At 68.5% G+C, this 111,635-nt stretch carries 113 protein-coding genes, 1 pseudogene and 2 riboswitches (1 of these 116 running past the window's edge); of the genes and pseudogenes, 75 read left to right on the forward strand and 39 right to left on the reverse strand.

The features are described 5' to 3' along the window. Positions 1 to 272: 272 nt before the first annotated feature. Both ACFVIV_RS00005 and tcmP read left to right on the forward strand, forming a co-directional pair. Positions 273 to 1,007, forward strand: coding sequence for a hypothetical protein (locus ACFVIV_RS00005; protein WP_379192190.1), 735 nt, complete (start codon positions 273 to 275; stop codon positions 1,005 to 1,007). Between the two features lie 157 nt (positions 1,008 to 1,164). Continuing rightward, on the forward strand, positions 1,165 to 2,211 hold the full coding sequence (gene tcmP, locus ACFVIV_RS00010; protein WP_379192192.1) for a three-Cys-motif partner protein TcmP: 1,047 nt from the start codon (positions 1,165 to 1,167) through the stop codon (positions 2,209 to 2,211). On the opposite strand, the gene ACFVIV_RS00015 is transcribed toward tcmP, so the two are convergent. Next, on the reverse strand, positions 2,208 to 2,924 hold the full coding sequence (locus ACFVIV_RS00015; protein WP_379193083.1) for a DUF5131 family protein: 717 nt from the start codon (positions 2,922 to 2,924) through the stop codon (positions 2,208 to 2,210). The two genes, tcmP and ACFVIV_RS00015, sit on opposite strands and share 4 nt — an antisense overlap. Positions 2,925 to 3,905: 981 nt before the next feature. Then, positions 3,906 to 4,001 (reverse strand): annotated as a pseudogene (locus ACFVIV_RS00020) (DUF5131 family protein); the annotation flags it as partial. Positions 4,002 to 4,409: 408 nt separating this feature from the next. Here ACFVIV_RS00020 and ACFVIV_RS00025 point away from each other — a divergent pair. Both ACFVIV_RS00025 and ACFVIV_RS00030 read left to right on the forward strand, forming a co-directional pair. After that, positions 4,410 to 4,994, forward strand: coding sequence for an ArsR/SmtB family transcription factor (locus tag ACFVIV_RS00025; RefSeq protein ID WP_379192194.1), 585 nt, complete (start codon positions 4,410 to 4,412; stop codon positions 4,992 to 4,994). Between the two features lie 21 nt (positions 4,995 to 5,015). Further along, positions 5,016 to 6,377 (forward strand): alpha/beta hydrolase family protein, encoded by a 1,362-nt coding sequence (locus ACFVIV_RS00030; RefSeq protein WP_379192196.1) that lies wholly within the window; start codon positions 5,016 to 5,018, stop codon positions 6,375 to 6,377. Here ACFVIV_RS00030 and ACFVIV_RS00035 read toward each other — a convergent pair. Then, positions 6,363 to 7,484 (reverse strand): alkene reductase, encoded by a 1,122-nt coding sequence (locus tag ACFVIV_RS00035; protein WP_379192198.1) that lies wholly within the window; start codon positions 7,482 to 7,484, stop codon positions 6,363 to 6,365. The genes ACFVIV_RS00030 and ACFVIV_RS00035 overlap by 15 nt on opposite strands. A gap of 65 nt (positions 7,485 to 7,549) precedes the next feature. Here ACFVIV_RS00035 and ACFVIV_RS00040 point away from each other — a divergent pair, with 65 nt between their 5' ends. Beyond that, positions 7,550 to 7,906, forward strand: coding sequence for a MerR family transcriptional regulator (locus ACFVIV_RS00040; protein ID WP_379192200.1), 357 nt, complete (start codon positions 7,550 to 7,552; stop codon positions 7,904 to 7,906). Here the strand turns inward: ACFVIV_RS00040 and ACFVIV_RS00045 are convergent. Together ACFVIV_RS00045 and ACFVIV_RS00050 are read right to left on the reverse strand one after the other, a co-directional pair. Continuing rightward, on the reverse strand, positions 7,903 to 8,970 hold the full coding sequence (locus ACFVIV_RS00045) for a diacylglycerol kinase (RefSeq protein WP_379192202.1): 1,068 nt from the start codon (positions 8,968 to 8,970) through the stop codon (positions 7,903 to 7,905). The genes ACFVIV_RS00040 and ACFVIV_RS00045 overlap by 4 nt on opposite strands. 25 nt (positions 8,971 to 8,995) lie before the next feature. Continuing rightward, complete coding sequence (locus ACFVIV_RS00050; protein ID WP_379192204.1) at positions 8,996 to 9,784, reverse strand: SDR family oxidoreductase; 789 nt, start codon at positions 9,782 to 9,784, stop codon at positions 8,996 to 8,998. Between the two features lie 107 nt (positions 9,785 to 9,891). Here ACFVIV_RS00050 and ACFVIV_RS00055 point away from each other — a divergent pair, with 107 nt between their 5' ends. Genes ACFVIV_RS00055 through ACFVIV_RS00065 form a run of 3 tightly spaced genes read left to right on the forward strand, consistent with a single transcriptional unit; the run spans position 9,892 to position 11,192 of the window. Next, entirely contained in the window at positions 9,892 to 10,533 is a 642-nt protein-coding gene (locus tag ACFVIV_RS00055) for a TetR family transcriptional regulator (RefSeq protein ID WP_379192206.1), read from the forward strand. Next, positions 10,533 to 10,988, forward strand: coding sequence for a DUF2752 domain-containing protein (locus ACFVIV_RS00060; RefSeq protein ID WP_379192207.1), 456 nt, complete (start codon positions 10,533 to 10,535; stop codon positions 10,986 to 10,988). Before ACFVIV_RS00055 ends, ACFVIV_RS00060 begins: the two co-directional genes overlap by 1 nt. 15 nt (positions 10,989 to 11,003) lie before the next feature. Next, positions 11,004 to 11,192 carry a hypothetical protein gene (locus ACFVIV_RS00065; protein ID WP_379192209.1) on the forward strand — a complete coding sequence of 63 codons (189 nt, stop codon included), beginning with the start codon at positions 11,004 to 11,006 and terminating at the stop codon, positions 11,190 to 11,192. A 39-nt stretch (positions 11,193 to 11,231) separates the two neighbouring features. Here ACFVIV_RS00065 and ACFVIV_RS00070 read toward each other — a convergent pair whose 3' ends face one another. Beyond that, positions 11,232 to 12,545, reverse strand: a complete 1,314-nt coding sequence (locus tag ACFVIV_RS00070; protein WP_379192211.1) for an aminotransferase class V-fold PLP-dependent enzyme — start codon at positions 12,543 to 12,545, stop codon at positions 11,232 to 11,234. Between the two features lie 44 nt (positions 12,546 to 12,589). After that, positions 12,590 to 12,705, reverse strand: a riboswitch (SAM riboswitch). A gap of 186 nt (positions 12,706 to 12,891) precedes the next feature. Between ACFVIV_RS00070 and ACFVIV_RS00075 the strand changes: the two genes are divergently transcribed. Together ACFVIV_RS00075 and ACFVIV_RS00080 are read left to right on the forward strand one after the other, a co-directional pair. Further along, positions 12,892 to 13,563 carry a heme oxygenase (biliverdin-producing) gene (locus ACFVIV_RS00075; protein ID WP_379192213.1) on the forward strand — a complete coding sequence of 224 codons (672 nt, stop codon included), beginning with the start codon at positions 12,892 to 12,894 and terminating at the stop codon, positions 13,561 to 13,563. A 40-nt stretch (positions 13,564 to 13,603) separates the two neighbouring features. Beyond that, positions 13,604 to 14,236 carry a LysE family translocator gene (locus tag ACFVIV_RS00080; RefSeq protein ID WP_379192215.1) on the forward strand — a complete coding sequence of 211 codons (633 nt, stop codon included), beginning with the start codon at positions 13,604 to 13,606 and terminating at the stop codon, positions 14,234 to 14,236. Between the two features lie 12 nt (positions 14,237 to 14,248). Here the strand turns inward: ACFVIV_RS00080 and ACFVIV_RS00085 are convergent, their stop codons facing one another. Together ACFVIV_RS00085 and ACFVIV_RS00090 are read right to left on the reverse strand one after the other, a co-directional pair. After that, entirely contained in the window at positions 14,249 to 14,713 is a 465-nt protein-coding gene (locus ACFVIV_RS00085) for a flavin reductase family protein (RefSeq protein WP_379193084.1), read from the reverse strand. 138 nt (positions 14,714 to 14,851) lie between these two features. Continuing rightward, positions 14,852 to 15,325: a YbaK/EbsC family protein gene (locus ACFVIV_RS00090; protein ID WP_379192217.1), complete on the reverse strand. Its 474-nt coding sequence runs from the start codon at positions 15,323 to 15,325 to the stop codon at positions 14,852 to 14,854. Between the two features lie 149 nt (positions 15,326 to 15,474). Here ACFVIV_RS00090 and ACFVIV_RS00095 point away from each other — a divergent pair, with 149 nt between their 5' ends. Further along, entirely contained in the window at positions 15,475 to 16,296 is an 822-nt protein-coding gene (locus tag ACFVIV_RS00095; RefSeq protein WP_379192219.1) for a crotonase/enoyl-CoA hydratase family protein, read from the forward strand. A gap of 134 nt (positions 16,297 to 16,430) precedes the next feature. Then, on the forward strand, positions 16,431 to 17,999 hold the full coding sequence (locus tag ACFVIV_RS00100) for an MDR family MFS transporter (protein WP_379192221.1): 1,569 nt from the start codon (positions 16,431 to 16,433) through the stop codon (positions 17,997 to 17,999). Positions 18,000 to 18,050: 51 nt separating this feature from the next. Here ACFVIV_RS00100 and ppa read toward each other — a convergent pair whose 3' ends face one another. After that, positions 18,051 to 18,542, reverse strand: coding sequence for an inorganic diphosphatase (gene ppa, locus ACFVIV_RS00105; RefSeq protein ID WP_379192222.1), 492 nt, complete (start codon positions 18,540 to 18,542; stop codon positions 18,051 to 18,053). 155 nt (positions 18,543 to 18,697) lie between these two features. Here ppa and dacB point away from each other — a divergent pair, with 155 nt between their 5' ends. The 5 genes from dacB (at position 18,698) to ACFVIV_RS00130 (ending at position 24,209) form a co-directional block, all read left to right on the forward strand. Beyond that, a complete protein-coding gene (gene dacB / locus ACFVIV_RS00110; RefSeq protein WP_379192224.1) occupies positions 18,698 to 20,155 on the forward strand; it encodes a D-alanyl-D-alanine carboxypeptidase/D-alanyl-D-alanine-endopeptidase in 1,458 nt (485 codons plus the stop codon). A 13-nt stretch (positions 20,156 to 20,168) separates the two neighbouring features. Continuing rightward, the gene (locus ACFVIV_RS00115; RefSeq protein ID WP_379192226.1) at positions 20,169 to 21,305 is read left to right on the forward strand and encodes a zinc-dependent metalloprotease; all 1,137 of its coding nucleotides are present in this window, start codon (positions 20,169 to 20,171) and stop codon (positions 21,303 to 21,305) included. A 109-nt stretch (positions 21,306 to 21,414) separates the two neighbouring features. Beyond that, positions 21,415 to 22,377 carry a tRNA lysidine(34) synthetase TilS gene (gene tilS / locus ACFVIV_RS00120; protein WP_379193085.1) on the forward strand — a complete coding sequence of 321 codons (963 nt, stop codon included), beginning with the start codon at positions 21,415 to 21,417 and terminating at the stop codon, positions 22,375 to 22,377. A gap of 16 nt (positions 22,378 to 22,393) precedes the next feature. Continuing rightward, the gene (gene hpt / locus ACFVIV_RS00125; RefSeq protein WP_379192228.1) at positions 22,394 to 22,951 is read left to right on the forward strand and encodes a hypoxanthine phosphoribosyltransferase; all 558 of its coding nucleotides are present in this window, start codon (positions 22,394 to 22,396) and stop codon (positions 22,949 to 22,951) included. Between the two features lie 367 nt (positions 22,952 to 23,318). Then, positions 23,319 to 24,209, forward strand: coding sequence for a LysR family transcriptional regulator (locus ACFVIV_RS00130; protein ID WP_379192230.1), 891 nt, complete (start codon positions 23,319 to 23,321; stop codon positions 24,207 to 24,209). Positions 24,210 to 24,379: 170 nt separating this feature from the next. On the opposite strand, the gene ACFVIV_RS00135 is transcribed toward ACFVIV_RS00130, so the two are convergent. After that, entirely contained in the window at positions 24,380 to 25,873 is a 1,494-nt protein-coding gene (locus tag ACFVIV_RS00135; protein WP_379192232.1) for an amidase, read from the reverse strand. Between the two features lie 175 nt (positions 25,874 to 26,048). Between ACFVIV_RS00135 and ACFVIV_RS00140 the strand changes: the two genes are divergently transcribed. Continuing rightward, positions 26,049 to 28,655, forward strand: a complete 2,607-nt coding sequence (locus ACFVIV_RS00140; protein WP_379192234.1) for a serine/threonine-protein kinase — start codon at positions 26,049 to 26,051, stop codon at positions 28,653 to 28,655. Further along, positions 28,652 to 30,862, forward strand: a complete 2,211-nt coding sequence (locus tag ACFVIV_RS00145) for a protein kinase (RefSeq protein ID WP_379192236.1) — start codon at positions 28,652 to 28,654, stop codon at positions 30,860 to 30,862. The genes ACFVIV_RS00140 and ACFVIV_RS00145 overlap by 4 nt, the downstream gene beginning before the upstream one ends. Positions 30,863 to 30,866: 4 nt before the next feature. On the opposite strand, the gene ACFVIV_RS00150 is transcribed toward ACFVIV_RS00145, so the two are convergent. After that, on the reverse strand, positions 30,867 to 31,787 hold the full coding sequence (locus ACFVIV_RS00150; protein WP_379192238.1) for an NAD-dependent epimerase/dehydratase family protein: 921 nt from the start codon (positions 31,785 to 31,787) through the stop codon (positions 30,867 to 30,869). 110 nt (positions 31,788 to 31,897) lie between these two features. On the opposite strand from ACFVIV_RS00150, the gene ACFVIV_RS00155 reads away from it, so the two are divergent. Further along, positions 31,898 to 32,839: a GlxA family transcriptional regulator gene (locus ACFVIV_RS00155; protein ID WP_379192240.1), complete on the forward strand. Its 942-nt coding sequence runs from the start codon at positions 31,898 to 31,900 to the stop codon at positions 32,837 to 32,839. 51 nt (positions 32,840 to 32,890) lie between these two features. Beyond that, positions 32,891 to 33,574: a nucleoside/nucleotide kinase family protein gene (locus tag ACFVIV_RS00160; RefSeq protein WP_379192242.1), complete on the forward strand. Its 684-nt coding sequence runs from the start codon at positions 32,891 to 32,893 to the stop codon at positions 33,572 to 33,574. 108 nt (positions 33,575 to 33,682) lie between these two features. Here the strand turns inward: ACFVIV_RS00160 and ACFVIV_RS00165 are convergent, their stop codons facing one another. From ACFVIV_RS00165 to ACFVIV_RS00175, 3 genes are all read right to left on the reverse strand, one after another. Beyond that, positions 33,683 to 34,555 (reverse strand): PfkB family carbohydrate kinase, encoded by an 873-nt coding sequence (locus ACFVIV_RS00165; RefSeq protein WP_379192244.1) that lies wholly within the window; start codon positions 34,553 to 34,555, stop codon positions 33,683 to 33,685. A gap of 105 nt (positions 34,556 to 34,660) precedes the next feature. Next, positions 34,661 to 35,491 carry an SDR family oxidoreductase gene (locus ACFVIV_RS00170; RefSeq protein ID WP_379192246.1) on the reverse strand — a complete coding sequence of 277 codons (831 nt, stop codon included), beginning with the start codon at positions 35,489 to 35,491 and terminating at the stop codon, positions 34,661 to 34,663. After that, a complete protein-coding gene (locus ACFVIV_RS00175; RefSeq protein WP_379192248.1) occupies positions 35,488 to 37,140 on the reverse strand; it encodes an aldehyde dehydrogenase family protein in 1,653 nt (550 codons plus the stop codon). The genes ACFVIV_RS00170 and ACFVIV_RS00175 overlap by 4 nt, the downstream gene beginning before the upstream one ends. Positions 37,141 to 37,306: 166 nt before the next feature. Between ACFVIV_RS00175 and ACFVIV_RS00180 the strand changes: the two genes are divergently transcribed. After that, positions 37,307 to 38,551 carry a PucR family transcriptional regulator gene (locus tag ACFVIV_RS00180; RefSeq protein ID WP_379192250.1) on the forward strand — a complete coding sequence of 415 codons (1,245 nt, stop codon included), beginning with the start codon at positions 37,307 to 37,309 and terminating at the stop codon, positions 38,549 to 38,551. Between the two features lie 22 nt (positions 38,552 to 38,573). Here ACFVIV_RS00180 and ACFVIV_RS00185 read toward each other — a convergent pair whose 3' ends face one another. Next, complete coding sequence (locus tag ACFVIV_RS00185; RefSeq protein WP_379192251.1) at positions 38,574 to 38,834, reverse strand: DUF2277 family protein; 261 nt, start codon at positions 38,832 to 38,834, stop codon at positions 38,574 to 38,576. A gap of 148 nt (positions 38,835 to 38,982) precedes the next feature. On the opposite strand from ACFVIV_RS00185, the gene ACFVIV_RS00190 reads away from it, so the two are divergent. Continuing rightward, positions 38,983 to 39,810 carry a DUF1266 domain-containing protein gene (locus tag ACFVIV_RS00190; RefSeq protein ID WP_379192253.1) on the forward strand — a complete coding sequence of 276 codons (828 nt, stop codon included), beginning with the start codon at positions 38,983 to 38,985 and terminating at the stop codon, positions 39,808 to 39,810. A 16-nt stretch (positions 39,811 to 39,826) separates the two neighbouring features. Here ACFVIV_RS00190 and ACFVIV_RS00195 read toward each other — a convergent pair whose 3' ends face one another. Then, on the reverse strand, positions 39,827 to 40,720 hold the full coding sequence (locus tag ACFVIV_RS00195) for a hypothetical protein (protein WP_379192255.1): 894 nt from the start codon (positions 40,718 to 40,720) through the stop codon (positions 39,827 to 39,829). 342 nt (positions 40,721 to 41,062) lie between these two features. On the opposite strand from ACFVIV_RS00195, the gene ftsH reads away from it, so the two are divergent. The 20 genes from ftsH to ACFVIV_RS00295 all read left to right on the forward strand — a co-directional run bounded on the left by ftsH (position 41,063) and on the right by ACFVIV_RS00295 (position 60,658). Further along, positions 41,063 to 43,426, forward strand: coding sequence for an ATP-dependent zinc metalloprotease FtsH (gene ftsH / locus ACFVIV_RS00200; protein WP_379192257.1), 2,364 nt, complete (start codon positions 41,063 to 41,065; stop codon positions 43,424 to 43,426). Between the two features lie 193 nt (positions 43,427 to 43,619). Then, entirely contained in the window at positions 43,620 to 44,240 is a 621-nt protein-coding gene (gene folE, locus ACFVIV_RS00205) for a GTP cyclohydrolase I FolE (protein WP_067531507.1), read from the forward strand. Between the two features lie 77 nt (positions 44,241 to 44,317). Further along, complete coding sequence (folP, locus tag ACFVIV_RS00210) at positions 44,318 to 45,169, forward strand: dihydropteroate synthase (RefSeq protein ID WP_379192259.1); 852 nt, start codon at positions 44,318 to 44,320, stop codon at positions 45,167 to 45,169. Continuing rightward, positions 45,166 to 45,543 (forward strand): dihydroneopterin aldolase, encoded by a 378-nt coding sequence (gene folB / locus ACFVIV_RS00215; protein ID WP_379192261.1) that lies wholly within the window; start codon positions 45,166 to 45,168, stop codon positions 45,541 to 45,543. Before folP ends, folB begins: the two co-directional genes overlap by 4 nt. A 3-nt stretch (positions 45,544 to 45,546) precedes the next feature. Then, complete coding sequence (folK, locus tag ACFVIV_RS00220) at positions 45,547 to 46,080, forward strand: 2-amino-4-hydroxy-6-hydroxymethyldihydropteridine diphosphokinase (protein ID WP_379192263.1); 534 nt, start codon at positions 45,547 to 45,549, stop codon at positions 46,078 to 46,080. Further along, complete coding sequence (locus ACFVIV_RS00225; protein WP_379192265.1) at positions 46,068 to 46,547, forward strand: DUF3180 domain-containing protein; 480 nt, start codon at positions 46,068 to 46,070, stop codon at positions 46,545 to 46,547. The genes folK and ACFVIV_RS00225 overlap by 13 nt, the downstream gene beginning before the upstream one ends. A gap of 69 nt (positions 46,548 to 46,616) precedes the next feature. Then, positions 46,617 to 47,738, forward strand: coding sequence for a DUF6779 domain-containing protein (locus tag ACFVIV_RS00230; protein ID WP_379192267.1), 1,122 nt, complete (start codon positions 46,617 to 46,619; stop codon positions 47,736 to 47,738). Between the two features lie 129 nt (positions 47,739 to 47,867). After that, positions 47,868 to 48,872: a Rossmann-like and DUF2520 domain-containing protein gene (locus ACFVIV_RS00235; protein ID WP_379192269.1), complete on the forward strand. Its 1,005-nt coding sequence runs from the start codon at positions 47,868 to 47,870 to the stop codon at positions 48,870 to 48,872. Beyond that, on the forward strand, positions 48,872 to 49,798 hold the full coding sequence (gene panC / locus ACFVIV_RS00240) for a pantoate--beta-alanine ligase (protein ID WP_379192271.1): 927 nt from the start codon (positions 48,872 to 48,874) through the stop codon (positions 49,796 to 49,798). The genes ACFVIV_RS00235 and panC overlap by 1 nt, the downstream gene beginning before the upstream one ends. A 12-nt stretch (positions 49,799 to 49,810) precedes the next feature. Continuing rightward, complete coding sequence (gene panD / locus ACFVIV_RS00245) at positions 49,811 to 50,233, forward strand: aspartate 1-decarboxylase (RefSeq protein WP_379192273.1); 423 nt, start codon at positions 49,811 to 49,813, stop codon at positions 50,231 to 50,233. 3 nt (positions 50,234 to 50,236) lie between these two features. Further along, entirely contained in the window at positions 50,237 to 51,031 is a 795-nt protein-coding gene (locus ACFVIV_RS00250) for a type III pantothenate kinase (RefSeq protein WP_379192275.1), read from the forward strand. A 230-nt stretch (positions 51,032 to 51,261) separates the two neighbouring features. Continuing rightward, complete coding sequence (locus ACFVIV_RS00255; protein ID WP_379193086.1) at positions 51,262 to 51,819, forward strand: cysteine dioxygenase; 558 nt, start codon at positions 51,262 to 51,264, stop codon at positions 51,817 to 51,819. Positions 51,820 to 51,824: 5 nt separating this feature from the next. Beyond that, positions 51,825 to 52,247, forward strand: coding sequence for a rhodanese-like domain-containing protein (locus tag ACFVIV_RS00260; RefSeq protein WP_379193087.1), 423 nt, complete (start codon positions 51,825 to 51,827; stop codon positions 52,245 to 52,247). Between the two features lie 156 nt (positions 52,248 to 52,403). Beyond that, positions 52,404 to 53,870, forward strand: a complete 1,467-nt coding sequence (gene lysS / locus ACFVIV_RS00265) for a lysine--tRNA ligase (RefSeq protein ID WP_379193088.1) — start codon at positions 52,404 to 52,406, stop codon at positions 53,868 to 53,870. Between the two features lie 117 nt (positions 53,871 to 53,987). Further along, positions 53,988 to 54,350 carry an Lsr2 family protein gene (locus ACFVIV_RS00270; RefSeq protein WP_379192277.1) on the forward strand — a complete coding sequence of 121 codons (363 nt, stop codon included), beginning with the start codon at positions 53,988 to 53,990 and terminating at the stop codon, positions 54,348 to 54,350. Between the two features lie 198 nt (positions 54,351 to 54,548). Then, positions 54,549 to 55,172 carry an FHA domain-containing protein gene (locus ACFVIV_RS00275; protein WP_379192279.1) on the forward strand — a complete coding sequence of 208 codons (624 nt, stop codon included), beginning with the start codon at positions 54,549 to 54,551 and terminating at the stop codon, positions 55,170 to 55,172. A gap of 150 nt (positions 55,173 to 55,322) precedes the next feature. Then, positions 55,323 to 55,880, forward strand: a complete 558-nt coding sequence (locus ACFVIV_RS00280) for a DUF1772 domain-containing protein (protein WP_379192281.1) — start codon at positions 55,323 to 55,325, stop codon at positions 55,878 to 55,880. A gap of 146 nt (positions 55,881 to 56,026) precedes the next feature. Continuing rightward, a complete protein-coding gene (locus ACFVIV_RS00285) occupies positions 56,027 to 56,950 on the forward strand; it encodes an esterase/lipase family protein (protein WP_379193089.1) in 924 nt (307 codons plus the stop codon). A gap of 250 nt (positions 56,951 to 57,200) precedes the next feature. Continuing rightward, positions 57,201 to 59,756 (forward strand): ATP-dependent Clp protease ATP-binding subunit, encoded by a 2,556-nt coding sequence (locus ACFVIV_RS00290; RefSeq protein WP_379192283.1) that lies wholly within the window; start codon positions 57,201 to 57,203, stop codon positions 59,754 to 59,756. 80 nt (positions 59,757 to 59,836) lie between these two features. Beyond that, on the forward strand, positions 59,837 to 60,658 hold the full coding sequence (locus tag ACFVIV_RS00295) for a phytanoyl-CoA dioxygenase family protein (protein WP_379192285.1): 822 nt from the start codon (positions 59,837 to 59,839) through the stop codon (positions 60,656 to 60,658). Here ACFVIV_RS00295 and ACFVIV_RS00300 read toward each other — a convergent pair. Then, the gene (locus ACFVIV_RS00300; RefSeq protein WP_379192287.1) at positions 60,655 to 61,449 is read right to left on the reverse strand and encodes an LLM class flavin-dependent oxidoreductase; all 795 of its coding nucleotides are present in this window, start codon (positions 61,447 to 61,449) and stop codon (positions 60,655 to 60,657) included. The two genes, ACFVIV_RS00295 and ACFVIV_RS00300, sit on opposite strands and share 4 nt — an antisense overlap. 190 nt (positions 61,450 to 61,639) lie before the next feature. Between ACFVIV_RS00300 and ACFVIV_RS00305 the strand changes: the two genes are divergently transcribed. Further along, positions 61,640 to 62,290 (forward strand): VWA domain-containing protein, encoded by a 651-nt coding sequence (locus tag ACFVIV_RS00305; RefSeq protein WP_379192289.1) that lies wholly within the window; start codon positions 61,640 to 61,642, stop codon positions 62,288 to 62,290. Positions 62,291 to 62,293: 3 nt separating this feature from the next. Here the strand turns inward: ACFVIV_RS00305 and ACFVIV_RS00310 are convergent, their stop codons facing one another. After that, positions 62,294 to 63,070, reverse strand: coding sequence for an isocitrate lyase/phosphoenolpyruvate mutase family protein (locus tag ACFVIV_RS00310; RefSeq protein ID WP_379192291.1), 777 nt, complete (start codon positions 63,068 to 63,070; stop codon positions 62,294 to 62,296). Next, positions 63,067 to 63,762 carry a hypothetical protein gene (locus tag ACFVIV_RS00315; protein WP_379192293.1) on the reverse strand — a complete coding sequence of 232 codons (696 nt, stop codon included), beginning with the start codon at positions 63,760 to 63,762 and terminating at the stop codon, positions 63,067 to 63,069. Before ACFVIV_RS00315 ends, ACFVIV_RS00310 begins: the two co-directional genes overlap by 4 nt. A 64-nt stretch (positions 63,763 to 63,826) precedes the next feature. On the opposite strand from ACFVIV_RS00315, the gene ACFVIV_RS00320 reads away from it, so the two are divergent. Beyond that, positions 63,827 to 64,534 carry an ArsR/SmtB family transcription factor gene (locus tag ACFVIV_RS00320; protein ID WP_379192295.1) on the forward strand — a complete coding sequence of 236 codons (708 nt, stop codon included), beginning with the start codon at positions 63,827 to 63,829 and terminating at the stop codon, positions 64,532 to 64,534. Here the strand turns inward: ACFVIV_RS00320 and ACFVIV_RS00325 are convergent, their stop codons facing one another. Together ACFVIV_RS00325 and ACFVIV_RS00330 are read right to left on the reverse strand one after the other, a co-directional pair. Then, entirely contained in the window at positions 64,535 to 65,197 is a 663-nt protein-coding gene (locus ACFVIV_RS00325) for a response regulator (protein ID WP_379192297.1), read from the reverse strand. 30 nt (positions 65,198 to 65,227) lie between these two features. Next, positions 65,228 to 66,430 carry a sensor histidine kinase gene (locus ACFVIV_RS00330; RefSeq protein WP_379192299.1) on the reverse strand — a complete coding sequence of 401 codons (1,203 nt, stop codon included), beginning with the start codon at positions 66,428 to 66,430 and terminating at the stop codon, positions 65,228 to 65,230. Between the two features lie 127 nt (positions 66,431 to 66,557). Here ACFVIV_RS00330 and ACFVIV_RS00335 point away from each other — a divergent pair, with 127 nt between their 5' ends. Continuing rightward, the gene (locus ACFVIV_RS00335; RefSeq protein WP_379192301.1) at positions 66,558 to 67,529 is read left to right on the forward strand and encodes an ABC transporter ATP-binding protein; all 972 of its coding nucleotides are present in this window, start codon (positions 66,558 to 66,560) and stop codon (positions 67,527 to 67,529) included. Further along, entirely contained in the window at positions 67,526 to 68,380 is an 855-nt protein-coding gene (locus ACFVIV_RS00340; protein WP_379192303.1) for an ABC transporter permease, read from the forward strand. The genes ACFVIV_RS00335 and ACFVIV_RS00340 overlap by 4 nt, the downstream gene beginning before the upstream one ends. 67 nt (positions 68,381 to 68,447) lie before the next feature. Here the strand turns inward: ACFVIV_RS00340 and ACFVIV_RS00345 are convergent, their stop codons facing one another. Then, positions 68,448 to 69,041, reverse strand: coding sequence for a helix-turn-helix domain-containing protein (locus tag ACFVIV_RS00345; RefSeq protein WP_379192305.1), 594 nt, complete (start codon positions 69,039 to 69,041; stop codon positions 68,448 to 68,450). 104 nt (positions 69,042 to 69,145) lie between these two features. Between ACFVIV_RS00345 and ACFVIV_RS00350 the strand changes: the two genes are divergently transcribed. The 5 genes from ACFVIV_RS00350 (at position 69,146) to ACFVIV_RS00370 (ending at position 72,500) form a co-directional block, all read left to right on the forward strand. Beyond that, entirely contained in the window at positions 69,146 to 69,793 is a 648-nt protein-coding gene (locus tag ACFVIV_RS00350) for an FMN-dependent NADH-azoreductase (protein WP_379192307.1), read from the forward strand. Between the two features lies 1 nt (position 69,794). Next, complete coding sequence (locus tag ACFVIV_RS00355; protein WP_379192309.1) at positions 69,795 to 70,115, forward strand: DMT family transporter; 321 nt, start codon at positions 69,795 to 69,797, stop codon at positions 70,113 to 70,115. Between the two features lie 29 nt (positions 70,116 to 70,144). Beyond that, positions 70,145 to 70,591: an SRPBCC domain-containing protein gene (locus tag ACFVIV_RS00360; RefSeq protein ID WP_379192311.1), complete on the forward strand. Its 447-nt coding sequence runs from the start codon at positions 70,145 to 70,147 to the stop codon at positions 70,589 to 70,591. 50 nt (positions 70,592 to 70,641) lie between these two features. Continuing rightward, positions 70,642 to 71,085, forward strand: coding sequence for an OsmC family peroxiredoxin (locus tag ACFVIV_RS00365; protein WP_379192312.1), 444 nt, complete (start codon positions 70,642 to 70,644; stop codon positions 71,083 to 71,085). Between the two features lie 155 nt (positions 71,086 to 71,240). After that, a complete protein-coding gene (locus ACFVIV_RS00370) occupies positions 71,241 to 72,500 on the forward strand; it encodes a heparan-alpha-glucosaminide N-acetyltransferase domain-containing protein (RefSeq protein WP_379192314.1) in 1,260 nt (419 codons plus the stop codon). Between the two features lie 29 nt (positions 72,501 to 72,529). On the opposite strand, the gene ACFVIV_RS00375 is transcribed toward ACFVIV_RS00370, so the two are convergent. The 3 genes from ACFVIV_RS00375 to mhuD form a co-directional block, all read right to left on the reverse strand. Continuing rightward, positions 72,530 to 73,291 carry a CbtA family protein gene (locus ACFVIV_RS00375; protein WP_379192316.1) on the reverse strand — a complete coding sequence of 254 codons (762 nt, stop codon included), beginning with the start codon at positions 73,289 to 73,291 and terminating at the stop codon, positions 72,530 to 72,532. Beyond that, complete coding sequence (locus tag ACFVIV_RS00380) at positions 73,282 to 73,476, reverse strand: CbtB domain-containing protein (protein WP_379192317.1); 195 nt, start codon at positions 73,474 to 73,476, stop codon at positions 73,282 to 73,284. The genes ACFVIV_RS00375 and ACFVIV_RS00380 overlap by 10 nt, the downstream gene beginning before the upstream one ends. 51 nt (positions 73,477 to 73,527) lie before the next feature. Continuing rightward, positions 73,528 to 73,666, reverse strand: a riboswitch (cobalamin riboswitch). A gap of 9 nt (positions 73,667 to 73,675) precedes the next feature. Further along, positions 73,676 to 73,987, reverse strand: coding sequence for a mycobilin-forming heme oxygenase MhuD (gene mhuD / locus ACFVIV_RS00385; RefSeq protein WP_379192319.1), 312 nt, complete (start codon positions 73,985 to 73,987; stop codon positions 73,676 to 73,678). 100 nt (positions 73,988 to 74,087) lie between these two features. On the opposite strand from mhuD, the gene ACFVIV_RS00390 reads away from it, so the two are divergent. The 3 genes from ACFVIV_RS00390 to ACFVIV_RS00400 all read left to right on the forward strand — a co-directional run bounded on the left by ACFVIV_RS00390 (position 74,088) and on the right by ACFVIV_RS00400 (position 76,938). Continuing rightward, on the forward strand, positions 74,088 to 74,831 hold the full coding sequence (locus tag ACFVIV_RS00390; protein ID WP_379193090.1) for an alpha/beta fold hydrolase: 744 nt from the start codon (positions 74,088 to 74,090) through the stop codon (positions 74,829 to 74,831). A 76-nt stretch (positions 74,832 to 74,907) separates the two neighbouring features. Continuing rightward, positions 74,908 to 76,077 carry an acyl-CoA dehydrogenase family protein gene (locus ACFVIV_RS00395; protein ID WP_379192320.1) on the forward strand — a complete coding sequence of 390 codons (1,170 nt, stop codon included), beginning with the start codon at positions 74,908 to 74,910 and terminating at the stop codon, positions 76,075 to 76,077. Between the two features lie 48 nt (positions 76,078 to 76,125). Continuing rightward, entirely contained in the window at positions 76,126 to 76,938 is an 813-nt protein-coding gene (locus tag ACFVIV_RS00400) for an enoyl-CoA hydratase/isomerase family protein (protein WP_379192322.1), read from the forward strand. A 3-nt stretch (positions 76,939 to 76,941) separates the two neighbouring features. On the opposite strand, the gene ACFVIV_RS00405 is transcribed toward ACFVIV_RS00400, so the two are convergent. The 6 genes from ACFVIV_RS00405 to carD form a co-directional block, all read right to left on the reverse strand. After that, the gene (locus ACFVIV_RS00405) at positions 76,942 to 77,220 is read right to left on the reverse strand and encodes a DUF4190 domain-containing protein (RefSeq protein ID WP_379192324.1); all 279 of its coding nucleotides are present in this window, start codon (positions 77,218 to 77,220) and stop codon (positions 76,942 to 76,944) included. A 179-nt stretch (positions 77,221 to 77,399) separates the two neighbouring features. Further along, positions 77,400 to 78,383 carry a 23S rRNA (guanosine(2251)-2'-O)-methyltransferase RlmB gene (gene rlmB / locus ACFVIV_RS00410; RefSeq protein ID WP_379192326.1) on the reverse strand — a complete coding sequence of 328 codons (984 nt, stop codon included), beginning with the start codon at positions 78,381 to 78,383 and terminating at the stop codon, positions 77,400 to 77,402. 150 nt (positions 78,384 to 78,533) lie between these two features. Next, on the reverse strand, positions 78,534 to 79,934 hold the full coding sequence (gene cysS / locus ACFVIV_RS00415; RefSeq protein WP_379192328.1) for a cysteine--tRNA ligase: 1,401 nt from the start codon (positions 79,932 to 79,934) through the stop codon (positions 78,534 to 78,536). Between the two features lie 95 nt (positions 79,935 to 80,029). After that, the gene (ispF, locus tag ACFVIV_RS00420; RefSeq protein WP_379193091.1) at positions 80,030 to 80,497 is read right to left on the reverse strand and encodes a 2-C-methyl-D-erythritol 2,4-cyclodiphosphate synthase; all 468 of its coding nucleotides are present in this window, start codon (positions 80,495 to 80,497) and stop codon (positions 80,030 to 80,032) included. A gap of 14 nt (positions 80,498 to 80,511) precedes the next feature. After that, the gene (ispD, locus tag ACFVIV_RS00425) at positions 80,512 to 81,222 is read right to left on the reverse strand and encodes a 2-C-methyl-D-erythritol 4-phosphate cytidylyltransferase (protein ID WP_379193092.1); all 711 of its coding nucleotides are present in this window, start codon (positions 81,220 to 81,222) and stop codon (positions 80,512 to 80,514) included. Between the two features lie 26 nt (positions 81,223 to 81,248). Further along, positions 81,249 to 81,737, reverse strand: coding sequence for an RNA polymerase-binding transcription factor CarD (carD, locus tag ACFVIV_RS00430; RefSeq protein ID WP_019931623.1), 489 nt, complete (start codon positions 81,735 to 81,737; stop codon positions 81,249 to 81,251). Between the two features lie 419 nt (positions 81,738 to 82,156). Between carD and ACFVIV_RS00435 the strand changes: the two genes are divergently transcribed. The 3 genes from ACFVIV_RS00435 (at position 82,157) to disA (ending at position 85,512) form a co-directional block, all read left to right on the forward strand. Continuing rightward, positions 82,157 to 82,786 carry a hypothetical protein gene (locus ACFVIV_RS00435; protein ID WP_379192330.1) on the forward strand — a complete coding sequence of 210 codons (630 nt, stop codon included), beginning with the start codon at positions 82,157 to 82,159 and terminating at the stop codon, positions 82,784 to 82,786. 171 nt (positions 82,787 to 82,957) lie between these two features. Continuing rightward, positions 82,958 to 84,367 (forward strand): DNA repair protein RadA, encoded by a 1,410-nt coding sequence (gene radA, locus ACFVIV_RS00440; protein ID WP_379192332.1) that lies wholly within the window; start codon positions 82,958 to 82,960, stop codon positions 84,365 to 84,367. A 14-nt stretch (positions 84,368 to 84,381) separates the two neighbouring features. Beyond that, positions 84,382 to 85,512: a DNA integrity scanning diadenylate cyclase DisA gene (gene disA / locus ACFVIV_RS00445; RefSeq protein WP_379192334.1), complete on the forward strand. Its 1,131-nt coding sequence runs from the start codon at positions 84,382 to 84,384 to the stop codon at positions 85,510 to 85,512. A 53-nt stretch (positions 85,513 to 85,565) separates the two neighbouring features. Here disA and ACFVIV_RS00450 read toward each other — a convergent pair whose 3' ends face one another. Both ACFVIV_RS00450 and ACFVIV_RS00455 read right to left on the reverse strand, forming a co-directional pair. Next, positions 85,566 to 86,225 (reverse strand): hypothetical protein, encoded by a 660-nt coding sequence (locus tag ACFVIV_RS00450; RefSeq protein ID WP_379192336.1) that lies wholly within the window; start codon positions 86,223 to 86,225, stop codon positions 85,566 to 85,568. Between the two features lie 98 nt (positions 86,226 to 86,323). After that, entirely contained in the window at positions 86,324 to 86,947 is a 624-nt protein-coding gene (locus tag ACFVIV_RS00455) for a carbonic anhydrase (RefSeq protein WP_379192338.1), read from the reverse strand. Between the two features lie 104 nt (positions 86,948 to 87,051). On the opposite strand from ACFVIV_RS00455, the gene ACFVIV_RS00460 reads away from it, so the two are divergent. Continuing rightward, positions 87,052 to 87,927, forward strand: coding sequence for an A/G-specific adenine glycosylase (locus tag ACFVIV_RS00460; protein ID WP_379193093.1), 876 nt, complete (start codon positions 87,052 to 87,054; stop codon positions 87,925 to 87,927). A 443-nt stretch (positions 87,928 to 88,370) separates the two neighbouring features. Here the strand turns inward: ACFVIV_RS00460 and ACFVIV_RS00465 are convergent, their stop codons facing one another. From ACFVIV_RS00465 to kstR, 5 genes are all read right to left on the reverse strand, one after another. Further along, positions 88,371 to 89,216 (reverse strand): metal ABC transporter permease, encoded by an 846-nt coding sequence (locus tag ACFVIV_RS00465; RefSeq protein ID WP_379193094.1) that lies wholly within the window; start codon positions 89,214 to 89,216, stop codon positions 88,371 to 88,373. A 29-nt stretch (positions 89,217 to 89,245) separates the two neighbouring features. Next, entirely contained in the window at positions 89,246 to 90,106 is an 861-nt protein-coding gene (locus tag ACFVIV_RS00470; protein WP_379193095.1) for a metal ABC transporter ATP-binding protein, read from the reverse strand. 144 nt (positions 90,107 to 90,250) lie between these two features. Beyond that, a complete protein-coding gene (locus ACFVIV_RS00475; RefSeq protein ID WP_379192340.1) occupies positions 90,251 to 91,204 on the reverse strand; it encodes a metal ABC transporter solute-binding protein, Zn/Mn family in 954 nt (317 codons plus the stop codon). A gap of 331 nt (positions 91,205 to 91,535) precedes the next feature. Beyond that, a complete protein-coding gene (gene otsB, locus ACFVIV_RS00480; RefSeq protein ID WP_379192342.1) occupies positions 91,536 to 94,106 on the reverse strand; it encodes a trehalose-phosphatase in 2,571 nt (856 codons plus the stop codon). A 278-nt stretch (positions 94,107 to 94,384) separates the two neighbouring features. Next, positions 94,385 to 95,032 carry a cholesterol catabolism transcriptional regulator KstR gene (kstR, locus tag ACFVIV_RS00485; protein ID WP_379192344.1) on the reverse strand — a complete coding sequence of 216 codons (648 nt, stop codon included), beginning with the start codon at positions 95,030 to 95,032 and terminating at the stop codon, positions 94,385 to 94,387. A gap of 159 nt (positions 95,033 to 95,191) precedes the next feature. Here kstR and ACFVIV_RS00490 point away from each other — a divergent pair, with 159 nt between their 5' ends. The 8 genes from ACFVIV_RS00490 to ACFVIV_RS00525 all read left to right on the forward strand — a co-directional run bounded on the left by ACFVIV_RS00490 (position 95,192) and on the right by ACFVIV_RS00525 (position 102,998). After that, a complete protein-coding gene (locus tag ACFVIV_RS00490) occupies positions 95,192 to 97,351 on the forward strand; it encodes an acyl-CoA dehydrogenase (RefSeq protein ID WP_379192346.1) in 2,160 nt (719 codons plus the stop codon). A 26-nt stretch (positions 97,352 to 97,377) separates the two neighbouring features. Continuing rightward, positions 97,378 to 98,469, forward strand: a complete 1,092-nt coding sequence (locus tag ACFVIV_RS00495; protein ID WP_379193096.1) for an acyl-CoA dehydrogenase family protein — start codon at positions 97,378 to 97,380, stop codon at positions 98,467 to 98,469. After that, positions 98,454 to 99,623, forward strand: a complete 1,170-nt coding sequence (locus tag ACFVIV_RS00500; RefSeq protein ID WP_379192348.1) for an acyl-CoA dehydrogenase family protein — start codon at positions 98,454 to 98,456, stop codon at positions 99,621 to 99,623. Before ACFVIV_RS00495 ends, ACFVIV_RS00500 begins: the two co-directional genes overlap by 16 nt. An 8-nt stretch (positions 99,624 to 99,631) precedes the next feature. After that, on the forward strand, positions 99,632 to 100,600 hold the full coding sequence (locus tag ACFVIV_RS00505; RefSeq protein ID WP_379192350.1) for a bifunctional MaoC family dehydratase N-terminal/OB-fold nucleic acid binding domain-containing protein: 969 nt from the start codon (positions 99,632 to 99,634) through the stop codon (positions 100,598 to 100,600). After that, on the forward strand, positions 100,597 to 101,016 hold the full coding sequence (locus tag ACFVIV_RS00510) for a MaoC family dehydratase (protein WP_379192352.1): 420 nt from the start codon (positions 100,597 to 100,599) through the stop codon (positions 101,014 to 101,016). Before ACFVIV_RS00505 ends, ACFVIV_RS00510 begins: the two co-directional genes overlap by 4 nt. After that, complete coding sequence (locus ACFVIV_RS00515) at positions 101,013 to 102,188, forward strand: lipid-transfer protein (protein ID WP_379192354.1); 1,176 nt, start codon at positions 101,013 to 101,015, stop codon at positions 102,186 to 102,188. Before ACFVIV_RS00510 ends, ACFVIV_RS00515 begins: the two co-directional genes overlap by 4 nt. Before the next feature lie 96 nt (positions 102,189 to 102,284). Continuing rightward, the gene (locus ACFVIV_RS00520) at positions 102,285 to 102,632 is read left to right on the forward strand and encodes a DoxX family protein (RefSeq protein WP_379192356.1); all 348 of its coding nucleotides are present in this window, start codon (positions 102,285 to 102,287) and stop codon (positions 102,630 to 102,632) included. Between the two features lie 39 nt (positions 102,633 to 102,671). Continuing rightward, positions 102,672 to 102,998 carry a hypothetical protein gene (locus ACFVIV_RS00525; RefSeq protein WP_379192358.1) on the forward strand — a complete coding sequence of 109 codons (327 nt, stop codon included), beginning with the start codon at positions 102,672 to 102,674 and terminating at the stop codon, positions 102,996 to 102,998. On the opposite strand, the gene ACFVIV_RS00530 is transcribed toward ACFVIV_RS00525, so the two are convergent. Continuing rightward, entirely contained in the window at positions 102,910 to 103,575 is a 666-nt protein-coding gene (locus ACFVIV_RS00530; RefSeq protein ID WP_379192360.1) for a TetR/AcrR family transcriptional regulator, read from the reverse strand. The two genes, ACFVIV_RS00525 and ACFVIV_RS00530, sit on opposite strands and share 89 nt — an antisense overlap. A gap of 77 nt (positions 103,576 to 103,652) precedes the next feature. Between ACFVIV_RS00530 and zapE the strand changes: the two genes are divergently transcribed. The 8 genes from zapE to ACFVIV_RS00570 all read left to right on the forward strand — a co-directional run. Further along, complete coding sequence (zapE, locus tag ACFVIV_RS00535; protein ID WP_379192362.1) at positions 103,653 to 104,606, forward strand: cell division protein ZapE; 954 nt, start codon at positions 103,653 to 103,655, stop codon at positions 104,604 to 104,606. 225 nt (positions 104,607 to 104,831) lie between these two features. Continuing rightward, positions 104,832 to 105,977 carry a glycosyltransferase family 4 protein gene (locus ACFVIV_RS00540; RefSeq protein WP_379193097.1) on the forward strand — a complete coding sequence of 382 codons (1,146 nt, stop codon included), beginning with the start codon at positions 104,832 to 104,834 and terminating at the stop codon, positions 105,975 to 105,977. Next, positions 105,977 to 107,452, forward strand: coding sequence for a UDP-glucose dehydrogenase family protein (locus tag ACFVIV_RS00545; protein WP_379192364.1), 1,476 nt, complete (start codon positions 105,977 to 105,979; stop codon positions 107,450 to 107,452). Before ACFVIV_RS00540 ends, ACFVIV_RS00545 begins: the two co-directional genes overlap by 1 nt. A gap of 120 nt (positions 107,453 to 107,572) precedes the next feature. After that, entirely contained in the window at positions 107,573 to 108,490 is a 918-nt protein-coding gene (locus ACFVIV_RS00550) for a DUF4129 domain-containing protein (protein ID WP_379192366.1), read from the forward strand. A gap of 49 nt (positions 108,491 to 108,539) precedes the next feature. Further along, entirely contained in the window at positions 108,540 to 109,043 is a 504-nt protein-coding gene (locus ACFVIV_RS00555; RefSeq protein ID WP_379192368.1) for a hypothetical protein, read from the forward strand. 19 nt (positions 109,044 to 109,062) lie between these two features. Then, complete coding sequence (locus ACFVIV_RS00560) at positions 109,063 to 110,025, forward strand: AAA family ATPase (RefSeq protein WP_379192369.1); 963 nt, start codon at positions 109,063 to 109,065, stop codon at positions 110,023 to 110,025. 268 nt (positions 110,026 to 110,293) lie between these two features. Further along, a complete protein-coding gene (locus tag ACFVIV_RS00565; RefSeq protein ID WP_379192371.1) occupies positions 110,294 to 111,568 on the forward strand; it encodes a DUF58 domain-containing protein in 1,275 nt (424 codons plus the stop codon). After that, positions 111,565 to 111,635, forward strand: the beginning of a protein-coding gene (locus ACFVIV_RS00570; RefSeq protein WP_379192373.1) for a hypothetical protein. Its footprint extends 391 nt past the window's final position; only the first 71 of its 462 coding nucleotides appear in the window; the start codon lies at positions 111,565 to 111,567; its stop codon lies off the right edge, out of view. Before ACFVIV_RS00565 ends, ACFVIV_RS00570 begins: the two co-directional genes overlap by 4 nt.

The raw sequence follows: 111,635 nt of genomic DNA on the forward strand, positions 1-111,635 counted from the left end.
ACCCCAACTCTCTGCAGCGAAGCGGTAGAGAGTTGGGGTCGTGCAAGCGGGAGCCATTGCGCCGAAGGCGCAGGTCAGCGGACGCGCTGATCCGATTCTGATCCGATTCTGATGCACACGGGAATCGGATCAGAACCGCGACACGATCGCATCAGATCCGCGACGAGACCGCCTCGGGATTCCGCATGCTTGGCCGAACCGGCACGAGAGATTGCTCCCGCGCGGCATCCTGGTTCCAGGAGCCGTGTCCAAATGGCAGTGGGGAGAAGTCAATGCCGTGGGGAAGACACAAGAATGAACCGCCGTTCCCGTTTCTGGTTGACGACATCACCCGAGAAGCGTTCGGCTCGGCGGGTCTTCGAGGCCTGGCCACCAACCTGTGGCCTCACGAATGTCAAACGTGCGGAAGGGAATTTGTGGGCGCGCGCCCAGCGGTGCATGTAGAGGTGCGTGAGTCCGGCGGAACCGCGACATTGCATCACGCTGACTGCCACCCCGCCGGCTGGGACGAACTGGCGACGACGTCCGGAAGGGAATCCTCCTCGACGGCCACGCTCAGTACGATCTCGTGCGCTCTTCTGCTGCCAACAGTCGGTGAGCAAACTGGAGTGGAGAGCTGGCGCCCATTTCTGCTGGTCAATCCCGGCTTGGAACAAGTTGCCGTGGTCAAGGATGACGGACACTGGCGGGTCGCAACCGTCGACTATTACGCGCAGTTTGGGCTCAACACCGGTGGTGAGGTCCTGCGGCTGGGCGACGGCATCCCGAACGCAATCGCGAGCCTCGACGACCGCGGGACGATCACCGTGATGCTTGGTGATCTCCGCGCTGGGTTCGCCGCCGAATGCGAGCCGGAGGTGGTAGACCGTATCCGCGAACTCGGAGGCATCGTACTTGTGCTGGGTTCGGTGCTGCGGCCCGACCACGACACCCTCGATCTCGTGCACGAATTCGCTGACGCTATCCAGGCCCGGCAGGTTGCCGGCGGCTGGGTACCTCTCGGCTAGCAGTTGCGGAGGCTTCAACGGGACAAATGGGGCACGCATCGTCACGGTCGTGGCACCAGGAGTCATCCTGTTGGGCAACAGAAATGGGCCGAGTTCAGTACTCTCCATGGGGCGGGCCAGGGTGGTGTAGGCCTGCAGGGGCGGCGGGAGGCCCACGGTGGCGCGTGAATGGTCCTACTGGACGAGCAACAAGCTCAATATCCTCGGTGACTACGTGCCTGCATTCAACACGGCGTCAAAGCGCAGTTCAGAGCGGCTGTATCTCGATCTGATGGCGGGGCGACCCGAGAATGTGGAGCGGCTGAGCGGTTCGGTGATCGATGGCTCACCGCGGCGGGTACTGTCTGCGAACCCGGGATTCACTCGGCACGTATTCTTCGAGCTTCCAGCCAATGCGGACAAGCTGGAAGTTGTGCTGCGCAAAGAGTTTCCGCAGGCGGACTTCCGGGTGGTGCGAGGTGATTGCAATAGAACCATCGGTGCTGTTCTCGCCGATCTGCGGCCCTTGAACTGGGCGCCAACGTTCGTCTTCATCGACCAGCAGGCCGCAGAGGTGGAGTGGGAGACGCTGGTAAGGCTGTCCAAGTTCAAAGATCCTAGATCGAAGACGAAACCGGAGTTGTGGCTTCTGGTTTCGCCGGCGTCTCTGGCTCGCGGTGTCGGCGGTCAGGAATCGAAGACCCGGGCGTTCCGAGAGAAGATCAGCCGCTTCTACGGCACCTGGAACTGGCTGAACATTCAGGATGCTCGAGATGCCCGGATCATTACCGTGCCCGAGTATCAGGACGAGATGGTCAATCTCATCCGGTTCCGGTTGACTGAACATCTCGGTTACCTGCACACCGAGCGGATTCCCATGCGGATGACCAACGGCCACGCGATCTACGACATGGTATTCGCCTCCGATCACGACGTCGGTGCCAAGATCATGCGAGACCTGTATCGCCAAGCAGCCGAGCGCGAGCCCAGAATGATCGATGAGGCGCGGCGGCTGGCCATCACGAAGCGGGAAGAAGAGTTGGGGAAGTTGTCCCTGATCGCCCTGTCCGAACTGCCTGCCACTGAACCCCTGCCTGTTATGGATCCTGAGGGAAAGAGAGAAGTGCTCTGGAGGTCAACGCCCCACTGGAGGCCTTCGAGCCGAAAGTGGTGGAACGATCGCCACCGGCCACCGACCGACCATGATTCCGGGAGCGGCGATTAGGTGGCCACGGCGGGCATCTCGCCCCATACCCTGCCATCGAGCTCACGACCCATCGCCTTCGGTGTCCGCCCACCCCATTGCTTGAAGAAAAACGGAACTCCGGCGACCTCACAGATGTCGCGGATGTCACGCACCCACGCCGGATCCATCGGTCGGTGGCGGGCACCGGATTCGCCGCCCGCGATCACCCACCCGATGTCGTCGAGTTTCAAGCCGTCGAGTGGCCCCAGTAGCGGCTCGCAGGATAGGAATCGGACAGCCGCCGGCACGTTCCGCAAGTGGTCGACGCGGATCAGGTGTTCGGCGGCTTCGACCGAGACTCCCATCCAGAGGTTGCTGGGCCAGTCCAGTTGGTCCGCAACGCGTTTCAGGCGCAGCGATCGTTTGGTGAGCACCTGATATGTGTGCTGAGGTGTTTCCCTCATCACGTCGAAGACGTCTCGAATGAAACCGATCGGCACCTTCGCGTGGAACAGGTCCGACATGCTGTTGACGAACACCACGCGCGGCTGTCGCCAGCGCCGTGGAATATCAAGTGCTGACGGATGAATCGTCACCCCGAACCCTGGGCCGGAGGTGCGTGGATCCCCGTCGTTCTGGTACTTCTCCGCACCCATCGCCTTGAGGCGCTTCGCGAGGGTCATCGCGTAGCAGTTATGGGTCGCCAACCCCGCTGCAATGAACGTGCCCGAGCTTGTCGTGATGTCGACCAATTCCCGGACCGGGCCGCGAGTCAGCCCGACAATTGCTTCCGGTTCGACACTGAACCTCCGACCCTCGAACCGGCTGCACTTTCGCTCGAGCGCTGGGCGGATCAAGCTGAGGAACTGCGCCTTTACGCTCAGGCTGGGAGCTTTCAGGCGAACGGTTGTCGCGCGATCGCCGAGGTAACTCTCACGTGTCGCCGTGAACCCAAGTGATGCGCAGTACTTGATCGTTCGGTCAAGGTAATCGTTTGCCTTGACCTGGCTCCACCGTATGGACGACCCGTCGCTGCTGCCATCGGTGTCGAGGAATCCGGAAAGCCATCCGGCCATCCACGCAACCGTATCCCGTTCGACCAGCATCGCCGATATCGCATTCAAACCACGCGCATTTCGTATCTCGACCTTTGCCATCGGTGCTGGCGGCTGTCCGTTGCGCTTGCTGAAGCGACCACGCGGGTCACCGTACTGTTCGAATCGACGTATCGCTGCATCGACGCCGGCGGTGGCGAGTGCGGTCACAAGTCTGTCCAGGATCGCGGAGTCGGCTTCGAGTACCGCCACGCGCCAATATGGTTGGCGACGTTGCCTATCGGTGGTTTTGCCTCCGTCCCAGCGCATCGTTCCGTCGCCTGCTGTGGCTCCGGCCAGGTACCCGTGAAGGAAGTCTTCGGTGCCCGGATCGGTCTGCGCGACTGGGCCGAATCCGCACAGTCGGGTCTTGAAGCTCAGAGCATCGCTGCGCCGCCAGTAGGGACGTGCTTGCGCAAGCCACAGGTGATTGTCGCTGGCTGTCACCGACTTCCCGGCCGCTGTGGTGATCGTTACAGTTGGTGCCTCCGTTCGCCACGTCGCCAGCACCTCGCCGACCTCGATGACGCGGTTCCGGCCGTGGCCCGGATTCTCCGTGAAGCTGAGTACATTGTCGCCAACGACCAAGTCCCCTATGGGCTTTAGGGAATGGTCGGCCATGAGTACAAGGGTTTCGGGTGCTAGACAGTGATCGCAGCCGGGTGATACGCGGTCGCACCCTGTCACCGGGTTCCATGTTGCTTCGGTCCATTCGATACTCGATTTGTCCGCCATGACACCTCCCCTCTTGAATTGGTCTCGACAGTACTTTCGTAGCGACGCGATGCAGTGGTCGATGGTGCAGACCGCGTGCTGCAGCGGCCGACGTCCTTGAGCCCCAACGAAGTCCCAACAAAGTGGCCATCCGTCCGCGTTGTCCGAATGTGTGTTCGATTGTCGAGAGTAGTCCGCTGCGAGTCATTTCCGCAGATGGTTGAGGCTTTGTCGTTGTGATCGGCCGCCTGTGATCGTGTCAGGTAGCCGTGGTCGGCCGGAATGAAAAGGTCGGGGGTTCGATTCCCCCAGGCGGCTCCGAGATCAGACCCCCGATGTGGATTCCACATCGGGGGTTTCTGCGGTTCAGCGGCCAGTTGTGCAAAGAAATCTTTGCAGAGATCTCTTTGCAAAGAGTACTTTGTACGTATGGCTGATGAGGTACCTGCGCCCAGGGAGATCACCGATCCGGCGGCGTTGCGGGCGTTGGCGCATCCGTTGCGGCAGCGGATTCTGCGGGAGCTGGCGGAGAAGGGGCCTGCTACGGCTACGGCGTTGGGGGCGGTGTTGGGGGAGAGCAGTGGGGCTACGAGTTATCACCTGCGGCAGCTTGCGGAGTTCGGGTTCATCGAGGAGGCGGTGGAGCTGGCGAAGGGGAAGGAGCGGTGGTGGCGGTCCAAGCCGCAGGATTTGCGGTATCGGGTGGATCGGAATCCGTCGCCGGAGTTGCGGGAGGTGATGGAGGGGCTGCTCGCGGTGCATATCGCTGATGATGTGGAGAGCTTTCAGCGGTATCGGAGTGAGCGGGGGCAGTTGGGGGAGTGGGCGGATATGTTGCCGTTTTCGCGGGGGGCCATCTATGCGACGCGGGAGGAGCTGGAGGGGTTCTTCGAGGAGTATCTCCTGCTGCTCAAGCGCTTTCAGGCCACGCATGCCGAGGGGCGGCCCGGGGCGCGCCGGGTGTTGACGCGGTTCATCGCGTTTCCGGCTCCGGGGATGGACTACAGCGAGTAAGGATTCACCATGTTGCCGATCGTGCGACGAATTGTCTTGTTGGTCATCATGATTGCCGCCGTCGTAGCGGGGGCGCCGGTGGCGGGCGCGACCGAGGTCGTCGAGGTCGATATCACCTTCACCCGATCCGACGGGACTACGACGGGTGGAACGGTGCACGCGCCGGCGGGGGCCATGGGGCTGCCTGGAGTGGTGCTCGTGCACGGGTCGGGGAACGGGCGCAACGAGCAATACGCCCAGGTGGGCGAGGCGCTCGCGCGGGCGGGCATTGTCGCGCTGCGCTATGACAAGCGCACCGAGGATTACACGCCCGCGCATCGGGACTATTCGCTGCTCGCCGACGATGCGGTGGCCGGACTTGCCGCGCTGCGGAATCGGCCCGAGGTGGATCCGCGGCGGGTCGGCATTTGGGGGCTGTCCGAAGGTGGATGGGTTGCGCCGCTGGCGGTTTCGCGAGCGAGTGCGGCCGCCTTCCTGATTACGATCGGGGCGAACTCGCTGCCTCCCGCCGCGCAGCAGAACTGGGCGAACGAGACCAGGCTCATGGCGGGAGGGGTGCGTGGGTCGATGGTTGATCGGCTGGCGCCCAATGCGATCCGGCAACTGGTGGGCGCGGGACAGTTCGCGCAGGCGGATTACGACGGGGTGCCGGTGCTGCAGCGGATCCCGCAGCCGGTGCTCGCTATCTGGGGTGAACTGGATCGGCTCACTCCGCCGGGGGACAGCTTGCGGGGTTTCCGGGCGGCGTTCGACGCGGTGGGCAAGACGAACTACACGCTGCGCACGTTGCCGAATGCCCAGCACGGCGGGTTCTCCACGACGGACGGATTCGACAAGCTGCCGGAGCTGGCTCCCGGCTATGTCGAGCTCATGGCCGATTGGGTGCACGGGCTGCCCGGTAGCGCCGCAGGCGAGGTGGATCCTGCTGCAGTGCAGGGACATTCGGCACAGACGCTGAAGCCGCCGGCCTGGTGGGAGTCCACGGCGGTCCAATTGGCGCTGCTGTTCGGCATTGTGGTCGCCCTCAGTGGTTACGCGCTGACCGGCCTGGTTCGGGCCTGGCGGTTGCCGAACGTCCTGCCCGCCCGAATCCTGGTGTCCGCGGCCGCGATCGCCACCCTCGGCGCTATCGTCCAGCTCGGCTTCCTGATGCTGTCGCGCACGACCTCGTTCGGCCCGCTCGTGGTCGGCCGCACGCTGCCGTGGCTGGTCTTGCAGCTGATCGCGGTGTGCGCGGTGGTCGCCCTCGGCTTCGTCGTGGTGCGGGGCCGTGACACCCTTTCCGGTGCGGGCGCGGGCGCTCGCACCAGATGGACGCTCTTGGTCTGCGGGGGAACGGCATTCACCCTGTGGGCGCTCTACTGGGGCCTACTGGTGCCCTGAGGAAACGAGGCTGTCGGCGAGAACCGGGTAGTCGGTGTAGCCGGTGGCGTCGCCGCCATAGAAGTAGGCGTCGCGGAACGGGTTGATGGGTGCGTCCGCGCGCAGGCGTTCGACCAGGTCCGGGTTGGCCAGGAACGGGCGGCCGAGGGAGATGAGGTCGGCGCCCGCGGCCAGCAGGCGTTCGGCCTGCTGCTTGCCGCCGTCGGCGGGCAGCGGCTCGCCCCAGCCCAGGTAGGGGTTGGCGATGAGGGTGCCCCGCCAGTTGCGCCGGATGTCCTGGAAGACCGGGGAATCCGGATCGGCGAAGACCACGTGCAGGTACGCGAGGTCCTTGCCGGACAGGGCGTCGATCAGCGCCGGGTACAGCTGCGCGGTGTCGCTCTCGGCGATGGCATTGGCGGTGACGCCGGGGGCGATGCGCACCCCGACCCGCTCGGGTCCGATGGCCGCGGCGACGGCCTCGACCACCTCGACGGTGAAGCGGATCCGATTGCGGATCGAACCGCCGTAGGAGTCGGTGCGCCGATTGGTGTTGTCGGACAGGAACTGGTGCAGCAGGAAGCCATTGGCGCTGTGCACTTCCACGCCGTCGAATCCGGCCGCGATGGCCTTGCGGGCCGCGGCGGCGAAATCCGCGATGGTGGTGTGGATGTCGTCGAGGGTCATTGCCAGGGGGACGGGAGCGGGCCGGGACCCGGCGGCGGTGTGGATGGTGTCGGGCAGCGCGATCGGCGAGGGCGCGATCGGGGTCAGCCCGCTGTTGTCCGGATGTCCGATGCGGCCGCCGTGCTGGATCTGCAGGAACATGCGGCCGCCGTCGGCGTGCACCGCATCGGTGACCCGCCGCCAGCCGGCAATGTGAGCCTCGGTGTGAATGGCGGGGATGCCGGCGAAGGTCTTGCCGACCCGGTTCGGGGTCGCGGCCTCGGCGATGATCAGCCCGGCGCTCGCGCGCTGCGCGTAGTAGGCGGCCATGAGTTCGGTGGGGGTGCCGTCGGCGGCGGCGCGATTGCGGGACATGGGCGCCATGACCAGGCGGTTCGGCAGGTCGAGGGCGCCGATTGCGGCGGCGTCGAAGAGGCTGTTGCGCGGTGCGTCGTTCGTCATGCGGGTACGGTAAAACCTGACATTGATGTGAGAATCAAGCCCGGAGACGAAAGGCCAGGTGGCGCATGCGAATCGGGGAGCTGGCGGCGCGCACCGGGGTCAGTGAGCGCTCCCTGCGCTACTACGAGGAGCAGGGGCTGCTGGTGTCCACCCGCACCTCGGGCGGTCATCGCGACTATCCGGAGATGGCGGTGGACCGGGTCATCCACATCCAGGAGTTGTACGCGGCGGGCCTGCCCAGTAAGAAGATCGCGCAGATCCTGCCGTGCATGCGCGATGCCGACGGCCGGGCCAATGAATTCGCCACCCCGGAGCTGGTCGACGAGCTGAAAGGCGAACGGGAGCGCATCGATCGCAAGATCCGCGATCTGCTGCGCTCCCGCGACGTGCTCGACGATGTGATCGGCCGGGCCGCCGTCTAGGGCGACACCACCCCGCGGCCGGTGGTGAGCGGGAGATCGGTGGCGGTGAGCAGACCCGGCCGCGCCTGCACCACCGCGGGGACGGCGCTGACCAGCCGGGCGGCGGTGCCGACCACGCCCGCCTCGGCGTGATCGCCATTGCTGTAGAGCTGCAGGTCGAGCTGATAGTCGGGTTCGCCCTTGATTTCCACTCGGTAGCAACCCTTTCCGGCCGGTTGCGGCCAGTCGGGCGCGAGCGCGGGATGCAGGCGGGTGACGTGTTCGAGGGTCAGCACCTCGCGGCCGTTGCGCAGGCCGTGGATCTGGAAGCGGAGCGCCGCCGCGGTGCCGGGCGCGATGGTGTGCGCGCCGATCACGATCTCCTCGGTCGCCGGAAGCCGTTCGAAATGCTGTGTGACAGCGTCGAGTTCGACATCCAGCGCGGCGGCGAGCTGGCGGATCACACTGCCCCACGCGAGGGTGAGGACCCCGGGTTGCAGCAGCAGCGGCAGGTCGTCGAGCGGCCGCCCGAAGCCCATGATGTCGAACAGGACCTTGGGATTGTCGTAGGTGGAGTAGTCCATGATCTCCGAGCAGACGATGGCGTCGATGCGCTCGGAGCCGCTGGACAGCAGCAGCGGCAGCCAGTCATTGGCCCAGCCCGGATCGATGCCGTTGACCCACAGCGACACTCCGCCCGCGGTGGCGGCGTCGACGATGGGGGTGATGGCGTCGTCGGGCAGGGTGCCGTAGGGGAATTGCAGGAAGACGGGACTGCTGGAGACCACATTGATCCCGGCGCGCAGGAAGGATTTCAGATCCTCCACCGCCTCCAGCAGGCGGTCGTCGGCCATGGCGGTGTGGACGATGCAATCGGGTTTCAGGTCGATGAGCGCCTGGGCATCCGTGGTGGCCAGGACGCCGGTGTCGCGGTCGAGGCCGGCGAGTTCACCGGCGTCCTTACCGGCTTTGGCCGCACTGGAGACCCAGACGCCGACCAGCTCGAGTTCGGGGCGGGCGAGGATGGAACGCAGGGTGCGGCGGCCGACATTGCCGGTGCTCCACTGGACTACGCGGTATTTCATGGCAGAACTCCTGGCGGGCAGACGATCACAGATCGGGGATGGGGAGTTCCAGGTTGGGACTGATGAGTCCGCCGTCCACTTCGAGGACCTTGCCGGTGAGGTAACCGCCGGCGGGGGAGGAGAGGTAGACGATGGCGGCGGCGATCTCCCACGGTTCGCCGAGGCGTCCCAGCGGGGTGGCATCCTCCATCTGCTTCTTCATTTCCGGTTGCTGCGCAACGACATCCAGGGCGGAAGTGAGGGTCGAGCCGACCGCGATGGCATTGACCCGGATGCGCGGGGACAGGTCGGTGGCGGCGAGACGGGTCCAGTGCGCCAGCGCGGCCTTGGCCGTGCCGTAGGCGAGGTAGCCGCGACCGGGCACCCGGCCCAGGGTCGAGGTGATGTTGACGACCGAGCCGCCGCCGGCGGCCAGCAGATGCGGGGTGGCCGCCCTGGTCAGCGCGTGCGCGGTCGTGACATTGAAATGAAAAGCCTGGTCGAGGAATTCGGCGCTGGTGGTCAGGAAGGTATTGGGCATGGTGCCGCCCACATTGTTGACGACGATGTCGAGACGACCGAGATTCCCGGCGGCGGCCTCCGCGAAGTCCTTCAGCGTTCCGGTGTGCGAGAGATCGCCGGGAAAGACGAAGGCGCGACGGCCGAGGGCGCGCACCTTGCCCGCCACCTCGTCGAGCTGGGACTCCGTGCGCGCGGCGATGGCGACATCCGCGCCCGCCTCGGCGAGGGCCAGGGCGGCGGCCGCACCGATGCCGCGGCCCGCGCCGGTAATGACGGCTACCCGGCCGTCCAGGCGGAATTTGTCCAGGATCATCGAGCGGTCCTTCCGGTATGGCGACGGTCACACGTAGCTTTAAGAATTAATTCTTAACTGTCAAGGACTAGTTCTTTAACCGCTGCTGGGCAGGCTAGTCTGCACGCATGGCAGTCACCGAAGCGCGAGAGCGGATCATCGAGGCCGCCGAGCGGCTGATCGCCGAACGCGGGCAGGCCGTACCGCTGCGCGATATCGCGGCGGCCGCCGGACAGCGGAACAATTCGGCCATCCAATACCACTTCGGGTCGCGCGACGGCTTGATCGAAGCCGTGGTCGAGCACCGGCTGGCCACCCTCGAAGTGCGGCGGCTGGAATTGCTTGCGGAACAGACGGGTTCGGCGGCCTCGGTGCACGGGCTGCTGGAAGCCCTGGTGCTGCCCATGTTCGAGCTGAACGAGCGGTACGGCATCAATCACTACGCGCGATTCCTGGAGCAGATCCATACTCACCCGGCGGTGACCGATGCCGCGAACCTGGCCAGCGAGGCGCGCACCTCGGTCCGGGTGATCATGCAGCGGCTCGGCGACGAGCTGACGGCATTGCCGCCGGGTGTGCGCATCCGGCGGTTACGCACCCTGCCCACAGTGCTTTTCGCGCTGCTCGCCGATCACGAACGCGCCGTCGAGGCGGGCCGGGTGGAGTCCGCGGAGATGCGAGCGCGCATGGAGATCATCGATATGCTCGCGGGCGTGCTGCTCGCACCCGTCGGCGATCTGGCAGCGCGCCGCGGGCCCGGCTACCGTTGATGCTCGTGGACACCACGTCAGCGCCCGTGAACGAAAATCCGGCCCGGCCCCGCTGGGTCGGCGTGGGCATGCCATTGCTCGCGGGCGCGGCGGTGGCGGGCGGATTGGCCCTGCTGCATTTCCGGGATCCGCACGCGGAAGGGTCGTACGGGTTCTGCCCGTTCTACGAGCTGACCGGGCTGTGGTGCCCGGGGTGCGGGGGATTGCGGGGACTGCACAATCTCACCGACGGGCGGATTCTCGATGCCGTCCACAGCAATATTCTGATCGTGCCGTTGCTGCTGGGCTTCGCCGTGTGGTGGGGATCGTGGCTGGTGCGCGGGTGGCGCGGGGAGACGATTCCGCGACTACCTCAGGTGCTGCCGAAGAAGGCCCTGTGGATCACGCTGGCTCTGCTCCTTATATATACGGTCGTCCGGAATACGCCGTGGGGGAGCTGGCTCGCGCCTGTTTGATGGCATGCTCGGGTTATGGCTGACACGTTGAAAGAGCGCGTGCGCGCGAAATTGATCCGGCAGCTGGAAGAGGACGGTCCCGCCGATCCGGAACTGGATGATCCGCGTGAGATCTCGGTGCGCGATGACCTGGACCTGCTGAATGCGGTAGCGGACGACGATCCCTTCGTCGAGGAGCTCGCCGCCCGCTATCTCGTGCCATAACCCAACTCTCGGGACTCTCAGGGGCTTCGCCCCGAACCCTCAAAAGCCGCAGGGCGCAGCTCCCGCATCGGTATTCGCGAAAGGGCGGGTTTCCGGGACCGGGTTCCAATGGCCCTCGGTGCGGGCGTAATTCCAGGCCGGGCCGTTCTCCACCAGGGTGGCGACGGCGTCGATGAGCCGGTCCACGTCGGCGGCGGTGGTGCCCAGGCCGATGCTGGCGCGCAGGGCGGCGTCCACGCCGAGGCGGGACAGCAGCGGGTGGGCGCAGAAGCGACCGTCGCGCACGCCGATGCCGTGCTCGGCCGAGAGGTAGGCGGCGACCTGCCCGGGCTCGAAGCCGTCGATGGTGAAGGCGACAATGCCGACGGCGTCGGTGCTGTCCCGGAAGATGCGCAGGAACTTCACGCCCGGAACGGTTTTCAGACCGTAGCGCAGGCGATGGGTGAGGTACTGCTCGTGCTCGAGCACGGTGGCCTCGTCCAGTCCGGCGAGGGTGTCGCAGGCCGCGGCCAGGGCGGCCACGCCGAGCACATTGGGGGAGCCGGCCTCGTGGCGCTGCGGGGCGGGCGCCCAGTCGGCGCCGTCGGCGGTCACCGAGCGCACCGCGCCGCCGCCGGCCAGATACGGCTCGGCGGCATCGAGCCAGTCGCGGCGGCCGACCAGCACGCCCGCGCCGAAGGGGGCGTAGGCCTTGTGGCCGGAGAAGGCCAGGTAGTCGATGCCGGTGGTCTTCAGGTCGATGCGGCGGTGCGGGGCCAGTTGGGCGGCGTCGACCAGGATGCGGGTGCCGCACTGGTGCGCGATCCAGGCCAGGCGCTCCAGCGGGAGCAGTTCACCGGTCACATTCGAGGCGCCCGTAATGGCCAGCAGCGCAGCGGGTTTGCTGCACAGTTCGGCCACGATGCGCTGGATGGTCTCCTCGATGGTGTCGGCAATGGGCACCACGCGGCGGCCGTGGCGGGTCCACGGCAGGAAGTTGGCGTGGTGTTCCACGTCCAGGACCACGGTGTCGCCGGGCACGCAGGAGGCGAGCAGGTTCAGCGAATCGGTGGTGTTGCGGGTGAAGACCACGACCTGATCGTCGGCGGCATTGAGGAAGCGGGCGACCGAACCGCGGGCGGATTCGTAGCAGTCGGTTGAGATGCGCGAGGCGTAGCCGGCGCCGCGGTGCACGCTGGCGTAGGTCGGCAGCAGTTCGGCGATCCGGTCGGTGACCTGCTGCAGGGCGGGTGCGCTGGCGGCGTAGTCGAAGTTGGCGTAGCGAATGGTCCCGCCCTGCACGAGGGGCACCTGGAGGTCACAGCCGGAGACGGTGGCGAGAGCGGCACAGGTCTGGTCGGCGAAAGCAGTCATCACGAAATCCCATCGGGCCAGGGACACGCGATCGAATGATCGAGAGTCCGCGCTTGCCGCGCCCGGTTTTGGGCTGCGGCCTGGTCGTCACCCGGAGCACCCCACCGCGGAGGAGGGTTGCCGACCAGCTAGCCGGGGCTTTGCGCTGGTACTCATGACCTGGTTTGAGAGGTTGGCAGACGGCCGGGAGCCTTGTCAACCCCGTCCGGAAAATCATCCGAAAGTTGGATCGCCGGGACCGCAAAGTTCGAATCGCGAGATCGTTGCTGACGCGTACAGTCGATGGGGAAGTTAGGGTAGCCATACTTCGGCGGTTCCGGAGTTGATCACGAGAGGTTGTTAGACCATGTCTGCGCAGGCCAACACCACCGACACCGGCACGCCGTTCTCGACCCTCATCCGCACCGCGACCGAGCGGCAGCACGAAGAGGCCGAACACTCCACCTTCATGCGCGACATGCTCGGCGGCGCACTCGGAGTCGAGGCCTTCTACCGCTACACCGCGCAGCTGTGGTTCGTCTACGCCGCCCTGGAGAAGCATTCCGCCGAGCTCGCCGGGAATCCGGTCGCGGGGCCGTTCATCCGGCCGGAACTGGCCCGCCTGCAGTCCCTGGAAGCCGATCTGGCCCACCTGGGCGGGGCGAACTGGCGCGATGAGCTGACCGCGCTGCCGTCCACCGCCGCCTACGCCGCCCGCATCGAGGAGTGCGCGCGCAGCTTCCCGGCCGGATACGTGGCCCACCACTACACCCGCTACCTGGGCGATCTTTCCGGCGGCCAGGTCATTCGCGGGACCGCCGAGAAGCTGTGGGACCTGCCCAAGAAGGGCGACGGCGTGCGGTTCTACGTCTTCGACGGCATCTCGAATCCCGCTGCGTTCAAACGCGAATACCGCGAGCAGCTCGATCAGCTGCCGGTCGGCGGTCCCGAGGTCGAGCAGGTGCTCGATGAGGCGCGGCTGGCGTTCACGCTGAACACCGAGGTGTTCCGCGAGCTGGGCGCGGAGTTCGCCGCCTAATTCCCTTGCCCCGGCGGCGGCGGTGCGCTGCCATGGAGGGGTGAGCCTTCCGCTGCTGCTGAGCTTTATCGGGCTGTGCCTGGTGCTGTCGCTGACGCCCGGGCCGGATTCTTTTCTGGTGCTGCGGTTTTCGATTATCGGGCGACGACCGGCGGTGGCCGCGGCGATCGGGTCGGCGCTGGGCGGGATCGTCTGGGCGGTGGTGGTGGCCGCCGGGGTGGCGGCGCTGCTGGAGCAGTCGGCCACGGCCTATCGGGCCTTGAAGGTGGTCGGTGGAATCTACCTGGTGTACTTGGGGATTCGCGCGTTTCTGGAGTATCGCCGCAATCGGGGCGCCCGGGCGGCGGAGCTCGCCGTCGATGCGCCGCGGGCCGGCGTCACCGTTCGCTCGGCATTCGCTGCGGGATTGCTGTCGTGCATTTTCAATCCGAAGGTGGGGTTGTTCTACCTCGCGGTGCTGCCGCAGTTCCTGACCGAGGTGACCTTCGCGAACACCCTCGCGCTGGGCGCCATCGAAGCCGCGATCGCCGCGGTCGAAATGGTGCTGCTGGCGGTGGCGGCCTCGCGGGCGGTGACGCTGCTGCGCAGCCCGCGGGTGCGGGATCGGCTGGAACAGCTCAGCGCCGGAATCCTGGCGGCGCTGGGTATCGGGACCGTGTCCTCCGCGGCCTGATCCGGAGGGGATTCAGTCGGAGATCTCGGCGCGGTGGTAGGCGCCGTTGTAGTAGACCAGCGGTCCGGCCGACGGCGCGTCCTCGGTGTTGTCGTGCACCCGGGTGACCAGGCCGACCACCAGGGTGTGGTCGCCGATGGGGATGAGCTGATGGACCGTGGCGCGCACCCAGATCGGGGTGCCGTGCAGGACCGGTTCCCCGGTGTCCAAGGTGGTCCACAGCGATCGATCGCTGAACCGCTCCTCCGCGGCCTTGCTGAACCGCTGAGCCAGATGCTTCTGATGCTCGCCCAGGAAGTGCACGACCAGCGATTCGGCCCGCAGCATGGCGGCGATGCTCGACGAGGTCTCGGCGATATTGAACGAGATGAACGGCGGTTCCGCCGAGAGCGAGGCGAACGAGGTGGCGGTGAAGCCGATCGGCCCGTCCGCGGAGTTCAGCGTGACGATGGTGACGCCGGCCGGATAGTGCCGCATGGCGGCCCGATATTGCTGCGCGGTGATACCGCTCAGATCGTCGGGCACATGTAGCTCGGCGCCGGGCGTCGCAGAATCGCTCACGTTTCGAACCTACGTGTCCGGGTGCCGGGTTTATTCCCCACTGTGCGAAATCGCTCAATCCATATCGATGGCCAGGCCCGCGGTGATCCGGACCAGCTCGCCGAAAGTGGTGCGGAAGAGCGTGTTCGGATGTCCGCCCGCCGCCCACAACTCGGTATGCCGCGACAGCGCGGTGTCGATATAGGTCGGCAGGTTGACCGGATGCCCGACCGGGGCGACGCCGCCGATGGGCTGGCCGGTCAGCTCGCGCACCATGGCGGCGGTGGCGCGGGTGAGCCTGCCCTCCAGGCGGCGGCCGGTGCGTTCCAGGTGCACCTGGTGCTCGCCGGAGACGAGCAGCAGCACCGGATCCTCGTCGAGCAGGAAGACCAGGGATTTGGTGATCGCGCCGACGGGCACGTTCAGAGCCTGGGCGGCCTCGGCCGCGGTGTGGGTTGGTTGCGGCTGGGTGATGATCACGCCGTGGTGGCCGCGCGCGATGAGCGTGTCCGAAACCTTGGCGGCGACGGGTGGCAGGGACCTGCGCATGGCACCAGGGTAGAGCGATTGCGGTGGATGCGCGGGGTGGGTTTCACGGTGCGGCCGCGAGGTAGCTGGAAACCGGTGCGGCGCATCGGATTCAGCACGGGATTCACACCGCCCGCCCGGGCCGCCCGCACCCCCGATACGCTGGACCGATGACCGATTGGAAGGCTTTCGAGGTCGAAAGCAAGGACCACATCGCCCAGGTGACGCTGACCGGTCCCGGCAAGGGAAATGTCATGGGCCCGGACTTCTGGCGTGAGCTGCCGCTCATCTTCCGGGAGCTCGACGCCGATCCCGAGGTCCGCGCCATCGTGCTCACCGGCGCGGGCAAGCACTTCTCCTACGGGCTCGATCTGCCGGCCATGAGCCCCCTGTTCGGGCCGCTGCTGAGCGGGCCCGCGCTCGCCGGGCCGCGCACCGACTTCCTGCGGCATGTGCGGGAGATGCAGGACTCGGTCACCGCGGTGGCGGACTGCCGCAAGCCGGTGATCGCGGCGGTGTCCGGGTGGTGCATCGGCGGCGGGCTGGATCTCATTGCGGCCGCCGATATCCGGCTGGCCAGTGCCGACGCCAAGTTCAGCCTGCGCGAGGCGAAGGTCGCCATTGTCGCCGACATCGGTTCGCTGCACCGGTTGCCCGGGATTATCGGCGAGGGGCATCTGCGCGAGCTCGCCTACACCGGCAAGGACATCGACGCCGCGCGGGCCGAGAAGATCGGGCTGATCAACGACGTCTACGCCGATCAGGAAGCGGTGCTGGACGCGGCGCACGCGCTGGCGCGGGAGATCGCGGAGAACCCGCCGCTGGTGGTGCAGGGCATCAAGGATGTGCTGGATCAGCCGAAGGCGGGCAAGGTCGCCGACGGGCTGCGGTACGTGTCGGCCTGGAATGCGGCATTCCTGCCCTCCGAGGACATCACCGAGGCGATCCAGGCGGTCTTCGAGAAGCGCAAGCCGGACTTCAAGGGGAAATAACAACTCTCGTGGCTCTCAGGGGCTTCCCCTGAAACCCCTTCGCCATACAGGGGCTCCCCTGCGACCTTCTCCGAAAAGGGACTACGGGCCTCCGGTTTCCCGCCTATCGTGAGGGCGGGGGCTGGAGGTCCGCTATGGCTACATCAGACGTGCGTGAGTCCGCTTCGGGTGAAGGGGGTTTCACGCATCGGCAGATCATGGTGATCCTGAGCGGGCTGCTGCTGGGGATTCTGCTGGCGGCGCTGGATCAGACCATTGTGTCGACGGCCATCCGGACCATTGCCGATGATCTCGACGGGTACGCGCTGCAAGCCTGGGCGACGACCGCGTATCTGATCACGGCCACGCTGGCCACGCCGCTGTACGGGAAACTCTCGGATATGTACGGGCGCAAGCCCTTCTATCTGGCGGCGATTTCGATATTCCTGCTCGGGTCGCTGCTGTGCACGTTCTCGCAGTCGATGTACGAGCTGGCGGCCTTCCGGGCGGTGCAGGGGCTGGGCGCGGGCGGGCTCATGTCGCTGGCGCTCACGATCATCGGGGATATCGTCAGTCCGCGCGAAAGAGCCCGCTATCAAGGCTATTTCCTCGCCGTATTCGGAACTTCGAGTGTGGTCGGGCCGGTGCTGGGCGGATTGTTCTCGGGGCAGCAGAGCATTCTGGGCATTGCCGGATGGCGGTGGGTGTTCCTGGTCAATGTTCCGATCGGGCTGTTCACGCTGCTGGTGGTGACGCGGGTGCTGCGGCTGCCGGCGCGGGAGCGATCACGCGGTCGTGTCGACTATTGGGGTGCGCTGGTCCTGATCATCGGACTCACCCCGCTGCTCATCGTGGCCGAGCAGGGTCGCGAATGGGGTTGGGGCAGTACGAAGTCCGTGATCTGCTACGTGATCGGCGCGGTCGGTGTGGCCGGATTCGTGGCGGTGGAGGCGGCATTGGGGGATGCCGCGCTGATTCCCTTGCGCATCTTCGCCAATCGTACCTTCGCGCTGGGTGTGGTCATTTCCTTCGTGGTGGGCGCGGGCATGTTCGGCGGAATCCTGTTGCTGCCGCAGTATTTGCAGGTGGTGCGGGGTTCCAGCCCCATGCTGGGCGGCCTGCAGATGATCCCCATGGTGTTCGGCATCATGATCGGCTCGGTGTTCTCGGGCCAATTGATCTCGCGCACCGGGCATTACCGGATCTTCACGATTCTGGGCGCGGCGCTGGTGACGCTGGGGCTGTTCCTGCTGCACTATCTGCGCTTCGACACCGAATTCTGGATCGTGGCGCTGTTCATGATGTGTGTCGGCTTCGGGCTGGGAAATCTCATGCAGCCGTTGATTCTGGCCTTGCAGAATGCGTTGCCGCCCAAGGATATGGGCGTTTCGACGGCCGCCGCGACCTTCTTCCGGCAGATCGGCGGGACGCTGGGTGCGGCGGTATTCCTGTCGATCCTGTTCGCGCGGCTGGTTCCGGATATCCGGGACGAACTGGCCGCGACGGGCCGCGACACCTCCGGCGTCGAGCGCGTGCTCAGCGACAGTTCGATTGTGCAGCAATTGGATCCGGCGCTCGCACGGCCGTTCCAGGTGGGATTCGCGGAATCGCTGTCGACGGTGTTCCTGACGACCTCCGCGGTCACCTTGGTCGCGCTGGTGCTCGTCCTGTTCTGGCGAGAAGTTCCGCTGCGCACCACCGCCGGATTGTCGGCCCCCGAATGACGACAGTGGGGGCGCGGTAATCCGCGCCCCCACAATGCCTTCGGACCTGCCTCAGTGGCCGCCCTGCTCCTTCAGCCGGGCGTAGGCCTCGGTGACCAGGCTCTCGGCCTTCTCGCGGCCCTCCCAGCCCTCGACCTTGACCCACTTGCCGGGCTCCAGGTCCTTGTACCGCTCGAAGAAGTGCGCGATCTCCTTGCGCTGGAATTCCGGGATGTCCTCGACGTCCTGGATGTGGTTCCAGCGCTTGTCGCCGGCGGGCACCGCGACGAGCTTCTCGTCGGTGCCGGCCTCATCGCTCATGATGAGCACGCCGACCGGGCGGGCCTCGACCAGCACGCCCGGGAACACGGGCTCGGGCAGCAGCACCATGCAATCGAGCGGATCGCCGTCGCCGCCCAGGGTGTCCTCGATGTAGCCGTAGTCGGCCGGGTACATCATCGGCGTGTACAGGTAGCGGTCCAGCCGCACGCGTCCGGTCTTGTGATCTACCTCGTACTTGTTGCGCTGACCCCGGGGGATCTCGATGGTGACGTCGAACTCCACGTCATCTCCTTCTTCGGTGGGCGGTATGGCTGCCGACTCGCCAGCTCGTTCGGGGGAACGACTGCGCAACGAGGATAGTGTGGTCGGGGGTCGTGTGGGTGCGGCAGGGACTTCTCGGGCAATACCGAACCACGGGTATCAGGGAGTAGCGGCAGGTGGCAGGTCGGAACAAACAGAACATCGGTGGGCTGGAGGCCAAGCGCCGTCGCAGAACCTGGATCGTGGTGTCATCGGCGCTGGTCGTGGTGTTGGTGGCGGCCGCGGCCGTGGTGTTGACGGTGAAACCGTGGACGGAGGAGTTCCGCCACGGTGGCTTGACCATTGCCGCCCCGCCCTCGCCGGTGCGGGTCTTGCCGCAGGTCGCGCCCGCGCCGACGAACGGGCCCGCGCCCACGGCCGCCGGGCTGACCGCGGCGCTCGCGGCGGTGGTCGCCAATCCGGATCTGGGCGTGTTCGCCGCGCAGGTGTCCGATGCCGATACCGGCGAGGTGCTGTGGGGTCACGACGCGGACAAGGCGATGATCCCGGCGTCGACCGCGAAGATCCTCACCACCGCCGCCGCCCTGCTGGCGCTGCCCGCCGATCACCGGGTGACCACCAAGGTGGTGACGGGCGGCGCGGCGAACGAGCTCGTACTGGTGGGCGGCGGCGATCCCACGCTGACCGCGCAGCCGGACGGCAAGGGCTATTACCCGGACGGGCCGAAACTTTCGGATCTGGTGGCGCAGATCAAGGCGTCCGGACGGACCGCCGACACCATCGTGGTGGACGTCTCCGCGTACACGGGGCCGACCATGGCGCAGGGCTGGCTGACCGAGGACATCGCCGGCGGTTCCATCGCGCCCATCGAACCGGTCATGATCGACGGCGGGCGGCTGGAGCCGCTGGTGGAGTACTCCCCGCGCACCCCGACCCCGGCACTGGACGCGGGCAAGGCCCTGGCCACCGCGCTGGGGCTGGACCCGAATCGGGTGCGGCTGGGCACCGCTCCGGCCGGCGCCACCCAGGTCGCGGCCGTGCGTTCCGCGCCGCTGCGAGACCGGTTGCGGGACATGATGGTCCACTCCGACGATGTGCTGGCCGAGACCATCGGCCGCGAAATCGCCGCCGCCGCAGGCGCGGAGCGGTCCTTCACCGGGACGGTCACCGGCATGACCACGACCCTGCAGGCCGCCGGTTTCGACCTGACCGGAACCACGCTGCACGACGCGGGCGGGCTCTCGGTGGACGACAAGATCACGCCAAGCCTGCTCGACAGGATCGTCACCGTCGCGGCGCTGCCGACTTCGCCCTTCAATCAGAGCAATCCGGCCGGGGACGGCGCGGCCGAGGCCGCACCCGCACCGCTGGCGGCGCTGCTCGACTACCTCCCGGTCGCCGGCGCCACCGGCTCCCTGTCCGACCGCTACACCGTGCGCGATCGCGCCGCCGCGGGCTGGGTTCGCGCCAAGACCGGAACTCTGGACGTGGCAAGCTCGTTGGTGGGGTATGTGCTGGACCGCGATGGGCGCGTACTCACTTTCGCGTTGATGTCGAACGATCGCCTGCCCGGCCTGAGCCGCCCGGCATTGGACGCCATCGCCGCCACACTGCGTAATTGCGGATGCTCCTGACGGGTGGATGACTATGACCGGACCCGAACACCATTCGGCCGACGCCGACCGCGCGGGAAACGGCGTCGCTCAGACCGGTGAGGTGCTGCTGACCGGCGAGCCGGCGCCCGAGCACCGTTCCGGGCTGGCCGGTTCCGTGGACTGGGCCCTCGCCGCGCGCACCGGCGCGGCGCTGGTGCCGGCCGGGCCGCGCACCACCAGACAGGCCGCCGAACAGGCCGTGCTGGAACTCGCCGCCGCCTCGGTGCGCGCGGAGGGGCCGGTGCGGGAGGTGAGCGGGCTGATCGACGGCTCCGTGGTGCCCGATGCCCGAATCGTGGACCGGCCCGGCTGGATTCGGGCCGCTGCCGACTCCATGGCGCAGCTCACCGGGACCGGCGTCGACGCCGGTGCGAAGGGCAAGCTCCTGGGCAAGCCGGCCGGGGTGCAGGCGGGGGCCATGCTGGCCTTCCTGTCCACGGCCATCCTCGGCCAGTACGACCCGTTCAGCGGGCCCGACGGCACGCTGCTGCTGGTCGCGCCCAACATCATGGCGGTGGAGCGCGCACTCGGCGTGCCGCCCAGCGATTTCCGGCTCTGGGTCTGCCTGCACGAGGTGACCCACCGGGTGCAGTTCTCCTCCGCGCCCTGGCTGGCCGAGTACATGCGGGAGAACGTGGAGGTGCTCGGCGCGGCCGGGGACGAGCCCATCGCCGATATGCTCGAGCGCCTGCTGGAGGCGGTGCGCGAGCGCCGCCGCGGGGTGGAGGATCCGGCGGGCGGGGTCATCGGGCTGCTGCGCGCCACCCAGGCCGAACCGCAGCGGCAGGCGCTGGACAATCTGCTCATGCTCGGCACGCTGCTGGAGGGCCATGCCGACCATGTGATGGATGCCGTGGGCCCGGCCGTGGTGCCCTCGGTCGCGCGCATTCGCGCGGCCTTCGATCAGCGGCGCAAGCGGCCCGGCAATCCGCTGCAGCGCCTACTACGCGCGCTGCTGGGCATGGATGCCAAGGTCCAGCAGTATGTGCGCGGCAAGGCCTTCGTCGACGAGGCGGTCAATACCGTCGGCATGGAACGGTTCAACGCGGTGTGGACCAATCCCGAAACCCTGCCCCGCACAGACGAGATCAGCGATCCGCAGCGCTGGGTCACCCGCGTGCTGGGCTGAGCCGGGCGCGGAAACCGGCCGAGCCGAGTCGGGCCGGCCGCGGGCGCGTGCAACGATCGGGGGCGTGAACGATCGGCCCCGGCTGCCCGAGACGCGCGCCGCCCTGGAGATGCGGCACGCCCTGCGGGAGTGGCTGGCCGCGTACACGCCCGGCGGCGAGGTCGCGGTCGCGCTGTCCGGCGGCGCGGACTCCCTGGCTCTGACGGCCGCCGCCGTGGTCGAGGCCGAAGCGGTGGACGCGCTGGTGGTGGATCACGGATTGCAGGCGGGCTCGGCCGCGGTGGCGGCGGAGGCGGCCGCGACGGCCATCGCATTGGGCTGCCGGTCGGCCCGGGTGCTGTCGGTCGAGGTCGGGCGCGCGGGCGGGCTGGAGGCCGCGGCGCGGCGGGCCCGGTACGCGGCGCTGGACGCGGCCCGCGACGGCTTGCCCGTGCTGCTCGGGCACACCCTCGACGATCAGGCCGAGACCGTGCTGCTCGGTTTGGCGCGGGGGTCGGGCGGTCGCTCGATCCAGGGCATGCCGGAGTACGCCGAACCGTGGGGGCGGCCGCTGCTGGGCGTGCGGCGGCCGGTGACGCGGGCCCTGTGCGCGGATCTCGGGGTGACGCCGCACGAGGATCCGCACAACAGCGCACCGGAGTTCACCCGGGTGCGGCTGCGCACCGAGGCGCTGCCATTGCTGGAAGATGTCCTGGGCGGTGGCGTCGCCGCCGCGCTGGCGCGCACGGCCGCCCATTTGCAAGAGGACGGCGCGGTGCTGGACACGCTCGCCGCGGAGTTGCTGGCCGCGGCGCTGGACGGCGAAACGCTGTCGCTCGAGACGCTCGCCACTGCCCCGCCCGCACTCCGCCGCCGCGTCGTTCGCGCCTGGTTGCTGGAACGTGGCGCAAAATCATTGACGGACAATAATTTACGGGCCGTCGACGCGCTGATCACGAATTGGCGGGGTCAGGGCGGGGTGGCCGTGGGTGGTTTGCCCGATGGGACCAGGTTGGTTGCCGCGCGTGAACATGGCAGGCTCATACTGGGCTCGGACCAGAGCGAATCCGATTCGGATAGACATCATCACTGAAGGGAAACCAGCGGACGTGTACGGGGACGACATCGCGTCGGTGCTGATCAGCGAGGACGAAATCGCGGAAAAGATCGACGAGATCGCGGACCTCGTCGCCAAGCGGTATCCCGCTGACGCCCCCGAAGGCGACCTGCTGCTGGTGGGTGTGCTCAAGGGCGCCATCTTCTTCATGACCGACCTGGCCAAGCGGCTCACCATCCCGACGCAGATGGAGTTCATGGCGGTCTCTTCCTACGGTTCCTCCACCTCGTCCTCGGGCGTGGTGCGCATCATGAAGGACCTGGACAAGGACATCGCCGGCCGCAATGTGCTGATCGTCGAGGACATCATCGACTCCGGTCTCACGCTGTCGTGGCTGCTGCGCAATCTGAAGAGCCGCAACCCCGCCTCGCTCGAGGTCGTGACGCTGCTGCGCAAGCCCGATGCGCTGCGCACGCACGTGGACGTCATGCACGTGGGCTTCGACATTCCGAACGAGTTCGTGGTCGGCTACGGGCTCGACTACGCCGAGCGCTATCGCGATCTGCCCTACATCGGCACCTTGGACCCGAAGGTCTACGGGGGCAAATAAGCCTCGGGGGAGCCGCGCGCGGACCCAATCGCGAGCGGTTTTAAGCCTCATGTGACGAAACTCACCTCACCGGGTTTACGGCGACGTCGTGAGCCCGTGCCGGTTGTTGCTGGACGGCCGCGGGCCGTCCGGGCCGCTTTTCGGGCGGGGCGGCGTGGCGGAGGTAACTGCTGGTCACCTGTCCGCATAGCTGGCCGGGCATTGATCTTCGTCGAATGGCCAGGAATTCGCGGGTCCGGTTAACAGCATGTTTCGCGGGCGGATTATGCTGTCTGTAACAAACCTGACGGCTGTTTTCTGATCTGATCGCAAACTTTTGGGTCGGATACGGCTGGAAAATCAAGACCGATTCTGATAGCAAGGGGCTATGGACCCGCATTTGCGCGACCTGCGGTATTTCGTCGCCGTCGCTGAGGAACTGCACTTCACCAACGCCGCCCAGCGGCTGCACATCGCACAACCCACCCTGTCGCGGCAGATTCGTCAGCTGGAACGCCAGCTCGACGTGGTCCTGTTCGACCGTAACCAGCGCAGCGTCGCCCTCACCGTCGCCGGTAAGGAACTGCTCGAAGGCGCTCGCAAGATCCTGGAGCTGTGGGAGGTGACCAATGTCGCCCTGCAGGAGGCCGGCGAGGTGCTGCGCGTCGGCATCCAGTCCTCCATCGGGCGCGGCCTGATCACCGACCTGGAGAGCGCCAGCGGCCATCGGCTCGCCCTGCACTCCGCGTCCTGGACCGATCCCTCCAGCGGGCTGGCCGGCCGGCAGGCCGACCTCGCCCTCATGTGGCTGCCGGTGCCCGACACCAGCCGCTACCGGTGGCAGGTGCTGCGCACCGAGCCGCGCTGGGTGCTGCTGCCGGAGAACCACGCGCTCGCCGGGCAGGAGACCATCGACTTCGCCGACCTCGCCGATGAGCCGTTCATCGCCATGCCCGCCGAAGCCGGTGCGGCACGCGACTTCTGGCTCGGCGCGGACGCCCGCGGCGGCCGTCAGGCCCGCATCGGCGCGGAAGCGGCCACGGCGGAGGAGCGTCTCGAGGCCGTCAGCCTCGGCCTCGGCGTGTGCCTGCTCGCCGAGAACAATGTGCCCATGTACCGCTGGCCCGGCCTGACCGCCCGCCCGGTCACCGGCCTGCCGCCGTGCGAGCTCGCGGTGGCCTGGCGCGCCGACGACGATCGACCGACCATCATCGAGTTCGCCGCACGCGTACTCGAAGGCGGCTTCGCCGATCGGGAACCGGTCGTCGCCGCACAGTAGGAACGCACAGGGCAGCGGCGGTGAGTCGGAGGCAGCGCCGCTGCCCAACTCCCGGGGCTCGCAGGGGCTTCGCCCCCGAACCCCCAGGCGATACTCGGGGCTTCGCCCCCAACCCGTGGAACCGGGTCGTCATTCGGTGACGACCCGGTTTCTTATTGTCCGGAGGTCGATCAGGGGGCCGTGCGTTTCCAGGGCTGGGCGGTTTCGAGCTGCGCGGCCAGGCGCAGCAGGGTGGATTCGCTGCCGGGGGGACCCGCCAGTTGCGCGGCGACCGGCATGCCGGTGCGCGGGTGGATGCCCATGGGGACGGAGATGGCGGGCCAGCCGACCAGGTTCCACAGCGGGGTGAAGGGAGAGAAGCGCACGTTCGCAATGACATTGGCGAGCCAGGGGCGGGTGTGCCAGTTGCGGGCGCGGGGCGGGGCGGTGGCCAGGGTGGGGGTGATGACCACGTCGTAGCGTTCGAAGTAGTCGAGCAGGCGGGCCTCGATGCGATCGACCTGGCCGGAACGCACCAGCCCGGTCTTCAGGACCGCCCGGCCCAGGGCCGCGTGGGTGCGGGTGCGCGGTTGCAGGCGTTCGGGATGCGGGACGGTGGCGGCCTCGCGGGCGGCATTGGCCAGCCAGCGCAGGGCCAGGGCGAAAGTCGTGCCCTGATAAGGGAGTTCGGCCACGGCAACGGCGTGACCGGCGCCCGCGGCGAGGGAGGCGGCCTTGCGGGCGGCGGCGGTCCAGGCGCGGTCGACGCGGGCGAAGGGGACCGGTGCGGCGGCGGCCAGGCCGATGCGCAGGGCGGGCGGGGTTTCCAGTTCGGCCAGGGCGGGGCGGTCGGCCATGACCGACAGCACCAGCGCGGCATCGGCGACAGTCGTTGCCAGGACGCCGTTTTCGGTCATGCCGCCCCAGGAGTCGACGCCGACCTCGGCGGGCACCAGGCCCCGGCCGGGCTTGAGGCCGACCACGCCGCAGCAGGCGGCCGGAATGCGGACCGAGCCGAGGCCGTCATTGCCGTGCGCGACGGGGACCAGGCCCGCGCCGACGGCGGCGCCGGAGCCGCCGGAGGAACCGCCGGAGCCGAAACGGGGATTCCACGGGCTGCGGGTAATGCGCTCCGGGGAGTCGGTGGCGCCCCACAGGCCGAATTCGGGAACGGTGGTGAGGCCGACGACGACCGCGCCGGCCGAGCGTAGTCGGCGCACGACCGGATGGTCGGTCTCGGCGGGCAGATTCGAGCCCGCCAGCGAACCGCCGCGGGTGACCTCGCCGGCGACGTCGATATTGTTCTTCACCGCGATCGGCACGCCCGCCAGCGGCAGCATGTCCAGATCCGCGCGCTCGGCCACCGCGCGCGCCTCGGCGCGGGCGGCGTCGACGCGAAGCAGGCTGAACGCGTTGACTTTCCGGTCCCGCGACCGGATCCGCTCGATGGCGCCCTCCACCAGATCGCCCGGTGTGCGCAGGCCCTCGCGCACGGCGGCGGCGATACCGGCCGCGGTGCTCTCGTCTACCGGGGAGCCGGATTCGGCCTGCCGGTCGGCGCTCGCCGTCTCGGGGACGGCCGGGTTGGCCGTCTCGCTGGGATTGCTTGCCGTGTCGTCTGTGCTCACCACTACCTCGTTCACCGCCGCGGTGCCGTCCGCCAGTGCGGTGCCCTCGTCGTACATGCTGGTTTTCCCCCGTCGCCTCGTGTCGAAATCGGGTGATCCGCTGTTGAGCCGCAAGTTATCATTCCCGCAATTGCTCGGGGATGATGGTGTCGGGTGTGGCGGATTTTATCCGCGACATCCATCGACAGTACGGATTCGACGGTATCCGTGCCGAGCCACGATGGGTGCGGACATGGCTTCTGGTGCCGACCACCGCTCCGGCCGATATTCGGCTGGAACGGAATTCAATGTGGTTGCCGCGTTCACGGCGGCCTGGGATACCGGCTCCGCGCCGCCGCAGATCGCCGACTTCCTGCCCGATGCCGCCGCGCTGCGCCGCGGTGCGCTGGTGGAGCTCATTCGCGTCGATATGCGGCACCGTTGGCTGGGCGGATCCGGGTTGCCGCCGGGCCGGACGCAGGCGCCCAAGCGTCTGACCGAATACTGTTCCGAATTCCCCGAACTCACCGTCGGCGACCTGCCCCCGGGACTGGTCTACGAGGAGTTCGTCATCCGCCGGCACAGCGGGGAGCGGGTGGATCCGCGCGACTATGTGCGCGAATTCCCGGATCAGGCCACCGAGCTGCGGGAGCTGCTCAATGCCGATGACGAGGACCAGAGCACCCGGCGGTCGGTGCTGGAGGATTCCACGCGGCCCGGATTCGAGGAGTCCACGCGCGCCGGATCGCCGCTCGACGAATCCACGCGTGCGGCCTTCGCGCCGAATGGTCTGACCCAACCAGATTTCACACTCGACGATTCCACCCGCGCCGGCGCCCCGCCCGACGAATCGACCCGGCCCGGGATCGACCTCGACAGCGACAGCACCCGCGTCCCCGATCCCGGCGAGCTGACCCAGGCCGACCTCGGCGAACTCACCGGGACCGCCCCGGACGCGGCCCGCGCCACCAGCGGGATCAGCGCCCCGGAGACCACCGAACTGCTCGACCGCATCGAAATCGGCCAGCGCATCGACGATTTCGATCTGCTCACCAGTCTCGGCAGCGGCGCCTTCGCGCGGGTGTTCCTGGCCCGGCAGCGGTCGCTGCAGCGCCTGGTGGCGGTGAAGATCTCCGCCGATCACGGCACCGAGCCGCAGACGCTGGCCCAGCTCGACCACGACTACATCGTGCGCGTCTTCGATCAGCGGCTGATGTCCGGTGTGCGCACCGAGACCGGGCGGCGGCTGCGCCTGCTGTACATGCAGTTCCTGCCCGGCGGCACCCTGCTGGGCGTGCTGCGCTGGGTGCGCGCCACGCCGTCGGCCGAACGCAGCGGGCAGCTGCTGCTGGACGCGGTGGACGCGGCCATGGAGGAGAAGGGCGAGATCCGGCCCACCGATTCCAGCGTGCGCGCCGAACTGGCCGGGCTGAGCTGGCCGGAAACCGTTGCGTGGCTGGGCCGCCGGCTGGCCGAGGCGCTCGATTACGCGGACGGCCACGGGGTGCTGCACCGCGATGTGAAACCGGCGAATGTGCTGCTCACCGCGGAGGCCGTGCCGAAGCTGGCGGATTTCAATATCAGCTTCAGCCGCAATCTGGACGGCGCCAGCCCGGTCTCCTATTTCGGCGGCTCGCTGTCCTACATGTCGCCGGAGCAGCTGGAGGCCTGCCATCCCGGCAGCACCACCACCGCCGGTGATCTCGACACCCGCGCCGACATCTTCTCCCTGGGCGTGGTGCTGTGGGAATTGCTCACCGGCGCAAAGCCGTTCGACGACACCACGGCCGGTCCGGGCGGGCACGGCGACCGCACCACCCTGGAGGCCATGCTGCACCGCCGCCGCAGCGGCGTGGACGCCGGTGCGCTGGAGCGGGTGCCGCCCGACTGCCCGGCCGCGCTGCGCCGGGTCCTGCTCACCTGCCTGGCCCCCGAGCGCGATCAGCGCTGGAGCAGCGGGTCGGTGCTGGCCAAGCAATTCGAGCTGTGCCTGGACGAGCGGGCCCGCGATCTGGTCGACCCGCCGCCGCACAGCCCGCGAATGCGATTGCGGCGCTGGATGATTCCGCTGGTGACGCTGTTCGTCACGGTGCCGAACGTGATCGCCTCGATCTACAACATCATGCACAACGACACGCTGATCGTGAGCCGGCTCTCCGAACAGGCCATGCGGACCTTCACGCTCACCACGGCCACGGTGAACGGATTGTTCTATCCGATCGGGCTGGCGGTGATCATCTACCTGTGCCGGTACGTGATCACGGTGCCGCGTGGATTGCGCAAGGGCCGCGAGTACGACCCGCGGACCTTGGCGCGCGCCCGCCGCGATGTGCTGCTGTGCGGGGAACGCATTTCGTTCGTGGTGATCTCGGCGTGGGTGCTGGCGGGCATCACCTTCCCGCTCTCGCTGCACCTGGCCACCGGCGATATCGCCCCGCGCGGCATGGTGCACTTCCTGGTCTCGCTGTGGGTCTGCGGCGCCATCGCCACCGCGTACCCGTTCTTCCTGGTCACCTTCTATCTGGTGCGCTGCATCTATCCGATGTTCCTGCGGCACGGCGACATCAGCGCCGACGATGCCGCCTGGCTGCACCGGCTGGGCACCCGCTGCACCGGCTATCTGGCCATCGCGGCCTCGGTGCCGCTGCTGGCGGTGGCGGGGGTGACCTTCCTGCCGCCCGATGACATTCCGCTGGTGATCGTCGCGGTGCGGGTGCTCAGCGTGGGTGGCATCGTGGCGTTCGTGGCGGTGTACATCATGTTCCGGGCGCTCGAGGCGGATCTGCGGGCCCTGGAGCGCGTGGTCGCGCCCGGTCGTTCCGCCCACGCGGACGATGAGCGGCCGGGTATCCGCTTGTGAGCGGCAATCCGATGCACGCGGTCGCCCGATTCGCCGCCGACTGGGAATCCACGCTGCGCGGCGATCGCCCGGAGCCGCCGCCGCTGGACCGCTATGTGCCCGACGGGCGGGACGCGCGCCTGGCGGTGCTGACCGATCTGGTGCGCGTGGATATGCGGCAGCGGTGGCGGCGCGCCGGAATGGAGAAGCGGATCGCGGAGTACCGCACCGAATTTCCCGAAGTCGCTACCAGTCCGGACTTCGTGGACTTGGTGTGCGAGGAGTATGTGGTCCGCAGCCGCTACCGGGTGATCGATGTCGACGCCTTCGCCGTCGAATATCCGGAGGTGGCCGGTGAGCTCCGCGCCCGCTTCGCCGCGGGGGACGACGCGCGCCGGACCCCGCCGCCGAGCCTGCCCGAGGGCATCGGAACCGGCCGCCGCCTCGACGATTTCGATCTGCTCACCGATCTCGGCGGCGGCGCGCACAGTCGCATGTTCCTGGCCCGGCAGCGCTCCATGCAGCGCCTGGTCGCGGTGCGCGTGGAAGCCGGGGCCGACAGCGACGCCCCGACCGTCGCGCAGCTGGACCATCAGTACATCGTGCGGGTGTTCGACCAGCGCCTGATCGCCGATGGCAGCACCGGAAAACCCTTGCGGCTGTTGTACATGCAGTATCTGCCGGGCGGCACCGCCGCGGATGTGCTGGCCCAGCGGCGCGCCCAGCCCGGCCCGGCCTCGATCGCCGTGCTCGGCGGCCGCCTGCTGCTGCGCGCGGTGGACGCGGCCATGGAGGCCCGGGGCGAGATCCGGCCGGCGGATTCCCGGGTGCGCGCCGAGATCGCGGAACTGAGCTGGCCGGAGACCGTGGCCTGGGTGGGGCGGCGGCTGGCGGAGGCGCTCGAGTACGCCGAACGGCACGGCGTGCTGCATCACGATATCCGGCCCGGGAATGTGGTTTTCACCGCCGAGGGCGTGCCGAAGCTGGCGGATTTCGCGCTCGGGCCGCTGTCCTGGGCGGGCGGCCGGCCGACGGGGCGGGCCGAGGATCCGGAGGCGCTGCGCTACCGCTCGCCGGAAGCCCTGGCGGTCATGCTCGATCCCACCGCGCCGCTGCCGGGCGCTCGCGGCGATCTCTACTCGCTGGGCGTGCTGCTGTGGGAGATGCTCACCGGCACAGCGCCATTCGAGGATTCCGCCGGCGATTCCGGTCCCGCGACGGTGGCCGACATGCTGGCGCGCCGCCGCGCCGGGGTGTCCGCGGCGGCGCTGGCCACCCTGCCGGCCGAGACCCCGGCCGCGCTGCGCCGGGTGCTGCTGGAATGCCTGCATCCCGATCCGGACCGGCGCTGGCAGCGGGGCGCGGAACTGGCCGGGCAGCTGGACCTGTGCCTGGATCCGCGCGCCCGCGATCTGGTGGATCCGCCGCGAAAGAGCCTGCGCGCCAGGATGCGCGGCTGGCCGGTGCCCATCGCGGTGGTGTGCGTCGGGCTGCCCAATGCCCTGGCCAGCGTGTACAACATCCGGCTGAACCAGAGCCTCATCGTCGATCGGCTCGCGGCCGCGGACCAGGAGCGGTTCGCGACGGTCGCGCTGGTGAACAATGCCATCACCTTTCCCCTGGCGGCGGCGCTGCTGCTGTGGCTGGCGCGGCGGCCGCTCGCCGTCTCCTACCGGCTGGCCCACGGCCGCCACTACACCGCCGCCGAACTCGCCCGCGCCCGCGCCGACACGCTGCTGATGGGGGAGCGCGCGGTGTGGATCCCTTTCGCCATGTGGCTGCTCGCCGGGGTGGCCTGGCCGGTGGCCCTGTCCCGCTCCGGAGCGGCCTTGCCGCCCAATGCCTTCGGCTACTTCTTCACCGCCCAGGTGGTGTGCGCGGCCATTGCGCTGGCCTATCCGTTCTTCCTGGTCACGGTGTACGCGCTGCGCTCGCTGTACCCGCAGCTGCTGGCCCGCGGCGCGGTCGGGCCGGACGATCGGCGGCAGCTCCTCGCGCTGAGCCGCCGCAGCAACTTCTATCTCGCGGCCGCCGCGTCGGTGCCGCTGCTGGGCGTGGCCACCGCGACCTTCGTGGCGCCGGCCGACCTGGAGCTGGTGATCGGCACGGTGCGCTGGCTCAGCGTCGGCGGTGTGCTCGCCTTCGCGCTCACCTATCAACTGTCCCGGCTCCTGGAGGCCGACCTGCGCGCCCTGGCCCGCGCCATCCCGCAGAGCACGACCACCTGATCGATCAGGCGGGCGCGGAGAACCGCGCCGTATCGGCGAGCACCGTATCGATCGGCGTGGCGGACAGCCCGAAAGTGCTTTCGGTGCGCGTGGAATCGAGGATGGCGGGGTGCTCGAGCGAGTAGTACATCTCGACGACCTCGGCCGCGATCGCATCCTCCGCACCGGCCCAGGCCAGCTCCACCGGCGTCATGGCCGACAGCCGCGGTTCCGGAACATTCGCCACCTTGGCCAGGCGAATGGTCAGCTCCCGCAGTGACATATGGGTGGACGGCACATGCCAGGCCCGGCCCCAGGACCGGTCGTCGCGGGCGACGGTGGCCAGGGTGAGCGCCACATCGTCGAGATACGACCAGCTCTTGAGCACCTCCGGATCGCCGGGATAGGCGGCCGGTGCGCCGGCCACCACTTTCGGCGTCACCAGCAGGTTGTAGAGCGATACGGCATCGCGGCCGAGGAAGTCGGCGGCCCGCACCTCGGTGACGCGGGCCCGGCCCGCCTCGTGCGCGGCCAGCGCGTCCAGCCACATGCGCGCCCGCACAGCGCCTTTCACGGCCCGCGGGGTCATGGGCAGATCCTCGGTCAGGGGTCCGCCGACCGAGCCGTAGCCGTACACATTGGACAGCGAGACGTAATTCGCGCCGGTGCGTTCGGCGGTGGTGAGCAGGCTCGTCGCCATGGGCGGGAACTCGGTCCGCCAGCGATCGTAGGGCGGTGCGCTGCAATTGATCAGAGTTCGCGCACCCGCGGTCAGTTCGGTGAGCCGGTCGGCGTCGGCGGTATCGCCGGCGACTCGTTCGATGAGCGGATGCTCCGGGCCCAGCCCGCGCCGGCTGATCAGCCGCACTCGCTCCCCGGCCGCGGCCAGCAGCAGCGCCGTCCGGCCGCCGGTACTGCCCGCACCGGTGATGACGTGCAAGGACATCTGATTCCTCCTGGATTCGGGGGCCGCTCGCGGCGACCCGGAAACCACTGTGCCCCTGCGGATCGCGCTACAGTAGTGGCCGGAATGCCAGATATCCCAAGGTTCGGGCCATGCACAGAATCGTCGTTCTCGCGGTACCTCCGGTCACCACCTTCGACCTCGCCATCCCGGAATTGGTGTTCCCGGCGGCGCGGGTGGACGGGCAGCCGGTGTACGACGTGGTGGTGTGCACACCGGATCCCGGGATCGTGCCCGGCTACAACGGCCGGTCCGTGCTGGTGGAACTCGGACTGGAGGAGGTGGCCACGGCCGACACGGTCATGGTGACCGGGACCGGGGCGCGGGCCGAGGGCGATGCACGGGTCCTGCGGGTGCTGCGCGAGGCCGCCGCGGCGGGCAAGCGCATCGCCTCCATCTGCACGGGCGCCTTCGTGCTGGCGCAGGCCGGATTGCTCGACGGGCGGCCCGCGACCACGTACTGGCTGTTCTCCGCGGAGATGCGGGAACGCTTCCCGCGGGTGGATCTGCAACCGGATGTGCTGTTCGTGGACGACGGACAGGTCCTCACCGCGGCCGGGCTGGCCGCCGGGCTCGACCTGTGCGTGCACCTGGTGCGCCGCGATCACGGTGCGGCCGTGGCGAATGCGGTCGCGCGGCTGGCGGTGGTCGCGCCCATCCGGCCGGGCGGGCAGGCGCAGTTCATCGAGACGCCGCTGCCGCCGGAGACCGGGACCTCCCTGGCCGGCACCCGCGCCTGGGCGGTCGCGCGCCTCGACCGGCCGCTCACCCTCCAGGATCTGGCCGCCCACGCGCACGTCAGCACGCGCACCCTCACCCGCCGTTTCCGCGCCGAAACCGGTTCCAGCTCACTGCAATGGCTGCTGCACCAGCGCATCGACCGGGCCCGGGAACTGCTCGAGATCACCGGGCTGCCCATGGACGAGGTCGCGCGGCGCTCCGGACTCGGCACCGCGGAATCACTGCGCCAGCATCTGACCCGCCGCGTCGGATTGACACCCAGCGCCTACCGCACCGCCTTCAATCGCCGATGACATCGGCCGCGCCCGCACCGAAACAGGAGGTGAATTCCGTAGGGTAGGGCCGTGACCCGCGGCAGCGTCGAGATATCCCTGGCGGAATTGGCGGCGCGCGTACGCAAGCGCGCCGCGGGGCATACCGGGCGCTTCGTGCTCGGGATCGCCGGGCCGCCCGGCGCCGGGAAGTCGACGCTGGCCCGGGGCGTGCGGGACGAGCTGAATCTGGCGGCCGGAACCGGCATTGCCGAAGTCGCGCCCATGGACGGGTTCCATCTCACCAATGCCCAGTTGCGGGCTGCCGGGAACCTGGTGCGCAAGGGGGAACCGGATACCTTCGATGCGGGCGGCTATGTCGAGCTGCTGCGCACCTTGCGCGCCAGCGCGCCGGGCGTGGAGGTGCCGTGGCCGACCTATGACCGGGAAATCCACGAACCCGTTCCGGGCGGTGTGGTTTTCGATCGGCAGACGATCGTGGTCACCGAGGGCAATTACCTGCTTCTCGACGACGGCGATACGACCGGCTGGTCCGCGGTGCGGCCCCTGCTCGACGAAACCTGGTACCTCGACGTCCCGCGCCCGATCATCGAACAGCGCCTGATCCGCCGTCACATGCGCGGCGGCCGCACCATGGAAGCCGCCAGAACCAAAGTGGCCCAATCCGATCTCCCCAACGCCGGCCTCGTCGAACGCACCCGCACCACCGCCGACCTGGTCCTGCGCAAATCCGGCCGCCACTATCGCATCTGCTGACCGCCGACCCTCCACCATTCCCCGGTCGCGGGGCCGAACGCGTCGCGAGGATCTGCCCATGCCGTGCCGCCGACGACATCGACTGCAGCCGAACGGGTTCGCCCCGACTCAGTGCCGCATCCACTCTCGCGTGCCGATATACCGGCACGAGGCGGCGGCGACTTCGGCGGCGTGGCGCAGAGCGTCGGGGAACGTTTCGCCCGCGGTATGGAAATGGCAGAACGCGCCGTGCAGGATGTCGCCCGCGCCGAGGGTGTCCACAGCTTCGGTGGCCGGTACCGCCACTTCGCCCCGGGCATCGGGCGCGGAGAAGCAAATCGGCCGGGCGCCACGGGTGACGGCTGCCCAGCGTGGTCCGTGTGCGTGCAGGTAGTCCAAGACCGCATCGGGCGAATCGGATTGCGCGCCCGGTGGTGTGAACGCCTCGGAGCAGATGGCGATATCGATGTGCGCCAACAGGTCGGCGTGTACGCTGCGCCAGCGTCCGGCGTCGAGCACCACCGGTACGCCTGCGGCCTGGGCGGCGGCCGCGATGCGCAGGGCGGGCTCTGGGTAGTGACCATCCACCAGAACGATTGCGGCGCTGCCGAGATCGGCCCGCACCGAATCGCCGGAGGTCGCGTCGATACGAGATCCGTCCAGCGACACGATGGTTCGCGTGGCCGCTGCCGTGGCGACGATGATGGAAGACACCGGCGGCTGCTGATCGCCGCCGGGTGTCAGATCGACAATGGCCACGCTGTGCTGTCCCAGGTCGGACCGGATCGGTTCGGCCAGTGTGTTTTTGCCGAGTGCCGTGATCAGCGCCGGGGTGCGGCCGGACAGGAAGGCGTAGGTGACAGCCGCATTGGCGGCCGGTCCGCCCGCGCCCAGGAACAGCTCGGCGGCCTGGGTTTTGGTGTCCTCGACCGGATATCGGTCGACGGCATAGGCGAGGTCGAGGGTCGACAGGCCGACGAAAACCGCAGCGGTGTCATCCATGCTTGCGACCATAGGCAATCGCGGGGATCAGGGCGGCAAGGCGCGGCGCACTCCCGCACCGGCCGGGAGAGCGTGGGGCCGGTGCGGGCGTGCCCGTGGTGCGAACTAGTCGCGCGCGCGGTGTTCGTAGGCCTTGCGGGCGTCGCCGTCGACGTCGTCGAGGAAGGCGGTGCCCGAGCCCAGGGCGCGGCCGAGCGCATCGGCGACGGATTCCGGCAGCAGCCCGAAGACCTGCGCGATGGCGCCCGCCACCGCGGTGACCCGGACCTTCGACCGCGGTTGCGCGATCAGTTTGGCGACGGCGTCCGCGATCTCCTCCGGTTCGGCCGGGCGCAGCAGCTTGGGCGGCGTGACCCCGGATCCCAGTTCGGTTTTCGTCAGCGTCGGCAGCACCGAGGAGAAGTGCAGGCCGGTGCCGCGGTACTCCTCGCGCAGGGTGTCGGTGAAGCCCAGCACCGCGTGCTTGCTGGCGTTGTAGGTGGCCAGGCCCGGGATATGGCTCTCGCCGGCCAGCGAGGCGATATTGATGATGTGGCCGCGGCCGCGCGGGAGCATCCGCGCCAGGGCGAGTTTGGAGCCCAGGATCACGCCGTACACGTTGATGTCCAGAATGCGGCGGGTGATCTGATCCGGCTCGTCGACGACCCGTCCGGTCGGCATGATCCCGGCATTGTTGATCAGCACGTCGATCGGGCCGAGCCGCTGCTCCACCTCGTCCAGGAAATCCTCGAACGACTGGTGATCGGTGACGTCGAGGCGACCGTACACCTCGAATCCCCGTGCGGCGCCGGATTCCTTGACCGTCGCCTCGTCGATATCGCCGATGGCCACCCGGGCCCCGAGCGCCTGCAGCGCCGTACCGGTGGCCAGGCCGATGCCGCGGGCGCCGCCGGTGATCACGACCACCTTGCCGGAGATGGAATGGGAATCGGTCATCGCTTGGTCCCCTTCACGGTCTCGAATACCGACTGCACCGAGAGCCGCCGCAGTCCGCGCGCACCCGCGGCGCGCATGGCCGTCAGGGCGAAGGCCAGTTTGTTGGTGTTGTACGGGAACCAGAGCAGTTCCTTGGTCTGGGTGGGCAGCAGCGGTTTGGTGATGGCCTGCTGCCGGCAGTATTTGCGCACCCCGTTCGGGCCGCCCCAGCGCGCGCCCACCCCGGACAGTCCCCAGCCGCCCATGGGCAGCGCGAAGCTGAACATATTGGAGAACACGTCGTTGATGTTCACCGCGCCCGCATTCAATTGGCGCGCAACGCGTTCGGCGCGATCCTTGTCGCCGCTCCACACCGAGGCGGACAGCCCGTAGATCGAATCATTGGCCAGCCGAACGGCTTCCGCCTCATCGGCCACCTTCATGACCGGCAGGGTGGGCCCGAAGGTCTCCTCGGTCATACAGGTCATGGTGTGGTCCACATCGGCCAGCACGGTCGGCTCGAAGAGCGTGCCCACGCCGGTGCGCTTGCCGCCGGTGAGCACCCGCGCCCCCGCGTCGATGGCCTGCTCGACGTGCTTCTGCACGATCTGCGCCTGGTTCTCGTTGGCCAGCGCGCCCATGTCGTACTTGGGCTCCCGGCCGTCCACGCCCTGGCGCACCTCCTTGACCGCGGCGGTGAGCTTGGTCAGGAACTGCTCGTAGACCGGCGCTTCCACGTACACGCGCTCGATCGAGATGCACACCTGCCCGGCATTGAACATGCCGCCGAAGGCGATACCGTGCGCGGCCCGGTCCAGATCCGCGTCGGCGAGCACGATGGCCGGATCCTTGCCGCCCAGTTCGAGAGAGAACGGCACCATGCGCTCGGTGCAGGCCGCGGCGATCTTGCGGCCGGTGGCGGTGGAACCGGTGAACTGCACGTAGTCGACATTCGAGACCACGGCCGCACCGGTCTCGCCCGCGCCGGTGACCACCTCGAAGACCGGCGGCGCGCCGATCTCACGCCAGCCGCGCGCCAGTTCGACGGCCGAGAGCGGGGTCACCTCGGAGGGTTTCAGGATGACGGCCGCGCCCGCCGCCAGCGCCGGGATGACATCGATGACCGGCATGGCGAGCGGGAAGTTCCAGGGCGTGATGACACCGACCACCGGATAGGGGCGGAACACGGTGGTGAGCGTCTTCACCCGGGCCAGCGGGCTGTGCGGCGAAGGATGTTCGTCGGCAAGGAATTTCGCGGCGCGCCGGGCGTAGTAGCCGGTGAGGTCGATGGAGAAGGCCGGATCGATGAGCGAGTCGACGCGCGCCTTGCCGGTCTCCGACTGCAGCACATCGGCCAGCCGGTCGGTGTTGTCGACCAGCCAGTCCTGCAGTTTCAGCAGCCATTCCTTGCGGCCGTCCGGGCCGATGGCCTCCCATTCGGCCTGATGCGCGCGCAGCACGCGGACCTTCTCGGCGACGGCTTCGGCGGACACGATCGGCACCGTGCCCGCGAGATCACCGGTCGCGGGATTGCGGACCTCGAGCTCGGTGGGGGCGGCGGCCGGTGTCGCGGCGGCTTTCGTGGTGGCGGTCCCGGCGGCCTTGCGGGCCGTGGCTTTCCGGGCCGTGGTTTTGCGGGGTGTGCCCGCGGCGGGTTCGGTATTGGTCACGATGTGCTCTCCCACGTGCGCTTCGTTGCGAACCGGACTGCTGCGCGAGCTGTGTGTCAGCTCACTGAACTATGATCGTGACACAATTCCGGCGGCACATTCTTGGCTCATATGCTCAAGTGTTTCGGTCGGTTTTGTGCTCGGGATACAAATTCGGAGGTCGCTCATGGCCATTACCGCCACCAGTCCGGTGATCCGGCAGTGGATCGCCGACTTCGTCGCCGAAACGCTGCGCACCGAGACCCTCGAGCAGGTGGTCACCCGGCTCGACAATGCGATCATCGCCCGCGTCCCGGAACTGCGCGATCGCGATATGCGCCGCGATCTCGCCGCCAGCACCCGCGCGCACGCCCTGGAAGTGCTCAGCGGGCTCACCCAGGACCGCTTCGAATATCCGGTGCCCGAGCAGGCGCACGCCTTCGCCCGCACCATCGCCCGCCGCGGCCACGATGTCCGCCTGCTGCTGCGGGTCTACCACATCGGGCAGGACGCGGTCGTGGACTACATGGCCGAGGTCATCGATCAGCGGCAGCTGCCGCAGGATATCGAAAGAGCGGTTCTGCTAAGACTTTTCGAGCGCACCACGCGCTGGGTCAGCGCCTCGGTGGAAACACTCACCGACACCTACATGGAGGAGCGCGAACGCGGGCTGCGCGCCGCGCTGAACCAGCGGACCGAGCTGGTGCGGGCGCTGCTGGACGGCGCGGACCTCGATATCGAGCAGGCCTCCGCGCGGCTCGGATACCGGCTCGCGCAGCGGCATCTCGCGCTGGTGCTGTGGACCGACGAGGATGCCGCACCGGCGCGGCCCGACGGCGTGGACGAGGCGGCGGGCCTGCTGGACCGGGTGGTGGCGCGCTGCGCGGCCGCGCTCGGCAATGGCAGCGTGCTCACCGTGCCGTCCGGGGCCTCGGCCCTGTGGGCGTGGATCGGGGTGGACGACGGCGTCGATCCCGCCGCCGTCACCGTGCCGGTGGAAGCGCCCGTGCGCGTCGCGGCCGGGATTCCCGCGGCGCACGCCGCCGGATTCCGCGCCGGTCACCGCGAGGCGGTGGCGGCGCGGCAGGTGGCCGAACGGGCGCGCCCGGGGGCCGCGCGGCTGCTGCACTATCCGGAGGTCGAGGTGGCCTATCTGGCCGGGGCCGACGAGACGGCCATGCGGGCGCTCATCGAGCGGGAACTGGGCGCGCTCACCGCGTCCGACGCGCAGACCGCCCGGCTGCGGGAGACGCTGCACGCGTATCTGCGGGCCCGGCGCAGTCCGGACGCCGCCGCGAAAATGCTCGGCGTACACAAGAACACCGTGCGCTATCGGATTCAGCGCATAGAGGAACTGCTCGGGCACTCCATCGACCAGCGCGGGCCGCGATTGGATATCGCGCTCGACTGCGTGGCCGTCTACGGCGTGTGAGGCTCGGGGCGCGCCGCAGCGATCAGCTCGCGTCCTTGGCCGGCGCGCCGCCGCGCAGCGCCGATTCGGCCGGCGCCGCGCCCCGGCGTTCGGGCAGTTCGGCCAGTAGCGCCGTGGTGGCCGCCGCGATGGCCGCGACCGCTTTGTCCACAGCCGGTTTGGTATCCGTGGTCAAACCCGATACGCCGCCGACTTTGCGCACGTATTCCTGTGCGGCCGCGTAGATTTCCTGCTCCGTGGCCGGTGGCTCCAGACCACGCAGGAGGGTGATGTTCCTACTCATGGCCCAGAGACTAGCGTCCGATTTCATTGTGTGACAGGCCAAGAATCAGGTCTTAACTTTCCCGCCCGAACCCGGTCGCGGGTGTGTGCCGCCACACGCGATCGGCGAATTCTCGGCCACTCCAAGATCGATGAGACAGAATCGAGGTATGCCAGCCCGCGATGTGCCCACGCTGACGACCTTCCCCTACCCGGAGCTCGACCAGCGCGAGGACGACCACTGGTCCGGTGCGCAGGTCTCCGACGACGAATTGCGCGCCCTGTCGCTGGGCGGTTTCTATTCGGCGCGCTGGGACGCCTTCCACGATGCGCTGCTGCTCGGCCCCGAACGCGAGCATCCGCTCGGCGACCGGCGCGAACTCGCCATCGACACGCTGACCGGGGCGTGGGGAATCACCGACGGCACCGAGGCCATGGCATCCATGGAGCAACTCCTCGACGGTATGCACTCACCGCTCTACGCGCTGGTGCATCCGCTGGTGCAGGCCGCCATCAATTCCCCGGAGCGGGACCGTTTCGGCGAACGCGCCGATCGGCACCGGGCCTTCCTGCGGCAGGTGGGTTCCTTCCGCGGGATGGAGAATCCGGAAGCGCTGGTGCGCGATTACGACATTTGGTCGCAAGCCATCAAACTCGGCCTGACCGATCATCTGGTCCGCCCGCTGCCCACCGATATTCAGGCCTGGGATCTGGCGCGCGTGGTGGCGGTCGCGCGGATGGCCTACACCGCCGGCTATATGGAAGCCGAGACCGCGTGGGATTACCTCATGCGCGCATTACCGCTGGCGCAGCGCAAATACCGCAATTGGCGGCAATTCGGCGACGCCTACCTCGCGGGCTGGACCTACTGGCAGGCCTGTGAGGACCTGGCCGAACTCAAATCCGGCGGGGTGGACCGCCGCATGGAACTGCTCCGCTTGTGGATGCGACCGACCAGCCCGTGGCGCCGCATCTCCCTGCAACCCGACGAAGAGTAATCCGGGCCCGGCCGATTCAGTCCGGCAGCGACCGCAGAATTCCGCGACCGTAGCGCTGGAACTGCGCATCGTCCACCATGCCGAGCGAATGCCGCTCCACCAGCAGTTCCCATTCCGAATAGAGCTTGTGCACACCCGGATCGGCGGGCCCGGCGGCCCCATCGGCGGATTCCCGCTGAATGGCGAAATTCAAAGCGCCCGAAACCCGTTCGGTGTCGGCGCGGTCCGCGCCGATGAAATGCCAGGTCAGATTGCCGTCATTGACCTCGACGCCGTATTCGCCCGGCGCCACGCCGGCGGCCGACGCCTCATCGGTGGTGCGCGCCCACAGCAGGGCGGCAATGGGTAGCTCGTGCGCGAAACGCTTGTGCGCGCCGATGGACACGAAGATCAGCCGCGTGGTGGTGACCGCCAGCAGTCCGGTCCCCTTGGCCTGCGGGGGCGCGGCGGTGGCGATGGCGGCTTCCAGCACGTACTCGTCCGGCGTGACATAGCGGTGCAGGGCCGAAATGGCCGGTTTGGCATCGCGTTTGGGGGCCATCCGCCGCACCGCGCGATCCACATCGGCGCGGGTGGGGCCGTTGCGCCCCCATGACGGGGTGGGCGGGTTCAGATCGGGGGCCGCCACATCCAGCCGCTGGGTGGCCAGGATCTGGGAGTTGATCCGCTCGACGATGACCGTCGCGGCGGGCACATCGTGTTCGGCGATGAGCACCGGTAGGGGAGTCCGGTCGGCCGGGACACCGGTGAGCACCGGTGTGGGGTACCGCAGATAGATCTCGATGACGACGGCGTCATCGGCGCGCCGGTTCAACCTGACCTTGAGAAGATCGGAAACCGGTACGTCGAGCACGCGCTCGCCGTCCGTTCCGGGCCGCAGCACCGTCAACCGCCCGTTGCCATGACGCACGATCGCTGTGGGTGTCCGTAGCTCGACTATGTCCATACCCCCTGCGCTCTGTTGTGTCGTCACTCACGATAGGACGACCATGCCATGATTGTGACCACTCGGTCCGACACCTCGGCGATGTCGTCCCGACGTGTTGCCGCAGATGGTTGGGGAACCACCCGCGTTCTTCAGCCGTTTACCTGTTGAACTGCACTAGCTGCCGAACTGCGCGATGTATCGACTAGACCGTACGCGGTAACGTGGCATGTCCGCATCCGTTCACCGGAACCGGACACGCCACGAGGCATCTCGGGCATGACCGGATACACCCCCCGGAAAGGACTGGCCGCCGGCCGACGCTCTATGAACCGCAAGACTGTGTTCCGCAACCTGGCCATAGTCGCGGGCTTCCTGCTCGTGATCTACCTGGTCAGCTACTTCAGCAACGACACGCGCGGCTGGAAGAGCGTCGACACGTCCGTGGCGCTCACCCAGCTCCAGGACAAGGGGAATGTCGACTCCGTTCAGATCGACGACAAAGAACAGCAGCTGCGCATCACGCTGAAGAACGGCAATGATGCGACCGACGGCCAGACCAAGATCATCGCCAAATATCCGGGCGGCAGCGATATTTCCGCCGAGATCCTGAAGGACGTGCAGGAGTCCGGGGCGAAGTACAACACCTCGGTCAAACAGGACAGCTGGCTGAGCCAGATCCTGCTCTTCATGCTGCCCATGATTATTCTGCTGGGCCTGTTCATCTTCGTGATGGCCCGCATGCAGGGCGGCGGCCGCGGCGGCATGATGGGCTTCGGCAAGTCCAAGGCCAAGCTGCTGTCCAAGGACATGCCCAAGACCACCTTCGCCGATGTGGCGGGCGCGGACGAGGCCATCGAAGAGCTCTACGAGATCAAGGACTTCCTGCAGAACCCGGCCCGCTATCAGGCCCTCGGCGCGAAGATCCCCAAGGGCGTGCTGCTCTACGGCCCGCCCGGCACCGGTAAGACGCTGCTGGCGCGCGCCGTGGCGGGCGAGGCCGGGGTGCCGTTCTTCACCATCTCCGGTTCGGACTTCGTCGAAATGTTCGTCGGCGTCGGCGCGTCCCGCGTCCGCGATCTGTTCGATCAGGCCAAGCAGAACAGCCCCTGCATCATCTTCGTCGACGAGATCGACGCGGTCGGCCGCCAGCGCGGCGCCGGCCTGGGCGGCGGTCACGACGAGCGCGAGCAGACGCTGAACCAGCTGCTGGTCGAGATGGACGGTTTCGGCGAGCGCACCGGCGTCATCATCATCGCGGCCACCAACCGTCCCGACATCCTGGATCCGGCGCTGCTGCGCCCGGGCCGCTTCGATCGCCAGATCCCGGTCAGCAACCCGGATCTCGCGGGCCGGCGCGCCATCCTGCGGGTGCACTCGCAGGGCAAGCCGATCGCGCCCGACGCCGATCTGGACGGTCTGGCCAAGCGCACCGTCGGCATGTCCGGCGCGGACCTGGCCAATGTCATCAACGAGGCCGCGCTGCTCACCGCGCGCGAGAACGGCAATGTCATCACCGGCGCCTCGCTGGAGGAATCGGTCGATCGCGTGATCGGCGGCCCGCGGCGCAAGTCCCGCATCATCAGCGAGGAAGAGAAGAAGATCACCGCCTATCACGAGGCGGGCCACACCCTCGCCGCGTGGGCGATGCCGGATATCGAGCCGGTCTACAAGGTCACCATTCTGGCCCGCGGCCGCACCGGCGGTCATGCCATGACGGTGCCCGAGGACGACAAGGGCCTGATGACCCGCTCGGAGATGATCGCCCGGCTGGTCATGGCCATGGGCGGCCGCGCGGCCGAGGAACTGGTGTTCCACGAGCCGACCACCGGCGCCTCCTCCGATATCGACCAGGCCACCAAGATCGCGCGGGCCATGGTCACCGAATACGGCATGAGCGCGCGCCTGGGCGCGGTGCGCTACGGACAGGAGCAGGGCGATCCGTTCCTGGGCCGGTCCATGGGCATGAGCTCGGACTATTCGCACGAGGTGGCCCGCGAGATCGACGAGGAGGTGCGCAATCTCATCGAGGCCGCGCACACCGAGGCGTGGGCCGTGCTCAACGAGTACCGCGACGAGCTCGATTCGCTGGCGACCGCCCTGCTGGAGCGCGAGACCCTGCACCGCAAGGATCTCGAGACCGTGCTCTCCACGGTCGAAAAGCGGCCGCGCATCACGGCTTTCAATGATTTCGGCGATCGCGTCCCCTCGGACCGCCCGCCGGTGAAGACCCCGCGCGAGCTGGCCGCCGAACGCGGCGAGCCGTGGCCGGAGGAGCCGGTGCGCCCGGTTCCGGCCGGGCAGCCCGCCAATGGCGGGTACGCGCCCGAACCCGCCTACGGTGCGCAACCGCAGCCGCCGTACGGCTATCCCGCGCCCGCCCCGGCCGGGTACCCGGCGCCGCAGCCCGCCTACCCGCGGCACGGCGGCGGCACGCACGGTTCGCGTCCGGATTACGGCGCTCCGGCCGGTTGGTCGGCGCCGGGCTGGCCGCCGCAGGAGGACGAGCCGCAGGCGCGCGGTGCGCAGCAGCCGCCGGCGCGCGGCGAATACGGCGGCTGGGCTCCGGCCGGTGGGCAGCGGTACACCCCGCAGCAGCGTCCGGACTACGGGCAGACCGCCCAGCAGCCCACCGCCGGGCGGGAGGACGACGACAACGGCGACTGGGACGGACCGAACGGTCGCCGCTGATCGCGGCCCGGATACGCTCGATATGTTCGCGGCCCGGCTCGGACCAGGTTTCACCGAGCCGGTGACGCGGAGTTAGACACAGTTCGTGACCCGGCTCGGGTTCGGCCCGGAATGCCGGGACGGGCCCGGGCCGTTGACCGTCGCGAACGCGCCGCCCCCGTAGGCGCGGCATTTTCAACACAGGAGGTGTCGATTGTCGGCCAACAACCGTGTCGTCTCCGGCCCGATCGCGCTCGACACCGGTCGGCCGTTCGACCAGGAGCGCGCCGAGAACGCCGTGCGCGAGCTGCTGCTCGCGGTCGGCGAGAATCCGGATCGCCCCGGTCTCGCCGAGACCCCCGCCCGGGTGGCCCGGGCCTACCGGGAAATGTTCGCCGGCCTCTACACCGAACCGGACGCGGTGCTCAACACCACCTTCGACGAGGGGCATCAGGAATTGGTGCTGGTGCGCGACATCCCCATGTACTCGACCTGTGAGCACCACCTGGTGGCCTTCCACGGCGTCGCGCACGTCGGCTACATTCCGGGCCCGCACGGCCGGGTGACCGGGCTGTCCAAGCTGGCCCGCCTGGTCGATCTCTACGCCAAGCGCCCGCAGGTGCAGGAGCGGCTCACCAGCCAGATCGCCGACGCGGTCATGCGCAAGCTGGATCCGCGCGGCGCCATCGTGGTGGTGGAGGCCGAGCATCTGTGCATGGCCATGCGCGGCATCCGCAAGCCCGGCGCCAGCACCACCACCTCGGCGGTGCGCGGCCTGCTGCAGACCAGTTCCGCCTCGCGGGCCGAGGCCCTGGACCTCATTCTGCGAAAGTGAGCGCACCGACGATGACCTCGAGCGGTTCCCGGGGGGCTGAACTGGTAGTTCCTCGCGGGGGCCGCTCGTGCGTCGTGATGGGCGTCGTCAATGTCACCAGCGATTCGTTCTCCGATGGCGGCCGCTACCTGGACCCGGGCCTGGCGGTCGCGCACGGGCTGGAGCTGTACGAGCTGGGCGCGGACATCGTCGACGTGGGCGGTGAGTCGACTCGTCCCGGCGCGGTGCGCATCGATCCGGAAACCGAAGCGGCGCGGGTGGTTCCGGTGATTCGCGCGCTGGTCGCGGCGGGTGTGCCGACCAGTGTGGACACCATGCGGGCGAGTGTGGCCGAGGCCGCCGTCGAGGCGGGCGTCTCGGTGGTGAACGACGTCTCCGGCGGGCGCGCCGACGCCGATATGGCCAAGGTCGTCGCGGCGGCCGGGGTGCCGTGGATCCTCATGCACTGGCGCGCGGGGGCGGACTACCGCCACACCGGGCCGGCCGACCACTACGACGACGTGGTCGGCGAGGTGCTCGGGGAACTGCGCGACCAGATCGAACTGGCGGTGGCCGCCGGTGTGGATCCCGGCAAGCTGCTGCTGGATCCCGGCCTGGGCTTCGCCAAGAACGCCGAGCACAACTGGGAATTACTCGGCGCGCTGGACGAATTCGTCGGCACCGGGCTGCCCATCCTGATCGGGGCCTCGCGCAAGCGATTCCTGGGCGCGCTGCTCGCCGATGCCGAGGGGCCGCGCCCGCCGGACGGCCGCGAGGTCGCCACCGCCACCATTTCCGCACTGGCGGCCGAGCACGGTGCGTGGGGCGTGCGGGTGCACGATGTGCGCGCCTCGCTGGACGCCATTGCCGTGACCGATGCCTGGCGGCGGGCCGCCGTCGAGTCCGAGCGGCGGGCCGCTCGCCGTCGTGAACCGGGAGAACGGATTTGAGCACCGATCGCATCGAGCTGCGCGGCCTGCGCGTGTACGGCCATCACGGGGTCTTCGATTTCGAGAAGCGCGACGGTCAGGAGTTCGTGGTCGATCTGACCGTGTGGACGGACTTCTCGGCCGCGGCGAAATCCGATGATCTCGCCGAGACCATCCACTACGGCGAGCTGGCCGATCAGGTGGTGGCCATTGTCGGCGGCGAACCGCGCGATCTGGTGGAGACGGTGGTCTCCGAGGTCGCCGATCAGGTGATCGCCGCGCATCCGCGCATCGCGGCCGTGGAAGTGGTGCTGCACAAGCCTTCCGCGCCGATTCCGCATACCTTCGAAGACGTCCGGGTGGTCACGTCCCGCCGTCGCGACGCGGAGGAGTAGCGGGTGAGTCGGGTAGTCCTGTCGATCGGTTCGAATCTCGGCGATCGGCTCGCACATCTGCGCAGTGTGGTCGAGGCGCTGCGGCCGCGGCTGCTGGCGGTGTCCTCGGTGTACTCCACCCCGCCGTGGGGCGGGGTGCCGCAGCAGGACTACCTCAATGCCGTTCTGGTGGCCGAGGATCCGGACCTGGAGCCCAGCGACTGGCTGCGGCTCGGGCAGCAGCTGGAGCAGGCCGCCGAGCGGGTGCGCGAGGTCCGCTGGGGCGCGCGCACCCTGGATGTGGACGTGGTGTGGGCCGGACAGCGCCGCCGCGACGGCGAGATGGCGGTCCGCAGCAGCGATCCCACGCTGACGCTGCCGCATCCGCAGGCGCACAATCGCGCCTTCGTGCTGGTGCCGTGGCTGGAGCTGGAGCCGGAGGCGGAACTGGAGGCGGCCGGTGCGCGGCGGCCGCTGCGGGATTGGCTGGCCGCCTTGGATACCGGCGAGGTGGCCGGGGTGCGCCGCACCGAACTGACGCTCGGATGGCTGTCGTGAAGCCCACCCGCGTCCTGGATCTGAGCGCGAATGTGGCGCTGGCGGCCGCGGTCGCCTGGATCGCCACCAATGTCGCGTACTCCAGCTTCCCGCCCATCTCGGTGTTCTCCGGGGCCTCGCTCATTCCGGTGGCGGTGCTGGAGGTGGTGCTGGCCTTCGTGATTCGCCAGCGGGTGGAGAATCGCGGCATCGGCACCGACGAGCGGCAGCTGCATCCCATCACCGCGGCGCGGGCGGTGGCGCTGGCGAAGGCGTCGGCGCAGGTGGGTTCCCTGGTCGCCGGCATCTGGCTGGGCTTCCTGATCTGGCTGCTGCCGGAGCGGTCGGAACTGCGTGCGGTGGCGGCGGACACCCCGGGCGCGGTGGTGGGGCTGCTGGCCGGAATCGCCTTGGTGGCTGCGGCTTTGTGGCTGGAATATTGCTGTCGCGCGCCGATCGATCCGCCCGATGAAGCAGCTACTTCATAGCTAACAGATTGGCGATGATCGTGCCCGAGGCGGGAGCCAGGGCCCGAAGATCAAGCTACGCTGGCTGACATGGTTTCACCCTCCCGTACCAGTGCCACCCGTCGTCGGCGGGAGGACGCGGGAAAACTTTTCACCGGCGTACTCATCCTTCTGGGTCTGGTAGCCAGCGTTTTCCTGGTCTTCAGCGACAGCGTGCAAATGGTGCGCGTCGGGCTCGTCGCGGCGCTCTGGGCGGCCGCCATCGGAGCCCTCGCCGCGACCCGTTATCGCAGGGAATCGGCGGTCGACAAGGCCAAAATCGGTGACCTGCAGAAGGTCTACCACCTGCAGCTGGAGCGCGAGGTTGCTGCGCGCCGCGAATACGAGCTCGGCGTGGAGCAGCGGGTGCGCCAGGAGGTCGGCGCGGACGCCGAGCAGATGGCCGCGCTGCGCGCCGAACTCACGGTGCTGCGCGAGAGCCTGCAGCTGCTCTTCGAAGGCCAACTGCCGCACGAGCGCCCGGCCCTGCACGCCGACGCCTTCCGGGTGCAGGAACTGCCGAGCCGGCAGCCCCCGGCGAACAATGCTGCCGCGAACGGTAACTGGCGCGACACCGGCGACCACTGGGATCCGTGGTCCGCGCCCATCGACGACGACGTGCCGGATCCGCGCAGCCGCGTGACGCCGGTCTTCGAACCCGATCATCCGGAGCCGCCGGCCTTCGCCAGCCCGTACGACGATCCGGTGACCGCGGAGACCATGGTCGTCACCGATCAGGACTTCGATATGCGCGCGGCCAAATTCGCCGAGCCCGAAACCGAATCCGGCGCGGCGCCCGCCGCGGACACCGCGACCAAGCGGACCGAGCCGATCACCGGTGTGGAGCGTGAACCGCTGACCCAGGTGCCCTGGTTCGAAACCGATCTGCCGCCCGCGGGCAATGCAACGGCGCCGCCCGCGGACAGCGCCGATGTGCCGTTCACGGGCAGTGCCGATGTGCCGTTCACGGGCAGCGCTGATGTGCCGTTCACGGGCAGCGCCGATCCGGCCCCCGCGCCGCCCGCGCCCCGGCTGGCCCCCGAGCCGACCCCCGCGCCCATGGGCACCGCCAGCGCCCGGCGGCGTCGCCGGGCCGAAGAGGACGACACCGACTCGGCCCCCCGCCTGTCGGTCGCCGAGATCATGGCCAATCTGCGGTCGGAGGGCAAATAGCCCGCCTGATCCGGACCCGCTGTAAGACATCCCACAGTCGATGGCCCCGGCGAATCGGGGCCGATATTCTCGGGCGGTAACGTCCGGTACCCGCCCAGCGGGACTGGAACGACTTTCGAGAGGACAAGGGTGACCTCGGACAAGGATGTCTGCGGAACCGATCCTGCGCCCGCACGGTTGACGGTGGGAATCGTCTCGGCGGGACGCGTCGGATCCGCACTCGGTGCGGCACTGGAGCGTGCCGGTCATGTCGTATTCGGCGTCTCCGCGATTTCGGATGCGTCGTTGCGGCGTGCCGCCACGCGGCTGCCGGATTCGCGGATCCTGCCCGCCGCCGAGGTCGCCGCGCGCAGCGAACTGCTGATCCTGGCGGTGCCGGACAGCGAGCTGGCCGGGCTGATCTCCGGATTGGCGGCGGCCGGGGCCGTGCGGCCGGGCACCATCGTCATGCACACCTCCGGCGCCAATGGCATCGGCATTCTCGCCCCGCTCACCGAACTGGGCGCGCTGCCCATCGCGATTCACCCGGCCATGACCTTCACCGGTCACGACGAGGACATCGCCCGGCTGGGCAATGCCTGCTTCGGCATCACCGCCGCCGACGAGATCGGTTACGCCATCGCGCAGTCGCTGGTCATCGAGATGGGCGGCGAGCCGGTCAAGGTGGCCGAGGAGCACCGCACGCTCTATCACGCCGCCCTCGCGCACGGCAGCAATCACCTGGTCACGCTGATCGTGGATGCCGTCGAGGCGCTGCGGGCCGCGCTGTCCGGTCCGGGACTGCTCGGCCAGCAGGTGGTCGACGACCAGCCGGGCGGTCTCGCCGAGCGCATGCTCGCCCCGCTGGTCTCCGCGGCGCTCGACAATGCGCTGCGCCGCGGCCAGGCCGCGCTGACCGGGCCGGTGGCGCGCGGCGATGTGGCGGCGGTGGCCGCGCATCTCGAGGCGCTGGAAGAGCTGGATCCCAAGCTGGCCGCGGGGTATCGCGCGCTGTCGCTGCGGTCGGCCGAGCGCGCGCAGACCAATCCCGCCCTGATCGATCTGCTGGAAGGACCCCGCCTGGACAGTCAGGCCCGGAGGCGGCAGCGGAGCGTAACCACGGAGGGCCCTGACCAGGCGGAGAAAGGACACTGATGGACCCGAAACTGCGTGGCGCCTACAAGCGCGGTGAGCTCACCGTGCTGCACGATCCGGCGGTGGTGCAGTCGGTTGCCAAGGCCTTGCGCTCCGTCGGCCGCAAGGTTGCCCTGGTGCCGACCATGGGTGCGCTGCACGAGGGTCATCTCGAGCTGGTGCGCCTGGCCAAGCGGACCAATCAGGTCGTCATCGTGTCGATCTTCGTGAACCCCTTGCAGTTCAACGAGGCCGCCGATCTGGACAAGTACCCGCGCACCCTCGACGCCGACGTGGAACTGCTGCGCGGCGAGGGCGTGGAGCTGGTGTTCGCGCCCAGCCCGGCCGAGATGTACCCGGACGGCCCGCGCACCACCGTGCAGGCCGGCCCGCTCGGCGACGAGCTCGAAGGCGCCCACCGCCCGGGGCATTTCGCGGGCGTGCTGACCGTGGTGGCCAAGCTGTTCCAGATCTGCCTGCCGCACGAGGCGTTCTTCGGCGAGAAGGACTACCAGCAGCTGACGTTGATCCGGCAGATGGTGCGCGACCTGAACTTCGATCTGAAGATCGTCCCGGTGGTGACCGTGCGCGAGGCGGACGGCCTGGCGCTGTCCTCGCGCAACCGCTTCCTCGATCCCGAGCAGCGCGAGCTGGCGACCACGCTGTCGGCGGCCCTCGCGGCCGGCCGCCATGCCGCCGCCTTCGGCCCCGAGGCCGTGCTGAAGACCGCGCACGAGGTGCTCGCCACCGCGCCCGCCATCGAGCTCGAATACATCGAGCTGCGCGGCTCGGATCTGGGCCCGGTGCAGGCCAGCGGCAATGCCCGCCTGCTCATCGCGGCCCGCGTCGGCAGCACCCGGCTGATCGACAACATCCCCGTCACCGTCGGCGCCCCGATCGACGGCCACCCGACCACCCCCGACCAGCCCACCCAGGCAACCGTTTAGGAGGCGACGACGATGTTGCGCACCATGATGAAGTCCAAGATCCACCGCGCCACGGTGACGCACGCCGACCTGCACTACGTCGGCTCGGTCACCGTCGACCAGGACCTGCTGGACGCCGCCGATCTGCTGGAAGGCGAGCAGGTCTGCATTGTCGACATCACCAACGGCGCCCGGCTCGAGACCTACATCATCGCCGGCGAGCGCGGTTCCGGCGTCATCGGAATCAACGGCGCCGCAGCGCATCTGGTGAATCCGGGCGATCTCGTCATCCTCATCGCCTACGCCATGATGGACGAGGCCGAGCTGAAGGAATACGCCCCGCGCGTGGTGTTCGTGGACGAGGCCAACCGCCAGGTGGAGCTGGGCTCGGATCCGGCGCACGCGCCCGAGGGCTCGGACCTGATCTCGCCGCGCTCGCTGTCCTACGCGCGCTGAGCCATGCTGCTGACCATCGATGTCCGCAATACCAGCATCGAGCTGGGGCTGTTCTCCGGCAGCGGGAACCACGCGAAGCTGGTGAAACAGTGGCGGACGCATACCAATCCGCTGCTCACCGCGGATGAATTCGCTTTGCAGGTGCGCGGTTTGATCGGCGCCGACGCCGATCAGGTGGTGGGCGTGGCGGCGCTGTCCACGGTGCCGCCGGTGCTGCGCGAATTGCGCGAAATGCTGAACCGCTACTGGGGTCACGTCCCGCACGTGGTGGTGGAACCCGGTGTGCGAACCGGAATTCCGTTGCTGGTCGACAATCCCAAGGAAGTCGGCGCGGATCGCATCGTGAACTGCCTGGCGGCCTATCACCGCTTCCAATCCCCGGCCATCGTGGTGGATTTCGGCACCGCCATCTGTGTGGATCTGGTGTCGGCCAAGGGGGAATTCCTGGGCGGCATCATCGCCCCCGGTGTGGAGATCTCCACCGAAGCCCTGGTGGAGCGAAGTGCGCTGCGCCGCGCGGAACTGGCGCGCCCGCGCTCGGTGGTGGGCAAGAACTCCATGGAGTGCATGCAGTCCGGTGCGATTTTCGGCTTCGCCGGATTGGTGGACGGATTGATCGATCGCATTCGCGACGAATTCGACACTTTCGCCGGCGATGACGTCGCGGTGGTGGCGACGGGCGCGAGCGCGCCGCTGATCGTGCCCGAATCGGAGACCATCGAGCACTATGAGCCGCATCTGACACTGGACGGTCTGCGGCTCGTTTACGAGCGCAACCAGCAGCGGCGGGCGCGTTAACAGCGGCGCTTGTGATGTATTCGTCCCTGCCGGGGGCTATTGACCGGCAGCGATCCGCTGTTAGACTCTGCCCCGTGTCCTACCGCGTGAGCATCCAGGAGTGTTGTCGAGGCTAACCCGCCTCGGCCGTTGTCGAGGCTTCGTATAGCCCTCGTCAACCACACAACTCCTTGGAGATTTCGCTCGTGCGATCTTCTGTTCTTTCCCTACCTGTCGCCGGTACCTCGCGCCTGCTGCCCGAGGTGACCGAACGCGCCACCGCCTCCGCCCTGCCCACCCGGCTGCGCCCGGCCGATCTGCTGCGCCTGACCGATGAGGGCGCCGAGGACGTGCTGGCCGGCCGCTACGATCACCTGCTGCCCGAGGGCGGCCTGTGGCCCACCGAAAAGCGCTGGGCCGCAAGGCTCATCGCCGATGACGAGGTGGATCTGTGGCTGATCAGCTGGGTGGCCGACAAGCACACCGAACTGCACGATCACGCCGGTTCGCTGGGCGCGCTGACGGTGCTCTCCGGCGCGCTCTCGGAGTACCGGTGGAACGGCCGCGATCTGCGCCGGCGCACGCTGACCGCCGGTGATCAGGCCTCCTTCCCGCTCGGCTGGGTGCACGACGTGGTGCGCGCCCCCGATGTCGAGGCCGGTATATCCGGTCCGCTCGATCCGACGCTGAGCGTGCACGCCTATTCCCCGCCGCTGACCGCCATGTCCTATTACGAGGTCACCGGTCACGGCACGCTTCGCCGCACCCGTTCCGTTCTCACCGACCAGCCCGAAGGTGAACTCGAATGACGCACTTGACCATCGACGGCATGCTCGCCCAGGCGCGCGAGCGGCTGCGCCGGCTGTATCCGGTGGAATTGCCGCAGGCCATCGCCCGCGGCGCCATTCTGGTGGATATTCGCCCGCAGGCGCAGCGGCTGCGCGAGGGCACGCTGCCGGGCGCGCTCGTCATCGAGCGAAATGTCCTGGAATGGCGTTTGGATCCGTCGAGTGACGCGCGTCTGGCGCTGGCCACCGACCATGACGTGGAATGGATCATCGTCTGCTCGGAGGGCTACACCTCGAGCCTGGCCGCCTCCTCCCTACAGCAGCTGGGCCTGCGCCGGGCCACCGATCTGGTGGGCGGCTACCAGGCCCTGAAGGCCGCCGGGCTGCTCATGGTGGCCGCCACCGCTCCGCACTTCGAACGCGAGGTCGCGACTCTCGCCTGGGTCTGATTCGTTTGCCCGGGCGGCGGGAAAAAGGGTTTCCGGGGCACGATAGGCTTGAGCCCCGTGAGCACCTCCAATCCCTCTTCTTCCGCTGATACCGCGGCTCCCGCTGGGAAAACCCGTGCCGCGGCCGCCGCTGCCGAGCCCGATGTTCCCGAGCAGATGCGGATTCGCCGGGAGAAGCGGGAGCGGTTGCTGGAGCAGGGCCGCGAGGCCTATCCGGTGGTGATCAATCGCACGCACACCCTCGCCGAAATCCGTGCCGCCTATCCGGATCTGGCAGCCGATGTGCAGACCGGCCTGCGGGTCGGGATTGCCGGGCGCGTCATTTTCGTGCGCAATACCGGCAAACTCTGCTTCGCGACCCTGCAAGAGGGCGACGGCACCAAGCTGCAGGCGATGATCAGCCTCAATGGGGTGGGCGAAGAAGCGCTGGCGGCCTGGAAGGCCGATGTGGACCTCGGCGACTTCGTGTACGTGCACGGTGAGGTGATCACTTCCCGCACCGGCGAATTGAGCGTCATGGCCGATGCGTGGGAGATGGCGGCCAAGTCGCTGCGCCCGCTGCCGGTGGCGCACAAGGAGATGAGCGAGGAGTCGCGGGTCCGGCAGCGCTATGTCGACCTGATCGTGCGCCCGGAGGCCCGGGAGATGGCCCGCACCCGTGTGGCCGCGGTGCGCGCGCTGCGGAATGCGCTGGAGCGCAGGGGTTTCCTGGAGGTCGAGACCCCGATGCTGCAGACCATCCACGGCGGTGCGGCGGCGCGTCCGTTCGTGACCCGCTCCAATGCCCTGGATATGGAGCTCTACCTGCGTATCGCACCGGAGTTGTTCCTCAAGCGCTGCGTTGTGGGTGGGCTGGAGAAGGTCTTCGAGATCAACCGGAACTTCCGCAACGAGGGTGCGGACTCCACCCATTCGCCCGAGTTCGCAATGCTGGAAACCTACGAGGCGTACGGAACCTACGACGATTCCGCGAAGATGATGCGGGAATTGATCCAGGAAGTCGCGCAGGAGGTCTACGGCACGCAGGTCGTCACCCTGGCGGACGGTACCGAATACGATCTGTCCGGTGAGTGGGCGACGGTGGAGATGTACCCGTCGCTGTCCGAGCAGATCGGTGTGGAGGTGACGCCCGAAACTTCCGTCGCGGAATTGCTGGCACTCGCCGATCGGGTGGGTCTGGAAATTCCGCAGGACAAGGGCTACGGTCACGGCAAACTGGTCGAGGAACTGTGGGAGCACGTGTACGGCGACAAGCTGTACGCGCCGACTTTCGTTCGCGACTTCCCCGTGGAGACCTCTCCGCTGACGCGTCAGCATCGCAGCAAGCCCGGAGTTACCGAGAAGTGGGACCTCTATGTCCGCGGCTTCGAACTCGCAACCGGCTATTCCGAACTCGTGGATCCGGTCATCCAGCGCGAACGGTTCATGGACCAAGCGCGTTTGGCGGCGGCGGGCGACGATGAGGCAATGCGTCTGGACGAGGACTTCCTGGCGGCGATGGAGCACGGTATGCCGCCTACGACCGGAACCGGTATGGGTATCGATCGTTTGCTGATGGCCCTGACTGGCTTGGGAATCCGGGAAACGATACTCTTTCCAATTGTGCGTCCATCGGCTCGTTGAGTTCGCTGGATTGCATTGTCGATGCCCGTTCTGGGACTATCGGAATTAGCGGTATTCTGGCGTCGGGTAATCGGCCTAACTATGCGGGTCGCACGATTTCGAGAGGACGTTCATCTCATGGCAAAGAAGGTCACCGTTAGCCTGATCGACGATGTCGACGGTGAGTCCATCGCGGACGAGACCATCGAGTTCGCTATCGATGGCGTCTCGTACGAGATCGACCTGTCGACGGCAAATGCGGCCAAGCTGCGGGACGGTCTGGAGGTTTGGGTTTCCAACGCTCGTCGCGTGAGCGGCCGTCGTCGTACCAAGGCCGCCGCTGCGGCGACCGCGGGCCCGAAGAGCCGGGTCTCGATCGATCGCGAACAAAGTGCCGCGATTCGTGAATGGGCTCGCCGTAATGGACACAAGGTTTCGGCGCGCGGACGTATCTCCGCGGACATCACCGAGGCGTACAACAAGGCTGCGGCGAAGAACTAGTGCTCTTTGCGACTGCCGCTCGGGTGTTTCGTGCGAACCCGGGCGGCAGTGGTTTTTTCATACGCTTTGCGTATAACTCGTTTGGGTAGTGCCTGCCCATCTCCGAGCCACGATCTTGCTCGTGCCCCTGCGGCACGGCACCATTGAAACTGTGCGAACGATGTCACTGGCTGGATGTAGAGAAGAGGTATCGGCGCAGTGACCGCATTTCCGGGTTCATTCCTGCGAGTCAAGGATCACGAGGGCCAGCAGCACGAGCTGATGCTGACTCCTGATCAGCCGCGCATCACCATCGGCCGCTCGCCCCAGGCCGACCTGTCGCTGTTCTGGGATGCCGAGGTGTCGCGGCTGCACGCGACCGCGGAATATCTGGGTGCGCACTGGACCATCGTCGATGACGGGCTCTCGCGCAACGGCACGTTCGTCAATGGAGACCGACTGGTCGGTAGGCATCGGCTCCAGCCCGGGGACGTCATCCGCATGGGCACCTCCCGGGTCACCTTCCACGATTTCAGCGGCGCCGCAGGCGATATCACGCAGACCTCCACCGGCGGCCTGCCCACGCTGCGCTCGCTCACCGAAACCCAGCGCTCGGTCCTGATCGCGCTGTGCCGTCCGCTGCGCGGCAATGACGGTTTCGCCTCGCCGGCCTCCAATCAGCAGATCGCCGCCGAACTCTTCCTCAGCGTGGACGCCATCAAGACCCATCTGCGCGCGCTGTTCGCCAAGTTCGGCGTGGAAGACCTGCCGCAGAATGCCAAGCGGGTGCGCCTGGCCAATCTGGCGCTGCAATCCGGAGTCATCTCCGAACGGGATCTGTAGCCCCCGGAATTGGGGGCACGGCGGTGTTGTGGACTCCCGCTCATGTGTGCGAGCTTCTCAGCCATGGAGACCCGCTCCCGGTCCCGGTTGACTGGAAGTCGTTGATCGCCCGGGAATTCCGCGGGTGGCAGATCCAGTCAGGAGAGTTTCATGTTCGCACTTCGCATCGCCGCACTGGTGGCGGCCACGCTGTCGACCGGGCTGGTCGCCGGAGTGTTCTACGCCTACGCGAACTCCGTCATGCCGGCGCTTCGGCAGGCCGACGATCGCACCATGATCGACGTGATGCAGAAGATCAACGTGGTGATCATCAATCCGTGGTTCATGATCGGCTTCCTGGGCACCGTCGGCTTCTCGGTGCTGGCGGTGGCCCTGCACCTCGGCAAGGATGTCCGCACCACGCTGATCTGGCTCGTGGTGGCCCTGGTACTCAATATCATTGCGTTCGCGGTGACCTCGGGGCTGAACGTGCCGCTGAACAATCAGCTGGAGGCGGCGGGCGATCCGGCGCAGATCACCGATCTGGCGGCGGTGCGCGCCCAGTTCGAATCCGCCTGGATCCGCTGGAACATCCTGCGCGCGGTGCTGCACACCCTGGCCTTCCTGGTGCTGTGCGGCGCGCTGTTCGTGGCGGGCATGCAGCACGGCAAGTCCGAGTCGGCGGCGCTGCCGGCGCATGCGGCGGTGGGTTACGCGCCGGGCCGGTAATAACCGGTACTGACAGCAACAGGTTTCATAAATTACCCGCGGGTAAGGCTCCGGCCTGGAACGCGTTCCGGTTACGTTACCGGAACGCGTTCTATTTTTTGGAGGGGCTCATGCGACGTGCGCTACTGCGCCGTTCGCCGGGATCAATGCTGGTCATGGCTGTTCTGGCGGTTTTATGGGTGGGGGCGAGCGGCACCGCTCGCGCGGAATATCCGGTCGACTACAACTTCTTCGCGGGCATCCCGTACGAGCTCGCGAATCCCGGTGGCTCCCTGCCGGGTTCCAATGACTGGTCGTGCACACCGACCGCCGCGCATCCGAATCCGGTGGTGCTGCTGCACGGCACCGCGGGTGGCGCGCAGACCAACTGGGGCGCCTACGCCCCGCTGCTGGCCAATGAGGGCTACTGCGTGTACGCGCTCACCTACGGCAGCCTCGATCTGCCGTTCCCGCTGAACGCCCTGGGCGGTCTGCGGCCGGTGCCCGAAAGCGCCGCGCAGGTCTCGGCTTTCGTGGATCGGGTGCTGGCCGCCACGGGCGCCGCGCGCGTGGATTTCGTCAGCCACTCGCAGGGCAGCATTGTCGGCCAGTACGTCGTGAAGCGCCTCGGCGGCGCGGCGAAGGTGGAGCGGTTCGTCTCCATCGCCGGCCCCTGGATCGGCGGCGCGGGCGATCAGATGGAGATGGTGCGCACGATGGGGCGGCAGCTCGGCATCGAGCCCGAAACCGTGGACAACATGATCGTGGGCAGCGTCTGCTACGTCTGCTCGCAAATGCTGGGCGGTTCCGGCTTCATGACCGCGCTCAATGCCGACGGGGTCTACGCACCGCAGGTCAGCTACACCAATATCGCGACCAGATACGACGAGATCGCCTTCCCGTACACGGCCGGTCTGGTCGAAGCGCCCAATGCGGTGAACATCGTGGTGCAGGACGGCTGCGCCACCGACTTCTCCGAGCACATGGCCATCGCGGGCAGTCCCCGCACCGCCGGCTTCATGCTCAACGCCCTCGATCCCGCACATCCGCGGCCCGTCGTCTGTGAGTTCATCCCGCCCTTCACGGGGTAGTTCTCCCGTGTTCGCTGTCGGCGTAGCCGGGACGGAAACGTTCCCGGCTACAGCCCCGTTATGAGGGAATGAGTCGTACTGTCGCCGGTTCGCAATAGGGTGGACGGACGACGGGCGTGACCCCTGCCAACTAGAGTGGGAGGTGGGGGATGCAACCCCAGGGCTTCATGGCAGGCTGGCGACCAGAAGGGCAGCACAGGGTCTGAAGCGCCGGATGCCGTAGACGGCGGAGCAGGAGAGTGAGGGAGCGATGTTCGAGAGGTTCACCGACCGCGCGCGGCGGGTCGTTGTCCTGGCCCAAGAAGAGGCCCGGATGCTCAACCACAACTACATCGGCACCGAGCACATCCTGCTTGGCCTGATTCACGAGGGTGAAGGTGTCGCGGCGAAGTCCCTGGAGTCCCTGGGCATTTCGCTGGAGGGTGTGCGGTCGCAGGTCGAGGAGATCATCGGGCAGGGCCAGCAGGCGCCGTCCGGTCACATTCCGTTCACCCCGCGTGCCAAGAAGGTGCTGGAGCTGTCGCTGCGCGAGGCGCTGCAGCTCGGCCACAACTACATCGGCACCGAGCACATCCTGCTCGGCCTGATCCGCGAGGGTGAGGGTGTCGCGGCGCAGGTGCTGGTCAAGCTGGGCGCGGACCTCAACCGCGTGCGCCAGCAGGTCATCCAGCTGCTGTCCGGCTACCAGGGCGGCAAGGAGGCCGTGGAGTCCGGCACTCGCGGCGAGGCGGGCACCCCGTCCACCTCGCTGGTGCTCGACCAGTTCGGCCGCAACCTGACCCAGGCCGCCCTCGAAGGCAAGCTGGACCCGGTCATCGGGCGCTCGAAGGAGATCGAGCGTGTGATGCAGGTGCTCAGCCGCCGCACCAAGAACAATCCCGTCCTCATCGGCGAGCCCGGTGTCGGTAAGACCGCCGTGGTCGAGGGCCTGGCCCAGGCCATCGTGAACGGCGAGGTCCCGGAGACGCTCAAGGACAAGCAGCTCTACACCCTCGACCTGGGTTCCCTGGTCGCGGGCAGCCGCTACCGCGGTGATTTCGAGGAGCGCCTGAAGAAGGTGCTCAAGGAGATCAACACCCGCGGCGACATCATCCTGTTCATCGACGAGCTGCACACCCTGGTGGGTGCGGGCGCGGCCGAGGGCGCCATCGACGCGGCCTCCATCCTCAAGCCCAAGCTGGCTCGCGGTGAGCTGCAGACCATCGGCGCCACCACTCTCGATGAGTACCGCAAGTACATCGAGAAGGATGCCGCGCTGGAGCGTCGTTTCCAGCCGGTGCAGGTGGGCGAGCCGACCGTCGAGCACACCATCAATATCCTCAAGGGTCTGCGCGACCGCTACGAGGCGCACCACCGGGTGTCCATCACCGACGGCGCGCTGGTCGCGGCGGCCACCCTCGCGGACCGCTACATCAACGACCGCTTCCTGCCGGACAAGGCCATCGACCTCATCGACGAGGCGGGCGCGCGCATGCGCATCCGCCGCATGACCGCGCCGCCGGACCTGCGCGAATTCGACGACAAGATCGCCGAGGCGCGCCGGGAGAAGGAATCCGCGATCGACGCGCAGGACTTCGAGAAGGCCGCGCGGCTGCGCGACAAGGAGAAGCAGCTCGTCGCCAAGCGGGCCGAGCGCGAGAAGCAGTGGCGCTCCGGCGATCTGGATGTCGTGGCCGAGGTCGACGACGAGCAGATCGCGGAGGTCCTCGCGAACTGGACCGGTATCCCGGTGTTCAAGCTCACCGAGGAGGAGACCACCCGTCTGCTCCGCATGGAGGACGAGCTGCACAAGCGGATCATCGGCCAGGAGGATGCGGTCAAGGCCGTGTCCAAGGCCATCCGCCGCACTCGCGCCGGTCTGAAGGATCCCAAGCGTCCCTCGGGCTCGTTCATCTTCGCCGGTCCGTCCGGTGTCGGTAAGACCGAGCTGTCCAAGGCCCTCGCCAACTTCCTGTTCGGCGATGACGACGCGCTCATCCAGATCGATATGGGCGAGTTCCACGACCGCTTCACCGCCTCGCGGCTGTTCGGCGCCCCTCCGGGCTACGTCGGCTACGAAGAGGGCGGCCAGCTCACCGAGAAGGTGCGCCGCAAGCCGTTCTCGGTGGTGCTGTTCGACGAGATCGAGAAGGCCCACCAGGAGATCTACAACACCCTGTTGCAGGTCCTCGAGGACGGCCGCCTCACCGACGGTCAGGGTCGCACGGTCGACTTCAAGAACACGGTGCTGATCTTCACCTCGAACCTCGGCACGCAGGACATCTCGAAGGCGGTCGGCCTCGGCTTCGCGCAGTCGAACGTCGAGGGCTCGAACTACGAGCGCATGAAGCTCAAGGTCAACGACGAGCTGAAGAAGCACTTCCGCCCCGAATTCCTCAACCGCATCGATGATGTCATCGTCTTCCACCAGCTGACCACGGATCAGATCGTGCAGATGGTGGACCTGATGATCGGCCGCGTCGCCAAGCAGCTGAAGAACAAGGACATGGAGATCGAGCTGTCCCCGCAGGCCAAGTCCCTGCTGGCCAAGCGCGGCTTCGATCCGGTGCTCGGTGCCCGCCCGCTGCGTCGCACCATCCAGCGCGAGATCGAGGATCAGCTCTCGGAGAAGATCCTCTTCGGCGAGCTGGGTGCCGGCCAGACCGTGGTCGTGGACGTCGAGGGCTGGGACGGCGAAGGCCAGGGCGAGAACGCCAAGTTCACCTTCACCGGCAAGGCCAAGCTGACCAAGAAGGACTCCGGCGAGGAGAAGCCGGTCGTCGCCCTCGCGGGTGATGCCCCGGCTGCTGCCGCCTCCGGCGAGTAACGGTTCGCTCGAAAGCCCCTCTCACCACTGGTGAGAGGGGCTTTCGCCGTTTCCGGGCACGGAAATTCGATGGCGTCTCGATGATGGCTTCGGCCATCCTCGATCGGGGGCGGGGCGACGAAAGGACCGTATTGCTCACCGACGATCAGATTGCCGCATTCATTGCCGACGGATTCGTGAAAGTGGAGGCGGCGTTCGCGCCCGAGGTGGCCGCGGCCGGTCGGGCGATCCTCTGGAAGGCGAGCGGATGCGATCCGGACGATCCGGCCACCTGGACCCAGCCGGTGATCCGGCTCGGCGAGCAGACCGAAGCGCCGTTCGCGCAGGCCGCCACCGCACCCGCACTCCGCGAGGCATTCGACCAACTTGTCGGACCGGGACGTTGGCTACCTCGAAACAGTCTGGGCACCTTTCCCATCCGCTTCCCGAGCCGGAAATCCCCGGGTGACGACGGCTGGCATATCGACGTCAGCTTTCCCGGCGACGAGCCGCTGGACTACATGCGGTGGCGGGTCAATGTGCAGTCGAAGGGTCGCGCACTGCTCATGCTCTTCCTGTTCTCCGATATCGAGGACGAGGACGCGCCGACCCGCATTCGTGTCGGCTCGCACCTGCGCCTGCCGAAACTGTTGCAGCCCTTCGGCACAGCAGGCGCGATGTTGGGGCAGCTGACCATGGATCGGTCTACCGCCGATCTACGCCAGGTTCTCGCCACCGGCCGCGCGGGTGATGTGTACCTCTGCCATCCGTTCCTCGTGCATGCCGCACAACCCCACCATGGTCGAAACCCCCGTTTCCTGGCCCAGCCGCCGTTGCTGCTGCGCGAACCGTGCGTCCTGGATCGGGCGGACGGCGCGTATTCGCCGGTTGAACAGGCGATTCGGCAGGGTTTGGCCGCTTAGCGGCAGCGCGCGAGAATCGGGGCGAACGGCTCGGCGAGCTCACCGGGAACGAGGAGTTCGTCGATGCCGTACTTCTCGCGGCGGTATTCCAGGAGCTCGGCCGCCTCGGCCGGATCGGCGGGGATGAGGGCGGCGGCGCCGGAATCACGGAGCTGGTCGCTGGTCAGTCCCATGCGGGCGGACAGGTAGTAGGGGAGCTGGATGCCGACCCCGACGGCCTGGAGGGTGAAGGCGATCGGGCGGTCGGTGTGGTCGCGGACGGTGGCGACGATGTCGGCGATGTCGTTCTCGGTGGCGGAGGGGTCCACGGCGAGGTGGATGCGGTCGGCGAGGTCGGCGGCGGTGGCCAGCATGCGGGGGCCGCCGGCGGCGATGACGATGGCGGGGGTGGGTTGCACTCCGGCGCGGACCGCTTCGATGGTGGTGACGAGGTGGCGGCGGCGGTCGCCGCCGGAACCCCAAGGCACGCCGAACTTCTCGGCCTCGGCCTGGGCGTCGGGTCGCCCGGCGCCGATGCCCAGTTCGAAGCGGCCGTCGGACAGCATTTGCAGGGCCGCGGTTTCGCGGACGGTGGCGGCGGCCGAGCGCATGGGGGCGGCCAGCACATTGGGGCGCAGCCGGATGGTGGAGGTGACGGCGGCCGCGGCGGCCAGGGCGGGGAAGGGGGACGGGGTGTAGAGGGTGTCGGGGAGTTGGATGGAGCCGTAGCCCTGCTGCTCCGCATTCCGAACGGTGCGAACCCAGTCGCTGCCGGAGCGGGGGACGGTGACGATGCCGAAGTTCATGCTCATGGTTCGAGCATGCGCGCGGCCGATTGTCGGCGAATCGGTTTCCAGGCGGCACCTCGACTACGTCCGCTGACGTATTCGCGCCTTCGCCCCACACCGAAACCGCCGGTACCGCAAGGTTTTGCCCCGGTCGATCGTAAGCGGGCGAGCGTAGCGTCGATGGGGTTGGTAACAAGCCGCTCAGGGGTCGACCATGACGAATCCGGATCTCACACTCATAGCCGTACTGCTGGACCGCTCCGGCTCCATGCAGTCCATCAAGTCCGATACCGAAGGCGGATTCAACGCCTATATGGAGCAGCAGAAAGAGGTGCCCAAGACCATCGAGGTGACCCTCGCCCAGTTCGACACCGAATACGAGGTGGTCTACGCCAATCGCCCCCTCGCCGAGGTGCCGCCCCTGAAACTGGAGCCCCGCGGCATGACCGCCCTCTACGACGCGGTCGGCAAGCTGACCACCGAGATCGGCGCCGAACTGGCCGCCCGCCCCGATCACCGCCGCCCGGGCACGGTCATCATCGTCGTGCTCACCGACGGCCACGAGAACTCCAGCCGCGAGTGGTCCCACTCCGCCGTGAAATCCCTGATCACCCAGCAGCAGGATGTCTACAAATGGAACTTCCTGTTCCTCGGCGCGAATATGGACGCGGTGGCGATCGGCACCGAGATGGGCTTCTCGCCCCGCCAATCCATTACCTACGCCGCCGCTCCGCAGGGCGTCTCCGGTGTCTTCCGTGCGGCCGCCTCCTACACCGGCCGCATCCAATCGGCCGCGCCCGGCGAGGCTTTCACCGATGACGGCTTCACCGATGCCGAGCGCGACCAGTCGAATCCGGGACGCTGACCGTCACGCGCCGGTCAGGGCGAGAATGTCGCGATAGCTCGGGATGGTGGGGGTGACCGGCCGGTCGTCGAGGATGGTGCGGGCGAGGTCGGCGACCGTGCCCAGGGCGGCCCGGTACAGGAGGGAACCGGTGCTGATACGCGCGACGCCCAGTTCGGTGAGGGTGGTGAGGGAGGGGCCGGTCGCCGAGTAGAGGAGGTTGAGTGGGAGGGGTACCGCGGCGACGAACTTTTCGATGCGGTCCGGGGCGGTGAGGCCGGGGACGAAGATGCCGTCGGCTCCGGCCTGTTCGTAGCGGTGGGCTCGATCGATCGTCGAATCCTCGTCGCGCTGCTGCCAGTACGTGTCCGTGCGGGCGTTGACGAAGATGCCGGGGGTGCGGGCCTTGACGGTGGCGATGAGGGCGGCGTGGTGCTCGGGTGCGGCGAGCGCGGTATTGGCGCGGGCGTCTTCGAGGTTGACCCCGGCTATGCCCAATTCGGCGAGTTCGGCGACGAATTCGGCCACCTCGCCGGGGTTCTCGCTGAAACCGGCTTCGATGTCGACGGTCACGGGGATCGGCAGGCGGGCGAGCCGGGTTGCCAGGGCGAGGGTTTCGGCGCGGGTCGCGCCTTCGCCGTCGGCGAGACCGGCCGCGACCGCCACACCCAGGCTGGTGGTGGCGACAGCCGGGAATCCGGCGGCGGCGAGCATGGCGGCGGAGCCGAAATCCCAGGCGTTGGGCAGGATCAGCGGGCCGGGGCCGTGGTGCAGGGCGTGGAAGACATCCGTGTTGGTCATTGCTGGGCTCCTTCGAGAATTCCGGCGGCGAGGGCGATGGCGTGCTCCCGGCCGGGACAGGCGTGCGGCCCGACGCCGAAACCCAGTCCGGGGTGGCGCATATCGAGCTCGACGAGTTCGCCGTCGATGACGCGGCGGGTGGAACGCAGGGGCGGGTTCTCGTGCATGGTGCGGGCGATGCGTTCGTCGGGGGTGCCGGTGGTTTCGGTTTCGCGGACGTTTGCCAGCAGGGCGTCGGTGGCGGCGCAGGCCTGGACCAGGACGCAGATCTTGGCGGCGGTCACCTCGTCGGCGGTGCCGCCGCAGGCCGCGACCAGCTCGGCGACGGCGGCATCGGCGGCGGGGCTGCCCGGCTCGTGCGGATGATAGTGGGCGGCAACGATTTTCACGGCGTCGACCGAGGCGCCGGGCAGGGCGAGGGCCTCGATCAACACCTCGACGTGGGCGACCGGCCGGTCGGCGGCCGCGCGGGCGCGGGCGCGGAGGCCGGCGGGGGACAGGCGGTCCAGTTCGGCGAGCACGAGGGCGCGGCGGCGGGCGTGGTCCGGGCCGTCGCAGAAGCGCGGGACGTGGGCCCGCAGCCAGGCCAGGCCGATCGGGTCGCGAACCGGCGGGGCGTGCGGGACGGGCGCCTCGGTCAGGGCGGTGCGCACCTGGTCGGGATCGGTCAGGAAGGGGCAGGTCCGGGGCATGGTCAGACGGTATGCCCGGAACATTTCGGTGGCCGCCGAAGTGATTGCGGACGATCATGGCGGCATGCGATCCGGAGGAGCCGAACTGGCGGCGCTGGCCACCCTGCTGGCCGACCGCACGCGGGCCGATATCTGCCTGGCCCTGCTCGACGGCCGGGCGTGGACGGCCGGTGAACTCGCCCGGCACACCGGGGTGGCGGCCTCCACCGCGACCGAGCATCTGAACCGGCTGCTGGCGGGCGGGCTGCTCGCGGAGCGGCGGCAGGGGCGGCATCGGTATGTGCAGCTGGCGGATTCGCGGGTGGCGGAACTGCTGGAGGCCATGGTCGCCTATGCCGGGCCGCCGCGCACCGAGGTGACGGGGCTGAAGGCGGTCACCGTCGCGGCCACCCTGGCGCGCGGGCGGACCTGCTACGACCATCTGGCGGGCCGGCTCGGCGTCGCCATCACCGATGCGCTCACCGCGCGCGAATTCCTCGATCCCGATGCGGGTTTCGCGCTCACCGGCAGCGGTCTGGCCCTGCTGACCGGACCGCTCGGCGTCGATCCGGCGGCCCTGCGCAGGACCCGCCGCCCGGTGGCCAAGCCCTGCCTGGACTGGACCGAGCGGCGCACGCATCTCGGCGGCGCGGCGGGGGCGCAGGTGTGCCGCCGGCTGCAGGAACTCGAGTGGGTCAAACGGATCGGCGCCGGCCGCGCCATCGCCGTCACCGCGAAAGGCGAAGCGGGACTGCGTGATCTGCTCGGCATCGAGCCGGACGCGTTGAAATAGTCACTGCCAGCCGGGGCGGACCAGGCCCGATTCGTAGGCCATGACCACCAGTTGCGTGCGGTCGCGCGCATTGAGCTTCAACAGGATTCGGCTGACATGTGTGCGGGCGGTGGCCGGGCTCATGAACAGCCGCTCGGCGATCTCGGCATTGGTGAGCCCCTCGGCGACCAGCGTCATGACCTCGCGTTCCCGGTCGGTGAGCTCGGAAAAACTGCCCTCGGGCGCGGGTTTGGCATGGGTGGCGAATTCGGCCACCAGGCGTTTGGTGACGCTGGGCGAGAGCAGCGCCTCACCACCGGACACCACGCGGACCGCCTTCACCAGATCGGCGGGCTCGGTGTGCTTGACCAGGAATCCGGTAGCCCCGGACCGCATGGCCTCGAAAACGTACTCGTCCAGTTCGAAGGTGGTCAGCACGACCACCTTGACCTCGGCCAGCTCGGGCGCGGCGGCAATGGCGCGGGTGGCGGCCAGCCCGTCGAGCACCGGCATGCGGATGTCCATGAGCACCACATCGGGGACGAGTTCGCGGGCCAGCGCCACGGCCTGCTCGCCATTGTCGGCCTCGCCGACCACCTCGATATCGTCCTGCGCGTTCAGCAGTGCGACGAATCCGCCGCGCACCAGCGCTTGATCATCCGCGATCAGAACCCGAATGCTCACGAAACCTCCCGTATCGCCGGCACTTCGAACCTAGGCGGCCGGTTCCGGATGTGCCAGGTGGATGGGCAGGCGCGCCTCCACCCGGAAGCCGCCGTCGGGTTTGGGCTCGGCCAGCAGCCGGCCGCCCAGGGCGTGCGCGCGCTCGGTCATCCCGGTAATGCCGTGCCCGCCGCTGGGCGTGGCGAGCGGCGGCCGGTCGGGGCGGGTGTTGTCGATGGCCAGGTGCAGCCGGTCGGCCGAATATCGCACGGTGACAAGGACACTCGCGCCGGGTGCGTGCCGCACCACATTGGTGAGCGATTCCTGCACGATGCGCGCCGCCGTCACGTCCACCACCGACGGCAGCCGTTTGGGCGATCCGGTCACAATGGTGCGCACCTGCACCCCCGCGGCCCGCGCGGACTTGGTGAGCCCGTCCAGATCGCCGATGCCGATGGCCGGGCTGGTGGGCGCGGTGGTGGTGCCCGCACTGGAGCGGATGGACCGCAGCAGTGCGTGCACCTCGCCGAGCGCGTCCTTGCTGGCGGTCTTGATGGCGGCCAGGGCGGTGGCGGCCTGCTCGGGCTTGCGATCGATCAATTCCAGGGCGACCGAGGACTGCACATTGATCAGCGACAGGCTGTGCGCCAGCACATCGTGCAGATCGCGGGCAATGGCGAGCCGTTCCGCACTGGCCCGCTGCTCGCGCTCGGCCAGCTCCCGGGCGCGCTGCGCCTGCTCATTGCGCCGCGCCTCCTCCTCGCGCTGCCGCCGGGCCAGCACCGCGGCGCGGCGCTGCCGGATGCCCTCGGCAATGGCGACCAGCACGACGAGCCAGGCCAGCAGCCCGAACTCCTGCCAGCCATTGCTCTCGTAGCCGCGCAAGCCGGGCACCGGCCACACCATGAGCAGATAGCCGAGCGGGACGACAGCGTATGTGTACCAACGGGATCCGATGACGGCCGCGGTGAGGAAGGCGATGATGAGCGAGAGGAAGATCGGGCCGTAGCCGTAGCCGATGAGCACGTAGGCGGCGCTGGCGGCCAGCACCCCGTAGAACACCGGATACGGGTACACCTGCCGCACGATCAGCAGCAGCGGCCCGGCCACCAGTAGTGCGTAGCCGAGCACGTCGAGGGCGCGCATGTCCGGTTGGTGCTGATTGGCGAAGGTTCCCGCGATCACCGTGATCGCGGCGACCGCCGCGGCCAGCGGTACGTCCCACCGCCCGATTCGTCCCCCACTCGTCTCCATAGCTGAACCGTAGCGCCGTACGCGGCCCGGCGGCACCGCTCCGGGCCAGAAATACGTCCGGATACGTACACCGGATCGGGCTCCGCGGCGGATGTTTCACCGCAGGTCGGAGCGGATCGTTGAACCCATGAACGAAGCAGAATCCGATAGCGGCCGTCGCGAGCCCTCCGTGGTTACGCAGGCTGCCTCCTCCGGGCTTGACGCGACGGCCGCGGTCGTCAGCACCGACCGGTTGACCAAACGCTACGGCTCCCACACCGCGGTGGACGCCGTGAGTATGAGTGTCCGGCGCGGTGAGATCTATGGATTCCTCGGCCCGAACGGCGCCGGCAAGACCACGACCCTGCGCATGCTGGTGGGGCTGATCCGGCCCACCGACGGCGCCGCGACCGTGCTCGGCCGATCGCCGGGCCATCCGGAAACCTTGCGCCGCATCGGTGTTCTCATCGAGGGCCCGGGTTTCTACCCGTACATGTCCGGCCGCGACAACCTGCGGGTGCTGGCCCGCTATCGGGGCGCCGGCCGCGACGAGGTGGATCACGCCCTGGAGCGGGTGGGCCTGACCGCCCGCGGCGGCGACAAGTTCCGCACCTACTCCCTCGGCATGAAGCAGCGGCTCGGCGTGGCCGCGGCCCTGCTCGGCCATCCCGACCTGCTGATTCTCGATGAACCCACCAATGGCCTCGATCCGGCCGGCATGGCCGAGATGCGGGAGCTCATCACCGGACTTGCCGCCGACGGGCACACCGTCGTGCTGTCCAGTCACCTGCTCAGTGAAGTGCAGGAGATCTGCGATCGCGTCGGCGTCATCTCCGGCGGGCGGCTGCTCACCGAGTCCACGGTGCGGGAATTGCGCGGCGCGGCTTCGCTGTTCGTCCGCGCCGAACCCCTCGAGCTGGCCTTCCCGGCGGTGCGCCGGGCGGTCGGCGACCGGTCCGCGCTGCTCACCGCCACCGGCATCAGAGTCGATGCCGGTGTGGCACAGGCGCCCGCGGTGGCGCGCGCGGTCATCGAGGCGGGCGCGGATCTGCTGGAACTGCGCAGCGATGAGAAGTCCCTGGAAGAAGTCTTTTTCGAGATGACGGAGAGCGTGAAATGAACGATCTATTGGCCTCCACCCGGGCCGAACTGCTGCGCCTGCGCACCTGGCCCGCCTTCTGGATCGTGCTCGGGACGTGGATTCTGCTGAACCTCACCTTCGCCTACCTGTTCAACTATCTGGCCTACACCTCCGGTGACAGCGGCCGGATGTCCAATGGTCAGCCGCGAGATGTGCTGTTGCAGTTGATGCTTCCGGCCGCCGTGCCGGAGGTGTTCACCCAGGGCATGGCCATGTTCGGCGGGGCGCTCATGCTGGTGCTGGGCGCGCTGGTCATCGGCAGCGGTTACGGCTGGGGCAGCTGGAAAACCGTTCTCACCCAAGGCCCGTCGCGGGTCGCGGCCGTCGGCGGGGTGGTGATCGCGCTGGCGGTGACCGTGGTCGCGCTGGTGATCGCCGCCTTCGTGATCGACACCGGGGTGGCGGCGCTCATCGCCGCGACCGAGGGGCAGTCCCTGGCGCTGCCCGCACCCCAGCAGGCTGCGCTCGGAATCGGCGTCGGCTCGGCCATTCTGGGCATGTGGACACTGGCGGGTGCGCTCATCGGCGCGATCGCCCGCGGCCCGGCCCTGGCCGTCGGCCTGGGCCTGGTGTGGGTCCTGGTGGTGGAGAATCTGCTGCGCGGCGTCGCGGGCATCTTCGAGCCGATCGAGATCCTGACCGACTACCTGCCGGGTACGGCCGCCGGATCGCTCGCGGGCTCCATGCGCACGGTGGGCGGCGGCGGCCCGGCCACCCCGGGCGTACTGGATGTGCTCGGCCGCACCGAGTCCCTGCTCGTGCTGAGCGCCTACCTCGTGATCTTCGTCGCGGGCACGGTGTGGCTGATTCGCCGGCGCGACATGATCTGAGCGACAACCGAATACCACTGACAGCGACCGCCCGCCGACCGTGGGCGGTCGACCCCTGCCGGGATGACTAGTGGATTACGCCGTGTGCGAGCCGACTGAGCGCGGCAGTGATCTGTACCCGGCTCAGTCCGCGCTCGCGCTGGTGCCGATAGACCTCCGCGGCCAGCGGGGCCAGCAGCACGTCGACCAGTGGATCCGGTTCCGCCACACCGGCTTCCACGAGCAGCGACCGCACGTGCACGGCCCAGAACTGATACGCCCCGGTCCGGTACCGGGCGCCGCCGACCTCCGCGCCGAGCACCAGATTCGCGTGCGTCTCCAGCAGTTCCACCATCGCCGCATAGAACGCGGCCAGCCGTGCGGCGGGCGGTGCGCCGGGTCCCAGCGGCGGCTCCCCGCGCAGCAACTGCTCCTGGATCGCGCGCTCGTGCTCATCCAGCAGGGCGGTGGCAATGGAGACGACATCCGGATACCGCCGATACAGCGTCCCGCGCCCGACGCCGGCCGCCTTGGCGATGTCGTCCATGGTCACGCCGCGCGGATCGCGAGCGGCGAAGAGCTCCGCCGCGGCGCCGAGGATCTTGGCGCGATTGCGCGCCGCATCGGCCCGTTCGGCCCGTGCGGCCGGGCCCGATTCCGTGACCAGGGGCAAGTCCACCATGCCGACCACTGTATCCGAATCGCGGAATAAGTGGACAGAATGTCCGGTTGAGGTCATTATCGATACGGAAACGGACACGCAGTCCACTTATTGGAGGTTCGAAAATGCCCGCCCTGCTGCACCTCGACGCCAGCGCCCGCCGCAACTCCCTCAGCCGCGAGCTGAGCTCCGTCTTCGCCGATGCCTGGCGCGCGGAACATCCCGGCGGGGAGTACGTCCACCGCGATCTGGCCGCCGAGCCGATCCCGTTCATCGGCGAGGGCTGGACCGAACTCTGCGATGCCGTTCTCGCACAAGGAAGTACGGATCTGGATCGGCTCGCGGAGCTCGCGGTCTCGCCCGCCCGGCGCGCGGCCTGGGCCATTGTCGAACCCCTGCTCGCCCAGGTGCGCGCCGCGGACGTGATCCTCATCGGCACGCCCATGTACAACTACTCCATTCCGGCGAGCCTCAAGGCCTGGCTGGATCAGATCACCTTCCCGCGAATGTCCCTCGCCCCCAGGCGTTTCGTTGTCGCCACCGCCCGCGGCGGGGCCTACTCGCCGGGCGCGCCGAAGGCGATCTACGACTACCAGGAGCGCTACCTGCGCGACTTCTTCGCGGGCCATTTCGCCGTGCACGACACGGTTTTCATCAATGCGGAGCTGGTGAACTCGCGCCACGACCCGGCGCTGGCGCACCTGCGCGACAAGCACGATGCGTCGTACGCCGCCGCGCTCGACGCCGCCCGCCGACTCGGCAAGGAGCACTGAAATGAACTGGCTGATATTGGGTTTGGCCGGGCTGGTGGAGATCGCGTGGTCGCAGTCCATCAAGCCGACGGAGAACTTCACCAAGCCGCTGGCCACCCTGGTCTGCTTCGTGCTCGGAGCCGCGGCGGTGTACCTGCTCTCGGTGTCCATGCGCACCCTGCCCGTCGGCACCGCCTACGCGGTCTTCACCGGCATCGGCGCGGTGGGCGCCATCGGGCTGGGCGTGCTGGTGCAGAAGGATCCCATGAGCCTGGGTCGGGTGCTGGCGCTGGCCATGATCGTCGGCGGCATCGTGCTGGCTCGGGTGACCAATCCCGAATGATCGGCGGGGCGAGCGGTATCTTCTCGCGCATGGACGTTGCGCCGATACGGCCGCCCGACCTCTCCGCGCGGCCCTTCTTCCTGGTCGCCGAACGAATCATGGCGGCTTCGCCCGAAGAGCTGTACCGCATGATCACCCAGCAGCTGAGCCTCTGGTTCGCCGATCCCGGCTCGGTGCTCAGCCGCCCCGCGGTGAACGAACCGTTCTTCTTCACGGCGGGCGGCGGCCACCCGCACTACGGCCGCTTCCTGCGCCTGATCCCCGATCAACTGGTAGAGCTCACCTGGGTGACCGGGGCCGGCGGCACCGAGGGTGCGGAAACCGTTCTCACCGTGGAACTCACGCCGCACGGCGCGGGCACCGCCCTGCTGCTCACCCACGCCGGATTCCCCCATGCCGCCGCGCGTGACCGGCACGAAAAATCCTGGCCACTCGTGCTGGAACAGTTGGACCAGCGGGCCACCGCGCCGGTCTGACGCGGAGTACGTTCGAACGCGGACGGCTTCCATCAATCGAAAGGACAGTGATGCCAGTACGTACCGCACGCACCGCTTGGACCGGCGGGCTGCAGGACGGCTCCGGCCAGGTCGAGCTCGTCAGCTCGGGTGTCGGCAAGTACGACGTTTCCTTCCCGAAGCGCTCGGCCGACAATGCCGACGGCACCACCAGCCCCGAGGAGCTGGTCGCCGCCGCGCACTCCTCCTGCTACTCCATGGCGCTGTCCGCGCAGATCGCCGCGGCCGGCGGCACGCCGCAGAGCCTGGATGTCACCGCCGACGTGACGCTGGGCCCGGATCCGGCGGGCGGCTTCCGCATCTCGAACATCAAGCTGACCGTGGTCGGCCGGGCCGCGGGCATCGACGAGGCGGGCTTCCTCGCCGCCGCCGCGGCCGCCAAGGCCGGCTGCCCGATCTCCAAGGCGCTGGCGGGCGTCGACACCATCGAGCTGGACGCCACTTTCGAGGCGTGAGTTCCTGGTTCCGGCCCGGGCGTAATCGAAAGAGCTACGCCCGGGCCGGAGCCGTTTCCCATAGTTGGCTGTGGGCTAACTCTTTCGTCTATTCTTTGCCTTGAATCGGACATTGGGCTCGTAATTGGCCATTGCTCGTTATTAGCCTGGCGATCATGTGGTCGTCGAAAACCGTAGATGCACAGCAGCGATCGGGCCCCGCCGACTCGTTGCCCCGGGTCCTGGCGCTCGATGCCGCGCGCGGTATCGCCGTGCTGGGTATGTTCGCGGTCCATGTCGGACCGCAGCCGGCCGTGCCCGGTGGCGAATCATGGCTGACCATCTTCCAAGGGCGGTCGGCGGCACTGTTCGCCATACTGGCCGGCGTCTCGCTGGCCCTGATGTCCGGCGGGCAGCGGCCCTACACCGGGAAGGCCGCACAGCGCGGCATGGTCCGCATCGCCGCCCGCGCGGTGATCGTGGCGCTGCTCGGCTTGGCCCTCGCGCTGCTGCAATCCGGTATCGGCATCATGCTCATCCTGACCTACTACGGTCTCTACTTCCTGCTCGCGCTGCCGTTCCTGCGCGCGAGCGCGCGCACCTTGGCCCTGCTCGCGGCAGCGTGGGCGATTGCCGGTCCCGTCGTCTCGTTCCTGATCCGAAGCCGTATGGAGCAGAACAGCTTCGGCGGCAGCCCCACTCCCGAGATGCTGACCTCGCTGTCGGGACTGCGGGAAATGGCGGAGATGCTGCTGCTCACCGGCGCGTATCCGGTGCTGTCGTGGATGCCGTTCGTGCTGGCCGGAATGGCGCTGGGGCGGCTCGGAATCCGTGCACTGCAACCGGTTTCGGTCATGCTGGCCGGTGCGGGGCTGATGGTTCTCGGCTACGGCGGGTCGTGGTTGCTACAGCATCCCTGCGGCGGACGCGCGCATCTCACCGACCTGCTCGCCCACGGCCTGAGCGAGGCCGGAGTGACGGATATCGACCTCGGGGCGATTATCGACGCGGGCAATCTCGGGACCGTCTCGACGACGAGCTGGTGGTGGCTGACCGTCGCCACCCCACACAGCGGTACCCCGTTCGAGGTGATCGGCGCGACGGGTGCGGCCTTCCTGGTCATCGGCGCACTGCTGGCCATCACGCCGCGCGCCGGGATCGCCTTGCGGCCCTTGATCGCCGCCGGTTCGTGCGCGCTGTCGCTCTACATCCTGCAGGCCGTCGCCGTGAGCGTGCTGGTACCGATCCCGGATGCCGACGCCGAGGCGCTCCCCGGTGGCATCCACGGTCCGGGCTGGCCGCTGTTGGCGCTACTGGCGCTCGGCTCCCTGACCCTGGCGACCCTGTGGCGCAGCGCCTCCCGCCGCGGACCGGCGGAATGGGCGCTGCACGAGATCAGCTGGCGCACAGCGAAATGGGCGGTGCCCGTCGGATAACCGGCACCGCCCGTTCGGATCGTCGGAAACTACGCCGCGGCCGAATCCTTTTCGCGCACCCCGCGAGACGCGAATTCGGTCAGCGCCGCGAAGGCCAGGCCCAGCGACAGCCACAGCGTGGCGGTCTCGGCCAGCGAGGCCACCCGGAACTCCCACAGCAGCGAAGCCGGGAAGTCGGACTTCACCTCGTTGACGCCCGGCAGCAGGATGTAGCCCACGGCCGTGACGAGCACGAAAGCCGCTACCGCACCGATCAATCGGAGGGTCGGCAGGCTGTGGCGCAGCAGTTTGAACACATACACGCCGACGCCCACGGCCGCGAAACCGAGCAGCACCACCGCGACCCACAGCCAGGTGCGGTCATTGATGGTCTCCGGATCACCCACGGCGGGCGGATTGGCCGGGTACTTGAAGAACGGCACCGCGACAATCGCCAGCCAGCCGCCCGCCGCGAGTCCCAGCGACAGCTGCGCGCCCGGCAGGGTGGTGTAGCGGCGGGCCACATTGGCCACGGTCGCGAAAATGGCTCCGATGGCGAGACCGTAGATGCCCAATGCCAGGAACTGACCGGCCTTCTGACCGGTCCGGCTCACCAGCGGCTCTTCCTCGTCGCCGTGGGAATGCCCGCCGGCCTGGGCCTCCTCGATGGCAATGGCCGCTTCCACCTTGGGTTCTCCGATGAAGTACCCCACGGTGCCCGCCAGCAGGCCCGCAATGAGGCCGGCCAGCAGGCCGCGCAGCAGCAGCGTCTTGAGCGAACCCGTCAGCCGCTGGGATTCACTCAGTGACACGGGACGCCCAGCAGGTGTCGTCCATCGTGCATGAGCTCGTGCATGAACATGCCGCTGCGCGAGATCGCGCCCTGATCGAAGCCGACCAGGTACAGCGTGAGCAAAGCGAAAAGAACGACAGCCGCGGACACGAGCAGCGCGGTGAGCGCGTCGCCGGTCCGGCCGGGAGAGTGGACGATGGCCATTCGAGTCCTCCTTGGGGATTTCGCGTCCCCATCGAGTTGGGTGCGACGGTGCCGGTGTCTGGCTCTCCCGGCACTTCACCTGACTCGGCTCGAGTGCTTGGAACTACAGTGGCGCGACCGCCCCGGAATCACACCGGGTTACTCGCCACCGTCGCGTACTTCATCTCGAACTGTGACAGCTCACCTGGCCATACGTCAATCAGGCGTGCTTGCCCGCCACGTCCAGGACCACCTCGAACTCCAGCAGCGAGGCGCCGGTGGCGACCGGCTTGCGGGCCTCGCCGGCATGCGCCTCGCGCGCCGGGCCGTCCCGCCAAGCCGCGAAGGACTCTTCGGAATCCCACTGCGTGACAACGAAGTAGCGGTTGTCACCGGCGACGGGACGGAGCAGCTGGAAACCCAGGAAGCCGGGGGAGTTCTCCACGGCGTGCGCGCGGTGCGCGAAGCGCTTCTCCAGTTCGGGGCCCGCGCCCTCGGGGACCTCGATTGCGTTGATCTTGACGACTGCCATGGAGTGGAGGTTACTCCCCACTCCATGGGATTCCTCGTGCCCGCCGCGGTACCCGCGGCGGGCACGAAAAGGGAAGGAGGGTCGTCGTATTGTCGGCATGGTGTTGTACGACGAGGGCGGCGCGGGCGCGCCGATTCTGCTGCTGCACGGGTTGATGGGCAGTGCCCGCACCTGGCGGAGTCAGCTGGACTGGTTGCGTGAATTCGGGCACGTGTACACGTTCGACGCCGCCGGGCACGGCCGCCCCGCGCCGGACGAGCTCACCACGGAAGCCTTCGTGGCCGATCTGGAAGCGGCCACCGCGCGCATTACCGAACCCATGGTGGTGATCGGGCATTCGATGGGGGCCCTGCACGGGTGGGTGTACACCGCGGCGCATCCGGAGCGGGTGCGGGCGCTGGTGGTCGAGGACATCGCGCCCGATTTCCGCGGCCGCACCGCCGCGCACTGGGCCGCCATGATCGAGGCGTGGCCGCAGCCGTTCGCCGACGAGGCCGCCATGGTCGAGTTCTTCGGCCCGGTCGCCGGTCGCTACTTCCTCGACTCCTTCGAGCGCGGTCCCGAGGGGTACCGGCTGCACGGTGAGGTCGCCACCTTCCGCGATATCTCCGAGGAGTGGGGCACCCGCGATTTCTGGGCGGAGTGGAAATCCATCACCGTCCCGGCACTGCTGATCGAGGGCGAGGACACCATCACCCCGCCCGGGCAGATGCGCGAGATGGCCGCGGTGCATCCCGATGCGCGGCATGTCCTCGTTCCGGGCGCCGGACATCTGATCCACGATGAGAAACCCGAGGTCTACCGGGCCGAAGTCGAGGCGTTCCTGCGCCGGATCAGAATTTGATGGCGGGTGCCTTCAGTCGCCCGGGGTCGGCGTCGTATGCTCGGCTCGCAGCCACATCGGAACGAATGGGTGACCAATGATCGACTTCTCGATTCCCGCAGAGCTCGCCGCCGAACGTGATCGGGTCCGGCAGTTCGTCATCGACAAAATCGTCCCCTTCGAGCGTGATCCGCGGCTGACCGCGCACGGCCCGAACGACGACCTGCGCCAGGAACTGGTCGAGCTCGCCCGGGCCGAGAAGCTGCTGACCATTCAGGCCCCGGTCGAACTGGGCGGTCGCGGGCTGACCCATGTGGAGCAGGCCGTGCTGTACGAGGCCGCCGGCTGGTCCACCCTCGGCCCGGTCGCCATGAACTGCGCCGCCCCCGACGAGGGCAATATGTTCCTGCTCTCCAAGATCGCGAACCCGGAGCAGACCGCCAAATACCTGCAGCCGGTCATCGACGGCCACCAGCGGTCCGTCTTCGCCATGACCGAACCGAACGGCGCGGGCTCCGACCCCAACCAGCTGGCCACCGAGGCCACCTTCGACGGTGAGAACTTCACCGTCAACGGCCGCAAATGGCTGATCACCGGCGCCGACGGGGCCAAGACCTGGATCATCATGGCGCGCTTGGCCGCCAACCCGCATCTGCCCGAGGGCCCGACGCTGTTCCTCACCGACGGCGACACTCCCGGCATCGTCATCGAGCGGGTCATGAACACCATGGACCGCAACTACGTCGGCGGCCACGCGGTGGTCAACTTCGAGAACCTGGTGCTGCCGCGCGAATCCGTGCTCGGCGAGACCGGCCAGGCGCTGCGCTACGCCCAGCTGCGGCTGGCCCCCGCCCGCCTCACGCACTGCATGCGCTGGCTGGGCGCGGCCGAGCGGGCGCAGTCCATCGCCGTCGACTACGCCAAGACCCGCACCGCCTTCGGCAAGCCCATCGGCGAGCATCAGGGCGTGTCGTTCATGTTGGCGGACAACGAGATCGCGCTGCACCAGTGCCGCCTCACCATCTGGCACGCCTGCTGGCTGATGGATCAGGGCGAGAAGGCCCGGCACGAGAGCTCCATCGCCAAGTCGTATGTCTCAGAGGAGCTGTTCAAGGTCACCGACCGCTGTGTGCAGGTGCTCGGCGGCATCGGCATCAGCGATGAGACCGTGGTGGAGATGATCTTCCGCGATATGCGCGCCTTCCGCCTCTACGACGGGCCCACCGAGGTGCACAAGTACGCGATCGGCCGCAAAATTCTCCGCTGAATTCCGCTCGGGCGTGGCGAAGCGGCAGGTGCACTAGGATTTGCGCGTATGAGTTCGGAATTGCACGTCGACGTCTCCGGCGGCGTCGCCGTCCTCACTCTGAATCGTCCCGCCCAGCAGAATGCGCTGACTCCCGCCATGGCCGCCGAACTCGGTGCGGCGCTACGGCGCTGCGATACCGAGGACGCCATCGGCGCGGTGGTCATCACCGGCACCGCGCCCGCCTTCTGCGCGGGCGCGGATCTGTCGCTGCAGGTCGGTGAGGTCAATGGCCTCATCGATCCGCCGCCGTTCCGGATCCGCAAGCCCGTCATCGCCGCGGTGAACGGGCATGCCGTCGGCATCGGGCTGGAGATCGCGCTGCAGTGCGATCTGCGCTACGTGGCCCGCGATGCGGTGTACGGCCTCAACCAGGTTCGCCGCGGCGCGCTCGCCGACGGGTACGCGCACTGGACCCTGCCCCGGCTCATCGGCAGCGCCAATGCCGCCGATCTGCTGCTCACCGGCCGCACCTTCGACGGCGACGAGGCGCGGGCCATGGGCCTGGCCAATTCGGTCCTGCCCGCCAGCGAAGTGCTGCCCACCGCCCTGGCCGTGGCGCACGATATCGCGCACGGGTCCGCCCCGCTCCCGGTCGCCCTGTCCAAGCGCCTGCTGTGGGAGGCCCCGGCCATGACCCCGGAAACCGTGGGCCGCTTGGAAACCGAGCTCAACGACTATGTCGCCAAGAGCGCCGACGGCGGGGAGGGCGTGGCCGCGCTCAAGGATCGCCGCCAGCCCAAGTGGAGCGGCAGCGTGAGCACCGAATGGCCGGGCTGGGACGCCGTCACCGGCGGCGAGGCGCGACCCGGGCTGGATTGAGCCTCAGGCGTTTCCGCCGATGGCCATGAGCAGGAACAAGGTGCCCATAATGATCATGAAAATGGTGCCGACGATACCGAGCACATAGCCGACCACCACCTGCACCCGGCCGCCGTACTCACCGCCGGACGCCTCGATCTCATTGAGCGCCCGCCGCCCCATGGCCCAGGCCACCGGTCCGAGGATGCCGCAGCAGAAGACGCTGAGCACCCCGAGTAGCAGCACCGTCGTCGCATACTCGTGCTCGACGGTTGGGCCGATGGGCTTCTCGGGGATGACCACCGCCCGATTTTACGGTCGCAGGCCGCCTGTGGGCAGGCTGACGCGCAGGATCGGTCGCCAATCCGTCATTCCGGCGCGCTTTTGGCCGGAATCCACGACATTCGTTGGCGCACTGAGGGTGTGGATCCCGGCCAAGAGCACGCCGGGATGACGAGGCAAGTTCGCGCCGTGGTTCGGTGTCAGGCGCGGCGCTGGCGTGCGACCTCGGCGAGCACCACGCCCGCGGCCACGGACGCGTTGAGGGACTCGACCGGACCGGCCATCGGAATCGACAGAATCGAATCGCAGGTCTCGCGCACCAGTCGCGACAGGCCCTTGCCCTCCGAGCCGACCACGATGACCGTCGGTGCACTGCCGTCGAATTCGTCGAGGGTGGTGTCGCCGCCGGCGTCCAGGCCCACGATCTGGAAGCCCTGGTTCGCCCAATCCTTCAGCGTGCGAGTGAGATTGGTGGCGCGGGCGACGGGCAGCCGGGCGGCCGCACCGGCGCTGGTGCGCCAGGCGACGGCCGTGACGCTGGCGCTGCGGCGCTGCGGAATGACCACGCCCTGACCGCCGAAGGCCGCCACCGAGCGGATGACCGCACCCAGGTTGCGCGGATCGGAGATATTGTCCAGCGCGACCAGCAGTGCGGGCTCACCCGAGGCGCGGACCTTGTCGACCAGGTCGTCGGGATGGGCGTAGCGGTACGGCGGCACCTGCAGGGCCAGGCCCTGGTGCATGCCGTTGTGGCTCATCTTGTCCAGGTCGGTGCGCGGCACCTCGAGAATGGAGATGCCCGCATCCGCGGCGATCTTCACCGATTCGGTGAGCCGGTCGTCGTTCTCGGTGCCCACGGCCACGAACAGCGCGGTGGCCGGCACGCCGGCGCGCAGGCACTCCACCACCGGATTGCGGCCCAGCACCAGCTCCGGGCCCTCATTGTCCTTGCGGCCCGGAATCGGGCGGTTGGCATCGCGGGTGCGGGCCTTGGCGGCGCCGGCCTCCGCCTTGGCCTTGGCCTTGGCGCGCTTGGCCGCGGGGTGATAGACGCGATCCTCGGCCTTGGGGGTGGCGCCCTTGGGTGCGAGGGCGCGGCGGCGCTGCCCGCCGGACCCGACGGTCTGCCCCTTCTTGCTGCCCGACTTGCGCACCGCACCGCGTCGCTGAGAATTCCCTGCCATCACTTCGCCTTCCGTATCACGCGGGCATCCCGCATCGAGCCGGCCGCGGGCGCACCCGCTCACGGTCGATCATGCGGGATACCTGCATCCGGACGACGCAGCGAACGGCTGCGCCACTGTAAATCTTGTGCCGCCGAATGGCGGTGCTGGTTACCCATTCTCCTTGGTCAGGGTCCACTCCGGACCCTGCGGGGTGTCGGTGACCTCCACACCGGCGGCTTTGAGCCGGTCGCGCACCGCATCGGCGGTGGCCCAGTCCTTGTCCGCGCGGGCCTGCTGGCGGCGCTGCAACTCCGCGCCGATGAGCACATCGAGCGCGCCGATGGCGGCGGAATTGTCGGCGGGCGCGGCCCAGTGCGAGTCCAGCGGATCCACGCCGAGAATACCCAGCATGGCCCGGACCTGACCGGCCAGCAGGCGCGCACCCGTCAGATCGCCGGACTCGAGGGCCCGGTTGCCGTCGTTCACCACGCGATGGATCTCGGCCAGCGCCTTGGGCACCGCGAGATCGTCGTCGAGCGCCTCGGCGAAACCCTCGGTCCAGGTTCCGACCGGAGCATCGCCCGCGCGCTCGACCACCCGGTGCACGAAGGCCTCGATCCGCTGATACGCGGTCGCGGCCTCGGTGAGCGCGTGATCGGAGTACTCCAGCATGGACCGGTAGCTCGCGCTGCCCAGGTAGAAGCGCAGCTCCACCGGCCGCACGCCGACGCGTTCGAGCACATTGGGGATGGACAGCACATTGCCCAGCGATTTGGACATCTTCTCGCCGCTCATGGTCACCCAGCCGTTGTGCAGCCAGTAGCGGGCGAACCCGTCCCCGGCCGCGCGCGACTGCGCGATCTCGTTCTCATGATGCGGGAAGACCAGATCCATTCCGCCGCAATGGATATCGAATTCCGGTCCGAGGTAGAACTCGGCCATGGCGGAGCATTCCAGATGCCAGCCCGGCCGGCCCGGACCCCACGGCGACGGCCAGCTCGGCTCACCCGGCTTGGCGGCCTTCCACAGGGTGAAGTCGCGCTGATCCTTCTTGCCCTGCCCGGCGCTCTCGCCCTGGTGCACATCGTCGAGCTTGTGCCCCGACAGCTGCCCGTATTCCGGATAGCTCAGCACATCGAAGTAGACATTGCCCTCCGACGGATAGGCGTGCCCGCGCGCGATGAGCCGCTCCATCATGTCGACCATCTGGGTGATGTGCCCGGTGGCGCGCGGCTCCGCGGACGGCGGCAGCACACCGAGGGTCTCGTAGGCGCGGTCGAAGGCGCGCTCGTGGGTGGCGGCCCATTCCCACCACGGCCGGCCGTGCTCGGCGGCCTTGTTCAGGATCTTGTCGTCGATATCGGTGACATTGCGAATGAAGGCGACATCGAAACCATTGGCGCCCAGCCACCGTCGCAATACGTCGAACGCCACGCCGCTGCGCACATGCCCGATGTGCGGTTCACCCTGCACGGTCGCGCCACACAGGTACACCGAGGCGTGGCCGGGGACCAGCGGCGTGAATTCACGCAGGGTCCGCGTCTCGGTGTCGAAAAGGCGCAGAGTCACGACAGAGCATCCTAGCTTCTGGGATAGGGCGGAATTCGGGCGGATACGGCTGTTGGTTCGCCGTGAAAGGAAATCGCGTTAACGCCGGTACGACTTCAGGACCGACAACAGAGCAGGGCATTGGCGATGGCCGCCACGCCCTCACCGCGGCCGGTCAGACCCAGGCCGTCGGTGGTGGTGCCCGAAACCGATACGGGGGCACCGAGAATCTCGCCCAGGACCTGCTGCGCCTCGGCGCGGCGCGGCCCCATCTTGGGGCGGTTGCCGATCACCTGCACTGCGGCATTGACGATGGTGAAGCCGGCTTCGTCCAGCAGCCGCCGGACTTCCTTCAGCATGGCCGCGCCGGAAACGCCTTCCCATTCCGGGCGTCCGGTGCCGAAAACCGCGCCGACATCGCCGAGGCCGGCGGCCGACAACAGCGCGTCGCACAGCGCGTGCGCCGCGACATCGCCATCGGAATGACCGGCGCAGCCGCTGTCGCCGTCGAAGAGCAGGCCCGCCATCCAGCAGGGCCGCCCGGGCTCGATGGGATGCACATCGCTGCCGATACCGGTGCGCAGAGAGGTGGGATCGATCATGGGGCCGCCACCACCTCCCGGGAATCGTTCTGGGCCACCAGTGTATTCGCCAATACCAAATCGAGGGGCGTGGTGATCTTGAAAGCCAGGGGATCGCCGAGCACGGTCCGCACCGTGGCCCCCAGCAATTCGACCAGGCCCGCGTCATCGGTCGCCTGGGTTCCGGTCGCATAGGCCGCGCGCAGCAATTCGGCCTCGAAGCCCTGCGGAGTTTGAATGGCGCGCAAGCCGGACCGATCGGGCGTGCCGGTCACCGCGCCCGCCGCGTCCACGGCCTTGATGGTGTCGGTCACCGGCAGGGCGGGCACCACCGCCCGGGCGCCGGCCCGCAGTTCGGCCACCACGCGCGCGATGAGCGACGGCGGCGTGAGGGCACGGGCCGCATCGTGCACGAGCACATGGGTGGCATCGGGTGCGGCGGCCAGGCCGGCGCGCACCGAATCGGTGCGCTCGGCGCCGCCGGGCACCACGTGCACCGGCGTGTCGGTCACCGGGAGCAGGGCTCGGGTCTCGTCGACGAGTTCGGCGGGCACCATAACCACAACCTCGTCGACGGAACCGGAGGAGATCAAGCCGCTGACCGCCAGTGTGAGCATGGGACTGCCGCCGACCGGTACGAACGCCTTCGGTGCATTCGCACCCAGGCGCACGCCCATGCCGGCGGCAGGAACCAACGCTACGACACGGCGGTGTTGCTCAGCGAGCAGAGCAGAACCGTGCGTTTCGTTCACGGTCAGGAGGCCGCGGCGAGGACCTCGTCGAGCAGGGTCTCGGCCTTGACGTCGTCGGTGCCCTCGGCGAGCGCGAGCTCCCCGACGAGGATCTGGCGAGCCTTGGCCAGCATCCGCTTCTCACCGGCGGACAGGCCGCGGTCCTGCTCCCGGCGCCACAGATCGCGAACGACCTCGGCCACCTTGTTCACATCGCCGGAGGCGAGCTTCTCGAGGTTGGCCTTGTAGCGGCGGGACCAGTTGGTCGGCTCCTCGGTATGCGGAGCGCGCAGCACCTGGAAGACCCGATCCAGGCCCTCCTGGCCGACGACGTCGCGGACGCCGACATACTCCGCGTTCTCAGCGGGAACCCGAACGGTCAGATCGCCTTGCGCGACCTTCAGGACCAGATACTCCTTTTGCACACCCTTGATGGTGCGGGTTTCGATAGCTTCGATCAGCGCCGCTCCGTGGTGGGGGTAAACGACGGTGTCTCCGACCTTAAAAATCATGTGTCCCGTGCCCCTTTCGATGTTCACAGTTTAACATGCGACTCGGTAACGGCGCGATCAACGGCGCAGGTCAGGGCCACAACGAGCCAGCGGCGGGGGTTGACAGAACGCGATGAGTGTGCATCTTGTTGTGCCATAACGGGATACCGCTCAGTTCCGTCAGAACGCATATGCCGATGCCTTCTCCGCATACGCACTGCGCACCCTCACATAAACGACAATGCATCTATTGTGACGCATGACCGGGTGTGTCCTATTCCGGGGCGCGTCGGATGAGACCGCCCGCGTGTGAGGCGTGGCGGGACACGCATTACTCTCTTTGACTACTACTCTCCATAGTGGAGTGAGCCGGTCGACATGGAGGACAACCCGTGACTGCCCTGAAAGCCACCTCAGCGTCGAAGATGCGACGGCGTGCCGTGACAGTTGCAGCATTCGCCGCCGGTGCGGTGCTCGCGCTGTCGGGCTGCGGTGCCGGCCAGATCTCGCAGACCGCGACCCAGGTCGCGGCCGTCAACGGTAACGAAGCCAATGTCGGCCAGGTGGCGCTGCGCGACGTGCGCATCCTGCTGCCGCAGTCGGAGCAGTACAACAATGCCAAGGGCGGCAGCGCCGTGCTGGCCTTCTCCGCCATCAATCTGGGCGAGTTCAAGAGCGACGAGCTGGTCAGCATCACCTCCGATCTGGGCGCGGTGAAGATCGGCGGCAAGATCGAGCTGGGCCCGCAGCGGACCGTCGTGGCCAACCTGCCCGAGGGCGCCGGCGCGGCCGAGGCCGCCGGTCAGCACGGCGACACGCACGGCGCGCCCACCACCCCGGCGGCCCCGGCCGAGAGCAAGACCGATCCGGACGCCACGCCGATCCTGGTCGAGTTCACCGGACTGACCAAGGACATCACCCCCGGCCTGACCTACCCGGTCACCTTCAACTTCAAGGAGAACGGCACCGTCGTGGTGAACGTTCCGGTCGACGCCGGGCACGAGCTCGAGCGCGTCGTGAACGAGAAGTCCGGCGGCGAGAGCGAGCCGAAGCCGGCCGGCGGCCACTGAGACACGAGACGGTTACGACAGGGCCCGCTTCGGATCACCGAAGCGGGTTTTGTTGTTTCGGGGCCTTGACGATGCGCGCATCTCACAGTGATGACGGCCCGGTGACCGGAAAGAATCGTGAAGGTCCCCGGATGCATGGAACTGTCGGGGCCGCTGGCTAGGCTGCCGGGCGTGGCCAAGGTGAAATCGCTGTACCGGTGCGCGGATTGCGCGCACGAGGTCGCCAAGTGGGTGGGCCGCTGTCCCGGGTGCGGGGGGTGGGGAACCATCGAGGAGATGGCCACCTCGTCCGCCGCGGTGGCGGTGGGGCGGCGCGCCATGCTGCCCAGCACCGCGGCGACGCCGATCTCGAGCATCGACTCGACGCACACGCAGGCGCGCGGGACCGGGGTGTCGGAGTTGGACCGGGTGCTGGGCGGGGGCATCGTGCCCGGCTCGGTGGTGCTGCTCTCGGGCGAGCCGGGGGTCGGGAAGTCCACGCTGCTGCTCGAGGTGGCGCACCGGTGGGCGCGGGCGCGCGACGAGATCGCGCTGTACGTGACCGCGGAGGAATCGGCGGGTCAGGTGCGGCTGCGGGCGGACCGGACCGGGGCGGTGCACGAGAAGGTCTATCTGGCGGCCGAATCCGATCTGGCCACGATTCTCGGGCATGTCGAGCAGGTGCGGCCGACGCTGCTGGTGGTGGACTCGGTGCAGACCATGCTGGCCGCCGACGCCGACGGCGTGATCGGCGGCGTCACCCAGGTGCGGTCGGTGACCGCGGCGCTGACCTCGCTGGCCAAGGCGAGCGGTATCGCGGTGCTGCTGGTCGGGCACGTCACCAAGGACGGCGCGGTGGCCGGGCCGCGCACGCTCGAGCATCTGGTGGACGTGGTGCTGCAGTTCGAGGGGGACAAGCATTCGACGCTGCGCATGGTGCGCGGCATCAAGAACCGCTTCGGCAGCACCGACGAGGTCGGCTGCTTCGAGATGCGGGAGGCCGGCATCGCGTGCGTGGACGACCCCTCCGGGCTGTTCCTGCACCACCGCGAGACCTCGGTGGCGGGCACGGCGGTCACCGTGGCCATGGACGGCAAGCGGCCCATGCTGGGCGAGGTGCAGGGGCTCACCGTGGACACCCAGGCGCCCGCGCCGCGGCGCGCGGTCAGCGGGCTGGACTACAACCGGGTGGCCATGGTGCTGGCGGTATTGCAGAGCCGCTGCGGGGTTTTCATCGCCAAGAGCGATGTGTACGCGGCGACCGTGGGCGGTATGCGGCTGGTGGAACCGGCCGCGGATCTGGCCGTGGCCATGGCGGTGGCCAGCGCGGCGACCGACCGGGCGCTGCCCAAGGGCATGGTGGTGCTCGGCGAGGTCGGCCTGGCCGGTGAGGTGCGGCAGGTGACCGGGCTCAGCCGCCGCCTCGCCGAGGCCGAGCGGCTCGGGTTCACCGAGGCGCTGGTGCCGACCGGGGTGGAGCGCACGGGCCGCAAGATGACCATTCGCGAGGTTCCGGATCTGGGTGCGGCGCTGGCGATCGTCGGGCTGCGGCAGCGGCGCGGCGGCCGACCGCGCGCCGACGCCGCGGAAATGGCCGAATAATGGCCGGGCGGTGGATGAGCGGGCTGCTGGGCCGCACCGGGACGACTCCGGACGGGCCCGCGGCGGATTCGCCCGGAGGGCACGAGAATTCGGCGGACGCGGTGCGGGATGTGATCGCGCGACTGGTGCCCGGAACGCAATTGCGGGACGGGATAGATCGAATTCTGCGGGCGAACACCGGCGGTCTGGTGGTGCTCGGATATGACGAGCGGGTGGAGCGGATCTGCGACGGCGGATTCGAATTGGATGTGGAATTCGCGCCGACCCGATTGCGGGAATTATCGAAAATGGATGGCGCGGTGGTGCTTTCCACCGACGGCGCCCGGATAGTGCGCGCCAATGTGCATCTGGTGCCCGATCCGGCGTTGCCCACGGTGGAATCCGGGACCCGGCACAAGGCGGCCGAGCGCACCGCGGCGCACACCGGATATCCGGTGGTCTCGGTGAGCCGTTCCACCGGGCTGGTGACCGTGTACGTGCACGGGGCGCGGCATCTGGTGCAGACCACCCCGGCCATCCTGACCCGCGCCAATCAGGCCATGGCCACCCTGCAGCGCTACCGGATCCGGCTGGACGAGGTGACGCGGCGGCTGTCGGGGCTGGAGATCGAGGATTTCGCGACGCTGCGCGATGTGCTCACGGTGCTGCACTGCCTGGAGCTCATGCGGCGCACCGCCGGCGAGATCGACCAGGACGTCATGGAACTCGGGGTGGACGGCCGGCAGCTGGCCCTGCAGCTGAGCGAATTGGTCGCCGACACCGAGAATCTGCGCCGGCTGCTGGTGCGCGACTACGTGGTGGCGGAGGCGGCGGGGGAGGCGCAGGTGGATCGCGCGCTCACCCGGCTGGACGGGCTGGTGGAGCCGGATCTGCTGGAGCTGTCGAATCTGGCTCCGTCGCTGGGCTATCCGGCCACCCTCGAAGCCCTCGACACCGCCGTCGGCCCGCGCGGCTACCGTTTGCTCGCCCAGATCCCGCGGGTGCCCTTCCGCAGGGTCGAACCCCTGGTGGGCGTGTTCGGCACGCTACGGGCGCTGCTGGAGGCCTCGCAGGCCGAGCTGGAGGCGGTCGACGGCGTGAATGCCCAACTGGCGCGCAGGATTCGCGAAGGCATCGCGCGCTTGGGCGAGCACGGCTACGCGTGAAGCACCGTGCGCCGGGGTGGATCCCGGCCAAGAGCACGCCGGAATGACAGCGGTCAGGCGATATTGAACGGCTCCGGGGCGCTGCGCACCGAACCGAGTTGCGCCACAACGGTGTAGGGGCCCGGCGGCACCGGCACGCGCTCGCCCGCGCAGCTGGGCTGCGAGGTGGAGCCGGTCCAGGTGACCGTGAAGGCGGCCTGCTGGCCGGGATTCAGGGTCCGCACATCCGGTGTGCCGTCCGGATAGCAGTCGGTGCTGGCCCACAGCCGGCGCGCGCCGTCCAGGGACTGCACCGACACCAGCTGCAGGCCCGAACCCATATCGCGTTCACAGGCGGCGCTGGAGATATTGGTGATGACGATGCCGAACACCGGCTGCTCACCGGTCTTATAGGTGGGCTGGCCGACATTCACCTTCACGGCGAGGGATTGATCGGGGCACTGGCCCTGCGCGACCGGGGCCGCGCTGCCGCTGGTGGTGCTGCCGGAGGGTTTGCCCGACTCGGACGGGGCGGAGGAGCTGCCGGCGGCCTTGTTGGTGGCCTCGGCGGAAGTGGTGGCTCCGGCGTCGGCCTGCTTGTCCTCGCCGCCGCCGCGCAGCAGCGCGAACGCCACCCAGATCACCAGCGCGGTGGCGACCACCAGCGCGCCGATCGCCACCAGGCGACGGCGCCAGTAGATTTCCGGCGGCAGTGGTCCATTGGGTTCCAGCACGGTGACAACGGTAAGGGCACGGTCGGGCGCAGCAGCCGCAGGGTCTCGGCGTGTCGGAGGTGAAACAGCCTACGCGCCGGGTAAATTCCGCGGGCCGGTTACACCACCTCGCCGATATTGCCGATCACGCGGTGCAGCTTGATCTGGCCCTCGGCCAGGTTGTAGGTGATGCACGCGATGGCGCACTCGCCGGTGGCGACGCGCTGGGAGATGATCATCGACCGCTGCATGAGCAGCCGCGCCGTCTCCTCGACGTGCCTGGCCTCGAGCTCGTCGACGGTCTCCAGGCCCTCGCGGCGGCCGATGAGAATCGACGGTGTCACCCGTTCGACCACGCTGCGGATGAATCCGCCCGGCACATTGCCGTGATCGAGGGCGTCGATGGTGGCGCGCACGGCGCCGCAGCTGTCGTGGCCGAGCACCACGATGAGCGGCACGTGCAGCACCTGCACGCCGTACTCGATGGAGCCCAGCACCGAGGAGTCCACCACGTGCCCCGCGGTGCGGACCACGAACATATCGCCGAGGCCCTGGTCGAAGATGATTTCGGCGGCCACGCGGGAATCGCCGCAGCCGAACAGGATCGCCGAGGGCTGTTGTCCACTGACGAGCTTGGCCCGGTCGACGGCGCCCTGGCTAGGATGCTGCAACGTGCCGTTGACGAAGCGCTCGTTGCCCTCGCGCAGGGCCTTCCAGGCACTGATCGGGTTGGTATGCGGCATGCGTCCCATTCTCCATAGCGGATCGGTTACCGGCGAGTCCGTGGCGTTACGGTCCCGCAACTACCCGCTGGCAGATACCCCACGGACATGGTGAGCTGGTGGCAATGGATAGCGATGCGCTGATCGACTGGTACGGGGCGACGGCCCGTGATCTCCCGTGGCGGCGGCCCGGCGTGAGCGCCTGGCAGATCCTCATGAGCGAGATCATGCTGCAGCAGACGCCGGTGGTCCGGGTCGAGCCCATCTGGCGGGAATGGGTGGTGCGCTGGCCGGTGCCGTCCGCCATGGCCGCCGCGCCGCAGGGCGAGGTGCTGCGCGCCTGGGGCAAACTCGGCTATCCGCGCCGCGCGCTCCGGTTGCACGAGTGCGCCCAGGTGCTGGCGCGCGACCACGGCGATGTGGTTCCGGCCGATGTGGACACCCTGCTGAGCCTGCCCGGCATCGGCGCGTACACCGCCCGCGCCGTGGCCTGCTTCGCCTACGGGCAGCGAGTTCCCGTGGTGGACACCAATGTTCGCCGCGTGGTCGCGCGCGCCGTGCACGGCCGGGCCGAGGCCGGCAATCCCGCCGCCCGCGATCTCGGCGAGACCGAGGCCCTGCTGCCCGCGCGCGTCGACCGCGCCGCCGTCATGTCCGCGGCCCTCATGGAATTGGGCGCGCTGATCTGCACCGCCCGCAATCCCGACTGCGCCCGCTGCCCGCTGCCGTCCTGCGCCTGGGTGTCGGCGGGCCGCCCGGCCTCCGAGGTGGTGCGCCGCGTCCAGAAATACGAGGGCACCGACCGCCAGGCCCGCGGCCGCCTGCTCGACGTCCTCCGCGACGCCCCCGGCCCGGTCGAGCGAATCCGCCTGGACCTGGCCTGGACTCGCGACCCTGGACAGCGCGACCGCGCCCTGGATTCGCTGCTCGTGGACGGCCTGATCGAGCAGACCCCCGAGGGCTTGTTCGCACTGGCCGGTGAGGGCAGCGCTGCGCCCTGACGGCGGCTACGCCCTGACGGCGGCTGTGCCCTGACGGCGGCTGTGCCCTGACGGCGGCTGTGCCCTGACGGCGGCTGCGCCTTCGTCATCCCGGCGTGCTTTTGGCCGGGATCCACCCCTGGCACGCGGAGATTCCGGCCAAGAACATGCCGGAATGACCAGGCCGAATCGTGTGCGGTGGCCGGGCCGAATCGTGTGCGGTGGCCGGGCCGAATCGTGTGCGGTGGCCGGGCCGAATCGTGTGCGGTGGCCGGGCCGAATCGTGTGCGGTGGCTGGACGGGATCGCTTGCGATGGCCGGGCAGGATCGTGTGCGGTGGCCCGCGCGGGATCGCTTGCGCGCGCACCCCTTCCGGCGCGGGACGAGGGGGCGTCACGCGGAAAGGGGTGCGGCGGACGCGATCTGCCGCCCCTCATGCGGTAGATCGCGGGTACAAGGGTGCGCTAGGCGGGCATGAGGGCGCGGCGGCGGTTGCGGGTGCGCGATCCGACCACGCGGCACACCAGGTAGATGGTGAACGAGATGGTGGTGACGAAGGTGGACACCGGGACGCCGGGGGCCAGCGAGAGCAGAATGCCTCCGACGGCGGCGGTTTCGGCGAAGAGGATGGCGAGGATGGTGGCCTTCACCGGATCCGCGGTGAGCTGACCGGCCGCGGCGGCGGGGGTGATCAGCAGGGCCAGCACCAGCAGGGCGCCGACGATCTGGACGCCGAAGGCGGCGGTGATGCCGAGCAGCACGGCGAAGACGATGGACAGCGCGCGCACCGGAACACCGCGGGCGACGGCCACTTCCGGATCGGAGCTGGCGAACAGCAGCGGGCGGTAGATGGCGGCGAGCACGATGAGCACGCCCGCGGTGCAGGTGGCCAGCAGGCCGAGACCGCTGTAGCCGACGCTGACGACCTGACCGGTGAGCAGCGAGAACTTGGAGCCCGCGCGCTCGGGGCCGAGCCAGAGGAACAGCACCGACAGACCGAGGCCGAAGGACAGCACCACGGCGATCACCGAATCGCGTTCGCGGGCACGCGAACCCAGGACGCCGAAGAGCACGGCCGCCACCACGGATCCGAAGATCGCGCCCAGTCCCACGCCGACTCCGGCGAGCAGCGCCGCGGCCGCGCCGGTCAGCGAGAGCTCGCTGGTGCCGTGCACGGCGAAGGACATCTGGCGGCTGATGATGAGCGGGCCGATGGCCCCGGCCAGCAGGCCCAGCAGGGCCGCGGCCAGCACCGCCTGCTGCACGAAGTCGTAGGACAGCAGGTGCGCGGTGGTGGAGAAGTCGAACATCTTGGAGAAGACGCCGGAGAGCTTGTCGATCACGGCCGCACCTCGGGGGTCTCGCCGTGGCAATGCTGGGCGCCCGCCTCGCCGAGCGCGTCCATGGTGTCGCCGGTGCCGACGACCACCAGCCGGCCGCGCACCCGCAGCACGTCCACCTCGGTGTGGTACAGCTCGGAGAGCACCTCGGAGGTCATGACCTCGTCGGGCGTGCCGATCCGGAACTTGCCGTCCACCAGGTACAGCACCCGATCCACCAGCGGCAGAATCGGATTGATCTCGTGCGTCACGAACAGCACGGCGGTGTCGTGGGTGTGCCGCCGCTTGTCGATGAGCTCGGAGACCAGGCGCTGATTGGCCAGGTCGAGCGAGAGCAGCGGTTCATCGCAGAGCAGTACCCGGGGATCGCCGACCAGCGCCTGGGCGACGCGCAGCCGCTGCTGTTCGCCGCCGGAGAGCGCGTCCAGCGGGGCGTAGGCGAAATGTTCCGCACCGACCGCCGCGATGGCCTGCGCCACCTTGCGCCGTCGCTCCTTGCGCCCGCGCAGGCCCAGGCCCCAGCGGTGCCCGTCCACGCCGAGTCCGACCAGATCCACGCCGCGCAGCTGCGTGCCGGCCTCGATGGTCTTCTGCTGCGGGATGTAGCCGATATCGGGATTGCCGGTGCGCGTGGGCGATCCCGCGATCTCTGCCGCGCCCTCCGACAGCGCCAGCTGCCCGAGCAGCATGCGCATGAGCGAGGTCTTGCCCGAGCCGTTGGGCCCGAGCACCGCGATGAACTCACCCGGCGCGACGTCCAGATCGAGGCCCTGCCACAGGGTTCGCTCGCCGAAGGACAGCCGGGCGTTCGACAGCCGCACCGCCGGAACCGCGGCCGTTGCCGAATCGGGACCCGGAATTTCCTTCTCCGCAACGTTTTTCGGCAGGGGTGCGGGCTCGATGGCCGAGCCCGTGGATGAATTATCCACAGCTGTGGATGGTTTCGTGTTCATGGTGGTGCTCCCGGTGTGGGCAGCGAGGGTGGCGGGCACGAGGATGCCGGACTACGCGAGGGCCTGGGCGAGCGCCTGGGCGTTGCGGGTCATCCACTGAATGTAATCCAGTCCCTCCGGCAGGGTTTCGGTCACCTCGACGACTTTCACGCCATTGGCCTCGGCCAGGGCGCGCAGGTCCTTGGTGGTCTTGTCCTCGGTCTGGATGTTGTAGACCAGGGCGCGCACCTGCTTGCCGGTCAGCAGGTCCCGCACGGCGGCGACATCGGCGGGGGCCGGATCGGTGCCCTGCTCGACGGCTTCCTGGAATTCGTGCGGGGTGCGGTCGTTCACCTTCGAATCGACCAGCAGGTAGTAGGCCAGCGGCTCGGTCTGCAGGACCGGCTGATTCGGATGCTCGGCGGCGGTCTTCGCGGTGATGGCGGAAATGCCGCTCAGCTGACCGGCGAACGCGGCGGCGCGATCGGCATAGGCCTGCTTGTGGTCGGGGTCGAGCTCGCCGAGGCTCTCGGCGATGTGCTCGGCGACCTCTTTCACGCCGGCCACGTCGTACCAGACGTGCTCGTTGGCGTGCTCGTCGCCGTGTCCGGCTTCCGCGGTGGCGCCGGGCGTCTCGGTGCTGCCGTGGCCGTGCGCGTCGCCGATCTCGCCGGTGACGACCTGATAGGCGTTGACGGCCTTCTTGTCCTTGCCGTCGATGGCCTTGTCGATGAACTCGTCGTAGCCGCCGCCGTTGTAGACGACCAGGTCGGCGTCGGTGATCTTGGCGGCCTCGACGGCGGTGACCTCGTAGGAGTGCGGGTCGGCGGACGGGTCCGAGATGAGCGACTCGACCTTCACGTCCGGGCCGGCAATGGCCTTGGTGATATCGCCCCAGACATTGGTGGAGGCGACGATGGATAGTTCTCCGGAATCGTTCTTCGCGCTTCCGCAGGCGGTCAGGGTCGCCACTGTGGCGAGACCCGCGGCGAACACGGCGAATCCTCGGGCGAAGCTCTTGGTCACGCGGGGGTACTCCTGAAACACTTAACTAAAACGAAAACGATTGCCATTAAAATGTAGCGCACATGTCGAGGCACAACGACGGCGGCCCATTAGCAAATAACTTGGCCAGGGGGCCATATTTTGGGTAGTGGGGCCGCGTGAGGGACTGGGGGCCCCCCGGGGGTGAGGATTTTGGGGCTCAGGAGCACGTCCCGGGGGGGTAACACTTTAAACAATAAAAAAAAACCAAACCTTTTCAATATAAATTTTCGCCCACTTGTGGCGCCAAACCGCGGGCGGCGCTTGCGAACTTCCGTTCGCAAGGGCCGCTTTTCTGCGTTTGTGACGCGGCTTACGTCAGTGCGGCCACCGGCTGGCTCAGGAGTTGGGCGCAGCGGAGCAGGCCGAGGTGGCTGTAGGCCTGGGGGTGGTTGCCCAGTGAGCGTTCGGCGACCGGGTCGTATTCCTCGGAGAGGAGTCCGGTGGGGCCGGCGACGTCGACGAGCTGGGCGAAGAGGGCTTCGGCGTCTTCGCGCTTGCCGATGAGGAGGTAGGCCTCGACCAGCCAGGCGGCGCAGAGGTGGAAGCCGCCTTCGCCGCCGGGCAGGCCGTCGTCGTGGTGGTAGCGGTAGACGGTGGAACCGCTGCGCAGTTCCGCCTCGGTCGCCACGACGGTGGCCGCGAAGCGCGGATCGGACGGGTCGATGAGCCCGCTGAGCCCGATGTGCAGGGTGGCGGCGTCGAGGTCGGTGCCCTCGTAGGCGGCGGTGTAGGACTGGACCTCTTCGTTCCAGCCTTCCACCTTCACCTCGTCGGCAATGGTGTCGCGCAGCTTCTGCCATTCCGGATCGCCGGGCCGGTCGAACTGGCGGGCCAGGGTGAGCGCCCGGTCCACGGTGAGCCAGCCCATGACCTTGGAATACACGTGGTGGCGCGGATTGCCGCGAATCTCCCAGATGCCGTGGTCGGGTTCGCGCCAGCGCCGCTGCACCGCCGAGACCATGGCGTGCACCAGCTCCCAATCCGCGTCCGGCAACGCCTTTTTCGGATCGGTGATGCCCTTCTTCTCGCGGGCGTGCGCGAGCTGGGAGATGAGGTCCACGATGGGGCCGAACACGTCCAGCTGCACCTGCATGTTCGCCGCGTTGCCGACGCGCACCGGCCGCGATCCGGCATAGCCGGGCAGCTGGTCGATGACGGCCTCGGGCGGCAGGGTCTCGCCGTAGAGGGTGTAGAGCGGGTGCAGGCGCTCGGGTCCGGGCAGGGTCTCCAGCACCCGGTGCACCCAGTCCAGCAGATCCTCGGCCTCGGTCAGCGAGCCCAGGGACACCAGCGCGGAGGCGGTGAGCGAGGCATCGCGCAGCCAGCAGTAGCGGTAGTCCCAGTTGCGCACGCCGCCGATGTCCTCGGGCAGCGAGGTGGTGGCCGCGGCCAGAATGGATCCGGACGGGGCGTGCACCAGGCCGCGCAGCGTGAGCGCGGACCGCTTCATGAGATCCGGTTTGAGCGGCGGCAGTTCGAGCGTGCCGGCCCAATCCGACCAGTACCGTTCGGCTTCCCGCCGCCGGTCCGATTCGGGCGTCATGGCGGGCGCCAGATCGGAGGTGCCGCAGCGCAACTCCAGCATGATCGGCCCCTGCCGCGGATCCACCACGGCGCGGGCGGTGTGGTGATTGCCCTCGTCGATGATCTCCCACTCGACGCCGGGGGAGCGCAGCACCATGGGGTCGTTGGTGCCCTGCACCACGAGCCCGCCGGCCGCGCGCACCAGCCGCACCGGCACCTGGCCGAATTCCGGCCGCGGCGCGAAGGTCACGACCGCCTTGGCGTCACCGGTGATGATGCGGGTGAGGTCGGTGCGCTCGGGGACGACGTCGTGCGGCAGGTAGTCGACGACCTGCAGACTGGCCCAGCGGGTTTCGACGGTCATGGTGCCGTCCTTGTAGCGCTGGGACAGCGGCAGGCCGGCGCGTTCGGGCTGGATGGTGAAGTGGCCCGCGCCCGGTCCGCCGAGCAGGTGCGCGAACACCGCCGCCGAATCCGGTTCCGGATGGCACAGCCAGGTAATGGTGCCGTCCGGGGTGACCAGGGCCTTGGTGCGCGGGCTGGCCAGCATGGTCAGCCGCTCGATTCGGGGGGCGCTGGCCCCGGCCAGCCAGGTACGGCGTTCCTCCAGCAGGTAGGCGAGGGCTTTGGACACCTCCTCGGTGCTGGCGACCCGGAATTCGGCGAGGCTCTCGCCGTCGCCGACCTTGATGCCCACATCGGGTCCGGACAGCCGTTTGAAGGCCTTCTCGTCGGTGACGTCGTCGCCGATGAACACCGCCGCCGAGGCGCCCTGCTGGTGCCGGACGATATCGAGCGCCGCGCCCTTGTCGGTTTCCACGACGGCGAGCTCGATGACCTCCTTGCCCTCGGTGGTCTGGACGCCGACCCAGCTGGCCGGGCCCTGCCGCACCTGAACCAGTGCGCGGCGGCCGATTTCGGGGCTGGCATTGCGGACGTGCAGGGCCACGCTGGCCGGTTTGATCTCGACGGTCGCGCCCGGATTGTCGGTCGCGATCTGCGTCAGCGTCGCCTGCACTTCCTGCAGTAGTTGTTTGGCGTCGTTGTCGATGGCATGGACGAAGCCGACATCGAATTCCGAACCGTGGCTTCCGATCAGCTGCACCTCGACGGGCAGCCGGGACAGGGCCGCGAGATCACGCAGGGCGCGCCCGGAGATCACGGCGGCAGTGGTTCCGGTGAGGCCGGCGAGCGCGCGCAGCGCACTCACGGACTCCCGGTGGGGATAAGCCTTCGCCGGGTCCGAAACGATGGGCGCGATGGTCCCGTCGTAGTCCGATGCGACCAGCAGCCGCGGCACGCGGGCGATGGCCGACAACGCACGGCGAAGTTCCAGTGGCAAATCCTGTGCGCTCACGCATCCAACCTAATGATCGGAGGAGTTTTTTCAGGGCGCGAGTGATGGTACTGGGTATTGATTGCCCACTCGTTCTGGTGGTGATACATAGCGTTTACAGGACACTTGCATGTCGTTCACCGAATGTCCGAATTCCGCGAATCGTTCGCGGGCGCTGTGCCTCTGACCAGTGATGTTCCAGCAACGGCAAAGGAGGCCTGTCCGCTCTCCGGGGGCGGGCAGACCTCCTTTGTTACTCGTGCGTATGCACGGTGGGCGTTCGCGCTATGTGTAGTCGCTCACTCCTTGCCGCCGATGAGCAGATCGACGGTGAGTTCCAAGCGCTCGGTCACATCGGTCGCGGAGGCCCGGCGGGTCAGCCACGCAACCAGATTCGACAGCCACACATCGCTGATGACGCGGGCGATGGCGAGCTGGCGATCGGTGGGGTTGTCGTCGGCCAGGGCGCGGGCGAAGAAGCGGTCCATCACCTTGCCCACCCGGTCCACCTCGGCGGCGGCGGAGGCGTCGGCGAACATGAAGGCGCGCGTCATGGCCTCGGTGAGCAGCGGGTCGCGCTGCATGGCCCGGGTGACCTGGGTCAGCAGCAGGTGCATGCGCTCCTGCGGGGTGGCCCCGGCCAGCGGCTTGCGGCGTCCCTCGAACTGCTCGAATTCCCGGGCCAGTGCGGACACCAGCAGGTGCACCTTGGACGGGAAGTAGCGGTAGAGCGTGCCGACGGCGACATCCGCGCGTTCGGCGACCGCTCGCATCTGGACCGCGTCGTAACCGCCCTTGGACGCCAGCGCGAGGGTGGCGTCGAGGATGCGCTTGCGGCGGTCGCGTTGCGCGGCCGAACTCAGATCCTCCTCGCTGAGGGTGGTGACTGGCGCGGTGCGCGCAGCCGTCGCCCCATCGGCTGCCTGCGATCGGGAGGGACTGGCCATCGGTTGAAAGTCCTTTCCTGCACGAATCATCGGGTCTCTCACCCAGCGTCGGCTGGCTACGAGTTCGTACCGCGACCGGACGGCGCTTGACTTACGCCCGGCTCGAACATTAGAACATGTTCTAGGAGTGGAAGTCACGCCGGAAAGGCGGTATGGAGTGTGACCATAGCCACCACTGACGAGCATAAAGCCGTTCAGGAATCGATGCGCGGATGGGCTGCCGCGGTGCGCCCAATTGCAACACTGCGTTCAGGTGCACCGGATTATTGGCGCGAATACTGGTCGCGCCTGGCCGATCTCGGGATATTCCGGGTCGCGGTTCCGGAAGAGGCCGGCGGTGCGGGTGGGTCCATTGGTGATCTCGCTGTTCTGGTGGAGCAGGCAGCGCATGATCTCGTCGGCGGACCCGTGCTCTCGACGGCGCTGGCGGGACTCGTTGCCGGCGAGATGCTCGACGAGAATACGCCGTGCGGCGTCGCCCTCGGGGGTGAAATCGCAATATCGGCGGGTGAATCCGGTCTCAGCCTTTCCGGCTCCTGGGATTCGGTGCTCGGCGCCGCCCCGGGTGTCGCGGTGCTGGTCCCGGTGCGGGACGGTGACCGGCGACTGTGGTGCCTGGTGGACGCGGACGCCGCGGGCCTGCGGGTCGAACCGCTGGACGCGATCGACCGCAGCACGCCGCTCGCGAATGTCACGTGCGCGAATGTTGCTGTAACTCCGGATCGCATCTTCGAACCGGCGCAGGACGTGCTCGATCTGGCCGCCGTTCTGATTGCCGCCGAGGCCGCGGGCATTGCGGGCTGGTGCCTGGAAACCGCCACCGAATACGCCAAGGTGCGCGAACAATTCGGGCGCAAGATCGGCGAATTCCAAGCGGTGAAACACATTTGCGCGTGGATGCTGTGCCGGGCCGAACAGATTCGCGCGGTGGCCGCCGATGCCGCGCATGCCGCCGACACCGGCAGTGCGGAACTGCGGCTGGCCGCGGGCGTCGCACTGGCCATCGCACTCGACGCCGCGGTGGAGACCGCCAAGGACTGTATTCAGGTGCTGGGTGGAATCGGTTTCACCTGGGAGCACGACGCGCACCTGTATTTGCGCCGGGCCACCGCCGCGCGGCAGCTGCTGGGCGGTTCCGCGCGCTGGCGCGCCCGGGTCGCCGAGCTGACGCAGGCGGGCGTGCGCCGCACCGTCGGCGTGGACCTGGGTTCCCCGGCCGGGGACGGCGAACCGGATTGGGATGCCGTCGGTTTGAACGCGGCCGAGGCCGCGGTGCTGGCCGCCGAACTGACCAATATCGCCGCGCTCCCGGAGTCCGAACAGCGCGCCGCGCTGGCCGCCTCCGGCCTGCTGGCCGCGCACTGGCCGGCGCCGTACGGCCGGGGCGCGGGCCCGATCCAGCGCACCTGGATCGAGGACCAGATCCGCCGGGCCGGTATCGACCTGCCGGATCTCGCCATTGCCAACTGGGCGATTCCCACCCTGCTGCAGTGGGGCACGCCCGAGCAGATCGAGCGCTACGCCCGGCCGACGCTGACCGGCGAGGTGATCTGGTGCCAGCTGTTCTCCGAGCCGGAGGCCGGTTCGGATCTGGCGGCGCTGCGCACGACGGCCGAACGCGTCGAGGGCGGCTGGCGGCTGCGCGGCCAGAAGGTCTGGACCTCGCTGGCCGATCGGGCCACCTGGGGTATCTGCCTGGCGCGCACCGATGCCGGGGCGCCCAAGCACAAGGGCATCAGTTATTTCCTGGTCGATATGAAGAGCGCGGGCATCGATATCCGGCCCCTGGTGGAGATCACCGGTGAGGCGCGTTTCAACGAGGTCTTCCTCGATGATGTCTTCGTTCCGGACGAATGCTTGGTCGGGGAATTGGGCAATGGCTGGAAGATCGCCCGCTCCACCCTGTCGGCCGAGCGGGTCGCCATGGGCGGCAAGGGAATCGGCCAGGAGCTGGAGGCCCTGATCGCCGCCGCGCCGACCTCGGGTCCGGGTGCGGAATTGGTGGCCGACCGACTCGGAGGGCTCATCTCCGAATCAATTGCTGGAACTTTGCTAGACGCTCGCGCCGCACAAAAACTGCTTGCCGGCGGTGATCCCGGCCCGCAAAGCAGCGTGCGCAAATTGGTCGGTGTGCGGCACCGGCAGGCGGTGGCCGAATTCGCCGTCGAATTGTCTGGTGTGGCGGGCGCCCTGGAAACCGACCTGGTGAAAGAATTCCTGCTCACACGCTGTTTGTCGATTGCCGGCGGGACCGAGCAGATTCTCTTGACCGTTGCCGGAGAACGGATCCTCGGGCTGCCCCGCGAATCGCACGGCTAACCCACACCACAACCGGGAGCATGGAATTGGACTTCACCAGGGACGAGAGCCAGGACGCTGTCGCCGAGGTTGTCGTAAGTTTGCTGGAACGCGAAAGCGCGCGCGATATCGCGCTGTGGCCGGTCATTGCCGACAGCGGCCTGCTAGCGGTGCCACTACCGGAACGCTTCGGCGGTGACGAGATGGGTCTGCTCGAGGTCTGCGCCATGCTCACCGAACTGGCGACCGATGCCGTGCAGACCCCGGCGCTGAGTACGCTCGGGTTCGGGGTGCTGCCGCTGCTGGCCATCGGCGTCCCGGATGCCCTGGCGGAGAAGGTGTTCCCGGCCGTCGCCACGGGCGCTGTGCTCACCGCGGCGCTGCACGAGGCGGGCGCGCCGTTCACCGTGAAGCCGGAGACCACGGCCGTGGCCGACGGCGCCACGGTGCGGATCAGCGGGCAGAAGGTCGCGGTGCCCTATGCCGACACCGCGCGCTGGATCCTGGTGCCGACCGAGGCCGGCATTGCCGTCGTCGACGGTGACGCGCCGGGCATCACCCGCACCGCCTCGCCGACTTCCGATGGGGTGCCGGAGTTCTCGCTGCGTTTGGACGCCGTGCAGATTCCGGTCGAGCACCTGCTGCCCGGCGGGCTCACCGAACTGCACCGGCTGGCCCTGGCCTGTCTGGGTTCGGTCGCCGACGGACTGCTCAAAGGCGTGCTGGCGCTGACCGCCGAGCATGTGCGCACCCGTGAGCAGTTCGGCAAGCCGCTCGCCGAATTCCAGGCGGTGGCCCAGCAGATCGCCGATGTGTACGTGGTCTCGCGCACCCTGCACGCGGCCGCCGCCTCGGCCACCTGGGCACTCGCTCAGGAACTGCCGGTGGCGAACGGTGGGGACGCCGTCAGCGCCGCGCACCGTGAGCGCACCGACGACGACCTGGACGTGCTGGCCTACACGGTCGCCTCGGAACTGCCGGCGGCCCTGCAGAAATGCCATCACCTGCACGGCGGCATCGGCGTCGACGTGACCCATCCGCTGCACCGCTACTACTCACAGGCCAAGGACATCGCGCGCTGGCTGGGCGGCGAATCGTTCCGGCTGGATCGTCTAGGAGCCAGATGTTCATCGAACTGACCGCCGAACAGCGGCAGCTGCGCGACGAATTGCGTTCGTACTTCGCCGGTCTCGTCACTCCCGAAGAGGAGGCCGAGATGCTGGTGAACCGGCACGGTGACGCCTACCGGGCCGTGGTCAAGCGGATGGGCGCCGACGGCCGGCTCGGAGTGGGCTGGCCGAAGGAGTACGGCGGGCAGGGTTTCGGCCCGCTGGAACAGCAGATCTTCTACAACGAGGCCGTGCGCGCGGACGTGCCGGTGCCGCTGGTCACGCTGCTGACCGTCGGCCCGGCCCTGCAATCGTTCGGGACCGAGGCGCAGAAGCGGAAGTTTCTGCCCGGAATCCTCACCGGCGACATTCATTTCGCCATCGGCTACTCCGAGCCCGAGGCGGGCACCGATCTCGCCGCGCTGCGCACCTCCGCGGTGCGCGACGCCAATGGCGACTGGATCGTCAACGGGCAGAAGATCTTCACCACGGGCGCGCACGAGGCCGACTACATCTGGCTGGCCGTGCGCACCGGCACGGTGGAATCGCGGCACAAGGGCATCACGATCCTCATCGTGGACACCAAGGATCCGGGCTACTCGTGGACGCCCATCATCACGGCCGACGGCGCGCACCACACCAATGCCACCTACTTCGACAATGTCCGGGTACCCGCCGACATGATCGTCGGCGAGGAGAACGGCGGCTGGAAGCTCATCACCACCCAGCTCAATCACGAGCGGGTGAGCCTGGGACCGTCCGGCAAGATCGAGCAGCTCTACGAGCGGGTGCGCGAATGGGCGCAGCGCCAGGGCGTGCTGGGCGAGGCCGATGTGCGGCGCTCGCTGGGCCGGCTGCACGCCATGGTGCGGCTCAACGAGCTGCTGAACTGGCAGGTCGCCTCGAATATGGAACGGCCCGATACCGCTCCGGCGGAGCTCATCGCCGATGCCTCCGCGACCAAGGTGTACTCCACCGAGGCGGTGCAGCAGGCCGGCCGGCTGGCCGAGGAGATCGTCGGGCGCTTCGGCGATCCCGCCGATCCGAAGACCGCGGAATTGCTGACCTGGCTGGACCGGCGTACCAAGCAGAATCTGGTGATCACCTTCGGCGGCGGCGTCAACGAGATCATGCGCGAGCTCATCGCCCAAATGGGCCTGCGGTTGCCGCGCGTCCCCCGATAGGAGTCACAGTGACGCAGAGCAGCACCGCCGACGAGATCCGCGCGGCGATCGAGAAGATCAAGGCGGCGGGGGAATCCGCGCCCCGGGTGGGCCGGGATCCGGTCAATCAGCCCATGATCAACAACTGGGTCGAGGCCCTCGGCGACGCCAACCTCATCTATGTGGACGAGGACGCCGCCCGCGCGGCCGGGCATCCGGGCATTGTCGCGCCGCCCGCCATGGCGCAGGTGTGGACCATGCTGGGGCTCAATGGCAAACGCGCGGACGACGATCCGATGGAGCAGACCAACAAGCTCTTCGACGCGGCCGGGTACACCTCGGTGGTCGCCACCAACTGCGAGCAGATCTACCACCGCTACCTGCAGGTCGGCGAGCGGGTGACCGTGCGCTCCGGGATCGAGGAGCTGGTGGGGCCCAAGCGGACCGGGCTCGGCGAGGGCTGGTTCACCACCTACCGCACCAATTGGTACGTGGGCGAGGAACTGGTCACCGAAATGCTGTTCCGCATGCTGAAATTCGCGCCCGGGACAGCGGCTCCCAAGACCGCCGAACCGGCCGGGGACACCCCGAGCGCCGAGGATCTCGCCAAGCGGGTGCGGCCGACGGTCTCCAAGGACACCGAATTCTTCTGGGACGGAACGAAGCTCGGTGAGCTGCGCATTCAGAAAATGCCGGACGGCACGCTGCGGCATCCGCCGGTGCCCGCGCTGTGGAAGGACAAGTCGGAGCAGACCGACTACGTCGTGGCGTCGGGTCGCGGCACCGTCTTCAGCTTCGTCGTGCACCACGCGCCCAAGGTGCCCGGGCGGCAACTGCCGTATGTGATCGCGCTGGTCGAGCTCGAGGAGGGCGTGCGCATGCTGGGTGAGCTGCGCGGCATCGACCCGGCCGAGGTCGAGGTCGGGCTGGCCGTCGAGGCCGGTTTCGAGAAGCTCGACGAGGACAACACCGTGCCCTACTGGAAGGCCGTGCGATGACAGCGACCATCGAGCCCGCCGCTGTGCGGGTCGGAACCGTCTTGCCGGAGTTGGTGATTCACGCCGATCCGACCTTCGTGATCAGCACCGCACTGGCCACGCGTGATTTCCAGGACGTGCACCACGACCGCGACAAGGCGGTCGAGCGCGGCTCCAAGGACATCTTCGTCAATATCCTCACCGACACCGGCCTGGTGCAGCGCTTCGTCACCGACTGGGCGGGCCCGCGCGCCATTGTGAAATCCCTGGCGCTGCGCCTGGGCGTGCCGCTGTACGCGGGCGACACCCTCACCCTGTCCGGCACGGTGATCGCCGTCGACGGCGGCGACATCACCGTCGAGGTCATCGGCAAGGACAGCCTCGGCGACCATATTTCGGCGAAAGCCGTCATCTCCCTGCAGGAGGCACACCAGTGACGGCCCTGAGCCGCCGCGCCGCCATCGCCGGCATCGGCGCCACCGATTTCTCCAAGGACTCCGGCCGCAGCGAACTGCGCCTGGCCGCCGAGGCCGTCACCGCCGCCCTCGCGGACGCCGGGCTGACACCGGCCGACGTGGACGGCCTGACCACCTTCACCATGGACACCAATACCCAGGCCGCCGTGGCCCGGGCGGCGGGCATCCCGAACCTGAAGTTCTTCTCCAACATCCCCTTCGGCGGCGGTGCGGCCGCGGCCACCGTGCAGCACGCCGCCATGGCGGTGGCCACCGGCATCGCCGATGTGGTGGTGGCCTACCGGGCCTTCAACGAACGCTCCGGAAACCGTTTCGGCCAGTTCGCCACCCACCTGGCCACCGGCAATCCGACCTCCTCGGGCGTCGACAACGCCTTCTCCTACACCCACGGCCTGGGCACCCCGGCCGCGCAGGTGGCCATGGTGGCCCGCCGCTACATGCACGTATACGGCGCCACCAGTGCGGATTTCGGCCGCGTGGCCGTCGCCGACCGCAAGCACGCCGCGGTGAATCCGGCCGCTCACTTCTACGGCAAGCCGATCACCCTGGAGGAGCATCAGGCCTCCCGCTGGATCGCCGAGCCCCTGCACCTGCTCGACTGCTGCCAGGAGACCGACGGCGGCGTCGCCATCGTGGTCACCAGCGCCGAACGCGCCAAGGACCTTCCGCACAAGCCCGCCCTCATCGCGGGCGCGGCCCAGGGCTCCGGCGCCGACCAGTACGTCATGACCTCCTACTACCGCGACGCCATGACCGGCCTGCCCGAAATGGGCCTGGTAGGCGACCAGCTCTGGGCCCAGAGCGGTTTGCGCCCGGCCGATATGCAGGCTGCCATCCTCTACGACCACTTCACCCCCTTCGTCCTGATGCAACTCGAGGAACTGGGCTTCTGCGCCCGCGGCGAAGCCAAGGACTTCATCCAGGACGGAGCCCTCGAAGTAGGCGGCCGCCTCCCCCTCAACACCCACGGCGGCCAGCTCGGCGAGGCCTACATCCACGGCATGAACGGCATCGCCGAAGGCGTCCGCCAGATCCGCGGCACCTCGGTCAACCAGGTCGACGGCCTCGAGCACATCGTCGTCACCGCCGGCACCGGCGTCCCCACTTCGGGCCTGGTCCTCACCGCCAACTGAAATCCGCATCCGTTCGGGCGGGATGTCACACCCGCGGGACCTATGTCGTCCTCCAGGCGTACACGGTTCAACCCGCTTGGAAGGACACGGATTTCAATGAACACCGCCTACTACATCGTCGGAGTCGTCACGGCCCTCTGGATCGGCTTCTCGGCGTATTCGATCATCGCCAAGCAGGCGTTCGTGGTGGACCCGCTGCGGGACTACGGAGTTCCGGAGAGCTGGTGGAATCTGCTCGGGCTCGCCAAGGGCGCCGGGGCGCTCGGACTGGTGGTCGGGTTCTTCATTCCCGCGATCGGGATCGCCGCCGCCATCGGGCTGATCCTGTACTTCAGCGGGGCCGTGATCACGATCCTGCGGGCGCGGTCGTACAAGACGCTGCCGTTCCCGCTGCTCTACATGGGACCCGCGATTGCCACCCTGGCACTGCAACTCGCGGCGTAAGTTGGTTGGGAGACAGCCGAACACACCGAGGGGGACGTCGTGAACCTGCGTGAGGTAATGGACGAGAAGGCGCTGGGTGGTGCGCTGGTTTACGGGGAGCCGTATCAGACGCCCGAGGGGTCCACGGTTATTACGGTGTCGGCCGTCGGGTACACCGGGGCGCGGCCGGTTGGGGTCTTCGTGGTGCACGGGAGCGAGGTGAAGTGGGAGGCGGCCGAGGATCGGATCGGGCTGATTCAGGCGCGGACCGGGTTGATCGCGGCCACCGTGGGGACGATTACGGGATTGTTGGCCGCTGCCTTCGTGACCGGGGCGCTGCTGCGGCGGCCGCCGTGGCCGGATATTCGGATGACGCAAAGCTGCTGAGGGCGATGGTGAGGACCGCGGTCAGCTGGGCGATGCTCTCCGCGGTGTTCGGGGCGAGATGGGTTCTGGCTCCGGCGAATCGGTCGAAGACCAGGCCCTCGATGATCGCGATGAAATCCGCCGCCGCGGTGTCGGGGGCGGTGGCGTTCAGGGAAGCGAACAGCGCTGTGGCGTGGCGGTGGGAGAACAGGCTCGCGGTGAGTTTCGCGTGCAGGGCTGCATCGCCGAGTTGATCGATGATGAGTGCGTGCCGGGCGATCAGATGGTTACGGCGTTGTGCCAGTAGCTGATCCAGCCAGACCGCGATGCCGTGGGCTATGGCGACGGGGTCGGTGACCGGTGGTCCGGCGGTGTCGCGGGTTGCGGCGAAGTCGGCGCGGGAGCGCGTCGCGATGCGGTCGACGATGGCCTCGATGAGGGCGCGCTTGGTGCGGAAGTAATAGGACGTCGAGCCCGCGGGCAGTTCCAGGGCGGTGTCCAGCGCGCGGTGGGTGAGGGCTCGAAGGCCCCGGGTGGCAATGAGATCTATGGCGCTGTCCACGATGAGCGTGCGCCGATCCGATGTGGAAGTGGTCACCTTCGGTCCTCCTCGGCCGCGTAATCCTCTACAACTATAGAGGTGCTCTACGGATGTAGAGGGCGGAGGAGGTTGTTGTGGATACGCGGGACATCGTTCTGGACCACGACCAGCGGATCGCGGCGGACCGGCTGGCGGATATCGCCGCACGGGTCGGCAAGCGCTGGGGCCGCAAGCCGAGCGGGCTGTATCTGCACGGCGGGCCGGGGCGCGGGAAAACCATGCTGATGGACCGGTTCTACGCGCAGGTGGAGTCGAAACATAAGCGGCGGTTCCACTTTCACAGCTTCTTCGCACAGCTGAATGCCGGAATCCACGAGTACGGGACCGTCGACGCGGCGGTGGACGCACTGCTCGGCGGGGTCGATCTGGTCTGCTTCGACGAATTCCACGTGCACGACTCCGGCGATGCCACGCTGGTCGCCCGGCTGCTGGAGACACTGTTCGCCCGGCGCATCACGCTGGTGGTGACCTCGAACTACGCACCCGAGCAGCTGCTGCCGAACCCGTTGTTCCATCACCTCTTCGAGCCGACCATCGCGCGGATTCTCGAGCACCTGGACGTGCTGTCGGTGAACGGCCCGGTCGACTACCGCCGCCTCGGCGGCCGGCACACCGGATTCGCGGCGGGCCGGTATGCGGTCGGCGAGTGTGCCGTCACCGGACTCGCCGAGGTGCCGATCGCCCACCGCCGCATGCGCGCCCGCCGCGCCGACGAGGAGACGCTGGTCGTCGATTTCGCCGAGATCTGCGGAATCCCGGTCTCGGCGGCCGACTTCCTCGAACTCGCCCGGCGGTTCCGGCACTGGACCCTGTGCGGCGTGCCCGCCCCGCACACCGTCCCGGCCGACTGGGTCATGCGCTTCGTGAACCTGGTCGACGTCCTCTACGACGCCGATCTCGATCTCACCGTGTACGCGGAGGTCCCGCTCACCGAGCTCGGCGAGCAGGTCCCGCGCGTCCCCGACCTGTACCGCACCGTCAGCCGGCTGAGCGAATTGACGGTCCCGCAAGCCGCGGTCCTCCCATAAAACGCCTGGCGGACATGCGTGCGACGACCCGGCGACACCTCGGTGAACATGCCTCCTTGATCGACAGGCACGGTTCACGTCCCGTCCACGCGCAGGGGGTCTTACGTTGCGAGCCACTTCCTACCTTGCTGAGAGGAGGCAGCACCGAACCGGAGGGGAACGATGCGAATCCGTGAGCAGGCTGGAGGTTCCGCGCCGCGGAACCCGAGCATCCCGAGCACCCGGCTGCGGGTGCTGGTCGTCGCCGAGTCCTTTCTTCCCCAGGTCAACGGTGTCACCAACTCCGTACGCCGGGTGCTCGACCACCTGTCCGCCAAGGGCCACGAAGCGGTGCTGCTGGCGCCCACCGGGCCCGCGAAGTACGCCGGATTCCGGGTGCACGTGGTGCGCGGGGCCCGGCTGCCGTTCTATCGCGACTTCCGCATCGGCCTCGAAACGCGCCGGCGGTTGCGCCGCGTCATCCGGGAATTCGAGCCCGATGTCGTGCACATCGCCTCCCCGGCCACGCTCGGCTATCAGGCCGCCCGGGTGGCGGGCGAACTCGATGTGCCGACGGTGGCCATCTACCAGACCGACCTGGTCGGCTTCGCCGAGCGCTACGACCTGCCCGGCGGCGTCCGGACCATGGCGGCGCTCACCCGGCGCATCCACCTGCAGGTGGACCGCACCCTCGCGCCGTCCACCGCGAGCCTGCGCCAGCTGGAGCTGATGGGCATCCCCGGGCTGGCGCGCTGGCCGCGCGGGGTGGATCTGCAGCAGTTCGGGCCGTTCCGCCGGTCGGAGGAGCTGCGAAAGCGCCTGGCCCCCAATGGCGAAGCCCTCGTCGGTTACATCGGCCGTCTGGCGCCCGAGAAGGAGCTGGAGCTGCTCGCGCACCTGCGCGAGGTGGACGGTGTGCGGCTGGTCCTGGTCGGCGGCGGCCCGGAGGAGAAGCGGTTGCGCAAACTGCTCCCGGAGGCGGCCTTCCTGGGCGTCCTGCACGGTGACGAACTGGGCGCGGCCTATGCCTCGCTGGATGTCTTCGTGCACACCGGCCGCCACGAAACCTATTGCCAGGCAGCGCAGGAAGCGCTCGCCTCCGGCGTCCCGGTGGTCGCTCCCAAGGCGGGCGGCCCGATCGACGTGGTCGCGCCCGGCGCCGGATTCCTTTATCCCCCGGGCGATGCCGAGGCCATGGTGAATCTGGTCCGCCGCCTGGTGACCGACCGGCCGCTGCGCGAGCAGACCGCGGCCACCGCGCACCGCAGCGTGCGGGACCGCTCCTGGTCGGCCGTCAACGATCTGCTGATCCGCCACTACCGCGAGGTCATCGCCGAACGCGCCACGCGTTCGCTTCCCGACTGCGGACCGCTCTCCAAGGAGGCCTCGTGATGCTCCGCATCTCCGTCATCGGCACGGGTTATCTCGGCGCCACCCACGCCGCGGGCATGGCCGAACTCGGCTTCGACGTGCTCGGCGTGGACAACAATCCGGCCAAGGCGGCCGCGCTCTCGGAGGGCACCGTGCCCTTCCACGAGCCCGGCCTGCCCGAACTGCTGTCCGGTCACGTCGAGACCGGCCGGCTGCGGTTCGGCACCTCGCTGCGGGAGGCGGCGAACTTCGCCGATATCCATTTCCTGTGTGTGGGAACGCCGCCCAGCGCGACCGGGGCGGCCGATCTGTCCCAGCTGTATATGGTCCTGGACGGCCTGGTGCCGCATCTGACCCGCAACTGCCTGATCGTCGGCAAGTCCACGGTGCCGGTCGGCACGGCAGAGGCCTTGACGGCCCGCATCGCCGAGCTCGCGCCCGCGGGCATCTCGGTGGATCTGGCCTGGAATCCGGAATTCCTGCGTGAGGGCCACGCCGTCCACGACACCCTGCACCCCAACCGGCTGGTCTTCGGCGTCACCAGCCCGGACGCGGAATGGGCGCTGCGCCAGGTGTATTCGACGCCCATCGCCGCGGGGTCCCCGGTGGTGGTCACCAATCTCCCCACCGCGGAGCTGATCAAGGTCTCCGCCAATGCCTTTCTGGCGACGAAGATCTCGTTCATCAACGCCATGGCCGAACTGTGTGAGATCACCGGCGCGGACGTGACGCTGCTGGCCGATGCGCTCGGCTACGACGACCGCATCGGCCGCAAATTCCTCGGCGCCGGACTGGGGTACGGCGGCGGCTGCCTGCCCAAGGACGTGCGCGCCCTGATCGCGCGCGCGGGCGAGCTCGGCGCGGGGGAGTTCGTCGACTTCCTGCGCGATGTGGATGCCATCAACCTGCGCCGCCGTGAGCGCGTGGTGGCGGAAACCCTGGCGCTGCTGCGCGGTCCGGGCGCGCGGCCGGTGGGCCGCGTCGGCGTGCTCGGCGCCGCGTTCAAACCGCTCTCCGATGACGTGCGCGATTCGCCCGCCCTCGATGTGGCCGTGCGGCTGCGGGCCGCGGGCGCGGAGGTGACCGTATTCGATCCGGCCGCAACGGGTCCGGCCCGCGCCATCGCGCCGCAGCTGGTCTACGCCGCCACCGCCGCGGCGGCCCTGCACGAGGCCGATGTGGTGCTGCACCTCACCGAATGGCGCGAATTCCGGGAACTGGACCCGGTTTTCCTGCGCTCGGTGGCGCGGGGCGGCGTCATCATCGATGCGCGCAACACCCTCGATCCGGCCCCGTGGCTGGCCGCCGGATGGGACTTCCGCGCTCTCGGGCGACTCGTCGAATCTCCTTCGGGCACAAGCAAAGTCACCCCGTTGCGGGCTCCGGCCCAGCCGGGGCCGGAGCCGGCCGGGCGCGATCGCGACCGATCGGCGCGCGCTCTGGCCGATTCCACGGCGTTCACGCGATTGCGAGCCCGGGTGCGCCGCACCGCGTGATCGTGATGTGTATGTAACCGGTGTTCGCCATTTCCGTCCTCGCGGACCGATCGGCATGTAACTATGTGCCTGATTTGTGCGGAACTCTGGTTGGGAGCGCTCGTGACTGGGGTGGGGACGGTGGCAACGCGCGCGATCGGGCTGATCGCGCTGCTCGTGCTGGCCGTCGTCGCACTGCGCGGGCACATTCCCGGCACCGGCGGGCCGTCCGCGCCGCACACCCCGTCCGCGGTGGCGCTGGCGCTCATGCCGGTGCTGCTGCTGGTCTCGGCGGTGATCCTGGTGGCCGGGGTGATCAACAGCCAGCACCATCTGCCGCTGGCCCTGCCCGAACCGCAGCGCCGCCCGGATCGGCGGGCGTGGCGGCTCGGCGGGATCGCGTTGATCGCCCTGATCGGCCTGGCGGCGATCGTGCTGGTGGCCGCCGCGGCCCTCTCGGTGTACCTGGTCGGTCCGGGCCAGGAACAGGCCACCATCGCTCCGCAGGCGCCGGCCTCCACGACGTTGGAGTCGGCGCCGCCGCCACCGCCGGGTGAGCCGCCGATATCCGCACCGCCGCTGGGCGGCACCGCGCTGCTGCTGGTGGCCATCGGCGCGGCCGTGCTGGTGCTGGTCGCCCTGATCGGCCTGGTGGTGGTCGCGGTGACCGCCGCGCGCCGCCCGCCGCCCGTGGCCGGACAGTTCGGTCCGGCCAAGCCCACCGAGGCGGTATCCCTCGCGAAGGTGGCGGCCATGGGCCTGGCGGCCATGACCGCGCCCGGCCAGGATCCGCGCACGGCCATCATCGCCTGCTACGTCGCCATGGAACGCGGCCTGTCGACCGCCCGGGAGGTGGCGCCGCTGGCCTCGGACACGCCGTCGGAGGTCCTGGCCCGCGCCTTCGATCGCGGCTTCCTGCACGATGCCTCGGCGCGCGAGCTGGTGGCGTTGTTCGAGGAGGCGCGGTTCAGCCCGCATTCGATGCTGGAGTGGCAGCGGATGCGGGCCGAGCAGCTGCTGCGTATCGTATTGGCTGATCTACAAGGGCAGGCGGCATGAAAAGCAGTGGCGCCGTGGCTGTCCGGCCGCAGTTTCGGGGGGACCGGCAATGAATCGGATCGCTATCGTGGTGGGCGGGCTGGTCCTGGTCGTGGTGTTCGAGCTGCTGGCCTTCGGCAATGAGCGCGCCACCCTGCTGCCGGTGGCCGGCATCCCGGTGGCCGGTGCGCTGGCGCTGCTGCTGTGGTCGCTGGTGGAACGCGATCGCCGGCTCCGCGAGGACGGGCTCGCGGATCACGACATCGACAATGGCCCGGCCGAAATGCTGCACCGCTGGCAGGCTCGCGCCCAGATGCTGGCCGATCGGGCCGATGGCTCGCGCGCCGACTGGGATCGGCATCTGCGGCCGTTGCTGGCCAAGGAATTCGAGCTGACCAGCGGACATCGCATGGCCAAGAACCGGCGCGCGCACGAGGCCGCCGGAATGCTGCAGTTCGGACCGGAACTGTGGCGCTGGGTGGATCCCGCGAATTCGGCGCTGCGCGATCAGGTCGGCCGGGCCCCGGGCCGACCGGCCCTGGACGAGATCCTGCGCCGCCTCCAGAACATGTGAACGAGATGCGAGATACGACATGACCTCACCGATGGACGTGACCATCAAGCGGACCGATGCCGTGCTGCGCGAAATGTCGCGGGTGGTGGTGGGCAAGCGGGACGAGCTGCAGCTGATCATGATCGCGGTGCTGTCCGGCGGCCACATTCTCATCGAGGATCTGCCCGGGCTGGGCAAGACCCTCATTGCCAGGTCCTTCGCCGCCGCGCTCGGCCTGAACTTCACTCGCGTGCAGTTCACCCCGGACCTGCTGCCCGCCGATCTCATCGGCTCCACCATCTACGACATGCAGTCCGGCCGTTTCAGTTTCCGCCGCGGGCCGGTCTTCACCAATATGCTGCTGGCCGACGAGGTCAACCGCACCCCGCCCAAGACCCAGGCCGCGCTGCTCGAGGCCATGGCCGAGGGGCAGGTCTCCATCGACGGCGAAACCTTCCCGCTGCCACAGCCTTTCATCGTCATGGCCACCGACAACCCCATCGAGTACGAGGGCACCTATCCGCTGCCCGAGGCCCAGCTGGACCGCTTCGCCATGCAGCTGCGCCTCGGCTATCTCTCCGAATCCGATGAGATGCAGATGATCCGGCGCCGCCTGGAACGCGGCGCGCAACCGGCGCAGGTCGGTCAGGTGGTCGACGCCGACGGCCTGATGGAGATGCGCCAATCCGTCGAATACGTCACCGTCCACCCCGATGTCGTCGGCTACGTGGTCTCGCTGGCCGCCGCGACCCGCGGCCACCCCCAGGTCGAGGTGGGCGCCAGCCCCCGCGCCGAACTCGACCTGGTCCAGATGGCCCGCGCCCGCGCCCTGCTCAACAATCGCGACTACGTGGTCCCCGAAGACGTGAAGGCCCTGGCCATTCCGGCCATGGCACACCGCATCACGCTCCGCCCGGAGATGTGGGTCCGCCGCATCCGCGGCGAGGACGTGATCGGCGAACTACTGCGCCGCCTGCCGGTCCCGCGCGCCACCACGGCGTGAGAAGCCCACGGGCACAGGATGAGACGCGCATGAGACTTCGGCACACTCGGTCACGACCGGCCCCGGGCCGGTCCGGTGCCGGGTGCCGCAACCGCGTGCCGGGCGCACCTGCGTTGTCTACCAGTGAGGTAGCGGCTACCGTCCTGGCCGGGCCTCCCGGGCCTGCCGAGATCGGCCGGTCCGCAACGCAACCCGGGTTCCGGCGGCCGGGACCCGCGCCCCGGCGCCATCGCTGTGCGGCGCGCGGTGAGCGAGATGCGGGGTGCGCATGAGGCATCGCGACACGTCCACCGCGATTGAGGCGGAACTGCGCTGGCGTCCGGCGCCGCTAGTGTTCATGCTCGCGGCGGTGTCGGCTCCCGCCCTCGTTCTGGCGGTGGTCTTCGGGCAGTGGCAGCTGGTGGTGTTCGCCGCGCCCATGCTCGGGGTGCTGGCAACCGCGCCATTGCAGCAGTCGCGCACGCGGATTCAGGTCGATGGCGCCGGGATTCTGCGCTGCTTCGAGACCGAGGAGGTGGTGCTGACCGCTGCCGCGTTCGTGGAGAGCGGGCACGCGCTGCTGCGGTTGCATCCGGGGGACGTGCCCGGGATGGAGTCGCGGGTGGAGGAGGCGGTGGATTCCGGTCCGGCCCCGGCCGGATTGCGGGTGGCGCTGTCCGCGCCGCGGTGGGGGCGGTATCCGGTGGCGGTGCGGGTGACGGCGCTGAGTCCGGCGGGGCTGGCGGTGGCGTCGGTATGGCTGCCCGCCGGCGAGGTGTACGTGTACCCGATCACCGATCCGCAGCGAATGCGATTGCCGCGCACCGATCTTCCCGAGCGCATCGGCTCGCATCTGACGCGCCGGCACGGACCGGGCGTGGAGTTCGCGGATGTGCGCGCGTACGCGCCCGGCGATCAGCTACGCACCGTGAACTGGCGGGTGAGCGCGCGGCGCGGGCGGCTCTTCGTGACCGAGCGGTTCACCAACCGCGCGGCGGATGTGGTTGTGCTGGTGGACACTTCGCTGCAGGCCCCCGGCCCCGCGAGCGATTCGCTGGAGTTGTCGGTGCGGGGCGCCGCGCAGGTCGCGCAGTCGGCCCTGCAGGCGGGGGACCGCACCGCGGTGGTCTGCCTGGGCCGTGCGCCGCGCTGGCTGCGGCCCGATATCGGTCGCCGCCAGTTCTATCGCATCGTCGACACCGTGCTCGATGTCGGCGATGAGCACATCAGCACCTCCGGCACGCTCGCCCCGCACGCGGCCGTGCCCATCGGCGCGGTGGTGATCGCCTTCTCCACCCTGCTGGACACCCAATTCGCCTTGGCGCTCATCGATCTGCGCAAGCGCGGGCACGTGGTCGTGGTGGTGGACGTGCTGCGCGGCCCGCCGTTCCGCGACGGACTCGACTCCACTCTCGCGCGCATGTGGCAGCTGGAGCGCACCTCCATGTATCGCGATATGGGGACCGTGGGCGTGGATATCGTGCCGTGGCCGGAGGACGCGCGCCTGGATCAGGTCATGCGGCTGCTGCCCGAACACCGTCGCACCGTGCGGGTGCGCCGATGACCAGATTCCTCGCCGTCCTGTCCGGCCTGCTGCTCACCCTCGGCGTCGCACTGGTGCAGCCCTGGGC

It is taken from the genome of Nocardia sp. NPDC127526 (assembly GCF_042672265.1).
Lineage (GTDB): Bacteria > Actinomycetota > Actinomycetes > Mycobacteriales > Mycobacteriaceae > Nocardia.

Coding starts and splice junctions, on each gene's coding strand:
- ACFVIV_RS00170 (WP_379192246.1), bottom strand. CDS start 35,491: ATGACCGATTCCCATTCCATCTCCGGCAAGGTGGTCGTGATCACCGGC.
- ACFVIV_RS00465 (WP_379193094.1), bottom strand. CDS start 89,216: ATGTTCGACTTCTCCACCACCGCGCACCTGCTGTCCTACGACTTCGTG.
- ACFVIV_RS00340 (WP_379192303.1), top strand. CDS start 67,526: ATGAACGATCTATTGGCCTCCACCCGGGCCGAACTGCTGCGCCTGCGC.
- ACFVIV_RS00330 (WP_379192299.1), bottom strand. CDS start 66,430: ATGGAGACGAGTGGGGGACGAATCGGGCGGTGGGACGTACCGCTGGCC.
- carD (WP_019931623.1), bottom strand. CDS start 81,737: ATGATTTTTAAGGTCGGAGACACCGTCGTTTACCCCCACCACGGAGCG.
- ACFVIV_RS00035 (WP_379192198.1), bottom strand. CDS start 7,484: ATGACGAACGACGCACCGCGCAACAGCCTCTTCGACGCCGCCGCAATC.
- mhuD (WP_379192319.1), bottom strand. CDS start 73,987: ATGGCAGTCGTCAAGATCAACGCAATCGAGGTCCCCGAGGGCGCGGGC.
- ACFVIV_RS00295 (WP_379192285.1), top strand. CDS start 59,837: ATGATGGCTTCGGCCATCCTCGATCGGGGGCGGGGCGACGAAAGGACC.
- ACFVIV_RS00270 (WP_379192277.1), top strand. CDS start 53,988: ATGGCAAAGAAGGTCACCGTTAGCCTGATCGACGATGTCGACGGTGAG.
- ACFVIV_RS00185 (WP_379192251.1), bottom strand. CDS start 38,834: ATGAGTAGGAACATCACCCTCCTGCGTGGTCTGGAGCCACCGGCCACG.
- ACFVIV_RS00130 (WP_379192230.1), top strand. CDS start 23,319: ATGGACCCGCATTTGCGCGACCTGCGGTATTTCGTCGCCGTCGCTGAG.
- disA (WP_379192334.1), top strand. CDS start 84,382: ATGAGCGGGCTGCTGGGCCGCACCGGGACGACTCCGGACGGGCCCGCG.
- ACFVIV_RS00510 (WP_379192352.1), top strand. CDS start 100,597: ATGACAGCGACCATCGAGCCCGCCGCTGTGCGGGTCGGAACCGTCTTG.
- ACFVIV_RS00085 (WP_379193084.1), bottom strand. CDS start 14,713: ATGCGGCACTATCCGGCCGGCGTCACCATCGTCACGCTGAACTCCGCG.
- ACFVIV_RS00155 (WP_379192240.1), top strand. CDS start 31,898: ATGCACAGAATCGTCGTTCTCGCGGTACCTCCGGTCACCACCTTCGAC.
- ftsH (WP_379192257.1), top strand. CDS start 41,063: ATGAACCGCAAGACTGTGTTCCGCAACCTGGCCATAGTCGCGGGCTTC.
- ACFVIV_RS00395 (WP_379192320.1), top strand. CDS start 74,908: ATGATCGACTTCTCGATTCCCGCAGAGCTCGCCGCCGAACGTGATCGG.
- ACFVIV_RS00370 (WP_379192314.1), top strand. CDS start 71,241: ATGTGGTCGTCGAAAACCGTAGATGCACAGCAGCGATCGGGCCCCGCC.
- ACFVIV_RS00560 (WP_379192369.1), top strand. CDS start 109,063: ATGACCTCACCGATGGACGTGACCATCAAGCGGACCGATGCCGTGCTG.
- ACFVIV_RS00165 (WP_379192244.1), bottom strand. CDS start 34,555: ATGGATGACACCGCTGCGGTTTTCGTCGGCCTGTCGACCCTCGACCTC.
- ACFVIV_RS00075 (WP_379192213.1), top strand. CDS start 12,892: ATGTCTGCGCAGGCCAACACCACCGACACCGGCACGCCGTTCTCGACC.
- ACFVIV_RS00460 (WP_379193093.1), top strand. CDS start 87,052: ATGGATAGCGATGCGCTGATCGACTGGTACGGGGCGACGGCCCGTGAT.
- kstR (WP_379192344.1), bottom strand. CDS start 95,032: ATGGCCAGTCCCTCCCGATCGCAGGCAGCCGATGGGGCGACGGCTGCG.
- ACFVIV_RS00455 (WP_379192338.1), bottom strand. CDS start 86,947: ATGCCGCATACCAACCCGATCAGTGCCTGGAAGGCCCTGCGCGAGGGC.
- ACFVIV_RS00140 (WP_379192234.1), top strand. CDS start 26,049: ATGGCTTCTGGTGCCGACCACCGCTCCGGCCGATATTCGGCTGGAACG.
- ACFVIV_RS00055 (WP_379192206.1), top strand. CDS start 9,892: ATGGCAGTCACCGAAGCGCGAGAGCGGATCATCGAGGCCGCCGAGCGG.
- ACFVIV_RS00310 (WP_379192291.1), bottom strand. CDS start 63,070: ATGACCAACACGGATGTCTTCCACGCCCTGCACCACGGCCCCGGCCCG.
- ACFVIV_RS00285 (WP_379193089.1), top strand. CDS start 56,027: ATGCTGGTCATGGCTGTTCTGGCGGTTTTATGGGTGGGGGCGAGCGGC.
- ACFVIV_RS00250 (WP_379192275.1), top strand. CDS start 50,237: ATGCTGCTGACCATCGATGTCCGCAATACCAGCATCGAGCTGGGGCTG.
- rlmB (WP_379192326.1), bottom strand. CDS start 78,383: ATGGCAGGGAATTCTCAGCGACGCGGTGCGGTGCGCAAGTCGGGCAGC.
- lysS (WP_379193088.1), top strand. CDS start 52,404: ATGCGGATTCGCCGGGAGAAGCGGGAGCGGTTGCTGGAGCAGGGCCGC.
- ACFVIV_RS00360 (WP_379192311.1), top strand. CDS start 70,145: ATGGACGTTGCGCCGATACGGCCGCCCGACCTCTCCGCGCGGCCCTTC.
- panD (WP_379192273.1), top strand. CDS start 49,811: ATGTTGCGCACCATGATGAAGTCCAAGATCCACCGCGCCACGGTGACG.
- ACFVIV_RS00070 (WP_379192211.1), bottom strand. CDS start 12,545: ATGACTGCTTTCGCCGACCAGACCTGTGCCGCTCTCGCCACCGTCTCC.
- ACFVIV_RS00350 (WP_379192307.1), top strand. CDS start 69,146: ATGCCCGCCCTGCTGCACCTCGACGCCAGCGCCCGCCGCAACTCCCTC.
- ACFVIV_RS00230 (WP_379192267.1), top strand. CDS start 46,617: ATGGTTTCACCCTCCCGTACCAGTGCCACCCGTCGTCGGCGGGAGGAC.
- ACFVIV_RS00025 (WP_379192194.1), top strand. CDS start 4,410: ATGGCTGATGAGGTACCTGCGCCCAGGGAGATCACCGATCCGGCGGCG.
- ACFVIV_RS00065 (WP_379192209.1), top strand. CDS start 11,004: ATGGCTGACACGTTGAAAGAGCGCGTGCGCGCGAAATTGATCCGGCAG.
- ACFVIV_RS00050 (WP_379192204.1), bottom strand. CDS start 9,784: ATGATCCTGGACAAATTCCGCCTGGACGGCCGGGTAGCCGTCATTACC.
- ACFVIV_RS00320 (WP_379192295.1), top strand. CDS start 63,827: ATGCGATCCGGAGGAGCCGAACTGGCGGCGCTGGCCACCCTGCTGGCC.
- ACFVIV_RS00280 (WP_379192281.1), top strand. CDS start 55,323: ATGTTCGCACTTCGCATCGCCGCACTGGTGGCGGCCACGCTGTCGACC.
- ACFVIV_RS00380 (WP_379192317.1), bottom strand. CDS start 73,476: ATGGCCATCGTCCACTCTCCCGGCCGGACCGGCGACGCGCTCACCGCG.
- tilS (WP_379193085.1), top strand. CDS start 21,415: ATGCGGCACGCCCTGCGGGAGTGGCTGGCCGCGTACACGCCCGGCGGC.
- panC (WP_379192271.1), top strand. CDS start 48,872: ATGGACCCGAAACTGCGTGGCGCCTACAAGCGCGGTGAGCTCACCGTG.
- ACFVIV_RS00135 (WP_379192232.1), bottom strand. CDS start 25,873: ATGTACGACGAGGGCACCGCACTGGCGGACGGCACCGCGGCGGTGAAC.
- ACFVIV_RS00315 (WP_379192293.1), bottom strand. CDS start 63,762: ATGCCCCGGACCTGCCCCTTCCTGACCGATCCCGACCAGGTGCGCACC.
- ACFVIV_RS00335 (WP_379192301.1), top strand. CDS start 66,558: ATGAACGAAGCAGAATCCGATAGCGGCCGTCGCGAGCCCTCCGTGGTT.
- ACFVIV_RS00095 (WP_379192219.1), top strand. CDS start 15,475: ATGACCGATTGGAAGGCTTTCGAGGTCGAAAGCAAGGACCACATCGCC.
- ACFVIV_RS00100 (WP_379192221.1), top strand. CDS start 16,431: ATGGCTACATCAGACGTGCGTGAGTCCGCTTCGGGTGAAGGGGGTTTC.
- ACFVIV_RS00290 (WP_379192283.1), top strand. CDS start 57,201: ATGTTCGAGAGGTTCACCGACCGCGCGCGGCGGGTCGTTGTCCTGGCC.
- ACFVIV_RS00060 (WP_379192207.1), top strand. CDS start 10,533: ATGCTCGTGGACACCACGTCAGCGCCCGTGAACGAAAATCCGGCCCGG.
- ACFVIV_RS00355 (WP_379192309.1), top strand. CDS start 69,795: ATGAACTGGCTGATATTGGGTTTGGCCGGGCTGGTGGAGATCGCGTGG.
- ACFVIV_RS00305 (WP_379192289.1), top strand. CDS start 61,640: ATGACGAATCCGGATCTCACACTCATAGCCGTACTGCTGGACCGCTCC.
- ACFVIV_RS00300 (WP_379192287.1), bottom strand. CDS start 61,449: ATGAGCATGAACTTCGGCATCGTCACCGTCCCCCGCTCCGGCAGCGAC.
- ACFVIV_RS00180 (WP_379192250.1), top strand. CDS start 37,307: ATGGCCATTACCGCCACCAGTCCGGTGATCCGGCAGTGGATCGCCGAC.
- ACFVIV_RS00365 (WP_379192312.1), top strand. CDS start 70,642: ATGCCAGTACGTACCGCACGCACCGCTTGGACCGGCGGGCTGCAGGAC.
- ACFVIV_RS00545 (WP_379192364.1), top strand. CDS start 105,977: ATGCTCCGCATCTCCGTCATCGGCACGGGTTATCTCGGCGCCACCCAC.
- ACFVIV_RS00520 (WP_379192356.1), top strand. CDS start 102,285: ATGAACACCGCCTACTACATCGTCGGAGTCGTCACGGCCCTCTGGATC.
- ACFVIV_RS00115 (WP_379192226.1), top strand. CDS start 20,169: ATGACCGGACCCGAACACCATTCGGCCGACGCCGACCGCGCGGGAAAC.
- ACFVIV_RS00090 (WP_379192217.1), bottom strand. CDS start 15,325: ATGCGCAGGTCCCTGCCACCCGTCGCCGCCAAGGTTTCGGACACGCTC.
- ACFVIV_RS00190 (WP_379192253.1), top strand. CDS start 38,983: ATGCCAGCCCGCGATGTGCCCACGCTGACGACCTTCCCCTACCCGGAG.
- ACFVIV_RS00555 (WP_379192368.1), top strand. CDS start 108,540: ATGAATCGGATCGCTATCGTGGTGGGCGGGCTGGTCCTGGTCGTGGTG.
- ACFVIV_RS00045 (WP_379192202.1), bottom strand. CDS start 8,970: ATGAAATACCGCGTAGTCCAGTGGAGCACCGGCAATGTCGGCCGCCGC.
- ACFVIV_RS00500 (WP_379192348.1), top strand. CDS start 98,454: ATGTTCATCGAACTGACCGCCGAACAGCGGCAGCTGCGCGACGAATTG.
- ACFVIV_RS00565 (WP_379192371.1), top strand. CDS start 110,294: ATGAGGCATCGCGACACGTCCACCGCGATTGAGGCGGAACTGCGCTGG.
- ACFVIV_RS00040 (WP_379192200.1), top strand. CDS start 7,550: ATGCGAATCGGGGAGCTGGCGGCGCGCACCGGGGTCAGTGAGCGCTCC.
- folP (WP_379192259.1), top strand. CDS start 44,318: ATGGGCGTCGTCAATGTCACCAGCGATTCGTTCTCCGATGGCGGCCGC.
- ACFVIV_RS00345 (WP_379192305.1), bottom strand. CDS start 69,041: ATGGTGGACTTGCCCCTGGTCACGGAATCGGGCCCGGCCGCACGGGCC.
- ACFVIV_RS00150 (WP_379192238.1), bottom strand. CDS start 31,787: ATGTCCTTGCACGTCATCACCGGTGCGGGCAGTACCGGCGGCCGGACG.
- ACFVIV_RS00400 (WP_379192322.1), top strand. CDS start 76,126: ATGAGTTCGGAATTGCACGTCGACGTCTCCGGCGGCGTCGCCGTCCTC.
- ACFVIV_RS00225 (WP_379192265.1), top strand. CDS start 46,068: ATGGCTGTCGTGAAGCCCACCCGCGTCCTGGATCTGAGCGCGAATGTG.
- ACFVIV_RS00005 (WP_379192190.1), top strand. CDS start 273: ATGCCGTGGGGAAGACACAAGAATGAACCGCCGTTCCCGTTTCTGGTT.